The organism is Scandinavium lactucae (assembly GCF_033843265.1).
Taxonomy (GTDB): domain Bacteria; phylum Pseudomonadota; class Gammaproteobacteria; order Enterobacterales; family Enterobacteriaceae; genus Scandinavium; species Scandinavium lactucae.
In genome coordinates this window covers 1-115343 of the sequence record NZ_JAWXRD010000027.1, presented here as the reverse complement: position 1 = coordinate 115343, position 115343 = coordinate 1, and the positions used below count along the sequence as shown (strand labels likewise).

Below are 115343 nucleotides of genomic sequence, written 5' to 3'. Positions count from 1 at the left end.
CAATACGCGCTGTGTTTCCCCGCCGGAGAGTTTCTGCATCGGGGCTTCCATCAAATGGCCTGCCTGTACGCGTTTCAGCGCCGGGAGGATATCGTCTTTGCGGGTTCCCGGGCGCAGGCGCATAAAGCGGTTAACCGTTAAAGGGAGCGTCGCGTCGAGGTGTAATTTTTGCGGGACGTAGCCAATCCGCAATTTGCCCTCTCGCTTGATGAGCCCGGCATCCGGTGCTACCAGCCCAAGAACCACCCGGACGAGCGTCGACTTTCCTGCACCATTTGGCCCAAGAAGAGTAAGAATTTTGCCGGGCTTAAGCGCCAGCGAGATATCAGACAGCACGCGGCGCTGACCGAAGGCGACGGAGACATTTTCGAGCGTTACAAGATTCGTCATCACAATTTGAGGTTGCACAAGTCAGTGAATGTTATAATATCACACTTCTTTCATTCATTACGATGATAATACGCATTATGTTACATAAAAAGACGCTTCTTTTCGCTGCATTATCCACCGTTATTTGGGGCACGGCTGCGACCCAGGTCAATGCCGCCGTTGTTGCCTCACTCAAGCCTCTCGGATTTATCGCATCTGCTATTGCCGACGGTGTCACAGATACCCAGGTTTTACTGCCTGACGGCGCATCCGAACATGATTACTCGCTGCGTCCAAGCGATGCAAAACGCTTACAAAACGCCGACTTAGTGGTATGGATTGGTCCAGAAATGGAGGCATTTATGGACAAGACAGCTACCGCATTCCCTGAAGCAAAAAAGGTTACGCTTTCGACGCTGCCGGGAGTGAAACCGCTGCTCATGAAAGGCGCTGACGATGATGATGACCATCACGATCATGACCACGGTTCTGCCGAAAAAGGTGATGCAGATCACCATCACGGGGAATACAACATGCATCTGTGGCTTTCACCAGAGATAGCGCGCCTGTCGGCGGTTGCAATCCACGATAAATTAGTGGAACTTATGCCGCAAAGTCGAGCCAAACTAGACGCCAACCTGAAGGATTTCGAGGCACAATTAGCCGCGACCGATAAGCAGGTGGGTACCGAGCTGGCACCGTTGAAAGGAAAAGGGTATTTCGTTTTTCATGACGCTTATGGCTACTTCGAAAAACACTACGGAATGACCTCGCTGGGGCATTTTACCGTCAACCCTGAAATCCAACCCGGTGCGCAGCGTTTACATGAAATAAGAACACAGTTGGTTGAGCAAAAAGCGACCTGCGTTTTTGCTGAGCCACAATTCAGGCCGGCAGTGGTGGAAGCGGTAGCCCGCGGAACCTCCGTTCGAATGGGAACGCTGGATCCGCTTGGTACCAATATCCCGTTGGGCAAAGCGAGTTATCCCGCTTTTCTGACTCAACTGGCGAACCAATATTCGAGCTGCCTGAAAGGAGATTAACGAGGAAGTGAATACGTGCAACAGATAGCCCGCTCTGTCGCCCTGGCATTTAATAATTTGCCGCGGCCCCACCGCGTTATGTTGGGGTCGTTGACCGTTTTGACCTTAGCGGTCGCCGTATGGCGACCGTACGTGTACCACCCCCATTCATCCACGGCCCCGATTGTCAGAACCATTGAGCTCGAAAAGAGCGAAATCCGTTCTCTGCTGCCTGAAGCCAGTGAGCCTATCGATCAGGCCGCACAGGAAGATGAAGCCATCCCACAGGATGAGCTAGACGATAAAGTGGACAGCGATGCCGGGGTGCACGAATATGTCGTCTCAACGGGCGATACGCTCAGCAGCATTCTTAACCAGTATGGTATTGATATGGGTGATATCAGCCAGCTGGCCGCCGCGGATAAAGATCTGCGTAACCTCAAAATCGGACAACAACTCTCGTGGACGCTCAACGCTGACGGCGATTTACAGCGTCTGACATGGGAAATGTCCCGCCGCGAAACCCGTACCTACGATAAAACGGCAAACGCGTTCAAAATGAGCAGCGAAACGCAGCAGGGCGACTGGGTCAATAACGTGTTTAAAGGCACGGTTGGCGGCAGCTTCGTGACCAGCGCGCGAAATGCCGGTTTAACCAGCACCGAAGTCAGTGCGGTGATCAAAGCCATGCAGTGGCAGATGGACTTCCGCAAACTGAAGAAAGGCGATGAGTTCTCGGTGCTGATGTCTCGCGAAATGCTGGACGGTAAGCGTGAACAGAGTCAGCTGCTTGGCGTGCGTCTGCGCTCCAATGGCAAAGATTATTACGCCATCCGTGCAGAAGACGGCAAATTCTACGACAAGAACGGTACCGGTCTGGCAAAAGGCTTCCTGCGCTTCCCGACCTCGCGCCAGTTCCGCGTGTCCTCCAACTTTAACCCGCGTCGTCTGAACCCGGTGACCGGGCGTGTTGCCCCGCATAAAGGCGTCGATTTTGCCATGCCGCAGGGTACACCGGTATTAGCCGTGGGTGACGGTGAAGTGGTGGTAGCGAAACGCAGCGGGGCGGCAGGTTATTACGTAGCGCTTCGTCATGGGCGTACCTACACCACCCGCTACATGCACCTGCGTAAACTGCTGGTGAAGCCGGGGCAAAAAGTGAAACGCGGTGACCGTATCGCGCTGTCGGGTAACACCGGGCGTTCAACCGGGCCGCATCTCCACTATGAAGTCTGGATTAACCAGCAGGCAGTTAACCCGTTAACGGCGAAGCTGCCACGGACCGAAGGGCTGACCGGTTCCGATCGTCGTGATTACCTGGCCCAGGTCAAAGAGGTGGTTCCACAGCTGCAAATTGACTGATTATTGTGCTTCTAAAGCCGATGCCTGAGCGGGCATCGGCTTTTTCTTTTGTGCCAGGCCTGGCACGTCGCTAAACTATCAGCATCTTTCTCTTTTCCCGGTACGACTCTGGAACAGGCATGGAAACGAAAAAAAATAACATTGAGTATATTCCTCAGTTCGAAAAAGCCTTTTTACATCCGTGCTATTGGGGATCATGGCTGGGTGTACTGGCCTTCGCCGGGATTGCGCTGACGCCCGCTTCGTTCCGCGATCCGATTCTTGGCGCACTGGGGAAAAAGGTCGGTCGGCTGGCAAAGAGTTCCCGACGCCGGGCGCAAATCAATCTGCTGTACTGCTTCCCGGAAAAAACCGAGGCTGAGCGTGAGGCCATCATTGATGAAATGTATGCTACTGCTCCGCAGGCAATGGTTATGATGGCGGAGCTCGGGCTTGGCAATCCGAAGAAAATCCTGCAACGCGTTGACTGGCACGGCATTGAAATCATCGAGGAGCTTCAGCGTAACAACGAGAAGGTTATCTTCCTTGTACCGCACGGTTGGGGCGTGGATATTCCGGCGATGCTGATGGCCTCGAAAGGGCAGAAGATGGCGGCGATGTTCCATAACCAGGGCAACCCGGTGTTTGATTACGTCTGGAACACCGTGCGTCGCCGCTTTGGCGGGCGGATGCACGCGCGAAATGACGGAATTAAGCCATTCATCCAGTCGGTCCGGCAAGGATATTGGGGTTACTATTTGCCCGATCAGGACCACGGTGCGGAACACAGCGAATTCGTCGACTTCTTCGCTACCTACAAGGCAACCCTGCCGGCGATTGGCCGCCTGATGAAAGTTTGCCGGGCGCGAGTCGTTCCGCTGTTTCCGGTCTACGACGGCAAAACCCATCGCCTGACGGTAGAAATTCGTCCGCCGATGGACGACCTGCTAACGGCCGATGACACGACCATTGCCCGGCGCATGAACGAGGAAGTGGAAGTGTTCGTCACACCGCATACCGAGCAATACACCTGGATCCTCAAACTGCTCAAAACCCGCAAGCCGGGTGATATTGAGCCGTATAAGCGCAAAGACCTGTTTCCGAAGAAAAAATAGCAACGCGTTAAGCGCGCTGTTTCTTAACATTAAATCAGCGTCGGCCAACCCCGGCGCTGTTAATGCGATAGCGTAAAGAACAACCCGGTCAATGCGGCACTCAGCAAATTGGATAACGTGCCCGCGAGGATCACCTTCATTCCCATTTTGGCTATGAAGCTTTTCTGAGCAGGGGCAAGGCTCCCCAGTACGCCGATGAGCGCAGCAGGAGAGGACAGGTTGGCGAATCCCGCCAGCGCCATAACCACGATGACCTGTGAATACTCAGATAGCTGGGCTTTCATTGGGATAAAACTGGTGTAGGCGACAAACTCATTCAGGACTAGCTTTTGCCCCAACAGATTGCCCACGGACAACATCTCGGTAGCAGGCACGCCAAGTAGCCAGGCGACGGGGGCAAAAATATAACTAAAGATAAGTTGCAGTGTGAAACCCTGAATGCCCACCAGACCGAATGCCCAGCCCAATAATCCATTCACCATCGCTATCAGCGCAATAAGCGCCAGCAGCATCGCCCCGACGTTGACGGCAAGCCTGAGTCCTGTGCTGGCACCGTTTGTCGCAGCCTCAATGATGTTAATCGGTTGCTCTTCAGTGCCGAATGCCGTAGTCGACACATCGGCCACGTTGTGAGGTTCCGTTTCCGGGAACATGATTTTGGCCATGAGCAGTCCACCAGGCGCAGACATAAATGAGGCGGCCACAAGATAACGGATCTCTATACCCATACTGGCATACCCGACCAGCACCGATCCGGCGATGGAAGCCACCCCTCCGCACATCAACGCAAAAAGCTCAGACTGCGTCATTTTCGGCACATAGGGGCGCATCAGCACAAACACATCGGTATTGCCCGCGAAGATGTTTGCCGTGGCGGCCATCGATTCTGCGGGACTTGTACGCAATACTTTGTGGATCCCATTGCCGAGCAAACGGATAACCCATTGCATGATCCCCAGATAATAGAGCACAGAAAAAAGGGCGGACATGAAAATGATAATCGGCAGAACATGGAACGCGAAGACAAAACCGACTTTGAAACGGCCTAAATCGCCAAATATAAAATTAATGCCCTCTGATGAGTAATTTAGCATTCCCGACAGAGCAGTAGAAATACTGAGCAGAATACGTTCACCCGCGGGTACGTAGAGAATGAAGGCCGCAATAGCCGCCTGAATCGCGAATGCGCCACCCACAGTACGAATGTTAATGGCTCGCCTATTTTCAGAGAATAAAAGTGCGATGGCTAACAGAACCACGATCCCCGCACAGATAATGACGATTTTCATATCGGGTCCTTATCGGCGTTGATGAGTTGATAAAACATGTCTTTAAACAGCTCGTCACGCTCAATAAATTTGACGACCTGAATCAGATGTCGCCGATTATCGAAGCTCCACGCGAGGTTATCGTTTATCAGCGGTGAAGGTCGCAGTTCAGTGGTGAACCAGTCTGAATTGAGCACAAAGCCGAGGGTAGTGATATCCCAGATCACTTTTCGGGAGGCGAAACCTATCCATGGACAGGGTGGTGCAATACTCGCAAAGTAGTTGCCTATCTGGCTGCTGTTTGCCAGGTAATACTGAATTTCGGGTACCGATGAGGCCATGCAGTTGGCTACCCCAAAGCAGGGGATTTGGGTCAAGGCGACGCCGCTGTTAAACAGAACTCTACTGGCGCGCAGATCCTGCATCAAATTAAATTCCTGATTATCTTTCCAATCGTAACTGTTGCCGCCCAGCCAGATAACATGAATCTTATGGATAATGTCGGGAGCCTGAAGCAGAGCGCTGGCCACATTGGTGGGTGCGCCGATCGCAATGACCTGCAATGTGTCGGAAGACGCGCGAGCACGAGTAATTAAATCCCGTGTAGCGGCAGTGGACTCAGGCTCCGATTGCTCGCTGAGATAGCGAGTTGCGCCTTTGAATGCCGGTGGCGGATTTTTACACTGAGGCAGCTTTTCGAATACCCGGTGTATTTCCTCATAGCTGAGTTGCATACCTGTTGCCGGATTATCGACAAAGGTATGAGACGCATTCTCGCCAAAAAAATGATTTGTATAAGGGGCGGCATAAATAGCCTGAAGATCGAGACGGTCGGGTCTTAGCATTCCCCAGGCTATCGCCATTTGGTCGTCAATCTCATTAAATGTATCACTATCAATGACCATCGGGATCTTGCCGTGGAGGGGAATAGTCATCAGGTCCATGCGTTCGGTACGCGAAAGTTTGGGAAACAGTGGGGCGGTCATTGTGAACTCCTGTCTTCAGACATTTTCTCGAGGACTTTTGTGTGCTCTGGCATATTTGCCGCACCGGACCGTTCAACCGCAAGGGAGGCAAATGCGCTGGCATAGCGAATAGCAAGGTCAAGGCTGTCACTATTGGCCAAACGAGCTGCTAATGCGCCATTGAAGGCATCACCGGCACCGGCAGTATCAATATTTACGGCGGGAAAAGCCGGATATTCACGATGTTGCTCACCATCGAACATCCAGCATCCTTGCTTGCCGAGGGTAATAATGACGATGCGGGGACCCAGCAAACGAATTTGTTCAGCGGCCTGGCGAATATCCTGCCTGGTGTGAATCGACATGGAGGTTATCGCCTCTGCCTCCGTCAGATTGGGCGTCACGATGGTGGCGAAAGGCAATAAATCGTGGGCTTCTGGTCGCCACGGTGCAGGGTTAAAAATGGTGGTCAGACCACATTTGTAAGCGTAGGTCAGTGCCTGTTCGCTGGCCTGCGGATTATTTTCCATCTGGATAAGAAAAATATCTGATTCTGCAATTGTGGTATGGCATGACGTTATTTCGGCGCTGGAGAGTGTTTGATTGGCTCCGGGGTTAATCACGATAGCATTGTCGCCTTCGGCTTCTGAGACCATCACAACGGCGCTACCGGTCGGACATTCTGGATGGGTGAAAAGCGTCAGTGAGGCCAGCCCAATGGTTTCGAGAAATAATCGGGCCTTATGGGCATACTCATCTTCACCCAGCTTGGCGACAAAGTGGGTGGCAGCCAGGGCGTTAACCGATGCCACGGCCTGATTACATCCTTTCCCGCCCGGTAAGCAGCAAGAATATAATGCTCTGGTGGTTTCACCCGAGGTTGGAAAATGTGCCAGTCGGTAAACCAGATCAGTATTAAATGAACCCAGAATAAAAACCTTTCCTTTTTTCAAGGTGGATGAGGTCTGGATAGTGTTTGTCGAAACATCCATATTATTATGCAGCGAAAGAGAATCATTCCAATAAGGTGTAGTGCCCATTTGATTAAGCAATGATGCTCCACCGTAATGAATGTTAATATTTCCTGTGCGTTGCAATTCCAACAAATCACGGCGAATGGTTCTTTCCGAGACATTTAATTGGTTGGCGAGTGTTTTTACGGTGACTTTTTTAAGCCGTCTTATTTCTGTGAGAATAAAGTCGCTTCTCATTTTTTTGTAGTTATAAGGCATGGCAATGCTCTTTACTGGATGGCATGACCTCGAGTGGTTGGAGCGCATATTAACCACGTGGTCGTCGAGTGAACGTGTTTGTAATCACATAAAGAAGGTGAGATCGGACATCCTGTCCGTTTATGCCGTATTAACGTCTGGCGGAAATATAAAAAAAGCCAGGAGATTTATTTCTCCTGGCTTTACAAGGACATGTGTTGGCGAGCGCCAACAGGCGTTTATTCGACGGTCAGAATACGCGTGGTGTTAGTGGTGCCCACGGTGCTCATGACGTCGCCCTGGGTAACGATAACCAGATCGCCAGACACCAGATAGCCTTTGTCACGTAGCAGATTCACCGCATCGCTGGCAGCAGCCACGCCATCGGTCGCGCTGTCGAAGTGAACCGGGGTCACGCCACGGTACAGAGAGGTGAGGTTCAAGGTGCGTTCATGGCGGGACATCGCGAAAATTGGCAGGCCGGAGCTGATACGAGACGTCATCAGTGCGGTACGGCCAGATTCCGTCATGGTAATAATCGCGGACACGCCTTTCAGGTGGTTAGCGGCATACATCGCCGACATGGCGATCGCTTCTTCCACGTTGTCGAACTGCACGTCCAGACGGTGTTTAGAGACGTTAATGCTTGGGATTTTTTCTGCACCCAGACATACGCGTGCCATCGCCGCAACGGTTTCTGACGGATACTGACCGGCAGCGGTTTCCGCAGACAGCATGACCGCATCGGTACCGTCCAGCACGGCGTTAGCCACGTCCATGACTTCGGCCCGGGTTGGCATCGGGTTGGTGATCATCGATTCCATCATCTGCGTGGCAGTGATCACCGCACGGTTCAGTTGACGGGCGCGACGAATCAGCGCCTTCTGAATGCCGACCAGTTCAGGGTCACCGATTTCAACGCCGAGGTCGCCACGGGCGACCATCACCACGTCAGAGGCGAGAATGATGTCATCCATCGCGTCCTGGCTACACACGGCTTCCGCACGCTCAACTTTGGCAACGATTTTCGCATCGCAGCCTGCATCACGCGCCAGACGACGGGCATAGTTCAGGTCTTCGCCGCAGCGCGGGAAGGAGACGGCCAGATAGTCGACGCCAATCTTCGCGGCAGTCTGGATATCGGCTTTGTCTTTCTCAGTCAGCGCTTCAGCTGACAGGCCGCCGCCGAGTTTGTTAATGCCCTTGTTGTTAGACAGTGGGCCACCGACGGTGACTTCGGTGAACACTTTCATGCCCTGAACTTCCAGCACTTTCAGCTGTACACGGCCATCGTCAAGCAGCAGGATGTCGCCCGGAACGACGTCAGCAGGCAGACCTTTGTAGTCAATCCCGACTTTATCTTTGTCGCCTTCACCTTTACCCAGGTTGGCATCAAGCAGGAATTTTTCGCCGATGTTGAGGAAAACTTTGCCTTCTTTGAACGTCGACACGCGAATTTTCGGCCCCTGCAGATCGCCAAGAATAGCGACGTGACGCCCCAGTTTAGCCGCGATTTCGCGCACTTTGTCGGCACGAATTTGATGGTCTTCGGCACTGCCGTGGGAGAAGTTCATGCGGACAACGTTCGCGCCAGCCGCAATCACCTTCTCAAGGTTATTGTCGCGGTCAGTAGCCGGGCCTAATGTGGTCACGATTTTGGTTCTGCGAAGCCTTCTGGACATGTAATACTCCGTTGCTGAAACAATTTGGTGTTGCGTGAAAAGGAATTCGGGGGTTAGACCTGTGCATAGTCTAATGCTGGAACTTACCCGAATGTACAAATAAGTTACAAGCTTGTTATAAACTTTTAATGGTTATCACTGCTCACTCGCCGTTCTTTATCAAACCGCGATTCCTTCAATGCTTCCTTGACCCGCTTCAAGTTATCCCGGAATTTTGCCCCGCGGCGCAGGGTAAATCCGGTTGCGAGCACGTCGATAACCGTTAACTGGGCCAGCCGGGAAACCATCGGCATATAAATGTCAGTATCTTCCGGCACGTCAAGTGTGATGGCTAATGACGCCTCACGTGCCAGCGGCGTGCCTGCCGAGGTGAGCGCAATCACCATCGCATCGTTTTCACGCGCCAGCTGTGCCAGTTCCACCAGACTTTTTGTCCTGCCAGTGTGAGAAATGAGCACTACAACGTCACCCTCGCTGCAGTTCATACAGCTCATGCGTTGCAAAACGATGTCATCGGAATAGACCACCGGCACGTTGAAGCGGAAAAATTTGTTCATCGCATCATGCGCCACGGCGGCGGAAGAACCTAATCCAAAGAACGCTATCTTCTTGGCCTGGGTCAGCAAGTCAACGGCGCGGTTGACGGCCAACATATCGAGCGAGTGACGCACGTGGTCGAGACTGGCCATCGCTGATTCAAAAATTTTGCCGGTATAGGCCTCCACACTGTCGTTCTCATCGACGTTACGGTTGACGTAAGGTGTGCCGTTCGCAAGACTTTGCGCCAGATGCAGCTTAAAATCAGGAAAGCCCCGGGTATCCAGACTGCGACAAAAACGGTTAACCGTTGGCTCGCTGACTGCGGCCTGTAATGCCAGTGTGGCAATGCTTAAGTGAATGGCCTCGGAGGGGGACGCGAGGATAACCTCCGCCACTTTACGCTCGGATTTGCTAAGGTTTTCCAGATGGGACTGGATTTTTTCCAGCATGTTCATGGTTAACAGGCGCTCATCGGTGAAAGCGATTCCATTAATGGGTGAAATCGCCGGGCAATTTAGTGAGAATATACCCCTGTGAATTTTGTAATGCAGAGGAAAGAGGACAATTTACGTTGTTTTTTTTCATTACATGATCACAGTCGACTTTTGCTGCTGCTCATTTGCCGAAACAGCGAACAAAAAGAGTGAGTTGGCTCTCCTTTGCAGGCGGTTTTTAGCCGAGAAATGCCTTTATCTGGCCTCGGCAAGGGGAAGGGGTTTCGACATTAACGTAAACACAGTACAGTGCAGCGTAAGAAAATTACAAATAGCGCCTGGCAGACGTACCAGGCAATCCAACTGAGGAGAATGACATGGCGGTAACGCAAACGGCCCAGGCATGTGATCTGGTCATTTTCGGCGCGAAGGGTGACCTGGCGCGCCGTAAATTGCTGCCTTCCCTGTATCAACTGGAGAAAGCAGGCCAGATCCATCCGGACACGCGGATCCTTGGGGTCGGACGTGCCGATTGGGACAAAGATGCATACACCAAAGTGGTGCGCGAGGCGCTGGAAACCTTCATGAAGGAGAAGATTGATGAAAGTCTGTGGGACACCCTGAGCGGGCGACTGGACTTCTGCAATCTGGATGTCAACGACACCAAATCCTTCACCCGTCTCGGCAAAATGCTCGACCAAAAAGAGCGCGTGACCATCAACTATTTCGCCATGCCACCAAGCACGTTTGGCGCGATCTGCAAAGGCCTGGGCGAAGCGAAGCTCAACGCCAAACCGGCGCGTGTGGTCATGGAAAAACCGCTGGGAACGTCGCTCGCGACCTCCCGCGAAATCAACGACCAGGTTGGTGAATATTTCGAAGAGTGCCAGGTTTATCGTATCGATCACTATCTCGGCAAAGAGACGGTGCTCAACCTGCTGGCGCTGCGTTTCGCTAACTCTCTGTTCATCAATAACTGGGATTCCCGCACTATCGATCACGTGGAAATTACCGTGGCGGAAGAAGTGGGTATCGAAGGCCGTTGGGGCTACTTCGATCAGGCCGGGCAGATGCGCGACATGATCCAGAACCACCTGCTGCAAATTTTGTGCATGATTGCCATGTCTCCGCCGTCCGATCTGAGCGCCGACAGCATTCGTGATGCCAAAGTGAAGGTGCTGAAGTCCCTGCGTCGTATTGACCGCTCCAACGTACGTGATAAAACCGTCCGCGGTCAGTACACGTCTGGTTTTGCACAGGGCAAGAAAGTGCCGGGCTACCTGGAAGAAGAGGGTGCCAACAAGAGCAGCAACACCGAAACGTTCGTGGCGATCCGCGTGGATATCGACGACTGGCGCTGGGCTGGCGTGCCGTTCTATCTGCGTACCGGGAAGCGTTTGCCGACCAAATGTTCAGAAGTGGTGGTGTACTTCAAAACCCCGGAACTCAATCTGTTCAAAGAGTCCTGGCAGGAGCTGCCGCAGAACAAACTGACCATCCGTCTGCAGCCGGACGAAGGCGTGGATATTCAGATCCTCAACAAAGTGCCAGGTCTAGATCACAAGCACAACCTGCAAACCACCAAGCTTGATCTGAGCTACTCGGAAACCTTTAACGAAACGCATCTGGCCGACGCTTATGAGCGCCTGCTGCTGGAAACCATGCGTGGGATCCAGGCGCTGTTCGTTCGCCGTGACGAAGTTGAAGAGGCGTGGAAATGGGTCGACTCCATTACCGAAGCCTGGGCCGCCGATCAGGATGCGCCAAAACCGTACCAGGCGGGTACCTGGGGGCCGGTTGCTTCCGTGGCGATGATCACCCGTGATGGACGGTCGTGGAACGAATTTGAGTGACCGAGGAGATACCCCATTGAGGGTATTTTACCGGTAACATGATCTGACACAGCATCTTATACGATATTTGTACTTTTAAGCCCCGGGTGGTTCACCACCGGGGCTTTTTTTATTACACTGACCGAAGATGAATTTGCCCCTGAGCTACAGCACAAGCGCGTTTCAGCATTGTTAATGACTCCTGAATATCGTGTTAATGCCTAAGCCCAGACACTCAGTATTTGAGGAGCTATTATGAATCCGTCATTGTTACGCGTAACAAATCGCATTATAGAGCGTTCGAAAGACACCCGTCGCGCCTACCTCGCGCGCATCAATCAGGCTAAATCTGACACCGTTCAGCGCTCCCGTCTGGCCTGCGGTAACCTCGCGCACGGCTTCGCGGCCTGCCAGCCAGACGACAAGGCCTCGTTGAAAAGTATGCTGCGTAACAATATCGGCATCATTACCTCCTATAACGACATGCTTTCCGCCCATCAGCCTTACGAGCATTACCCGGACGTTATCCGCAAAGCGCTGCAAGGCGTCAACGCCGTAGCGCAGGTGGCGGGTGGGGTACCTGCTATGTGCGATGGCGTAACCCAGGGTCAGGATGGGATGGAGCTGTCTCTGCTCAGCCGGGAAGTGATTGCCATGTCAGCGGCGGTAGGGTTGTCTCACAACATGTTTGATGGTGCGCTGTATCTCGGCGTGTGTGACAAAATTGTCCCGGGTCTGGCGATGGCCGCGCTGTCGTTTGGTCATCTGCCGTCAATATTCATTCCGTCTGGCCCAATGGCCAGCGGTCTGCCGAACAAAGAAAAAGTCCGTATTCGCCAGCTGTACGCGGAAGGTAAAGTCGACCGGATGGCGCTGCTTGAATCCGAAGCCGCCTCCTATCACGCGCCGGGAACCTGTACTTTCTACGGAACCGCGAACACCAACCAGATGGTTATTGAGTTCATGGGCATGCAGCTCCCGGGGTCGTCGTTCGTACACCCGGATGCGCCAATGCGTGAAGCATTGACTGCCGCTGCTGCCCGTCAGGTCACCCGTTTGACCGGCAACGGCAACGAATGGATGCCGCTGGGTAAAATGTTCGATGAGAAAGTGGTGGTTAACGGCATTGTGGCGCTGCTGGCAACCGGCGGATCCACTAACCACACCATGCATCTGGTGGCGATGGCGCGTGCGGCGGGGATTATCATCAACTGGGATGATTTCTCTGACCTGTCTGACGTGGTGCCGCTGATGGCACGCCTGTACCCGAACGGCCCGGCGGATATCAACCACTTCCAGGCAGCGGGCGGTGTACCTGTCCTGGTGCGCGAACTGCTGAAAGGCGGCCTGTTGCATGAGGACGTAGAAACCGTCGCCGGTCATGGCCTGCGTCGTTACACCATGGAGCCGTGGCTCAATAACGGCGAGCTGGACTGGCGTGAAGGGGCCGAGACGTCGCTGGATGACAGCGTGATCGCCAGCATTGATAAACCGTTCTCGCATCACGGCGGCACCAAAGTGCTAAGCGGCAACCTCGGTCGGGCGGTGATGAAAACGTCCGCCGTGCCGGTAGAGAACCAAATAATTGAAGCCCCGGCGGTGGTGTTTGAAAGCCAGCATGACGTGCTGCCAGCGTTTGAAGCGGGCCTGCTGGACAAAGATTGCGTCGTCGTGGTGCGTCTTCAGGGACCAAAAGCCAACGGCATGCCAGAATTGCATAAACTTATGCCGCCATTAGGTGTATTATTGGACCGCTGTTTCAAAATTGCATTAGTGACCGATGGACGACTCTCAGGCGCATCCGGTAAAGTACCGTCAGCCATCCATGTCACACCCGAAGCGTATGACGGCGGGCTGCTGGCGAAAGTTCGCGACGGCGATATGATTCGCGTCAATGGACAAACTGGCGAGCTGACGCTGCTGGTGGATGAAGCCGAACTGGCTGCTCGTAAACCGCATCTGCCGGACCTGAGTGCATCACGGGTAGGGACCGGGCGTGAACTGTTTAGCGCACTGCGTGAGAATCTCTCCGGTGCCGAGCAGGGCGCGACCTGCATCACTTTTTAATACGACAAGATTGATCATTCTGGCGAGAGAAAAACTCTGATGAAAAACTGGAAAACAAGTGCAGAAGCTATCCTGACCAACGGCCCGGTTGTCCCGGTTATCGTGGTTAATAAACTGGAACACGCGGTGCCGATGGCAAAAGCGCTGGTTGCAGGTGGCGTCCGTGTTCTGGAAGTGACCCTTCGTACGCCGTGCGCCCTGGATGCCATCCGCGCTATCGCGAAGGAAGTGCCGGACGCTATCGTTGGGGCCGGTACCGTGACTAACGTGCAGCAGTTGAAAGAAGTGACCGAAGCGGGCGCTCAGTTCGCGATTAGTCCAGGTCTGACCGAGCCGCTGCTGAAAGCGGCAACCGAAGGCACCATTCCGCTGATCCCAGGTATCAGTACCGTGTCTGAGCTGATGCTGGGCATGGACTACGGTCTGAAAGAGTTCAAATTCTTCCCGGCAGAAGCCAACGGTGGCACCAAAGCGCTGGCAGCGATTGCAGGCCCGTTCGCGCATATCCGTTTCTGCCCGACCGGCGGCATCTCCCCGGCGAACTATCGCGACTACCTGGCACTGAAAAGCGTGCTGTGCATCGGGGGTTCCTGGCTGGTTCCAGCGGATGCGCTGGAAGCGGGCGATTACGACCGCATCACCAAAATTGCTCGCGAAGCGGTTGAAGGCGCGAAGTAATCACGTTTGCCTGGCTGAACCGAAAACAGGGCGGGTCGCGTTAATGCGCCCCGCCTTTTTTACCCCTGAACAACTTATCCCAGAACGATCACCGCACCTGCAGCGGCTTTTGCCCGTTCAACCGCCGATTCAACATTATCAGCCGTTGCTAACGCCACACCCAGCCGACGCGTGCCGTCAATTTCCGGCTTACCAAACAGACGTAACTGCACGCCCGCGCCCAGTGAGGCTTCCACGTTATCAAAGCGAACATTCTGACTGGTCAGTTGCGGCAGGATCACCGCCGAGGCAGAAGGACCGTACTGGCGAATGGCTCCAATGGGCAGACCCAGAAACGCGCGAACGTGCAGGGCAAACTCCGACAGATCCTGGGAGATTAGCGTTACCATTCCGGTGTCATGTGGGCGCGGCGATACTTCGCTGAAAATCACCTCATCGCCACAGACAAACAGCTCCACGCCAAACAGACCGTGGCCGCCGAGCGCCAGCACCACTTCACGGGCGATATTTTCCGCCCGCTCTTGGGCCAGGGCACTCATCTGCTGGGGCTGCCATGATTCGCGGTAATCGCCATCCTCCTGACGATGACCGATCGGGGCGCAGAAATGCACGCCGTCCAACGCGCTGATGGTCAGCAATGTGATTTCAAAATCAAAATTCACCACGCCTTCAACAATCACCCGTCCGGCACCCGCCCGTCCACCTTGTTGGGCGTACTCCCACGCCGCCGCGAGTTGATCTTCACGGCGAATAAAACTCTGGCCTTTCCCGGAAGAACTCATTACCGGTTTGATGATACAGGGCAGGCCGATTTCAGACACTGCCGCGCGAAAGCTCTGTTCGCTGTCAGCAAAACGGTAGCTCGACGTAGGCAGGCGAAGCTCTTCTGCCGCCAGGCGACGAATCCCTTCGCGGTTCATAGTGAGCTTGGTGGCGCGGGCGCAGGGCACCACGTTTTGGCCCGCCTGTTCCAGTGCTATCAGCATATCGGTGGCGATGGCTTCGATTTCCGGCACAATGAAGTGCGGTTTTTCCTGCTCTACCAGCGCCTTCAGCGCCTGCCCGTCCAGCATGTTAATGACATGGCTGCGATGGGCCACATGCATTGCAGGTGCGTCTGCATAGCGATCAACGGCGATGACTTCTATCCCCAACCGCTGGCATTCAATAGCCACTTCCTTACCCAGCTCGCCAGAGCCCAATAACATTACGCGGGTTGCCGCCGGACGCAGCGCGGTGCCTAGTACAGTCATAACGAATTTCCACAGTAAAAAAATGGACGTCAGTATATACGAAAACGTTTGCGTCTGTCTTGTGGCTGCCTGGCCCAAGGTGCAACGTGGTACTTTGCGCATCTTTAGCCAGGCCAGACATTTCCTGACATCGTCTCGCTTAGGCTAAGGAAATTATCACTGCGTCGTGAGGGAAAAATGGCAAACTGGCTCAATCAGCTTCAATCACTGCTCGGACAATCATCATCTTCCTCCTCTGCTCAGCCATCGGGCGAGCAGGGCCTCAGTAAACTGCTGGTGCCGGGGGCGCTCGGTGGGTTGGCCGGTTTACTGGTCTCCAGTAAATCGTCACGTAAATTGCTGACTAAATATGGCACCGGCGCGCTGCTGGTCGGCGGCGGGGCGGTGGCAGGCACTGTGTTATGGAATAAATACAAAGACACGATTCGCACGGCTCACCAGGACGAGCCACAGTATGGGCAGCAAACCAGCCCGCTGGATGTGCGCACTGAGCGTTTGATTCTGGCGCTGGTGTTTGCGGCGAAAAGTGATGGTCACATCGACGAGAAAGAGCGTGCGGCGATTGACCAGCAGATGCGAGAAGCCGGAGTGGAAGCGCAGGGGCGTGAACTGGTCGAGAAAGCGATCGCTCAGCCTTTAGATCCGCACCGGTTGGCGAAAGATGTGCGCAATGAAGAGGAAGCCCTGGAGCTTTATTTCCTCAGCTGCGCCGCTATCAATATCGATCACTTTATGGAGCGGAGCTATCTCAACGCGCTCGGCGATGCGCTGAAAATTCCTCAAGAGGTGCGCGACGGCATTGAAGCGGATTTAAAAGCGCAAAAACAGGCACTTTAACGACCAAATGGCATGTTTCGCTTGCATCGCTCTGCACATTTGCCACCCTTAGGGTAAGGTAATTTGCAGAAGAACAATGACATGCCACCTAAAGCAAAACGTATTCCCCACGCCATGAGCCTTCATGGCGACAACCGCGTCGACAACTACTATTGGCTGCGTGACGACGACCGCGCGCAGCCCGCCGTGCTTGAGTACCTGAAGCAGGAGAACGACTACGGGCATGAGGTCATGGCCTCGCAGCGTAGCCTGCAGGACAAAGTGCTCAAGGAAATTGTCGACCGTATCCCACAGCGTGAGGTGTCCGCGCCTTACGCCAAAAACGGCTATCGTTACCGACAGATTTACGAACCGGGCTGCGAGTACGCGATTTATCAGCGTCAGTCGGTGCAGAAAGAGGAGTGGAACGACTGGGAGCTGCTGCTGGATGGAAATCAGCGCGCGGCGCACAGCGAGTTCTACACGCTCGGTGGGCTGGGCATTTCGCCCGACAACACCCTGATGGCGTTGACGGAAGATTATCTGTCCCGTCGCCAGTATGGCCTGCGTATCAGAAATCTGGAGAACGATAACTGGTATCCTGAGACGCTGGAAAACGTCGAGCCGGGTTTTGTCTGGGGGAATGATTCACAGACGCTGTATTACGTGCGAAAACACCCAACCACGCTGCTGCCGTATCAGGTCTGGCGACATACCGTCGGGATGCCGGAGACAGCGGACGAGCTGGTGTATGAAGAGAAAGACGACACGTTTTACGTCAGCCTGCATAAAACCAGTTCAAAGCACTATGTGATTATCCATCTGGCGAGCGCCACCACCAGTGAAGTACTGTTGCTTGATGCCGAGTTGCCGGATGCGCAGCCGCTGTGCTTCCTGCCACGTCGGAAAGACCACGAATACAGCCTCGATCATTTCCAGCACAATTTTTACCTGCGCTCGAATCGCGACGGTAAAAACTTCGGTCTGTATCGCACCCCGGTACGCGATGAAAGGCGTTGGGAAGCGCTGATCCCGCCGCGCGACGCCGTGATGCTGGAGGGCTTTACGCTATTTACTGACTGGCTGGTGGTGGAAGAGCGTCAGCATGGGCTGACCAGCCTGCGGCAGATCAACCGTAAAACGCGTGAATCCATCGGAATAGCCTTTGACGACCCGGCGTATGTTACCTGGCTGGCGTACAATCCTGAGCCTGACACTTCGCGTCTGCGGTACGGGTATTCCTCCATGACCACACCGGATACGTTGTTCGAACTGAACATGGATACCGGGGAGCGCACCGTGCTTAAGCAGCAGGAAGTGACCGGATTTGATGCCAGTCGTTATCGCAGTGAACATTTATGGATCAAAGCCCGGGACGGCGTCGAAGTGCCGGTGTCACTGGTTTATCACCGCGAACATTTCCGCCAGGGCAACAATCCACTGCTGGTGTACGGCTACGGCTCTTACGGTGCCAGCATGGATGCGGATTTCAGCAGCAGCCGATTAAGCCTGCTCGATCGCGGCTTCGTCTTTGCCATCGCCCACGTTCGCGGCGGCGGTGAGCTGGGGCAGCAGTGGTATGAAGACGGAAAGTTCCTGCTAAAGAACAACACCTTTAATGACTATCTCGACGTCTGCGACGCACTCCTGGCGCAGGGCTATGGCAATCCGTCACTCTGCTACGGCATGGGTGGCAGCGCGGGCGGGATGCTGATGGGAGTGGCTATCAACCAGCGTCCCGATCTGTTCCACGGCGTGATAGCCCAGGTGCCGTTTGTTGATGTCCTGACCACCATGCTCGATGAGTCTATCCCGCTGACCACCGGAGAGTTTGAGGAGTGGGGCAATCCGCAGGACCCTGAGTATTACCACTACATGAAAGGCTACAGCCCGTATGACAACGTTGAGAAAAAGGCGTATCCGCATCTGCTGGTCACGACCGGACTACACGATTCCCAGGTGCAATACTGGGAGCCAGCAAAATGGGTGGCGAAACTGCGCGAGCTGAAAACTGACGATAATCTACTGTTACTGTGTACCGATATGGATTCCGGGCACGGCGGTAAGTCGGGGCGCTTTAAAAGCTATGAAGGGGTGGCGATGGAATTCACGTTCCTGATCGCGCTGGCCCAGGGCACGTTGCCGGGCCAGGCACCGCGATAGTTACTCACCCAGCCAGTGTTTTAGCGTCAGACGCAGTTCAGGGCTCATTGAGTTGAGATTATTGAACAGCCAGCGGAGGTAGCCGGGATCTTTCTCGGCAATCTCCGCCACCGGTTTCCCGCGATATTTACCGAAGGTGAAGGTGGTCATCAACCCAGGGCGACCGGTGATATCGGCCATCTGATCGGCGCTCCAGCCGGAGACATTGATAATATCAATCAGCAGCGCGGCGGTGATGTAGCAATCATATAACGCGCGGTGATGATGCAAACCCGGCGGCGTGGCCACGTTAAGTTTGCGCGATTTATACAGTGCCATATTGCTGTACTTAATGCCCGGCCACAGGCGGCGGGCCAACTTCATCGTGCATATCCACTCGCCGTTCATTTCCGGCAATACGCGGCGGTCAAAGTTGGCATTGTGTGCCACGTACCATGCGCTGCCCTGATAATGCGGCACCACATCCTCAATCCACGGTTTATCGGCCACCATCTCTTCGGTGATGCGATGAATGGCCATCGCCTGCGGGCTGATGGGCCTGTCCGGGCGCACCAGATGACTCATGGGATTGGTTATCTTGCCGTCAACGATGTCCACCGAGGCGATTTCAACCACGCCTCCTTGTAAATCACAGGTTTCCGTATCGATAACGCGTAACATGCTGCTCTCCCGGCTAAAAAGAGGCAGGTTATGCGTCACAGAGGCTTTCGTCAATGGCGCAGAAGATTTCACTGAGCGGAATGATATCGCCTTCCCAACCTCCGTCATACTGTCGTCCGGTTAGCAGCACTTCACCGCTGTCGGCGCGAACGATCAGCTGTCCGTTTTCATCCCACAGCGCACTGCCGTCTGCATAGTTGGATTTCAGCACTGCAATGCCGTAGCGATGGGCCAGGCGCTGGAGGTGCTGTCCGGATTGTTGTTGCTGGAAGTCGGTGGTGCAGGTGCCGGTCGCCAGCAGCGCGGCGTTCGAGTCAAGCTCGTGGCCTTTCGCTTCAGGGGGCAGGACGCTAATGTGATGGGTATTCGGTGTCAGGCAAGTTCCCTGGCCCTGCTGCAATGTGAGTGGCGCGGTGCCGTTGGGCACAAAAATAGCCACCCCTTTGCAGCGTTGACCGTTCATTTCAACCGGCATCCCGGCCACAATGGTCATCCCGTGGCGTGCAGCCGCATCGCTGAGTGGCTCAAGGAGTTGACCATCAGGCGGAGGAGGCAAGGGTGGTTGGGTTCCCGGGCCGGTTAAGGACATTTCCGGGAAGACGAGTAGCTGGCAGGCATGCCTTGCAGCCGCTTCGATAAAACGCAAATGGTGAGCAATATTATCCGCAACGCTCCTGTTGCGGGCCGTGTACTGTGCAGCAGCAATTGTCCATGCAGGCATAGTGGCTTCCTTAACACGTTTTCCGACTCAGCATCCCTGAGTCGGTATTCAGAATCTTCGCAAGATTTTAGCAGTAGCTGTGTAAGGAAGTGTAACAGTGAGTAATTCTTATTTCTGTTTGGGCTCGTAAGGAAGACGGGAAAGGTTCACCGAGGCCAGACGGTGCGCAATCAGTCGCTCGCGAAACCAGTCGCGCAAATGAGCAGGTTGCTCACGCTCAACCACTTCTGCCACGATAGGCATATTGTAGCGCTCTTTAAAGGCGACCCCGGCGGCGGCTAAATCGACGTTCACTTTGTCCATTTCGTCCTGGGGGATTTTTGCCAGATTGGTGGTCATCATAGGCTCCTTCTGTTTCTGGCGCTGAAAGTACTAAGAGTGTCGCGAAATAGCAAGACCAGCGGCAGTGAATCTCGACGTAAACATTATAGAGAGTTATTCTTTCATCCAAATAGATAACAAAAGGGAATGAAGAGAATGAATCGTATCGCCTCACGCGCGCTGCGCGCCGGTGTGTTCCTGACCGGCGTCTTAACCACTTCCGCAGCATTTGCACACGCTCATCTTAAGCATCAATATCCTGCGGCCGATGCACAGGTCACCGCTGCGCCCCTGGCCTTGACCCTGAATTTTTCCGAGGGCCTTGAAGTCAAATTCAGCGGCGTGACCCTGACCGGTCCGCAGCAGGCCCAGGTACCTGTGGGTGCGGTGAAACTCAATCAAAAAGATAATACCCAGCTTATCGTCCCGGTGGAGGAGTCGCTCAAGCCTGGTGACTACAGAGTAGACTGGCACGTGGTGTCGGTCGATGGCCACAAGACCAAAGGCCAGTATCATTTCAGTGTGAAATAGTCGTGCTTGCATTTGCCTATGTCGGGCTGCGGTGCCTGCATTTTATCGCCGTGATGTTGTCGTTCGGCTGCGTGTTGTACGGTGCCTGGTGGGCCACCCCGCAGCTGCGGCGGTTGATGATGCTGCGCTTTATGCCACTGCTGCGTGTGGCGCTACTGGTCAGTGCCGTGTCAGCTACCCTGATGCTGATGTTTCAGGGCGGCCTGATGGCTAACGGTTGGGGCGATGTGCTGCAACCAGACATCTGGCTGGCGGTGGCAGGAACACGATTTGGTAGCATATGGCAGTGGCAAATTCTGCTGACGTGGGTGGCACTGGCGGTTGTTAGCCTCAGGCCACATCGACTGGCCCCTTTGCTGCTGATCCTCTGTATGGCGCAGTTCGTGCTGATGGCTGGCGTGGGGCACGCGGCGATGCGGGATGGCGCTGTAGGCGCGCTACAGCGTCTGAATCATGCGATTCATTTGCTGTGCGCGGGCGCGTGGTTTGGCGGTCTGCAGCCTTTCCTGTACTGCCTGCATCTGGTCAAAGGACCATGGCGGACTTCAGCCATCAACACCATGATGCGTTTTTCACGCTATGGGCATCTTGCCGTCGCTGGCGTGGTGCTCAGTGGGATAGCCAATGCCTGGTTGATTCAGGGACAACTGGTGAGTGACTCAGGATACGGGCAGCTGTTGTTGGTGAAATGTGCGTTAGTGGCGCTGATGGTGGTAATCGCGTTAGCGAACAGGTATGTTCTGGTGCCGCGGATGGCAACCGACAGGCAGCGCATTCAGGCGTTGTTTCTGCGAACCACCCAGCTGGAGATGATTTTAGGGGCTCTGGTTTTAGCGACGGTCAGTCTGTTCGCAACCTGGGAACCGTTCTGAATTAAGTGGCGAACTCATGAAAAAACTCGTTCTATCAATGCTGTTACTGGCAACTTCCGGAACCGCTCTGGCGGCACCGCAGATTATCACCGTCAGCCGTTTTGAAATTGGCAAAGCGCAATGGGCGTTCAATCGTGAAGAAGTGATGCTCACCTGTCGTCCGGGTAATGCGCTGTACGCCATCAACCCCAGTACCCTGATGCAGTATCCGCTGAACGCGACCGCAGAGCAGGAAATGAAAGAGGGGAAAACCACCGCTCAGCCTATTTCTACTATCCAGGTGGACGACCCGGCGCATCCTGGGCAAAAGATGAGTCTGGCCCCGTTCGTTGCCCGCGCGGAGAAGCTCTGTTAACCAGTAAGCCTAAGCGATTGACCGATAATAAAAAACCGCAAGTTATTCTGATGAATGCTTGCGGTTTTTGCTTTTTGTGACGCTAGGCTCACGTTTTTTTTCTGACCACTTTTGTCGCGGACTGGAAAACCTGGCACGGTCATCTATTCTTAAAGGGCAAGGCGACTTTAGCCTGCATTAATGCCAACTTTTAGCGCACGGCTCTCTCCCAAGAGCCATTTCCCTGGACCGAATACAGGAATCGTATTCGGTCTCTTTTTATCTGTAATTCACATCAGCGAAGTACAGCGCCAATCACCTGCTTCCCAAGTCTCAGTGACTGACCTGATGTCTTTTATATCACATCAAAATCGGGCTTAACATTTTTTTTACAGGAAATTTTTTGCGGTTTAGCAGGCAAAAAAAATCCCCTTCACTTCGCAGGGTAAAGGGGAAAATGCTTGCAATGAATATTATATTTCGGACTCACTTTTGCAGCTTTACAGGGATATGCAGTGCCGCGAGGTGGATGGTCTGAAAGTTGCGCGTCCAGGGTTTATGGAGTCAGTCAGACCTGAAACGTTCCTCAACGAGCCGTCAGGAAGAACGACGCATCGCCTTACGTTTCGCAGCAGATGTTATGGGGAGAGACGATTCGGTTCAAATAACAAGTTGTTTAATTTTGAACATGTCGTCATGACCCGAGGCCGTTACATAGGCGTGACGATATCGGGATAAAGCAAGGTTTCAAGATAGCTGACCAACAACCAGATTTGATCGCTCAAAATGAACCAGATACCCAATCCAAGAATAATCAGGACCAGGATTGTCAGGGCAATTTCTACTTTGCTCATAGCAAGGATATACCGCCAGCGAGGGTTCGGGGGAATAACCCGCGGATGATAGCGAAACATCAGGGCTATGCGCAATTGTAATACGCAAAAGCCGCCGCCAGTAACAGGCAGCGGCTGAATAAGAAAGCTTAAACCGAAGGGAACAGGGCACGGAACTGGGCTGCCATCTCATCGAGTAGGGCAAAACGACGACGGTACTCTGCGCGTTTTTTGCTGGCAATCTCTTCGATGGATTTACGTTCCTGCTGTAGCGGCAGCTGCCAACGGAATTCGCTGGTTTTGACCCCGTCGAGGGAGGCCCAAAACTCATCGTAGCTGGCGTGGAAATGACGGCCCTTGCTAAAACGGTAGCGCAGAGCCCGGAATACGTGACCGTTATCGCTGACGCCGGAGAGTGACGTTATCCCACACTCGGACACCATCAGGCCAAAAAATTCCACCAGAATGCGTTTAGGGAACAGCCCGTAACAGCCCCGGGTGGCGTGTTTTATCACCTCATGAGAAACACTGCGACGGGGGCCTTGTAACCCTCCGATGACAATTTCCCAGCCATCCTGATGGCGTTTGACGCTGAACGTGGCACTGGCAAGCACCGTGTTATCCTCGGTGCAGAACCACAACGTGCTTTCCCCCTCACGTTCGGCTTTACGCGCACACGAGGCATAGAGCGTGAACTGCGCATCATCCTTACCCTTAAAGGTGATAAGCGCCGTCGGTTCGGGGGAGGTTAAGGCCCGGGCAAGCAGCGGGCTTTTCAGCGAATCAACAAACTGATAGTGCCCGACAATAGCGTGCGCACGCTGCGTGGAAGACAGGCCACGGGCGAGATACTGGCGATGGGTTTTGCTTGGTAGCGTCACCTGGGCATTCAGCAGTCGCATGAAATCGGGACGCTGCCCAAGGCTGTTGAGCATCATCCGGGTCGAGCGATAAAAAATCATTGTCCGCAGCAGGAATTTAAGGCGATAGTCCGCTTTTTTCCAGATAGGTGCCGGGGCCAGATTGCCTTTGACCAAATCGGAAATAAGGTGTGCTCGCGGTGCAGGTGAATAGGCGGAATGCAGGGTGTTGTCCGTCACGATAATAACCTCATCATTGTTATGAAGCTATTCTAGCGACCAGTGAGGTTAATCTTAATGGGGGCGGAGACTTTATTCCCCGTTCGTTTACGTCTGATTTAAGTTATTGGCTGCAACCGGAGAATATTTGCAGATCCCCTATACTTATCTCAGGGGTAGATTTTATGTATCAGCGAATTGATGGTTCAGCATGGCGACATATCTGGTTAATGGGCGATCTGCATGGTTGCTTTAACCTATTGATATCAAATCTTAAAGGTCTGGGTTTTAATCCCTATGAGGATCTGCTTCTGTCGGTGGGCGATCTCATCGACCGTGGGCCTGAAAGCCTCAAGTGCCTGAGTTTAATTGAACAGAAATGGTTTTTTGCTATTCGCGGTAATCACGAACAAATGGCGATCGAAGCCCTTGAAAATCATCAATTATCGCTCTGGGCATTAAACGGTGGCGATTGGTTTACGCATTGTTCTTTTGGCGAAAAACAGCGAGTGCGGGAATTATTAAACGCCTGCAAGCACCTCCCCTATATTATTGAAGTCGATACCGCGACAGGTACTCATATTATTGCTCACGCCGATCACCCGGCGGCACGTTATCACTGGCAGCAGGAACTGGACTGGCATCGGGTACTTTGGGATCGACAGCGGCTGAGTGACCATCTGGCAGGAAAGCATTCGACGCTTGAGGGTGCCGATCATTTTTGGTTTGGGCACACGCCGTTGAAACAGCGCTACGATTCGCAAAATCAGCATTACATCGACACCGGCGCGGTATTTGGCGGAAATTTAACGCTGGTGGAATTGCAGTAACCTTTTACAAGTCACTGTACTCCTGAGCGGGGTGCCAGAAGCCATCGATAAAATCCTCCACCGGGAAACAGCCACCCTGGCGCAGACGCTGTTCGTCCATCGCAAGCAGGCACTGGGATTCAGTGTTGTAGACGTCTATCACAATGTCCTCGCAGCCACCGTCGAGGTAACAAATAAACAGTACCAATGCGTACATCTCACCCTCACGCGCATCCATTACCTGTTAAGTGTAAGAGAGATAAGCGAAAGGTGAAAATAAATAACCCGCCTAAATTGGGCGGGTTCCATTTGGGTTAGGCAAGGCGCATAACCCAGGCGTCGGTCTTACGGTCATAATGTTGGCGGTAAAGGACAGAATGCTCCCCATCAAGAATGGCGGGAACGCTGGTATCGGCATCCCATGCATCAAGTTGCATGCATAAATCAGGATCGGATTTGCAGGGTATGCTTAACGTTCGCTCCCCTTGCTGCTCGCCATGCAGCTCGGCGTCATCAATTTCAAACGCGCCTATACGTACGCTGGTTTTGGTCATAATGCTCTCCGGTTGTCTGCTTCGTTGTGGTACGACCAGTTAGGTCCTCCCATTTTTCAGCGTAGACAACCGCGCGCATTTTGCCAGTCAGAACGTGCCTATTTTTACCCAGCCGCTACGCCTTGCCCGCGAATAATTTTCCGTCGCGAACCAGTTCCCGCGGATAGCTGTTCTTGAGGCGTGAGCCGACTTTTTTCGCCAGTCCTAGCGGATGTCCCTGAAAAGTTACGATAACATCGTCCCGATCTGGCGGAGTTTCCGGCCACACGTCCCGGCCACGATACCACTCTTCAGCTTCCGCCAGTGTCAGTTCAAATCGTGAACTTTTTTCGCCCGCCAGTGCGATGACCGCCTCATGCTGCCAACGATAACCTTTGTTAAAGGTCTCTGCCAGGCGAACGCCGAGGCGTGAAAAACGCACTTTACCGATCAGCGGTTCAATCTCTGCCGGGAACAGCCAGATCTCTTTATCGCGTTGCCACAGGTTGAGCGTGTCATCCCAGTGTAATCCGACGGCGGCAGCGGCCTGAACCACTGCGGCAGATTCACGGGTTTTCATTGGTGTGAACGGAAATTTCCCGACTTTATAACCGGGTGTCGGAAGCGCATCGATCGAGGCCGTTTTATGCAGACGAGCGACGAAAAACCCTTCGCAATCGTAAATTTGCGGGAAGACGTGCAAATAGCCCTCTGGCGTCAGCGCCCGTTCTGCCCCGTCGAATAGCGCATTGAGCGGAGCGACCTCAACGGCCTGTGGATAGCGTGCCAGCAGCCAGTCCAGCACCTCCTCGTTTTCTTCGCGGTTCAGGGTGCAAGTGGAATAGACCAGCGTACCGCCAGGGCGAAGCGCGTGAAATGCGCTGTCGATGAGTTCGCGCTGGGTTTGTGCTATCTCACTGTTGCTTTGCGCTGACCAGTTTTTCAGTGCGTCCGGATCTTTACGCACCACGCCTTCCCCGGAGCAGGGCGCATCGAGCAGAACGGCGTCGAAACCTTCCGGCAGCGCGGCACCAAATACGCGGCCGTCGAAATGGGTGAGGGCTACGTTGCTTATCCCACAGCGGCTAATATTGGCATGCAGCACTTTAACGCGGCTGGCGGAAAATTCATTAGCAAGGATCGCGCCCTGATTGCCCATTCGCGCGGCGATTTGCGTGGTTTTAGAACCTGGAGCGGCGGCAACATCCATGACCCGGTCCGGCTGATTGTCATCGGCAAACAGGGCGGTGACCGGCAGCATGGAGCTGGCTTCCTGAATGTAGAACAGGCCGCTCAAATGTTCGGCCGTGCTGCCCAGCGGCAGGGCATCCTCATCTTCGCGATCAATCCAGAAGCCTTCCTCACACCACGGAACCGGCGTGAGCTGCCAGCCATAAGGCGCTACCAGATTCAGAAAATCGGCGACGGAGATCTTGAGAGTGTTCACGCGGATACTGCGACGCAGCGGACGTTGGCAGGCGGCAATAAAGTCGTCGAAGGAGAGATGAGCGGGCATTGCTGCACGCATCACCTCGAGGAAGGAGTCAGGAAGATAAGCCACTAAACGCACCAGATTCATAAACGGGTGCGCAGTTTAGCACAGCGACTCCGGCTTCTTACAGCCGGAGTCGTGCAGGTTTAACGCGGCAGGGCAGTACCCCAATCGCGCCACTCTTTCGGTTCCGTATCCTGCAACAGGAAATGTTTGTTTTCCTGCGCTTTTGGTGCCAGCGGCGTTCCTGGTGGGGTGGCAAAGGCTATACCGCCACGAATGAACTGGTTGAAGGTTCCGGTCTTCACCACGCCGCCGATAATACCGAAGTCGAGGTTATAGCCGGATGCCAGCCAGAACACCGAGTTATTGCGTACCAGGTGTTGATAACGCTGGCTAATGCGCAGCGTGACCATCACGCGATCGGACAATGAACCGAGATGCAGGGCGGTGACGGTCCCGACTTCGATGCCACGGAACAGCACCGGTGTGCCGATACTCAACGAGCCCGCCTCAGGTGCTTCGACGATAATGCTCAACCCGTCAAGATAGCGGGAATCGGTGATCGTCGCTTCCTGCAGTTCGAAGTCACGACGTGCATTGCCCCCGCGTCCTGGTTCGACGTTGATGTACGGCTGCAAAATGGTATCCAGATGCTCAACGCCAGCGGCTGAAATTTGCGGCGTTACCACCGAGAACCGGGTACCGTTGCGGGCGAAAGTATTCACGTATTCCGGGTACAGTACCGCTTTCGCCTGCACTTCATTCCGCGATGTGATCAGTTCTAACGTCTGGATCTGCCCAATATTGATGCCCAGATAACGAATCGGCATCCCTTCCGCCAGCTTACCGGCGTCAAAGGCATGCAGCGTGATCTGGCCGCCCACCGCACGCGCAGAGGTTTCCGACGGATAGAGAATGCGTTTATCCCCTTTACGTGCGCCCGCGCTTGCGCCGCTGAGGTTATCAAAGCTTATCGCCCCGCGCAGGGCACGCGAGAGCGGCGAAGCCTGCACTGTCAGCCCGCTGCCGTTTAGCTGGACTTTCGCCCCGCCTTCGGCCCAAAACACGCTGTTCTGGGTCAGCAGGTTGCGGTATTCAGGTTTGATGTGCAGTTCGATATCAAACGCGTTGGCCCGCGGGCGAACGGTAATAACTTCCCCCACTTCAAATTTACGGTACAACACCACCGAACCCGCCTGAACATCCGGCAAGGTATCTGCCGTCAGAGTGAGGGTGGTGGTGGGCAGATCGCCGAGGCTGTTTTCCAGCGCTTTTTCAAGATTGGCGTACAGCGGATAGTCCTGCTTCATCGCGCCTTTTTCGCCGGGCAGAATACGGATCCCGCCGCTGATCCACTCACTGGCGCTGGCCCCGAGGAACTCAATGCCGTCGAGGCCAACTTTGACGTCGACCCGGCTGTTGACCACAAACTTACTGTCACCATGAACGAGGTCACGATATTGCGGATCGATGGCAACAGAGAACGAGACGCCTTTCCCGGTGAGCGTACGCTCCAGAACCTGGCCGATTTTAATCCCGTGCAGGATAACTGGCTGTCCCGCATCGACGCCGTAAGAATCCGGGGCGCTGAGCGTCAGGGTAGCAACTCCGGGTTCCTGAAGCAGCGTCTTATCCGCAGGTACCACCACAAAATGGTTACGCGGCTGGCCTTCACCTGGCACCAGTTCAAAGGTGCTGCCGGTGAGCAGTGAACTCAGATTGGTGTTTTCCAGCGACAGCTTCGGATTACGCAGTTCGATGCGGGTTTTATCGCGCAGAAGATTCACCACGCTCGGATCCACGGTCATTTCACCGCTGACCGCGCCGCCTGGATTGAGATCGAGCTTGGTCAACTGGCCGACTTCCAGACCCTGATACATTAGCGAGGTCGAGCCCGCTTTCAGGCCCGCGCCGTCCGGTAGATCGAGTTTGACTATCACCCCACGCTGGCTGTGCGCCAGATCGGCATACAGGCCAAACTCATCGTTCTGTTCGGCAGGCTTCGAGGCGTCGGGAGAGTCAAAGGCAATTGCGCCGTTCACCAGCGCCGCCAGGCTTTCGAGCTGCACTTTCGCGCCGCTCAGGCCGACATCCGCTTTGATACCGGATACGTTCCAGAAGCGGCTACCTTTTTTCACCAGATTGGTGAAGCGGCGATCAATCAGAATATCAACGGTGACACCCTGATTATTGGTATTGATCGCATAGTCATACACGCGTCCGACTGGGATTTTGCGGAAGTACACCAGCGAGCCGCTGTTGAGTGAGCCTAAATCCGGAGCATGCAGATGGATCATCAGCTCGCCATTGTTTAGGCGATATTTCGGCTGCGTATCTAACGCGGTAAAGTGGTCTCTCTTTTCACCTTTACCAGGCATCATGCCGATGTAGTTCCCACCAACCAGCGCATCCAGACCCGACACCCCTGCCAGTGACGCTTTCGGTGTCACCAGCCAGAACTGCGTTTCCTGGCGCAGGGCATCTTTCATATCGCCTTTAATGCTGGCTTTGACCTCAATATGGTTCAGATCTTTCGCCAGGCTAATTTCTTCCACGGTGCCCACTTCAACGCCCTGATAGCGCACAGGCGTTCGGCCGGGGACAATGCCATCGGCAGAAATAAAGTCGATAGTGACGGTGGTGCCGCGATCCTCAACGCTATTCCAGATAAGCCAGCCCGCAATCAGCAAAGCAATGACCGGCAGCAGCCAGAAAGGGGAGATTCGGCGTTTCGTTTTAATTCTCGCTTCAGTCGGTGAAGCGGGCGTTTCCTGACTCATGTGCATCCCAAAGTAAGCGGCTGTCCAGCCATTCAACAGCAAGAATAGTCAATATTACCGCAGCACCGAAATAAAACGCAGCGGGTCCCATAGTAAAAGCCAGTAACTGATCGCGATTGATAAGCGACATCATCAGCGAGATGACAAACAAATCGAGCATCGACCAGCGACCAATCCACGTCACAAAGCGCAACAGAAGGATTCGGGTGCGCAGCCCCTGTTCACATTTAAAGTGAATGGATATCAGCAGCGTAATCAGCACCAGTACCTTAGTGAAAGGCACCAGAATACTGGCGATAAACACCACCGCCGCAATCGGAATATTGCTGCTGGCAAGTGAGATTATCCCGGACAGGATGGTGTCTTCCTGGCGAGCGCCATTTACATAGATTATCGAAATCGGCAGCAGGTTCGCCGGGATTAAAAAAATCAGCGAGGCAATCAGCGCCGCCCAACTTTTTTGCAGGCTATACGCCCGGCGATGACGCAGCGGGATGTGACAGCGACGACAGCGTCCGCGTGCATCTGAGAACCCGGTGTGATGGCAGCCCAGACACACTTGCAGACCAGGATCGGGGCGTTGGGCAGGGCGATGAGGATAAAAACGATCCCACAGCTGTTCGACGTTGAGATGGATCAGCGTCAAAATACTCAGCAGCACCAGAGACACAAACGCGACTAGCCCTAGTCCCGGCTGGAGAAAGGCATAATCCTGGACCTTAATCGACGCCACGCCGACCCCGACGAGGTAGATATCCAGCATTACCCACTCTTTGAGGCGTTCCAGCATCAGCAGCACCGGACGAAGATTCATGCCAAGAATATTACCAAGCCATAAATACGCGATAGCGATAACCAGTACCAGCGGCGCACCGACGCTGCAAAACAGTACCATCGCGGCGGGTATGGGATCGCCCTGTTCGGTCATCTGCCATATCCCCTGCATCAGGTTGGCATCAATGCGCACCCCGAGCAGATGCAGACGAAGCAGCGGTTCGCTCCAGGCAAAGGGCATCAGCAACATCATGGTAACAGCCATCGCCGCGAGGCGGGTCAGCGACCAGTCGCGTCCATCACGAATTTTTGCATCGCAGCGCGGGCAATATGCGCTTTGCGTCCTTTTGACCACCGGCAGGCTGAACAGCACGTCACACTGGGGACAGCGATGATATTCCGGCGGTGCCAGCGGATTGCCAATCGCATGAACGGTGATTTTTTTACCCGGCGAAATTTGAGAAGCTCGTAGTGCCATTTATTAGCTTTAGAAATGAATGTATAACTCTATCTTAACCTATGAATGGATTCATCTTGAGCCCGAACGCATTTAATGCTTATTTTAATAGACTATGCGTCGGCGATGACCGGCTTCGAAGTAAGACAACAAGCGATTGAATAATGAGCAAATCAGAGTTTTACGCGGATCTTAACCGCGACTTTCAGGCATTAATGGCAGGCGAAACCAGTTTTTTAGCCACACTCTCTAATACCAGTGCGCTGCTGTTCGAGCGTCTGTCTGAGGTTAACTGGGCCGGTTTTTATCTTCTCGAAGGCGATACGCTGGTTTTAGCCCCGTTCCAGGGGAAAATTGCCTGCGTACGTATTCCGGTCGGACGTGGCGTATGTGGCACCGCGGTGTCACAAAATCGTGTCCAGCGTGTAGAAGACGTTCATGCTTTTGACGGTCACATTGCCTGTGATGCGGCAAGCAACTCAGAAATCGTACTGCCGCTTGTGGTTAACGGGCACATTATTGGGGTGCTGGATATCGACAGTCCCACGTATTCCCGCTTTACGACTGAAGATGAACAGGGGCTTCGTGAGCTGGTCAGCCACCTTGAACAGGTGCTTGCGGCGACCGATTATCACAAATTCTTTCAGCCTGTCGCAGGATAATCAACGGATAACGTAGCATTTACCGATGGCGTCATTATAATGACGCCTGTTCATGCCCGCGGTATGTTGGCTACGTCCGTTGTAATCAGGAAATTTCATGGAAAATCAACCTAAGTTGAATAGCAGTAAAGAAGTTATCGCTTTTCTGGCCGAACGATTCCCACAGTGTTTCAGCGCCGAAGGTGAAGCACGTCCGCTGAAAATTGGAATTTTTCAGGATCTGGTGACTCGCGTTGAGGGAGAAATGAACCTCAGCAAAACCCAGCTTCGTTCCGCCTTACGTCTTTATACCTCCAGCTGGCGCTACTTGTACGGCATCAAAGCGGGCGCGACCCGTGTTGATCTCGACGGGAACCCATGCGGTGAGCTGGATGAGCAGCATGTGACTCACGCGCGTCAGCAGCTTGAAGAAGCGAAAGCCCGTGTGCAGGCACAGCGCGCAGAGCAGCAGGCGAAAAAACGTGAAGCCGCTATTGCTGCGGGTGAACCTGTTGATGCGCCGCGCCGTGAGCGTAAACCGCGTCCGGCAGCTCCGCGCAAAGATGCGGGTGCTAATAAACCGCGTCCGGCAGCAAAACCGGCCGCCGCGAAAGCCCCACGTCCAGAACGTGAAGAGCGTCATACCCCGGTATCAAACATTTCTGAACTGAGCGTTGGCCAGTCTCTGAAAGTGAAAGCGGGCAATAATGCAATGGACGCCACTGTACTGGAAATCACCAAAGATGGCGTTCGTGTACAGCTGACTTCTGGTATGTCAATGATTGTACGCGCAGAACACTTAGTGTTCTGAAACGGAGGCCGGGCCTGGCATGAACAACTTTTTTAAGGTCACCGCGCTCGCTGGCATGCTGTTGATGGCAGGCCAGTCGTTCGCCGTGGACGATATTACTCGTGCTGACCAGATTCCAGTTCTTAAGGAAGAGGCTCAACACGCAACGGTAAGCGAGCGTGTGACGTCTCGCTTTACCCGTTCTCATTATCGCCAGTTCGATCTCGATAACGCGTTCTCGGCGAAAATCTTCGACCGTTATCTCAACCTGCTGGATTACAGCCATAACGTGCTGTTGGCCAGTGATATTTCCCAGTTTGAATCACGTAAATCGCAGGTCGGCGACGAACTGCGTAGTGGTAAACTGGATGTTTTTTACGACCTGTTTAATCTGGCGCAAAAACGCCGCTTTGAGCGCTATCAGTACGCGCTCAAAGTGCTTGAACGTCCGATGGAATTCACCGGAAACGACACCTACAATCTTGACCGCAGCAAAGCGCCGTGGCCAAAGGATGTCGCCGAGTTGAACGCCCTGTGGGACGGCAAAGTCAAATATGACGAGCTGAGCCTTAAGCTTGCCGGGAAAAACGATAAAGAAATTCGCGAAACGTTGACCCGTCGCTACAAGTTCGCCATTCGCCGTCTGGTTCAGACCAACAGCGAAGACGTGTTCTCTCTGGCGATGACCGCGTTTGCGCACGAAATTGACCCGCACACCAACTACCTCTCCCCGCGCAATACTGAACAATTCAACACCGAAATGAGCCTTTCTCTGGAAGGTATCGGTGCGGTACTGCAAATGGATGACGACTACACCATGATTAATTCCATGGTGGCAGGCGGCCCAGCGGCGAAGAGCAAAGCGATAAGCGTTGGCGACCGTATCGTTGGTGTCGGCCAGACCGGTAAAGGCATGGTTGATGTCATCGGCTGGCGTCTGGACGACGTGGTGGCATTGATTAAAGGGCCGAAGGGCAGCAAAGTGCGGCTTGAGATCCTGCCTGCGGGTAAAGGTACCAAAACCCGCATTGTCACCTTGACGCGCGAACGTATCCGTCTCGAAGACCGCGCCGTGAAGATGTCGGTTAAAAACGTCGGTAAAGAAAAAGTCGGCGTACTGGATATCCCTGGCTTCTACGTTGGCCTGACTGATGATGTGAAAGTTCAGTTGCAGAAACTGGAAAAACAAAACGTCAGCAGCGTGGTTATCGATCTGCGCAGCAACGGCGGGGGAGCACTGACGGAAGCCGTATCGCTCTCTGGTCTGTTTATCCCATCCGGTCCGGTGGTGCAGGTGCGCGATAACAACGGCAAGGTGCGCGAAGATAGCGATACCGATGGCGTGGTGTATTACAAAGGTCCGCTGGTGGTATTGGTAGACCGCTTCAGCGCCTCAGCATCTGAAATATTTGCTGCCGCGATGCAGGATTATGGCCGGGCGCTGATTGTCGGTGAACCAACCTTCGGGAAAGGCACCGTGCAACAGTACCGTTCGCTAAACCGCATCTACGATCAGATGCTGCGCCCGGAATGGCCAGCGCTGGGTTCTGTGCAGTACACCATTCAGAAGTTCTACCGCATTAACGGCGGCAGTACTCAACGTAAAGGTGTAACGCCGGATATCATGCTGCCAACCGGTAGTGAAGAGACGGAAACCGGCGAGAAGTTTGAAGATAACGCTCTGCCGTGGGACAGCATTAATGCCGCGACCTTCGTTAAAACGGGCGATATGATGCCGTTTGGTCCGCAGCTGCTGACACAGCATAAAGAGCGAATCGCCAAAGATCCGGAATTCCAGTACATCGCCAAAGATATTGCCCATTTCAACGCATTGAAGGACCGCCGCTACATCGCCTCACTGAATTACGCTCAGCGTGAGAAAGAGAATGAGGAAGATGATGCGACCCGTTTAGCGCGCATTAACGATCGCTACAAGCGTGAAGGCAAACCGCTGTTGAAGAAACTGGATGATTTGCCGAAGGATTATCAGGAACCCGATCCGTATCTGGATGAAACCGTCCATATCGCCAATGACCTGGCGACCATGGAAAAGGACAATCCCCCGGTGAGTCCAGCACCAAGCAAATAACCTCAACAGGCACAAGAAATTGTGCCTGTTTTTTTACATGCCTATTGCCTGCGTCAGTGGGATGCAACAGAATGTAAAGTTGTGTTTTTCTCGTGACTTAGCGACCTCGGATAGTTGAAAATCACCGTAAGACCCATACCATATGGGTAATCGCATAGTGCGTTTTGTTACAACGAGGTTAAAGAATATTATGATGCGAATCGCGCTTTTCCTGATGACCAACCTGGCAGTGATGGTTGTTTTTGGGCTGGTGCTAAGCCTGACAGGAATTCAGTCAAGCAGCATGACGGGCCTGCTGATCATGGCGATGCTTTTCGGTTTTGGTGGCTCGATAGTGTCGCTGATGATGTCGAAATGGATGGCGCTGAAATCCGTGGGCGGAGAGGTCATTGAGCAACCGCGCAACGAAACCGAGCGCTGGTTGATGAACATCGTCGCACAGCAATCCCGTCAGGCGGGCATTGCCATGCCACAGGTCGCTGTTTACCACGCGCCCGATATTAATGCTTTTGCCACCGGTGCCCGCCGTGATGCGTCGCTGGTTGCCGTCAGTACCGGGCTGTTGCAAAACATGAGCCGTGACGAAGCCGAAGCGGTTATCGCGCACGAAATCAGCCATATCGCCAATGGTGACATGGTCACCATGACCCTAATTCAGGGCGTGGTGAACACCTTTGTTATCTTTATTTCTCGCGTAATTGCTCAGATTGCAGCCGGTTTCCTCGGTGGCAACCGCGATGAAGGTGAAAGCAGCAACGGCAACCCGCTGATCTATTTTGCGGTCGCCACGGTGTTGGAACTGGTATTTGGTATTCTCGCCAGCATTATCACCATGTGGTTCTCCCGTCATCGTGAGTTCCACGCGGATGCCGGTTCAGCCAAATTGGTTGGGCGTGAGAAAATGATTGCGGCGCTACAGCGTCTGAAAACCAGCTATGAGCCGCAGGAAGCCAGCAGCATGATGGCGTTTTGTATCAACGGTAAAGCGAAATCAATGAGCGAACTGTTCATGACGCACCCGCCGTTGGACAAACGTATCGAAGCGTTGCGCAGCGGTGAATATCTGAAGTAATAGGTTCACAGTACGACCCTAAAGCAAAGCGCCTCATTGAGGCGCTTTTTTTACGTCAGCATTCAGGCTACGGCACGGGGTTGAGTGATGCGAAGACCACTGATAACCGCCGCGATAACCGCGAGAGTTCCGGCCATCAACAGGGATGTGTGGGTGCCGTGTGTACCGAACAGGTTAAACATCAGCGCCACAAGAGCAGCCCCAGTACTTTGCCCCAGCAGGCGCGCTGTGCCTAACATGCCGCTGGCTCCGCCACTGCGGTTACGCGGGGCCGATGAGACAATGGTGTGATTGTTCGGCGACTGAAACAGGCCAAAACCGGCCCCGCATAGCATCATGCGCCAGATAATATCTAGGTCCTGCGGCGAGGAGGGGAGCAGTGCTAAGGCAAACAACCCCCATGCCATAATCGCCAGCCCCAGCGCGCCGAGCAATCCGGCGTGAACCTTTTCGATGAGATATCCCGCCAGCGGAGCCATCACCATGGTCGCCAGCGGCCATGGGGTTAACAATAAACCGGTTTCGACTTCACTCCTGCCCATCATTGATTGCAGAAAGAAAGGCAGCGACACCATCGCCAGCATCTGAGCACAGAAGGAACAAATTGAGGTACAGATAGAGAGTGAAAACAGTGGGATCCGCAGCAGGTCAACCGGCAGCAGCGGTACGGGCAGTCTGAGCTGACGGCGGACAAAGAAGAAGCCGATCACTAGCATCGCCACCACTTCGCACAGTACCAGTCGTAAGGATTGCCCCTGAGCAAAGCTGCTGAGGGCGGTGATCAGCAGACCAAAAGTTAAGGCATTCATGATGGCGCTTGGCCAATCGAAGCGTGATGCCTGGCTGCGGACGCCGTTCGGCGGCAGATAACGTATTGCCAGCGCAAAGGCAACAATCCCCAGCGGGACATTGATCAGAAACAGCCATTGCCAGGAAGCGACTGACAAAATCGCCGCAGCAATAGTCGGGCCCGCAGCCGAGGATACCGCCACAATGAACGAGTTGATCCCCATTCCGCGGCCGAGGAAACGCTGCGGGTAAATCAGGCGGATCAGTGCGGTGTTGACGCTCATCAGCGCCGCGCCACCCAGTCCCTGGGCAACGCGGGCCAGCGTCAGCATCTCTAGCGAATGCGACAAGGCGCAGATCAGTGAGGTGCAGGTGAACATTACCAGCCCACATTTGTAGATCCGTCGATAGCCGAACATATCGCCAAGAAACGCCAGGGTCAGCAGCGAAATCACGATAGCAATTTGATAAGCGTTAACAATCCAGATTGAGGCGGCGGGGGAGGCGTGTAAATCAGTGGCGATAGTGGGCAGGGCAACGTTGGCAATGGCACCGTCGAGCACCGCCATCGAAATGCCAAGCACGATGGTCAGAATGGCACCATAGCGTTGCGGCAATGGCAGACCATCAGGAGCTGTTTTTTCCATGTTAAAAATACGTCTTAATTGAAATCATTATGCAGGTAATTATTTTAGCATTGATTATTCGGCAGCAGCTCGCAGATTTGTAACGAAGTCGTATAAGAGTGATTGCGGCGGGAGGCGTGCGAAATTATAATAAAAACCAGTTCTGAATTTTATAAAACAGTCGCGATGAGGTGATAAATGGCAGTTGCAGATTTGGATAAACAGCCAGATTCTGTCTCTTCGGTATTGAAGGTTTTTGGCATTCTGCAGGCGCTCGGCGAAGAGCGTGAGATAGGGATCACCGAGTTATCACAGCGCGTGATGATGTCTAAAAGCACGGTTTATCGCTTTTTACAGACGATGAAATCATTGGGCTACGTGGCGCAGGAAGGTGAGTCAGAGAAATACTCGCTGACCTTAAAACTGTTCGAACTGGGTGCCCGCTCACTGCAAAACGTCGATCTCATCCGTAGCGCAGATATTCAGATGCGTGAACTCTCTCGCCTCACGAAAGAGACCATTCACCTTGGGGCTCTGGACGAAGACAGCATTGTCTACATCCATAAAATTGACTCGATGTATAACCTGCGCATGTACTCGCGCATTGGCCGTCGTAATCCGCTGTACAGCACCGCGATTGGTAAAGTGCTGCTGGCGTGGCGTGACCGCGAGGAAGTGAAGCAGATCCTCGAACATGTGGAGTACAAACGCAGTACTGAGCGGACTATCGCCGACACCGAAGAGTTACTCCCGTTGTTGGATCGGGTGCGTGAGCAGGGTTACGGTGAGGATAACGAAGAGCAGGAAGAAGGGCTGCGCTGTATTGGCGTTCCGGTGTTTGATCGTTTCGGCGTGGTTATTGCCGGGCTGAGCATCTCCTTCCCGACGCTGCGTTTCTCCGAAGAGCGCCTGCATGAGTACGTCAGCATGTTGCATACCGCGGCGCGCAAAATCTCAGAGCAAATGGGCTACAACGACTATCCTTTCTGAGAATGACAGCTATAAAAAAACGCCGCATTAAGCGGCGTTTTTTGTTTATGGTGACCGATTATCCGTTATCGACGACCGTTTTGCTTTTGCGCAGCAGTGGGCAATCGGTCAGGCCGATGATACCGCTGTCAGAATGCACGTACTGGGCCGTGCTGGTGCCGTTTGCAGTCAAATACTTACACTGTAATCCCAATCCACCCACGTTCTCATGGCTACCTATCAGTATGCCATAGCCGGATAACAGCAGGGCAATCCAGGCGATTGCCAGTACAATAATTGTACGAATAGTAAAACGCATCATATGCCTCGTTCTTGTTGCTTCCTGTGGACCAGATTAAAGTGTTCACGCTTTGAAACAAGTCGATGATTCTTAAAATGAACCAACTCTATTACAGTTAGCCGCGGTTTAAGGTTAGCGTGCTAACCTGTCTACAAATATGAAACCCGGAGAGTGGAGTGAAAAAGTTACGCTGGACCATTCTGGTCGTTATCCTCCTGATTGCCTTTCTTTTACTGTGGACTCAGATGATTAACGTGCTGTGCGATCAGGATGTGCAGTTCTTTAGCGGTATTTGCACCATCAATAAATTCATTCCCTGGTAAGTTTTTTATAGCAGGTAATTTCCTTCCTCGGGGCGGCGAGTGGTAGAATGTTGGCTCCAATTTGAGGTGGTGAAATGGTTGATTTAATGAATTCCGGAATGTTGAATTTGGCCTCCCTGGCAGTGTCTTTGCTGGTTCTGGTCATTGGACTGGTGCTGTGGTTTTTCGTAAACCGTGCCAGTTCCCGAGCGAACGAACAGATAGAACTTCTGGAAGCCCTGCTGGATCAGCAGAAACGTCAAAACGCATTGCTGCGTCGTCTTTGCGAAGCAAATGAACCGGAGAAACAAGAGCCGGTGAAATCTGCAGAGCTTCCTCAGACGCAGGAAGGCGATGATGACTTTATCCGTCTGGTGGCGGAACGCTGATACGCTTCCCGGTGGGCAGATACACTGACTGCCGGGATGTTGAACACAGTATTACTTTGCTATAATCCTTTATTATGTTTTATCACCAAACGGTCTTAATCCCTTCTTGCTATATCTCGTTATCACACTCAACGATTTTTAATTCTTTTACCGATTCCTTTAACGTTGGCTTAAAAAAAGGCAGCGAAACGTTTTCATTGCTTCATAATGAAGCAGTGTCATCAAACTTTCATTATTATGGTGCATTATCAATAATATTTAAGTTGGATAATTAGGCTGCGCAATATCCGTTTAATAGGGCAAATCTGAAGCATATTTATGCAGAAAATTGTCTAACTTTAGAAAAATCGTGCGTTTGTTCGGTCGTTGTCTGGCAGAAGCGAAGCCGTTGAGCTAGGGTTAAAAAGTCGTATAAAACGCAGCCTGGCGGGTAAGGTGTTTCAATACCCACCCACAGAGCGTGTCGTTGTACGGGCGCATAATTGTGCAGACGATCAACACTTTGTTTCTGGAATTGTGCGACCGATCGAGACACGTTTAAAAATGGCTTGCCATTATTTACGTTGTATGTGATAACACGGTTTGGGTTAAACGAGGTACAGTTCTGTCTATGTGTGGCATTTTCAGTAAAGAAGTTCTGAGTAAACACGTTGTCGTTGAATACCGCTTCTCTGCCGAACCTTATATTAGTGCCTCATGCAGTAATGTCTCAGTTTTAGCTATGTAAGTGCCCCATGGGCGAAGAAAACACTCTAAGGAATTTTGCAAATGGCAAAGATTAAAGGTCAAGTTAAGTGGTTCAACGAGTCTAAAGGTTTTGGTTTCATTACTCCTGCAGACGGCAGCAAAGATGTATTCGTACACTTCTCTGCAATCCAGGGTAACGGCTTCAAAACTCTGGCTGAAGGCCAGAACGTTGAGTTCGAAATTCAGGACGGCCAGAAAGGCCCAGCAGCAGTTAACGTAACTGCTATCTGATTCGGATTACGAATCCACTGATCTCATTCGAAATCAGCCATAAAGCCTCGCTCTAAGCGGGGCTTTTTACGTTTATGACGAGATGTGTCCACTTTCCCTCCTCAGTCGCGCTTTGTTGCAAAACCACAACTTTATTAGCATTCTTTAGCGATCATCCCGGCTCCTTTTCACGTTAAATCATTGGGTTGTGAACTATAACCGGGAGCCGGAGTGCAAAACCATCGCCGTCACTTTACCCCAGTCCGTTTTGGCCTGGTGTGTTTGGGTATTTGTTGTTGTCTGGGGTTGCTGTTGGCCCGCGTCGGCTGGCTGCAAATCATTTCGCCAGATAATCTGGTAAAACAAGAAGATATGCGCTCTTTGCGCGAAGAACCGATCGCCGTTCCGCGCGGAATGATCACGGACAGAGAAGGGCGTCCGTTAGCCGTTAGTGTGCCGGTTAGCGCCATTTGGGTTGACCCACAGACGCTGTTATCAAAAGGCGGTGTGGGGTATAACGCCCGCTGGCAGGCATTTGCCAACGCATTGCATACCACGCTGGCGGAGTTGACTGCCCGTATTACTCAGCATCCGCATTCCCGCTTTCTGTATCTGGCCCGCCAGGTCGATCCGCAGCAGGCCGCGTGGATCGATAAACTGCATCTTCCAGGCATTAATCTTCGCGATGAGTCGCGCCGCTTTTATCCTTCCGGACACGTAGCAGCTAACCTGATTGGTTTCACCAATATTGATGATCAGGGCATTGAAGGTGTGGAGAAAAGCTTTAACTCCCAACTGCAGGGCAAGCCTGGGCTGCGGCTGGTGCGCAAAGACAGACACGGGAATGTGATTGAAAACCTGACCGAACAGGCTGCGGTGCCTGCGCATACGTTGCAGCTCAGTATCGATGAGCGCCTGCAAACGGTTACCGAGGATGCGCTGGATAATGCCGTACGCTGGAACAAAGCTGAATCTGGTGCGTCGGTGCTGATCAAAATCGATACCGGCGAAGTTTTGGCGATGGCCAGCTACCCGGATTTCAACCCTAACAACCGTGATAACGCCACGCTGGACGATTTCCGTAATCGTGCCATTAGCGATACTTTTGAACCCGGCTCCACGGTGAAACCCCTGGTGGTGATGACCGCCTTGCAGCAGGGGATCGTCCAGCCTGACAGCGTGGTGGATACCCATCCGTACACGGTCGACGGGCACCGTATTCGTGATGTCGGCTTTTACCCTGAGCTGAGTCTCACCGGTATCCTGCAGAAATCCAGCGACACCGGCGTGTCGCATCTTTCACTCGCTATGCCAATCCAGCGACTGTTGGACACCTATAAAGGTTTCGGCTTCGGTCAACCGACCGGGCTCGGCCTCACCGGTGAAAGCCAGGGCCTGATGCCGCAGCGTCGATTCTGGGGACAGCTCGATCGCGCCACTTTCTCGTTCGGCTACGGCTTAATGGTAACGCCGTTGCAGTTGGCGCATGTGTACGCCACTATCGGTGGGTTCGGGATTTCGCGCCCACTCTCTATCACCCGGATTGACCCGCCGGTGATGGGGCATCGCGTGATGTCTGATAAAATTGTTCATCAGGTCGAACATATGATGGAAAGCGTCGCGTTGCCGGGCGGGGGCGGGATCAAGGCCGCAGTAAATGATTATCGCGTAGCGGTAAAAACCGGCACCGCGAAAAAGATTGGGCCTGACGGGAAGTATATTGATAAGTACATCGCCTATACGGCAGGTGTGGCTCCAGCCAGTAATCCGAAATACGCGCTGGTAGTGGTGATTAACGATCCGGAGAATGGCAAATACTACGGCGGGGCCGTGGCCGCCCCGGTCTTCAGCCAGATAATGGGCGATGTCCTGCGGCTGGAGAATGTGATGCCGGACGGTATTGCCCCGGGTTCGGAGAACCTCATCGTCATGGATCATAACGACGCACTCTCTCCCTCTCTGTAATTCATTCACCTGAAGGGCGAATAGCGTTACACTTTCGCCCTTTCAATGATATCGGAGTCCTCATGTCCTGGAGTTGTCCTCTTTGTCACGCGCCGCTTGAGCGCCACAACAACAGCTATATTTGCCCCCAGCGCCATCAGTTTGATCTGGCGAAAGAGGGGTATATCAATCTGTTGCCGGTGCAGCACAAGCGTTCGCGCGATCCGGGTGACAGCGCAGAGATGATGCAGGCCCGACGGGCCTTTCTTGATGCAGGCCATTATCAGCCGCTGCGCGAGGCGATTGCGGACATCCTCACTCACGCCGCGCCGCATAACGTGCTCGATATTGGCTGTGGAGAAGGCTATTACACCCACGCCTTTGCGGATATTGCTGGACACACCTGGGGCCTGGACGTCTCAAAAGTCGCGGTTCGCTATGGTGCTAAACGTTATTCTCAGGTCGAGTTCTGCGTGGCCTCCAGCCAGCGTCTGCCATTCAGCGATGGCTGTATGGATGCAGTGGTACGCATTTACGCGCCATGTAATCCGCAGGAGCTGGAAAGAGTGGTCAAGCCGGGTGGGCTGGTGATCACCGCCACGCCTGGGCCGCGTCATTTGATGGAGCTGAAAGGGCTGATTTATGATGAAATTCGCCTGCATGAGGCGAACAGCGAAACGCTGCCGGGATTCGAGAAGGTGAGTCAGCAACAGTTAGCGTATCCGATGACATTAACCGGCGGGGAAGCTGTCGCGTTGTTACAAATGACGCCGTTTGCCTGGCGTGCAAAACCGGAAGTATGGGAAAAACTGGCAGGACTGGAGAAATTTGACTGCCAGACTGATTTTCTTATCCAGGTCTGGCAGAGAAACGCTTAACCGGCGAAGTGGCTCCAGAGGATCTGTACGCCAATCCCTATCAGCACAATCCCGCCGAGGATCTCGGCGCGTTTGCCCAGCAATGGGCCAATAAAGCGGCCGACCATCATTCCGATGGTGGTCATCACCAGCGTCGCACAGCCAATCGCCAGCGCGGTATAGACAATATTGACCTGTAAGAACGCCAGGCCCACACCGACGGCCATCGCATCGAGGCTGGTCGCAATCGCAGTGGTGACCAGCAGCCAAAAACCGTGGCGGCTTGGGGCTTTTTCTTCTTCATCCTCACTCCCGCGCCAACCTTCAATCAGCATTCGTCCACCGAGGAATACCAGCAGCACGAATGCAATCCAGTGGTTCCATTCGAGCACGAACTGACTGGCGAGCATGCCCAGGCCCCAGCCGATAAGCGGCGTGATCGCTTCGACGCAGCCAAAGATAAGACCGGTGCGCAGTGCTTCAGAGAATTTCGGTTTATGAAGAGAAGCCCCTTTGCTTATCGAGACGGCAAACGCGTCCATCGACATACCAAAGGCGAGTAGGATAGTGGCTGAGAGATTCATCGCTTGTCCTGACCGGGGAAATATCCATATGACATACCACTGCCCCCAGTAAACATATGCCAGCTCAGGCATATAGCAGTGATATGTCTATGGTCTCGCCTGCTCACCATGCTGATGAACCGTACGTGCCACGTTTTGCAACGAGTATGTTGACACGTACATTTCCGGGAAAGGAAATCGGCTACTCCCCAACGACGGGCGGAACCTTAACATAATTTGAGAAAATAAAACAATAACAAAAATCCATTATATCAATGACTAATTGATAACGATTTTCATTTAAAAAATATCGTAATGGAAACGTTAATAAATATGAAGGGAAAATCAGGGAGATATAGCCATGGCTATAAAGTTATTCGTACAAAATAACTTCACTCATAGCCATGGCTATATTTGTAACTCATTGAGAAGAAGACAGAAGTTTGTAGATGCGTTCAAGATCGTCGATATTTCGTACGCGCACAAGTAAACGCCGATGTTCTAATTGCATCACCAGTACGCCGTCCTCAGATAAATTCATCTGTTTAATCCGGGTATAGGCAATCCATACGTTAGCGAAGTAGAAACCTTGTTGTTTAAAAATAATTTTCGGCGTACGGATCCAGAACAGATATAACCCCATTAATGCCAGCGCACATAATAACCATGTGGTTATTAATTGGCCGTTGGCATTAACGTTTTGATAAATAAGAATCGCCACCAGACCGACGAAGATTATCCCATCAACGCGTCCACGGCGGAGCAGGGGGATAGCGAGCAGCACGGGGCCCTTCAGGTGCGGCATGATGAATTGATCGTAAATGGCGTAGGCCAGTAACGCTACGATAAACAGAACAAGCACCCAATCCGTGATAGTCATTACACCTCCAGAAATAAAAACCGGGGGCAAGCCCCCGGCGTTTCACTGTTTATAATCGAGCAATTACAGGCCCAGCAGGCCAACCGCATAACCTGCGATACCGATGACGAAGAAGCCAACGATGATCCACAGTGGGTTGACTTTCTTACGCAACAGCCACATACAGGCGAAGGTCAGCAGCAGAGGCACCAGGCCCGGCATCAGCTGGTCAAGGATAGTCTGCACGGTGGTCACGTGAACCTGTCCGTCGGAACCGGTGATTTTCGACACCACCAACGGAATATTTACGTGCGTCCACTTGTTAACCAAGGCCCCCATGACAAACAGGCCGAGAATTGACGCCCCCTCTGTCAGTTTTTGCAGGAAGCCGCCGCCCATATCCTTAACGATGTCCACGCCTTTACGGTAGCCATAAGCTACGCCGTAATAACGGGTTGCCAGACGTACCGCGTTGAACAGGATGAAGAACAGCAGAGGACCCAACAGGCTGCCGCTCATCGCGATACCAGCCCCGAGTGCCGCAAATACCGGACGGACAGTACCCCAGAAAATGGGGTCACCGACACCGGCCAGCGGACCCATCAGACCGACTTTGATACCGTTGATGGCACCATCGTCAATCTCTGCGCCGTTAGCACGCTGCTCTTCCATCGCCAGCGTAACCCCGAGTACCGGTGCCGCAACATACGGATGGGTGTTGAAAAATTCCAGGTGACGCTTAATTGCCTGACGACGCGCGTCGTTGTTTTCCGGGTACAGACGACGGATTGCCGGCACCATGGAGAAGCAGAAGCCCAGCGCCTGCATACGTTCGAAGTTCCATGAACCCTGGAACAGGTTAGAACGAAGGAATACGGCGCGGATGTCGCTCTGAGTGAGTTTTTTCTCTGGAGTCGCTTTTGTGATATCAACCATTTCGCTCACCTGTTAGTCCAGTTGGTTATCGAGATCGTTGTTAGCAGCCTGTACCTGGCCACCCGCAACACGATTATATTTCGGGCTCAGCTGGATATACAGAATTGCCATAACTGCACCAATCACACCCAGAGCAACCAGGTTGAAGTTGGTGAATGCCGCGGTAACGAAGCCGAGATAGAAGAACGGCATCAGGTAGCCAGCACGCATCATGTTGATAACCATCGCGTAACCAACCACTACGATCATGCCACCTGCGATGTTCAGACCGCCGGTAACCACTTCAGGGATAGCGTTCAGCATGCTCTGTACTTCACTGGTGCCTACAGAGATAGCCACGATAACCGCCGGGATAGCGATACGCATTGCTTGCAGGAACAGGGAAGAAACGTGGAGCCAGGACAGCGCCGTCAGGTTACCGGTGTCTGCCGCCTTATCCGCCGCGTGCTGGAAGGCAACGGTGATGGTACGAACGATGATGGTCAGAACCTGGCCTGCCGCCGCCAGCGGGATAGCCAGCGCGATACCGGCACCGATGCTCTGGTGGCCTGCGATAACCAGAACCGTAGAAATGATCGACGCCAGTGCCGCATCCGGTGCAACGGCCGCACCGATGTTCATCCAGCCCAGGGCGATCATTTCCAGGGTACCACCGATGATAATACCGGTTTTCATGTCGCCGAGGACTGCACCAATCAGGGTACAGGCCACCAGCGGACGGTGGAACTGAAATTCATCGAGTACGGATTCCATACCCGCAATACACGCGACGATGAACACCAGCACAATCTGAAGAGTGGTAATCTCCATTGTACTTCTCCTATAACATAAGCCTAAGTGTGAAAATTCAGTGAATCAGCAGGGTGCTTTTATTTACTGACCTTGCTGATCAAATCCATCATTTTCAGTTTCTGGTCGGTAGAAACTTTACGCGCTTCCAGTTCAATACCGCGCGCATTCAGTTTTTTGAACGCTTCGATATCTTTTTCATCAACTGAAATCGCGTTGTTGACCTGAGTTTTGCCCTGACGGAAGGCCATACCACCGATATTCACGGTAGTGATTTTCACTCCTTCGGCAACGATACGTTCAACGTCAGTTGGGTTGGTAAACAGCAGCATCACACGTTCACCGGCATATTGCGGGTTGTTGTAAACGCGGATCATTTTCGCCACATCCACCACGTGAGCGGTCACACCGGGAGGCGCAACCTGTGTCAGCAGCGTTTTGCGCACGGTATCTGCCGCCACTTCGTCACTGACGACGATGATCCGCGTAACGTTGGTTTCCTTGGTCCAGCGCGTCGCGACCTGGCCGTGAATCAGACGGTCATCGATACGTGCGAGGCCGATAACCATGTAGTCATTCGGACCCATTGGTTTTGCCGGAACGTTGGCTTTCGGAGCTGCAGCAGCAACCGGTGCGGGAGCGGCTTTCTCAACCGGCTTCGCTTTCAGCGCTTTCACGCCTTCACGACCGGTTTCTACAGCCAGTGCGACCAGTTCGTCAAAGCTTGGGTTGTCATCACGCGCCATCAGCGTTTCGACCAGCATCGGGATATTCACCCCAGCAATGACTTCATAATGCTCTTTATCGACGACAATGCGACTGGCAGCGTTGAAAGGGCTACCACCCCATGTATCGACGAGAAATAGCACCCCGTTACTGGTGTCGAGATTTGCCAGTTGTGCGTTGTACTTCTCGATGAGTGTTTCTGCATTCTCGCCTGGCACGAAATCGATCCAGCCGACGTTTTCCTGCTCGCCCAACAGCATCTCTGCTGTTTTCAGCAGCTGTTCTGCAGCCCAACCATGTGTGCCTATTACAATAGCAATCGTCACTTGCTACCTCCTTTTATTATCGTTACGACAAAACCACTGCCGTTTGATGAACCGTCGACTTTCACCGAATCGATTCAGATAGGGGTTAGAGTTAGAAATCTAATAACTTCCGTGAATTATTTTAGATAGTGAAAAAATAATTAATGTGATGAAGATCCGTAATTTACTCATCCATAGACAATAATTTTGGAGCGCAAAAAATCAGCTAAAAAATGCAAAGAGACGTAAATTTTTTCCCGAAACTGGCGTCTCTCTGATATGTTTACATCCCGTTTAATTACTCAGGAGTATAGGGCATAGCCCAAGTATGGATCGTCACCGACGTCAGTTAATCCTCAGGCAATCTGCTGCCACTTCTTCCCCACTTATTTATCGCCCCGAGATAGTCTCGCCCGTCTTTGACAGCGCGATGACAACGACTGCGCTTTGCAGGAGCTACGCATGGAACTGTTAATGGATCCGTCTATCTGGGTCGGCCTGCTCACGCTGGTTGTTCTGGAAATCGTACTCGGTATTGATAACCTGGTGTTCATCGCGATCCTTGCCGACAAACTGCCGCCAAAGCAGCGTGATAAAGCCCGTCTGATTGGTCTCTCATTGGCGCTGGTTATGCGTCTGGGGCTACTGTCGGTTATCTCGTGGATGGTGACCCTGACCCAACCGCTGTTCAGCGTCTGGGACTATGCGTTCTCCGGGCGCGACCTGATCATGCTACTCGGGGGTATTTTCCTGTTGTTCAAAGCCACTACAGAGCTGCATGAACGGCTGGAAAACCGCCAACATGACGAAGGGCATGGGAAGGGCTACGCCAGTTTCTGGGTCGTGGTGCTGCAAATTGTGGTGCTGGATGCGGTGTTCTCCCTCGATGCGGTGATTACCGCGGTGGGGATGGTGAACCATTTGCCGGTCATGATGGCGGCGGTGGTGATTGCAATGGCGGTCATGTTGCTGGCTTCAAAGCCGCTGACTCGCTTCGTCAACCAGCATCCGACGGTGGTAGTGCTGTGTCTGAGCTTCCTGCTGATGATTGGTCTGAGCCTCGTCGCAGAAGGGTTTGGCTTCCATATTCCCAAAGGCTACCTGTACGCCGCGATTGGCTTCTCGATTATCATCGAGCTGTTTAACCAGATTGCCCGTCGTAACTTTATTCGTCATCAATCCAACGTGCCGCTGCGAGCGCGCACCGCTGATGCCATCCTGCGTCTGATGGGCGGTCGTAAGCAGACGGTGGTTCAGCATGATACGGAAAATCCGGTGCCAGTTCCGGTGCCGGAAGGCGCGTTTGCCGACGAAGAACGATACATGATCAACGGCGTGTTGACCCTGGCGTCACGTTCCCTGCGCAGCATCATGACTCCTCGCGGTGAAATTAGCTGGGTGGATGTGAACCTCAGCGTGGATGAAATTCGCCAGCAGCTACTCTCGTCGCCGCACAGCCTGTTCCCGGTGTGCCGTGGCGAACTGGATGAGATCATCGGTATCGTGCGTGCCAAAGAGATGCTGGTGGCGCTGGAGGCGGGTGAAGACGTTGCCGCGATGGCCTCAGCAACGCCTGCGATTGTGGTGCCGGAAACGCTGGATCCCATTAACCTGCTCGGGGTGCTGCGTCGTGCCCGAGGCAGCTTCGTCATCGTGACCAACGAGTTTGGCATGGTGCAGGGCCTGGTTACGCCACTGGACGTGCTCGAAGCGATAGCCGGTGAATTCCCCGATGCGGACGAAACCCCGGAAATCATTGCTGATGGTGATGGCTGGCTGGTGAAAGGATCGACTGACCTGCACGCGTTACAGCAGGCGCTGGGGCTGGAACATCTGCTGGGCGATGATGAGGATGATATCGCCACGGTGGCGGGCCTGGCGATTGCCGTCAACGGCCATATCCCACGGGCGGGTGATGTCTTACATGTGCCGCCGCTGGAGATAACCATTGTTGAGGCGAACCCGTATCGGGTAGACCTGGTTCGGGTCGTGAAACAAGCATCGCCTCACGACGAAGACGAGTAATTCCTCACAGAATAACGGGCACCACACGCCCGTTATGTTCTTTTGGCGGGAGGGATCCTCCCGCCAGCCAGCGCGGAAATTCTGCCAACGGCATCGGTTTTGCGTACAAATATCCCTGTAATACTGGTACACCATGCCGCCGCAGATAATGCGCCTGCTGCGGCGTTTCCACGCCTTCGGCGATCAGTTCAATATTCAACCGTTGCCCGAGGGCAATAATAATGTCCGTCACCGTCGAGTTCACCGCATCGGTACCGATGGCATTGGTGAAGGATTTATCAATTTTGAGGATATCCGGATGAAGTTGTTCCAGCCAGGAGAGGGCGCTGTTCCCGGTGCCGAAATCGTCAATTGCCAGCCGCACGCCCTTGCGGTGCAGTTCGCGCACCAGCGGATAATCCACGCCCTGCAAATCATCGCGTTCGGTAATTTCCAGCACTAACTGCTGCTGCGGACGCGCAGCAAACCAGTACTGACTCACATCCCGTAGTAGCACGCCGTGTAAAAAGTGACTCGATGCGACGTTGATACTGATATGAAACTGCGGGTTGGGTGGAAAATAGCCAATCTGGCGCACCGTTTCGGAGAGTACGTAGCGAGTCAGGGGCGCAATAAAGTTTTCGCGCTCGGCGACGGGGATAAAAACGTCCGGGGAAATTCTGCCGAGCCGTGGATTGTTCCAGCGCAACAGAATTTCGACACCGCAACACTGCCCGGTGCGGGTATCAAGCTGCGGCTGGCAGTAAAGTTCGAACTCACGGCGTTCAATGCCGAGAGCAATTTCTCGGGTAAAACTCATTCGCCCGGCGGTGGCAATCCACGCCACTGCGCTCAGCAGCAGTGCCAGGATCACCGCCAGGGGGGCCTGCGCTGGCAATTCCTCAAGTGCCAGCATCGCGGCTCCAGGCGTCGTCACGCTGATGCTGAAAGGAAAAAGCATCGACCGCCGGGTCTCCACGTCTTCATCCCCAGTCAGCTGAAGCGTATCGCTAATGCCTTGCGACTCGCTGTAAAATCGATTTCCGACTGAGACAATCACCCGCTCGATCTGCGGTTTCTGTGGCTCAAGCAGCAGCGAACTGAGTAAATGGATATTGATAGTCAGCATCACGCCATCTTCGCCGTCCTGCGAAGCGGGATACCACTGAATCAGGATCGGCGAGCCTTTGATCAATGATTGATCCGTAGAGAGCAAAAGCTGGGGCTGTGGGTCGGGAAGTGAAGGCTGGCGCTGGCGCAGCACCACATCTCTCTCGCCAAACACGCTGGAACAATAAAGTATCCCGGATTTGACCAGCGCAATAGAGCGCAAGGTTTGCAGCGCGGCGGCCTGTTTACGGATGGGAAGATGCACGCGTTCACACGGCTGACCGACAAGACGGGTCAGTTCGTGTTGTTTCCCGGCGAGGGGGAGCAAAATTTTATCGAGGCTTTCAACGGTGTGGCGAGCGTACGCATCAATTTGGTGTTGATTTAAATCGCGCTGTGAAATAAATCGCAGGCCGAAGGTCAGCAGCAAGGTCACCACCGCGACTAACAGGCAGACAATGACGCGCTTACGGCGGTATCCCTTAATCAGATTTTGGGCTGTATGCATGACTGACGCTCACTAGGCGTTCGCCAACCAAATGATTAGCGTCAACAGACCAAGTGTAGTGGGCTGGGGGTAAATTGCGGGGTCAAGATAAAAAAATCGCCCATCTGTCGCAGATGGGCGAGGGCAATTAATCACATTGTACTTTAATGGCCAGACCGCCCCGTGAGGTTTCACGATATTTGGCGTTCATGTCTTTACCGGTTTCGTACATGGTTTCAATCACTTTATCCAGCGAAACGCGGGGTTCGCTGGTGCGGCGCATCGCCATACGAGCGGAGTTGATCGCTTTCACAGACGCGATGGCGTTACGCTCGATGCACGGCACCTGCACCTGACCCGCGACCGGGTCACACGTCAAGCCCAGGTTATGCTCCATACCGATTTCTGCTGCCACGCAAACCTGTTCCGGGCTTGCGCCCAGCAGTTCAGCCAGACCTGCTGCTGCCATCGAACAGGCCACGCCCACTTCCCCCTGGCAGCCGACTTCTGCACCGGAAATCGACGCATTCATCTTATACAGCGCGCCAATCGCGCCGGAGGCCAGGAAGTAACGGATATAACTTTCTTGCGTAACCGGTTCGATAAAGTGATCGTAATAGGCCAGCACCGCCGGAACGATACCGCAGGCACCGTTGGTTGGAGCGGTAACAACGCGGCCACCGGCGGCGTTTTCTTCGTTAACCGCTAATGCGAACATATTGACCCAGTCAATGACGGTCATCGGGTCGCTGTTGGTTTTGTCCTGACTGACCAGCATCCGGCGCAGCGCAGCGGCACGGCGCGGCACGCGCAGTGGGCCCGGCAGTACGCCTTCGGTATTCAGACCGCGATCGATACAGGCGCGCATGGTCTGCCACACGTCGGCAAAATAGTCTTCAATCTCTTTCTTGCTGTGCAGCGCCAGTTCGTTCTGCATCACCATACCAGAGAGTGACAGGCCGGTCTCTTTGCAGTAATCGAGCATTTCTTTTGCCGATTTAAACGGATAGGGGACGGTAACGTCGCCGCTCATATCCTGGCCGAAATGCTCCTCATCGACGATGAAACCGCCGCCGATGGAGTAATAGGTTTTGCTGTAAATGACGTTATCGCCGGCGAAGGCATGGATAGTCATGCCGTTTTCATGCAGTGACAGGTTGTCGCTACGAAAACGCATCCCGTCATCCTGCGGGAAATCAACTTCACGACGACCGTTTGCCAGCAGCAAACGACCACGGGCTTGTACGTCGCGGATAAACGCCGGGATCGCGTCAATATCCACGGTCGCAGGCAAATTGCCCGCCAGACCCATGATGATGGCGATATCGGTGTGGTGGCCCTTACCGGTTAATGACAGTGATCCATACACGTCAACCGCCACGCGGGTCACGTCATCGATCAGTCCCTTTTCGACCAGGTCATCGACGAACTGCTTACCGGCCTTCATCGGGCCGACAGTGTGGGAAGATGAGGGACCGATCCCCACCTTGAACATGTCGAATATACTAATCACGCTAACACTCCTGACAGGGTTACCGGAAAGTTCCGATAACGATGTTAAAACTGCGCATAGTGTAAGAGGGAACACCGCAGGCAGCTTAACTATTCACATGAATTAAACTAATGCTTCACCCCGAATTTACTAATAGCGTGAAGTGCAGCACAGCGCCTTATTCCACAGTATAGCTAAGGCTTAACGCCAATTTGTAAGGCCAGTTCACGAATAATGCCCGCGGTCATTCCCCAGACAAAATAATGCTGATACCAGGAGAGCCACACACGATGCGAATTACCACGGCGGTGAATGTCGAGAGGGTGATAACGTCCGAGTCGCAGGGCTTCGGCGAGCGGCATTTCGAAGACTGCCGCCACTTCTTCCTCACTGGCGTGATAGTGCAAATCGGGCGGAATAATGCCGACCACCGGCGTGACCTGAAACCCGGTGACGCTGTCGACCGGCGGCAGCACGCCGAGAATTTCTACCGAAGAGGGCGGGATAGCCACTTCTTCCTGTGCTTCCCGCAGCGCGGCAGCAATCAGCGACGCATCGCTGCTGTCCACTGCGCCGCCGGGAAACGCCACCTGACCGGCATGTTTGCGCAGCCGGGGCGAGCGTTGGGTTAACAGCAAACCGGGTTCTTCACGACGCACAATCGGGATAAGCACCGCCGCCTGTCGCTGATTGAGCGCCGCGCGCGTTGGCTGTGGGCGTAATAGCTGAAATCGGGCGATAAAATCGTCAAGCTTCATGTCCGGGTGCTGCATCGGTTAAGACTCCAGTTGCTGCAGAATACGATTCACTTTATCAAACGTTTCCTGATATTCCGCCTGCTCGTCGCTGTCGGCCACCACCCCGCCCCCGGCAGAACAGACGATTCTACCTTCTGCCGCGGTCAATGTGCGGATGGTAATGCTGGTGTCCATGTTGCCGCACAGGCTGATATAGCCAATGCTACCGCACCACGCGTTACGCCGATGGGGTTCAAGCTCATCAATGATTTCCATCGCCCTGACTTTCGGCGCACCGGTAATGGAACCGCCGGGGAAGGCGGCGCGCAGTAAATCGGTCGCGTGCAGGCTGGCGGGAAGTTTAGCCGTAATGGTGCTCACCAGATGATGCACCGCCGGGAACGGCTCAACCACGAACAACTCTGGCACGCGAACGCTGCCGGGCACCGCTACGCGGCCAATATCGTTGCGCATCAAATCGACAATCATCAGATTTTCAGCCCGATCCTTTGGTGATGCGCGCAGTTTTTCAGCCTGCTGTCGGTCCTGCTCAGCGTCGGGCAGGCGCGGAAGGGTGCCCTTGATAGGACGGGTCTGGATCTGCTGGTTATCGAGCTGTATAAAGCGCTCCGGTGACAGGCTCAACACTGCGCTTGCGTTAAGCCGAATAAAGGCGCTGAACGGCGCACGATTGGCCTGATTCAGCTGACAAAATGCCTGCCACTCATCGCCGGAATAGTGAGCCTGAAAACGCTGGGCCAGATTGACCTGATAACAGTCGCCGCTGTGCAAATAGGCCTGCACCTGGCGGAATTTCTCGCCGTACTCTTCGCGCGTCATGTTGGAATGCCACGGCGACGTCAGGGCAAAGGGCTGGCGTGATTTTGCCTGCTGCGCGACCAACCAGGCTAAGCGCTGGTGGGGGCAGTCGTGGCTGAGCAAGGACACCTTTTGCAACCGGTGGTCGACTATCAACGCCCAGCGATAAATCCCCACCGCCATATCCGGGACGTGCATATCGGCCTGAGCGTGTTCCGGTAGCGTTTCAAAGCGTCGGCCAAGATCGTAGCCAAACAGACCCAATGCTCCACCCTGAAAAGGGATGTCGGGATGGGTGGCCACGTTAAGACCGCATTTATCCAACTCACGTTTGAGTAATGACAACGGGTCGTCGGTGGAGTCGAAATCGCCCTCTGCACAGCAGATTCGCGTGGTAATACCCTTGGTTTCCACAGTAACGACCGGGTCGGCAACCAGGATATCAAAGCGATTATGCGGGTGTTCGGCAAAGCCAGAGTGCAGCAGCATCGCCCAGGGGGCGGTGGAAAGGGGGGCAAAATAGTGTTCAGCGGCGTCGGCGCGCCAGGGCAGCGAAATCACAGCAGGGGACAACATCGACCTCAATCTGTCTGTTGCCGCCCGCTGGCTAATGTGCAGGCGGCGTGAAATAATAAGCGCCAACAATGTAGCAGGAGTTCACCATGATTTCAGGTTTACCTTCACTTAGCCACGACCAACAGCAAAAAGCGGTAGAACGCATTCAGGAACTGATGACCCAGGGCTTGAGTAGTGGCGAGGCGATTCAGTTGGTCGCCAAAGAGATCCGCGCCAGCCACACTGGTGAAATGATCGTAGCGCGTTTTGAAGATGAGGATGAAGAAGAGTAAACCCGCAGGTTTTACACCGCAGCGACAATCTTAATTTCAACCTTATACTGCGGCTTCATCAAACCGGCCTGCACGGTGCAACGCACCGGCGCATGTCCGGCAACTACCCACGCATCCCAGGCTTTATTCATCGCAGCAAAATCTGCTTTATCGGCGAGAAAAATCGTGGCATCGAGGATGCGGGATTTATCGCTGCCCTGTTTTTCCAGAATCGCATCAATCTGCGCCAGGGTGTTCGCCGTCTGCTCAAACGCATCGGCATCCAGATTTTCCGGTACGCCGGTGTAGTAGAGGGTCTGGTTGTGGATCACGACATCAGACCAGCGAGCTTCGGCATCAATACGGACAATAGTCATCTTAGTTTCCTTATTTAACTCCATTTTAGTCGGCAAGAGTGCCACATTGTCGACGGCCCGTCATCAGTTTGGCTGGTACAACGTCCCCCGCACTGACATAATTACTGTCCAGATTTACAGGGGGTAGTGTGACGGACGATTTTGCAACAGACGGGCAATTAGCCCAGGCGATACCCGGGTTCAAACCCCGCGAACCGCAGCGTCACATGGCGCACGCGGTGGCGAAAGCCATCGAGGAAACGCGGCCACTGGTGGTGGAAGCGGGAACCGGTACGGGCAAAACGTACGCCTACCTCGCTCCTGCGCTGCGGGCGAAGAAAAAGGTCATCATCTCTACGGGGTCAAAAGCGTTACAAGATCAGCTTTATAGCCGTGATCTGCCAACTGTCGCCACCGCGCTGAAATTCACCGGTAGGCTGGCACTGCTCAAGGGCCGCTCCAACTACCTTTGCCTTGAGCGTCTCGAACAGCAGGCGCTTGCCGGAGGCGACCTGCCGGTCCAGACACTCAGCGACGTTATCATTTTGCGCAGCTGGGCCAATCAGACCACCGACGGCGATATCAGCACCTGTGTAAGCGTGGCAGAAGATTCCCAAGCCTGGCCGCTGGTCACCAGCACCAATGACAACTGTCTCGGCAGCGATTGCCCGCTGTACAAAGATTGCTTCGTGGTCAAGGCGCGTAAAAAAGCGATGGATGCCGATGTGGTGGTGGTCAACCATCACCTGTTTCTCGCCGACATGGTGGTGAAAGAGGGCGGTTTCGGGGAGTTAATCCCGGAAGCAGAAGTGATGATTTTTGATGAAGCCCATCAACTCCCCGATATCGCCAGCCAGTATTTCGGCCAGTCGCTCTCCAGCCGTCAATTACTCGATATGGCGAAAGACATCACCATCGCCTATCGCACCGAATTGAAGGACACCCAGCAGTTACAGAAATGCGCTGACCGACTGGCGCAAGCGACGCAGGATTTCCGCTTGCAGCTTGGCGAGCCGGGCTATCGTGGCAACCTGCGCGAACTGCTGGCCGACAGCGGCATTCAGCGGGCGCTGTTGTTGCTCGATGATGCACTGGAGTTGTGTTACGACGTGGCGAAACTCTCACTTGGCCGTTCGGCCTTGCTGGACGCGGCATTTGAACGCGCAACCTTATACCGCGCGCGTCTCAAGCGTCTGAAAGAGATTAATCAGCCGGGGTTCAGCTACTGGTATGAATGCACCTCGCGTAACTTTACCCTCGCGCTAACTCCGCTCACAGTGGCCGATAAATTCAAAGAAGTGATGGCGCAGAAAAAGGGCAGCTGGATTTTTACCTCCGCGACGCTGTCGGTGAATGACGATTTGCACCACTTTACCGAGCGGTTGGGCATCAGTGAGGCGGAATCGCTGCTGTTGCCGAGCCCGTTTGATTACGCTACACAGGCGCTATTGTGTGTGCCGCGTAATCTGCCGCTGCCCAACCAGCCGGGCGGGGCGCGTCAGCTGGCGACGATGCTGCGCCCGATGATTGAAGCCAATAATGGCCGCTGTTTTATGCTCTGCACCTCGCACGCGATGATGCGTGACCTGGCGGAACAGTTCCGTGCAATGCTCGACCTGCCGGTGCTGTTACAGGGCGAAACCAGCAAAGGTCAGCTGTTGCAGCAGTTCGTCAGCGCCGGGAATGCGTTGTTGGTGGCGACCAGCAGTTTCTGGGAAGGGGTGGACGTGCGCGGGGATGCGCTATCCCTGGTTATCATCGACAAACTGCCATTCACTTCGCCGGAAGATCCGCTCCTGAAAGCGCGCATGGAAGATTGCCGACTGCGCGGGGGCGATCCCTTTGATGACGTCCAGCTCCCGGATGCGGTTATCACCCTCAAGCAAGGCGTGGGTCGATTGATCCGCGACGTTGACGATCGCGGCGTGCTGGTGATTTGCGATAACCGACTGGTGATGCGTCCGTACGGCGCGGTGTTCTTATCAAGCCTGCCGCCGACCCCGCGCACCCGTGATATCAGCCGGGCCGTGCGTTTCCTTGCCCGTCTCGAAGTGGGTAATTCAGGGTGAACTGTGTTAATATGCGCGCCATTTTGTTGACCCGCTATTGCGAGAGCGCGACATCCTATGCGAATTCTGGCTATTGATACCGCCACAGAAGCCTGTTCTGCGGCTATGTGGAATGACGGTGCCACCACGGCTCACTTCGAGCTTTGTCCCCGCGAACACACCCAACGTATTCTGCCCCTGGTGCAGGATATCCTTACCGAAACGGGCATCACGCTGACGGAACTCGACGCGCTGGCCTTTGGCCGTGGGCCGGGCAGCTTTACCGGCGTGCGTATCGGGATTGGTATTGCGCAGGGCCTGGCGCTGGGCGCAGATCTGCCGATGATTGGCGTGTCGACCCTGGCGACCATGGCGCAGGGCGCATGGCGTAAAACCGGCGCGACGCGCGTGCTGGCAGCCATTGATGCGCGGATGGGAGAAGTCTATTGGGCTGAATACCAGCGTGATGAGCAGGGCATTTGGCACGGTGAAGAAACGGAAGCGGTGCTGAAGCCTGAGGCCGTTACTGCCCGGTTGCAGCAGCTCGATGGCGAATGGGCAACCGTTGGCACCGGCTGGGCTGCCTGGCCAGACATGGCCCATGACACACCCGTCACGTTGGTCGACGGTGAGATGCTGCTGCCTGCGGCGGAAGATATGCTGCCCCTGGCCTGCCAGCTGTTGGCTGACCACAAAACCGTTGCCGTCGAACACGCCGAACCCGTTTATTTACGTAACAACGTGGCATGGAAGAAACTTCCGGGCCGGGAATGAATCTTAGTTAATATAACTGAGAATAAAGGAGTTACATCATGGTGAGTCGCAAACAGGTAGTGCGTGGCTTATTGGCTGGAATGGTCATTGCCGTCCTGAGTGGATGCGTCACCGTCCCGGATGCCATCAAAGGCACCAGCCCAACGCCGCAGCAGGATCTAGTTCGGGTCATGTCTGCTCCACAACTGTATGTCGGTCAGGAAGCCCGCTTTGGCGGGAAAGTGGTGAACGTCCTCAACGTTCAGGGTAAAACCCGGCTGGAAATTGCCACCGTGCCGCTGGATGACGGTGCCCGCCCGACGCTCGGCGAACCGTCCCGCGGTCGGGTGTACGCTGACGTGAATGGCTTCCTCGATCCGGTTGATTTTCGTAATCAGCTGGTCACCGTGGTCGGGCCGATTACCGGTACTGCGAAAGGCAAAATTGGCGACACGGCTTACACCTATCTGGTGATGCAGGCCAATGGTTATAAGCGCTGGCGGGTAGTGCAGCAGGTGATGATGCCGCCGGAACCGATTGACCCGTATTGGGGTTGGGCAGGGCCACGCCCTTGGCGTTATGGCTACGGCTATGGCGGCTGGTATAACCCTGGCCCGGCACAGGTGCAGACTATCGTTACCGAATAATGTCATCTTTTACATCATTTAAGAGACAGCGGCTGGTCCGCTGTTTCTTTTTTTCGGGATGGAGTCCCGAGAGTCATAAAAATAAATAGTGACGCGCTTCGCAACCTTAAATTCGTATAATTAATAAACTGGTACGATAAGTTAATATGTTGTTAATAACTTGTTTATTGGCAGGGGTTGTGATGACGACGAATTCTCATTTCAGAGGTGATGCATTGAAAAAGGTTTGGCTTAACCGCTATCCCGCCGATGTTCCGGCGGAGATTGATCCTGACCGTTATCAATCCCTGGTAGATCTGTTCGAACAGGCGACAACCCGCTACGCTGACCAGCCTGCGTTTATTAATATGGGCGAAGTGATGACCTTCCGTAAGCTTGAAGAGCGCAGCCGCGCCTTTGCCGCTTACCTTCAGGAAGGCCTGGTCTTGAAAAAAGGCGACCGGGTGGCGCTGATGATGCCCAATCTGCTGCAATATCCGGTGGCGCTGTTTGGTATTTTGCGCGCCGGGATGATTGTGGTAAACGTCAATCCACTGTATACCCCGCGCGAACTGGAACACCAGTTAAACGACAGCGGTGCCAGCGCAATTGTGATTGTCTCCAACTTTGCGCACACCCTTGAAAAAGTTGTCGAGAAAACGCAGGTCCGGCATGTGATCCTCACCCGCATGGGCGATCAGCTTTCCACTGCCAAAGGCACGCTGGTTAATTTCGTCGTTAAATACATTAAGCGTCTGGTGCCGAAATATCATCTGCCGGACGCTATCTCATTCCGTAGCGCGTTGCAGCAGGGCTACCGGATGCAGTACATCAAACCGGAAGTTGTCTCCGAAGACCTGGCTTTCCTGCAATACACCGGGGGCACCACGGGCGTAGCCAAAGGCGCGATGCTGACGCACCGCAACATGCTGGCCAACCTGGCACAGGTGCATGCCACCTATGGGCCACTGTTCCAGCCGGGCAGAGAGCTGGTGGTGACCGCACTGCCGCTGTATCACATTTTCGCCCTGACCATGAACTGCCTGCTGTTTATTGAGCTGGGCGGGCAGAACCTGTTGATTACCAACCCGCGCGACATTCCGGGGCTGGTCAAAGAACTGGCCAAATATCCGTTCACCGCCATGACCGGGGTGAACACCTTGTTCAATGCCTTGCTGAACAATAAAGATTTCCAGCAGCTCGATTTCTCCACCATGCGTCTGTCGGCGGGCGGCGGAATGCCGGTTCAGCAGGCGGTGGCCGAGCGTTGGGTCAAACTCACCGGGCGCTATCTCCTCGAAGGCTATGGTCTGACCGAATGCGCGCCGCTGGTCAGCGTCAATCCGCACGATATCGACTATCACAGCGGCAGCATTGGCCTGCCGGTGCCATCAACTGAAGTGAAGCTGGTCGATGATGAGAATAACGAAGTTGCACCGGGTGAGCCGGGCGAGCTGTGCGTCAAAGGCCCACAGGTGATGCTGGGTTACTGGCAGCGCCCGGATGCCACCGACGAAATTATCAAAAACGGCTGGCTGCATACCGGGGATATCGCGGTGATGGACGAAGAGGGCTTCATGCGCATCGTCGATCGCAAAAAGGACATGATTCTGGTCTCCGGGTTTAACGTTTATCCGAACGAAATTGAAGACGTGGTGATGCAGCATTCCGGGGTTCACGAAGTGGCTGCGGTCGGCGTACCGTCGGGCAGCAGCGGCGAAGCGGTAAAAATCTTCGTGGTCAAGAAAGACGCGTCGTTGACCGAGGAAGCACTGATAACCTTCTGTCGTCGTCATCTGACCGGTTACAAGGTGCCGAAGCTGGTTGAGTTCCGTACCGAGTTGCCGAAATCCAATGTCGGAAAGATTTTGCGACGAGAACTACGTGACGAAGCGCGCGCTAAAGTAGACAATAAAGCCTGAACTACGCGTGAGTCGCCTTCAGACGCCGGTTAAGCCGGCGTTTTTTATGGGCGCAAACCATAGAGAATACAGATTGAATTATCAGATGATCACCGAGGACGCTGCGCTGAAAGCCGCCTGTGACCAGGCCCGCAACGTACCTGCCATTGCGCTGGACACCGAATTTGTCCGCACCCGTACCTATTACCCGCAGTTGGGTCTGATTCAGATGTTTGATGGCGAAACGGTGGTGCTGATTGACCCGCTGACCATCACCGACTGGCGGCCTTTCAAAGCGCTGATGCTCGACAAAAATGTCACCAAATATTTGCATGCCGGTAGCGAAGATCTCGAAGTCTTTTTGAATGCCTTTGGCGAATTGCCGGAGCCGCTGATTGACACCCAAATTCTCGCCGCGTTCTGCGGCCGCCCGATGTCCTGGGGCTTTGCGGCGATGGTAGAGGAATACACCGGTATTGCGCTGGATAAAAGTGAATCCCGCACCGACTGGCTGGCTCGTCCGCTGACTGAGCGTCAGTGTGATTACGCGGCGGCTGACGTCTGGTATCTGCTGCCGATCGCCAAAAAGCTGCTGGCGGAAACCGACACCAGCGGTTGGCTGCCTGCGGCGCTCGATGAGTGTCGTCTGATGCAGCAGCGCCGCCAGGAAGTGGTTGATCCGGCGGAAGCCTGGCGTGACATCACCAACGCCTGGCAGCTGCGTACGCGCCAGCTGGCGTGTCTGAAACTGCTGGCCGACTGGCGTCTGCGTAAAGCACGCGAACGCAATATGGCGGTGAATTTCGTGGTGCGGGAAGAGCATCTCTGGAGCGTGGCGCGCTACATGCCTGGCAGCATGGGTGAACTCGATAGCCTGGGCTTGTCCGGGAGTGAAATTCGTTTCCACGGCAAAACGCTGGTGAGTCTGGTTGAGAAAGCCAAAGAATTACCGGAAGAGGCGCTGCCTGAGCCGCTGCTGAACCTGATAGACATGCCGGGCTATCGCACGCTGTTCAAAGAGATTAAAGCGCTGGTGCAGGATGTCAGCAAAGAGAAGGGCGTCAGCGTGGAGCTGATGGCCTCTCGTCGCCAAATTAATCAACTGCTGAACTGGTACTGGCAGCTTAAACCGCAGAGCGGTTTGCCGGAGCTGATTGCGGGCTGGCGCGGTGAGATGATGGGTGAAAGCCTGAAGGCGCTGCTGGCGAAATATCCACGCAGCTAATACGGCAGCACAATAAAAAACCCCGGAATTCCGGGGTTTTTTGTCTTAGCGCATCGTGATTACGACTTCGATTCTTCCGCTTCGGGGAGCGTCACGTTGAGCTCAAGGATGGAGATATCCCCATCTTTTTGCTCCAGCTGAACGGTCACCATTTCGGGATCGATCTGAATGTATTTGCAGATAACTTCAAGAATATCCTTCCTGAGCTGCGGCAAATAATGCGGTTCAGCGTCACTACGACGACGCTCCGCGACGATAATCTGTAAACGTTCTTTCGCGATGTTGGCGGTGTTCTTTTTTCGTGAGAGAAAAAAGTCGAGTAATGCCATAACTTATCCTCCGAACAGGCGTTTGAGGAAACCTTTCTTCTCTTCTTCAATGAAGCGGAAAGGACGTTCTTCTCCCAGTAGACGATCTACCGTGTCGGCGTAGGCTTTGCCCGCGTCCGCTTCGGCATCCAGAATAACCGGCTCACCCTGGTTAGAGGCGCGCAGCACTGACTGATCTTCAGGGATCACGCCAACCAGTTTGATGCGCAGAATTTCCAGCACATCTTCCATGCTAAGCATATCGCCTCTGCTGACGCGGCCCGGGTTGTAGCGGGTCAGCAAAAGATGTTCTTTAATCGGATCTTCACCTTTCTCTGCGCGACGGGATTTCGACGCCAGGATGCCGAGGATACGGTCGGAGTCGCGAACAGAAGAAACTTCCGGGTTGGTGGTGATCACCGCTTCGTCAGCGAAGTACAGTGCCATCAGCGCACCGGTTTCGATCCCGGCCGGGGAGTCACAGACGATGAAGTCGAATTCCATCTTCTTCAGCTCTTCCAGGACTTTCTCAACGCCTTCGTAGGTCAGGGCGTCTTTATCGCGGGTTTGCGATGCGGGGAGAATATAGAGGTTTTCGGTACGTTTATCTTTAATCAGCGCCTGGTTCAGCGTGGCATCGCCCTGAATCACGTTGACGAAATCATAAACCACACGGCGTTCGCAGCCCATGATCAAGTCGAGGTTACGCAGGCCGATATCGAAATCGATTACGACAGTTTTCTTTCCCTTCTGGGCCAAACCTGTAGCGATGGCCGCGCTGGAGGTGGTCTTGCCAACGCCCCCTTTACCCGAAGTCACAACAATAATGCGTGCCATAAAAATTCCTTGTTAAAAAGGGATTAGTTTAACGGTTCAATTGTCAAAGCCGCTTCGTCCAGACGCAGACGGACCGCTTTGCCATAATAATCGGCGGTGATGTTTTCACTCAGCCAGTATTCCCCTGCGATAGACACCAGTTCTGCCGCAAGGTGGGTACAAAATATTTGTGCTTCCCTGTCACCGCTTGCGCCCGCCAGCGCACGTCCACGCATCATGCCATAGATATGAATGTTACCGTCGGCGATAAGTTCAGCGCCGGCACTGACATGACTTGTGACAATCAGATCACAGTTTGGTGCATAAATGCGCTGACCGGAACGAACCGGTGTATCAATCAATCGCGTTTTTGTGACCGGGGTAACAATTGGGGCGGGAGCAGGGGCTTCAACAGGGGTAACTCGCTGAACTTTTTCTTTCCCTTCAGTGAGTAAGGGAATGCCCGCGCGCTCAATCTCGGCTTTTAATTCGGGATTTTTGCAGCCGCTGACGCCCATAATGCGTAAACCGGTCGCACTAATGACTTGTTGAAGCGGTTTCCACTGCGTGATGTCAGCCAGACTGCTGATATTCACAACAACAGGGGCGTGTCGCAGAAAAGCGGGAGCCTGGGCGATTTTGTCTTCTAACGCCTGACGAATAACCTCGGGTTTTGCCTCGTGCAAATGAACCACTGATAACGTGAAGCTACTGCCTTTAAGTTCGATTGGCGTATTTGACATCCTGGCCTTACTCAATTTCAATTTATCGGCCGCACAGCTGCGGTGATATTCCGAAGACTACAGGGCATGTTATAGTCACTAATATAGAGTGGCAAGTCGCCACAGGCTAATTCAGAGTAAAAGTCATGTTTTGTGTGATCTACAAAAGTACCAGGCGCGATCAAACTTACCTTTATGTCGAAAAAAAAGACGATTTCTCCCGCGTTCCGGAAGAATTAATGAAGAGCTTTGGTCAGCCGCAGCTTGCAATGATTCTGCCCCTGGATGGGCGTAAGCAATTGGCCAATGCCTCACTGGATAAGGTCAAACAAGCCTTAACTGAACAAGGCTATTATCTGCAAATGCCGCCTCCACCGGAAAATTTACTCAAGCAACATCTCCAGGAGAGCGGTAAAAAATAACGCAACGACAGGAGCTGGCATGTATCAACATCATAACTGGCAGGGTGCGCTACTGGATTACCCGGTCAGTAAAGTGGTTTGTGTAGGCAGTAATTACGCGAAACATATTCAGGAAATGGGCAGCGCGACGCCGGAAGAACCGGTGCTGTTTATTAAACCTGAAACGGCGCTGTGCGACATTCGCCAGCCGCTGGTGTTACCGGAAGGGCTCGGCGCAGTACATCATGAAGTTGAACTGGCGGTGCTGATTGGCGGTACGTTGCGCCATGCCAGCGAAGAACACGTGCTCAAGGCGATTGCCGGTTATGGTGTAGCGCTGGATCTCACCCTGCGTGAGCTCCAGGGCAAATTGAAGAAAGCCGGGCAGCCGTGGGAAAAAGCAAAAGGGTTTGATAATTCCTGCCCGATTTCTGGTTTCATTCCGGTGAGCGATTTCCAGGGTGACCCGCAAAACACGCCGCTCAGCCTGAAGGTCAATGGCGACGTGCGACAGCTAGGGAATACCGCCGACATGATCCACAAGATTGTGCCGCTGATTGCCTACATGAGCCGATTCTTCACCCTGAAAAGCGGGGACGTTATCCTGACCGGTACGCCGGAGGGCGTAGGCCCGCTGAGCAGCGGCGACGAACTGGACGTTAACTTCAACGGTCATTCTCTCACGACCCGCGTGCTGTAAGCATCGATTGCCGCCCCTGTCGGGCGGCAAAACTTGCATCCCTCTGCCAGACTGGTTATAAGGTGCACCCTGGTTTTCAATGGCGGATATTCCCTATGAGCGACACACCCTTCTGGCAAAGCAAAACTCTCGAACAGATGACCGACGTTGAGTGGGAGTCTTTGTGCGACGGCTGCGGTCAATGCTGCCTGCACAAGCTGATGGATGAAGACAGCGATGAAATCTACTTCACCAACGTTGCCTGTCGCCAGCTGAATATCAAAACCTGCCAGTGCCGCAACTACGAGCGCCGCTTTGAGTATGAGGCCGATTGCATCAAGCTGACCCGCGACAATCTGCCTACCTTTGAATGGCTGCCGCATACCTGCGCTTATCGTCTGCTGGCAGAGGGTAAGCCGTTGCCGACATGGCATCCGCTGTTGACCGGTTCTAAAGCGGCGATGCACGGCGAGCGCATTTCGGTGCGTCATATTGCGGTGCCGGAATCGGACGTACGTGACTGGGAAGACCATATTCTGAATCACCCAAATCGCGGTTAACTGTCCGCAAATGAAAACGCCACCCGCAGAAATGCCGGTGGCGTTGTTGTTCCTGCCCCTGACCGCTGCCGCGATGTTTTCATCATGATCGTTATGGCTATTGAAGCCGCGCTTTGCCCCGGTCTGGAATCCATTTCGGTTTCCGGCTGGCCTTTTTGGGTGACGATGATGAAGCCTTACGAATCAGCATAACGGGGGAGTGTTAGATAAAAAAACGCTCCCGAAGGAGCGTTTAGTGGTGTGCCGTTTGCTTTTATCGTCCAAACAGGTCACGTTTTTTCGGTTTGAACGCCTGGGCAATCAACACCAGTAAACCGACAATCAGGAAGGCGGCGAAAATGCCTACCAGCCACTGCGGCATTTCCAGTGTCAGGAATTGCCACTGACGTTCGGCACAGTCACCTGACGCCACAAACACCTGCGGCAGCCACTTATCCAATGGCAGCCAGTTTGGGAAGCGGGCGGCAAAATCGCAGGTCTGGAACGGGGATGGATGCAGCTGGATCATGGTGTGTTCCCACGCCAGCTGAACGCCGCGCCAGGCGCTGTAAAGCCAAATCAGGATGGCCGCATAACGCAATGGCGTTTTTGGTGCAATGGCACCGACAATACCCGCGCCCATAATCCCGAACAGCGCACAGCGCTCGTAAATACACATAACGCACGGCTTGAGCAGCATCACGTGCTGGAACCACAGCGCGACCATTTCGAGTGCAAAGGCCACTAACGCCATCAACAACCACGCTCCGCGACCGCGTGAGCACTGGTTTAAAAATCGCAACATAATCATTTCCCTGGAACATGCTAGACACCGCAGTTTAAACGAATTCATTTCCCGCGCCACCAGGCGTCGCAAAAATATTACGTAACGGTTGATTAATTCGCCCGGAAAAGAGTCCGGGCGTCAATCAGAGCAGGTTTAATGTGCCGGGATACCCGTGCTGACCAGCCAGCCGTTGGCCGTCATCCATTCGGTATAGGGGATCAGCGTAAACTCGACGCACAGCAGGCCGACAATGGTCAGCACAATGGTATAAGGCAGCGCCATCCACACCATTCGGCCATACGAGAGGCGTATCAGCGGGGCGAGGGCAGAGGTGAGCAGGAACAGGAACGCAGCCTGACCGTTAGGTGTCGCCACCGAGGGCAGGTTAGTACCGGTATTGATTGCCACCGCCAGCATCTCGAACTGCTGCAAGGAAATTGCCCCATGTTCCAGCGCCGCTTTGGCCTCATTGATATACACCGTACCGACAAATACATTGTCAGAAATGGATGAGAGTAGGCCGTTGAACAAATAGAACAGCGATAGCTGCGCGTGCGGCGAGGCCTGTAACACGAAGTCGATAATCGGCCCGAACAGCGCCTGATCGATGATAACCGCCACCACCGCGAAAAACACCGTCAGCAGGGCAGTAAACGGTAGCGCTTCGGTAAAGGCTTTGCCAATCGCATGTTCATCTGTCACGCCGGTCAGGGAGGTCGCAAGGATGATAACCGTCAGGCCAATCAGTCCCACTTCCGCCAGGTGCAGCGCCAGCGCCAGCACTAGCCAGACGCCGATAATGCCCTGCACCACCAGCTTCAGCGTTTCCTGGCGGGTACGCTGTTCGCGGCTCTTGTTATCGAAGTCTTTCAGCACATCGCGCACGCCCGGGGGCAGTTCGCCGCCATAGCCAAACAGCTTAAATTTCTCGACCAGCAGACAGGTCAGCATCCCGCACACAAACACCGGCAGGGTAACCGGCAGCATACGCATGAAAAATTCGCCAAAATGCCAGCCTGCGGCTTTGGCGATGATCAGGTTTTGCGGCTCGCCCACCATGGTCATCACCCCGCCGAGCGCGGTTCCGACCCCGGCGTGCATCATCAGGCTGCGCAGGAAGGCGCGGAACTGTTCCAGTACGTCTTTGTTATGCACCTCAATATGGCTGTCGTCGAGCATATCGTTATCGCCTGGCCGCGACGAGGCCACACGATGATAGATCCCGTAGAAACCGACCGCGACGCTGATGATAACGGCAACCACCGTGAGCGCATCCAGGAAGGCGGATAAAAACGCAGCGGCGAGACAGAAGGCCGCGGACAGCAGCATCTTACTCTGGATGGTCAGCAGCAGGCGGGTGAAGATGAACAGCAGCAGCTGCTTCATGAAATAGATACCTGCGACCATAAACATCAGCAACAGCAGCACTTCGAGGTTGTTAGCAATTTCTTCGCGCACATGCTCGGCGCTGGTCATCCCAATCATCACCCCTTCAATAGCCAACAGGCCGCCGGGGAGCAGGGGATAGCATTTCAGCGCCATTGCCAGGGTGAAGATAAATTCCGCCACCAGCATCCAGCCAGCGATAAACGGATTGACGTAAAAGACGACTGGGTTAATGACTAAAAAGACAATCAGCGTCAGTTTGTACCAGTCGGGTGACTGGCCCAGAAAGTTGCGCCACAACGCGCGAGAGGTTGATATTTCCACGACAGATTTCCGATCCCGTCAAAAGTAAGCAGTTTCCTGAGAAGAGTAAGGAAGTATCGGTCCTGAGGCCGCGACAAGCAAGCAAAGCCGCCGCGACTAAATGCGTAAACTTAAACGGCGATCCCTTTTTAATTGCGGCGATGCGCTATCTGCCCCTGACTGGCTCTGGTATGATGAGTTCAATATTTGCAACGCTGTGTAATGGAAATCTCACTATGGTCATTAAGGCGCAGAGCCCGGCGGGTTTCGCGGAAGAGTACATCATTGAAAGTATCTGGAATAACCGCTTTCCCCCTGGCACTATCCTGCCCGCAGAGCGTGAGCTTTCTGAACTGATCGGCGTCACTCGTACCACCTTACGCGAAGTGTTACAACGTCTGGCGCGTGACGGCTGGCTGACGATTCAGCACGGTAAACCGACCAAAGTGAATAACTTCTGGGAAACCTCAGGCCTCAACATTCTTGAAACCCTGGCGCGTCTCGATCACGACCGTGTCCCCCAGCTGATCGACAATCTGCTCTCCGTGCGTACCAACATCGCGACCATCTTCATTCGTACCGCGTTCCGTCAGCATCCTGAAGATGCGTTGGCCGTGTTGGCCACCGCGCGCGAAGTGGAAGATCACGCCGACGCCTTCGCCGAGCTTGATTACAGCATTTTCCGCGGCTTGGCTTTTGCCTCCGGCAATCCGATTTATGGCCTGATCCTCAACGGCATGAAAGGGCTGTATACCCGCATCGGTCGTCACTACTTTGCTAACCCGGAAGCACGCAGCCTGGCGCTGGGCTTCTACCATCAGCTGGCGAAAATTTGCGAGCAGGGCGAGCACGAGCAGGTGTACGAAACCGTTCGTCGTTACGGTCACGATTCCGGCCTCATCTGGCATAAAATGCAGAAAACGCTGCCGGGTGATTTGGCCATTCACGGTCGTTAATCATTCGCCACACCAGACAGTAATAAGCCGCTCAGTGAGCGGCTTTATTTATTGGATTTACAGCAGATTTTGTCGCGGCGGGCAGCGCTCCAACAGCTCGACGCTGCCGTCGGCATTCTGTTGCTCAAGATGTACGTCAAAGCCCCACAGACGATGCACGTGTTTGAGCACTTCCCGACGGCCCATATCCAGCGGGGCGCGGTTGTGCGGCACATAGCGTAACGTCAGGGAGCGATCGCCGCGCAGATCCACGTTCCAGACCTGAATATTCGGTTCAAGGTTGCTGAGATTGTACTGCGACGACAGCCGGTTGCGGATCTCCCGATACCCTTCCTCGTTGTGGATAGCCGAAATCTCGAGGAAGTTATTGTGATCGTCATCGAGCACCGTGAACAGGCGGAAATCACGCATCACCTTTGGCGACAGGAACTGGCTGATAAAGCTCTCATCCTTAAAGTCGCGCATCGCGAAGTGCAGGGTCTCGAGCCAGTCGGAGCCCGCGATATCCGGGAACCAGTATTTGTCTTCTTCGGTCGGTGACTGACAGATGCGTTTAATGTCCTGGAACATCGCAAAGCCCAGCGCATACGGGTTAATACCGCTGTACCACGGGCTGTTATACGGCGGCTGGAACACCACGTTGGTATGGCTGTGCAGAAACTCCAGCATAAAGCGCTCGGTCACTTTACCTTCATCGTACAGATGATTGAGGATGGTGTAGTGCCAGAAGGTCGCCCAGCCCTCGTTCATCACCTGGGTCTGCTTCTGCGGATAAAAATACTGGCTGACCTTGCGCACAATACGCAGGATCTCACGCTGCCAGGACTCCAGCAGCGGGGCATTTTTTTCCATAAAATAGAGCAGATTCTCCTGCGGCTCTGACGGATAACGGCGCACTTCGGCGACGGTTTTCTCTTCCTCTTTCTTCGGCAGGGTGCGCCACAGGGTATTCACCTGGCTTTGCAGATACTCTTCCCGGCTTTTCTGCCGGGCCTTCTCTTCCTGCAACGAAATCTTCTGTGGGCGTTTGTAACGATCCACCCCGTAGTTCATCAGGGCATGACAGGAGTCGAGCAGCTTCTCCACTTCATCCACGCCATAGCGCTCTTCGCATTCGGTGATGTATTTCCGGGCGAAAATCAGGTAATCGACAATCGAGCTGGCGTCGGTCCAGCTGCGGAACAGATAGTTATTCTTGAAGAAAGAGTTATGCCCGTAGCAGGCGTGCGCCATGACCAGCGCCTGCATGGTCATGGTGTTCTCTTCCATCAGATAGGCGATACAGGGGTTGGAGTTGATAACGATTTCATACGCCAGCCCCTGCTGCCCGTGCTTATAGAGTCGCTCGGTTTCGATAAATTTTTTGCCAAACGACCAGTGGGTATAGTTAATCGGCATCCCGACGCTGGAGTAGGCGTCCATCATCTGTTCGGAGGTAATAACTTCGATTTGATGGGGATAGGTGTCGAGCCGGTACAGCTTCGCCACCCGGTCGATTTCCGCCAGATAGGTATCCAGCAGCTCGAAGGTCCAGTCGGGTCCATCGCTCAGACGTGTGGTGTCCTTATTCATGGAGTCAATCGTAGCCATTAGCGCGCCCTCATTGTTGGCGGCCCTCTCTGTCTGGAGAGCCTCAGATCAAGAATAGAACACCCCCACGTTAACGTGCGAACAGCAAATATTTTTCTTCGCGATTTCCCTGCGTCAACGGCGACGTTTTGGATTTTACACAGAATATTGTGCTGGCGAAAATAGCGCCGCAGCAGGAGATTTCAAAACCGCGCATACCTTTGTCATACGGGCATCTGTGAGGTAAGTCACCATAAAAAAAGCCTATGTTGAATAATATTTTCAGCTAGGTTATCAATATGTAATCAGAAGATTGTTCTTTTACCGATCTGGAGTCGCTATGCGAGTGGTTATCCTCGGAAGTGGGGTTGTGGGCGTGACCAGCGCCTGGTATTTACGTCAGGCAGGACACGATGTCACGGTCATCGACCGGGAGCCCGGCCCGGCGCTGGAAACCAGTGCCGCCAATGCCGGACAGATTTCTCCCGGCTATGCCGCGCCGTGGGCCGCACCGGGTGTGCCGCTCAAGGCCATTAAATGGATGTTCCAGCGCCATGCGCCGCTGGCGATAAGCCTCGATGGCACCCAGTTCCAGTTGAAATGGATGTGGCAGATGCTGCGCAACTGCGACACCCGCCACTACATGGAAAACAAAGGCCGCATGGTACGTCTGGCGGAGTACAGCCGCGACTGCCTGAAAGCGCTTCGTGACAGCACCGGCATCGAATACGAAGGCCGCCAGGGCGGTACATTGCAGCTGTTCCGCACTGAACAGCAGTTTGAAAATGCCACCCGTGACATCGCGGTGTTGCAGGATGCAGGCGTGCCGTATCAACTGCTGGAAGCCAGCCGTCTGGCAGAGGTTGAGCCAGCGCTTGTCGAAGTAGCGCACAAACTTACCGGCGGCTTGCGCTTACCGAATGACGAAACCGGCGACTGTCAGCTGTTCACCCAGCGTCTGGCGAAAATGGCCGAAGAGGCAGGGGTGGTGTTCCGCTACAACACCCCAGTCGACAAGCTGCTCAGTGAAGGTGAAAAGATTTACGGCGTGAAGTGCGGCGAGGAAGTGATTAAAGCCGATGCCTACGTGATGGCGTTTGGTTCTTATTCCACCTCAATGCTGAAAGGGATGGTCGATATTCCGGTGTATCCGTTGAAAGGCTATTCGCTGACGATCCCGGTTAAAGAGGATAACGGTGCTCCGGTTTCGACTATCCTTGATGAAACTTATAAAATTGCGATCACCCGTTTCGACGACCGTATCCGCGTCGGTGGCATGGCGGAGATCGTTGGCTTCAATACCGAGCTGCTGCGCGCCCGTCGCGAAACGCTGGAGATGGTAGTGCGGGATCTGTTCCCGCGCGGCGGTCATGTTGAGCAGGCGACGTTCTGGACCGGTCTGCGTCCGATGACACCGGACGGCACACCGATTGTCGGGCGCACGCCGTACAAAAATCTGTGGCTGAATACCGGACACGGCACGCTGGGCTGGACCATGGCCTGCGGCTCCGGACAGCTGCTGAGCGATTTGCTTTCGGGCCGCACGCCAGCCATTCCGTATGAGGATTTAGGTGTGGCCCGCTATCAGTCAGGCTATACGCCTTCGCGCCCGCAAAATTTGCATGGCGTACACAACTAAGGAGCTGTTATGTCCCGTCCCGTTGTAGCCAGCCTCGATTTGCAGGCGCTGCGGCAGAATCTTACGGTAGTGCGCTCTGCGGCCCCGGATTCTCGCGTCTGGTCGGTGGTGAAAGCCAACGCCTACGGTCACGGTATTGACCGTATCTGGAGCGCGCTGAACGACACCGACGGTTTCGCGCTATTAAACCTGGAAGAGGCCATCCTGCTGCGCGAACGCGGCTGGAAAGGACCCATTCTGATGCTGGAAGGTTTTTTCCACGCCGACGATTTACCGTTGTATGACCAGTATCGTCTCACCACCAGCGTCCACAGCAACTGGCAGCTAAAAGCGCTGCAAAATGCGAAACTGAATGCGCCGCTGGACGTCTACGTCAAAGTGAACAGCGGCATGAACCGCCTCGGTTTTACCCCGGACAAAATCCACACCGTCTGGCAACAGCTTCGCGCCATGAAAAACGTCAGCGACATGACCCTGATGTCGCACTTTGCCGATGCGGAAAACCCTGACGGAATAGCCGAGCCCATGGCGAAAATCGAGCAGGCGGCGGAAGGGCTCGACTGCCCGCGCTCGCTGTCTAACTCAGCTGCCACGCTGTGGCACCCTGAAGCGCACTTCGACTGGGTGCGGCCAGGCATTGTGCTTTATGGCGCATCGCCTTCCGGCAAATGGCAGGATATCGCCAACAGCGGCCTGAAACCGGTGATGACGCTCAGCAGTGAAATAATCGCCGTGCAGAATCTCAAGCCTGGCGATACCGTGGGCTACGGGCGGTTGTACAAAGCCCAGCAGGAACAACGGATGGGTATTGTGGCCTGTGGCTATGCGGACGGTTACCCGCGCAACGCGCCAGACGGCACGCCAGTGCTGGTGGACGGTATCCGGACCGGCGCGATAGGGCGCGTGTCGATGGATATGCTGGCGGTGGATTTAACGCCTTGCCCGCAGGCCGGGATCGGCACCCCGGTCGAACTGTGGGGCAAAGAGATTAAAATTGATGATGTCGCCAGCCGTTGCGGCACGGTCGGTTATGAATTGATGTGCGCTCTGGCACTTCGCGTGCCTGTTGTGACAGTGTAACCTGCCGGGTGGCGCAAGCTTGTCAGGCCTAAAAAACCCCTGGGCGGTAGGCCCGGGAAGCGTAACGCCACCGGGCAACAGACCCCGCTAAACCGACGTTATTCCACGTCCTCTTCAGCGACCCGGACACCCACTTTCTGCACCGAGTTGTCTTCTTTCTCAGCCACAGTCCAGATCATCCCGGCGAATTCCACCTGGTCACCGACCACCGGAGCGGCACCTAAAAGATGCTGCACGATTTCGCCCAACGACTGCTGGTTATCACGAAACTCTTCCCCGCCGTCGAGACCGTAAATCAGCGCCACATCGGCAAATTTCGCATTGGCGTCCAGAATAAAGTCACCAAAGAAGCGCTGATCCAGCGCCACCGGCGGTGACTGGCTGAACAACTTGCCAAGGGCAGGCAAATCCCGCTCGCGACCAATCACACACAGCACATCGCCCTCGTGCAGGCGGGTACTGCCGGTCGGATGCAGCAGCACGTTATCGCGGAACAGTGCCGCAATGCGGGTATCGCGCGGCAGATGTAAATCACGCAGCGCCGCGCCGACGCACCATTTATCGGCGCTCAGCTGATACACAAATTGCTCCCACGGATTCTCAGGGTGAATATCCAGCCCAACTCGGGACACCGGCCAGCCGACCGGCGGCACCACCACTTTGGCCTTTTTCGCCGCCCAGGAGAGCGAAGTGCCCTGCAACAGCAGTGATACCAGCACCACGAAGAAGGCGACGTTGAAGAACAGCCGGGCATTTTCCAGACCTGCCATCATTGGGAACACCGCGAGGATAATTGGCACCGCGCCGCGCAACCCGACCCAGCTGATAAACACCCGCTCACGCAGGTTAAAGCCACGGAACGGCAGCAGCCCGATAAATACCGACAGCGGACGAGCAAAGAAAATCATCCCGGCTGACAGCAGCAGCGCCGGAATGGCGATCGGCAGCAAATCTGACGGGGTCACCAGCAGACCAAGCACGAGGAACATGCCGATTTGTGCCAGCCAGGCCAGGCCATCAAAGTTCTGCAAAATGGCATAACGGTTGCGAATAGGGCGGTTGCCGAGCAAAAAGCCGCACAGATACACCGCCAGAATGCCACTGCCGTCGAGCGAAGTGGTGACGGCGAAAATCATAATCCCGCCGCTCAGTGCCAGCAGCGGATAGAGCCCGGCCGGGAGCGAAATACGGTTGATCATTTGCAGCAGCAAATAGCCGCCGCCGAGGCCAATCAGGATCCCAAGGCCAAATTGCTGAACGATATGCACTGCGAACATCCAGTTCAGTCCGGTCTCGTGCTGCTGGATCATCTCAATCAGGGTGATGGTAAGAAACACCGCCATCGGATCGTTACTGCCGGATTCAATCTCCAGCGTCGAGCCTACACGTTCGTTCAGGCCTTTGCCGCCAAGCAGCGAGAACACCGCTGCCGCATCGGTGGAACCGACAATTGCGCCAATCAGCAGGCCTTCAATTAAATCGAGGTGGAACAGCCAGGCCGCCATCATTCCGGTTAATCCGGAGGTGACCAGCACCCCGACGGTCGCCAGCGATAGCGCAGGCCCCAGGGCGACGCGAAACGAACTCGCCTGGGTACGCATCCCGCCATCCAGCAGAATAACCGCCAGCGCGAGGTTACTGATCATGAAGGTGAAGGGGTAATTATCAAACGGAATGCCGCCAATGCCGTCGACGCCTGCCAGCATACCGATGGCGAGGAAGATGACCAGAATCGGAATACCGAGTCGGGAAGAAAAAGAACTTAATAAAATGCTGCAGGTGACCAGCACCGAACCCAGAATAAACAGACTAATTATTGCCCCGGCATCCAACGTTCACGTACTCCCTTAATCGCGTGAATAGAGTCTAAAACGTTACCATAGAAGTCCGTGAAACGATGGATTTATCAGAGCTATGAATGCATTTTTTATTCAATGAGGGTGGGATGACCGGAAATCGACAAGGTTGTGGCTTTTTCACCGTGAACCAGACGGGCCTGCGCGCCAAGCGGCAGCGTAACCGTGCGTTGTTCGTGACCAAAGTCGAGCCCACTGATGACCGGAATTCGTAATCGCGACTGGAGATAAGCCATCATTTCCGGTAAATCGTAACCCGCGTCGTAATCATTCGGCTCCGCGCCGCTGAAGCTGCCGAGCACAATCGCCTGCTGACGCCCGAGAATCCCGGCATGGAACAGTTGCAGCAGCATACGCTCCACCCGGAACGGGTGTTCGTTGATGTCTTCCAGCACCAGAATGCCGTTGTCGATTTCCGGCAGCCACGGCGTGCCGACAAGGGAGGTTAGCATGGCCAGATTGCCGCCCCACAGCGTGCCTTTCACGTCACAGGCAGGGCCGTTGCCTTGCCATTCGACGGTGAACGCCGGGTTACGCAGCGCGCGCCAGAAATGTTCGAGGGTAAATTCGTTCAGGTTATCGGCACCGAAATTTCCCGCCAGCATCGGGCCGCTGAAGGTGATCACCCCTTTGCACAGCAGCGCCATCTGAATGGCGGTGAAATCGCTATGGCCGCAAATGAGTAGCGGATCATGACGCTGGCGGGTAGCTAACGCCTGCCAGTCAATCATGTCGAGCAAACGACTGGCCCCGTAACCACCGCGGACCGGCATCACAACCGTATTACTGCCCGCGAGCTGTGCCAACGCGTTGATGTCGCCTGCACGCTCGGCTTCATTACCGGCAAAACGCTGCTGGCGACGCGTGAGAATCGACTGATTGTTAATCGGGTGTCCGGCCGCTGTCAGGCGCTCAATCCCGCGGATGGCGGCCTGTTGGTTAATGCAATAGCCCGATGGCGCAATCAGATGAAACAGATTCATGGCAATTCCTTGCTGAGAATGAAACGGTTATCATGCCGCCTGAACATCGCGTTGTCATTAGCGCCGCACACTTCAGTGAAAAGGAAAGAAGCGTGAAATTGAGATGGTTTGTTGTTTTAGTTGTCTTGCTTGCCGGATGCAGTTCAAAACCGAAATACGATTACCGTAATCCACCTTATAACCCGACGGTGCCGGTGCAGCGTGCGATGCAATGGATGCCCATCAGCCAGAAGGCCGGGGCAGCCTGGGGGCTTGATCCTAAATTCATCACCGCCATTATCGCGGTGGAATCGGGGGGGAATCCTAACGTGGTCAGTAAATCGGGGGCGGTGGGCCTGATGCAGCTTAAACCGTCCACCGCCGGGCGGGAAGTGTACCGCTATATGGGCTGGAAGGGCGATCCGTCAGTCAGCGAGCTGAAAAACCCGGAACGTAACATCTCGATGGGCACCGCCTACTTCAGCATCCTTGAGCACGGCGTGCTGGCGGGGATTAAAGATCCGGAAGTGATGCAGTATGCGCTGGTCACCTCTTACGTCAACGGCGCGGGTGCGCTGCTGCGTACCTTCTCCTCCGATCGCAAAAAAGCGATAGAGGAGATAAACGATATGGATAAAGAGGAATTCTTCGACCACATCGTCAAAAACCACCCATCGCCACAGGCTCCGCGCTATATCTGGAAGGTGCAGAAAGCGATGGACGCTATCGACTAACTAACGCACTTTGTTTGCGCGCTCACGCGCCTCACGCTCCAGCGAGAAAATAATCCGCTGGAGCGTGCGCTCCATTGCCGGGCTGACGTTGAGAAAACGAAAGCTCAGGCGCGGGGTGCTAATTGTCTCATTCTTGCTGTCCACCACCTTGTGTTCGCTGAGCGAAAGCAGCTGCGCGTCGAAGTGGAATTTTCCCCATTCCCCCATATCGAGTTCCAACTGTGAGAACATCACCCCGGCTTTCAGAATAGCCGGTGGCGCAGACTCCATCAGCCCCCCCATTCCGCCAAGCGACAGGTCACACAGACGAAAACGAATTTCACTTTTATCAGCCAGTTTTGCCCGGCAGTAATAGATCGGGTGCAGCGGGGCGGAGATGCGGAAAAACTCACGGCGCTGAATAAACCACAGCGACGAAGGGATAGGCAGGGTGAAGGCGGGCAAATCGAGGAACTGACCATGATTCACCTTCGGTACGGTAAATTCTATTTTGGCTCCCTGGGTTTCGGCAGAAAGAGTGATATTTTCAGCACGCTGAACCGCGCGGTTCTCATACTCCTGGCTACCATAGTCGATGATCAACGCCTGAGGAGAGATGTCGAGAATGCGGCTAATAAATTGCGATGTTCCCCAGCAAACACGCAACGGGATACGATCGCGGTGCAGATCGCGAAGAACGTTTAACACTGCCAGCGGATTTTGTTTCAGGAATTGCTCATTGTAATGACTCACGCCCGGTAGCTCCTTATTTGACAGAGATTCGATCAACTATCGGCAGCGCCCTACAGAACTTAATACAAACGGGTGAAAAATTTATTTCTAATAAATATTTTCCCCCGTTGACCAACTTTTCAGGAATGTTTACCTATACTTAAGAGACGCGGGGCTTACAATAATCCTGTTTTTATTGTGGTTAATTTGTTTATTTGGAGGAGGGTTAAAATGGGTATTCTGACCTGGATTATATTCGGACTGATTGCGGGTGTTATTGCCAAACTGCTGATGCCAGGACGTGATGGCGGCGGCTTTATCCTCACCTGTATCCTGGGGATTGTCGGTGCTGTAGTGGGGGGGTGGCTGGCAACCATGTTTGGTATTGGGGACGTGTCCGGCTTTAACCTGCACAGCTTCCTGGTCGCCGTTGTAGGTGCCGTTGTGGTGCTGCTGGTGTTCCGATTGCTGCGTCGCAACGCATAATACAGTTGCCCGGCGGCACAGACTTGCCGGACCTACGGATTACACGGTAGGCCCGGCAAGCGTAGCGCCACCGGGCAATTTTCTTATTTATCCTCAGAAATCATATCCGACGGTGGCAATCACCGAACGCTCCGCACCCCAATAGCAGTTATTGGTGCCGTAACAGCCGGAAATATACTCTCTGTCAGTCAGGTTATTCGCATTCACCTGTAAATACGCGCCTTTTAGCGCCGATGTCCACGCCCCGAGATCGGCGCGAATCATCGCATCAAACAGAGTGGTGGACGGCAGACGTTCGGTATTCGCGTCGTCAGCCCACTGTTTGCCGATATAACGCACACCCGCGCCCGCGCTGATACCGTAATCAAATTTATAGTGCGCCCACAGGGAAGCCATCTGGTCCGGCGTCAGCTGCGGCGTATTGTCGTCGGTGCCATCTTTGGTATCGGCAAAGCGTAAACGGTTCCAGGTATAGCCCGCGATGGTGCTCAGGCGCGGCGTGAGCTGGTTACGCGCTTCGAGTTCCACACCCTGCGAATGCACTTTCCCGGCGGGCAGGAAGGTCGCGGTGGCGATATTCGGGTCACGGGTAGCGACATCTTTCTGCGTCAGATCATACATCGCAATACTGTACATGTCGGCAGTGCCCGGCGGCTGGAATTTCAGACCCGCTTCGAACTGCTCGGCGGTGGTCGGTTTCAGCAGCGTACCGTCCGGACCGGACAGCATCGCCGGGGTGATCGCCTGGCTGTAGCTCATGTACGGAGACAGGCCATTCTCAAAGGCATACAGCAGCGAGGCGCGGCTGCTGATATGGTCATCGGAACGGCGCGACGAGGTGCCAAAGGTATCGCTCACCTGCTGGGAAACAATACGGTCGTAACGGGTGGAGAGATCCGCATGCCAGCGGTTCCACACCATCTCATCTTGCAAATAGATACCGGTCTGATAATAGCGACGATTGTTATAATCGCTGTAGGTCACGGTATGCCCGGTCTGTGCGGTATACCCGGTAAACGGATTGAGCGGATTGGCGCTGCCCGCACCGGTCCACAGGTCATTGCGGAAGCGATGATATTCCCCGCCCAGCACCACGGTGTGTGATACCTCGCCGGTGTTGAAATCGGCCTTAATACGGTTATCGGTTGACCAGCCGTCGAGCGAGCCTTCAGAACCGCTGTAGCCGCGTGCCAGCATATCGCTGTCGCCTATCCAGCCCACTTGATACACCTGGTCCAGATTCACATTCGAATGGGTATAACTTCCGCTGGAAGAGACCGACCAGACATCGTCGAACTGGTGATTAAATTCGTAGCTGTAGATCTGCTCGCGGCGCTGATAGCCGTCGCCCGGATCGCCTTCATTGGTGTGATTACTCAGCTTACGACCGTTGTGCTCATAGCGGGTGCCGTCCAGCGGCAGCGAGCCGTGGTAGCCGCCGGATGGATCTTTTTGCAGATAGGCCCGCAGCAACAGGCTGGTGTCAGAATCGGGCTGCCATAGCAGCGACGGAGAGATCGCGTAACGTTCTTCGCGGGTATTATCCACCTGCGTATCGGTATTGCGGGTAATGCCAATCACCCGGTACGCCCACTGGTCGTTAATGGCATCGGTATAATCGAACGCCGCGCCTTTAGTGCTCTGGGTGCCGCCAAATACCTGTACGTGACCTTCGGAGCTAAATTGGGGACGCTTTGAGGTCAGATTCACCAGCCCGCCCGGCACGCTTTGGCCGTATAGCGCGGAAGAGGGACCTTTGATAACGTCGATGCGGTCGAGGAACCACGGGTCAATCTGAATGACGTTATGACTGCCGCCATCACTCATCAGGCGCATCCCGTCGAGGAAAATGTTATCCACGTCGCCGCCGTGATAGCCGCGCAGGGAAATAGCGTCGAAGCGGGTGGCCGAGCCGCCAAAGGTGCTGTACACCCCCGGGGTGTAGCTCAGCGCCTGGCTGACGTTAGTCACACCCTGATCTTCCATCTGCTCACGGGTCACTACCGATACCGATTGGGCGGTGGTGATCAGGGGTTGATCGGTTTTGGTCGAACCGGTGGATGTTTTAGCGGTGTAGCCTTTGGTCGGAGCGGTAGCGGATTCAACCGGCTGGGCCGTGACGACCACCGTTTCTTCTGCGAAGGTTGAGCAGGGGAACGCCAGCGCCAGGGCGCAAAAGACCGACGAGCGTTTGAGAAGCAAAGTGTTATTCATTGCATAATCCTGAAAAACGCGGCCTGGCACTCCTGTGCGCCACCGTGTCAAAAGGTGCGAAAATGTCATTTTTCGTTAAAAAAGAATGCGAATTATTATTGTTTGCGTTAGCGAGGTCAAGAGAGGGACTAAGCAGCCCTGCTACCATTTCTGGTAGCAGGCTGATAAGGGGGATTAGGCTTTTTCAGCCGGAGTGAGAGCAGCCGTTGCAGGCGCAGGCGTTTTGTCGGCTTCTGGGGCTTTCTTGTCTGATGGGGCGGGGCTGGCTGCCGGGGCTGGGCGGTTTTTAGGCACGTCATCGCACGGCTGCGCTTTCGGGCAGATCAAATCCAGCATTTTCAGGGTCACGCCATTACTCCAGCCGAAGCCATCCTGTAACGGATATTCCCCGCCACCACCGCCGGTGCCGGTCGAGGTGATGTCATATTTCTCGACCAGTTTTTGCTGGCTGTCGTAGGTGTGCTGCACGTTGGTCAGGAAACGCCAGCTGACCTCCATCGCGATCTTATCCTTGCCGTAGTTTTGCAGCCCTTCGGCGGCGACCCATTGCAGCGGGGCCCAGCCATTCGGCGCATCCCATTGCTGTCCGCTGTTCACGGTGGTGGTGGTGATGCCGCCTGGTTTCAGCAGGCGGGACTCAGTAACCGACGCCATTTTCGCCGCGCGATCGCTGGAGGCCGCATTGACATACAGCGGGAACAACGCGGCGGCAGTCAGCTGATTACGCACCTTTTGGGTTTTCAAATCGTAATCGGCGTACCAACCCTCTTTCTCATTCCACAGGTGATTTTCGATGGCCTTCTGGCGGTCGTTGGCCATCGCGTCATAACGCGCCGCTTTGGCATCATCCCCGGCAGCTTTGCTGGCGCTGGCGATGATTTTTTCCATTTTGAACATCAGGGCATTAAGGTCGACCGGCACAATGCTGGTCGTGCGGAGGGTGCTGAGTTTTTGCGGGTCATCCATCCAGCGCGAACTGAAGTCCCAGCCGGACGCGGCGGCAGAGCGCAGGTCGCGGTAAATTTCGGTCGCCGGGCGGTTCGGATTGCTCTTGGCGGTATTCACATCGTCGAGCCACGATTCCGGACGCGGGGTGTCTTTGTCATCCCAGTAGCGGTTGAGCACCGCGCCGTCGCTAAGTTTCACCACCCGTTTGTCGGCCTTACCGTTTTGCAGCGAATCCTGACCGTCCATCCAGTAGGCGTGCTCTTTTTCCATCTGTGGCAGATAGGTTTTCAGCGCATCGCGGTCGTGAGTAGCCAGCAGTTCAACCATCAGCGAGAAGAACGGCGGCTGCGAGCGGCTCAGATAGTAGCTGCGGTTACCGTTTGGAATATGGCCCCAGGTGTCAATTTCATAGGCAAAGTTGGCAACCATATCCTCGATTTTGTCCCAGTGACCGCTTTCCGCCAGGCCGAGCATGGTGAAATAACTGTCCCAGTAATAGACCTCACGGAAGCGTCCGCCGGGCACGACATACGGCTTGGGCAGCGGCAGCAGGGAATCCCATTTTGCAGCGCTGTCGGTGGTGCGGGTCAGAACCGGCCACAGGCCATCAATATGGGCCCGCAGGCTCTGGCCTTTCGGCGGCACGTATTTGTCTTTTTCCTGCGGCAGGGTGAAGTTCACCTCCACAAAATGGCGCAGGTCAAAACTGCTCTGATTTCGCTGCATCCGGTAATCAGCGAGGATCATCAACGGATCCCCGTTAGGCACCGCATCGGCAAAGGTTTTCTGGTCCGGGAACAGCTTCGCGCTCTGCACGTCATTGAACAGCGGGCCAAACAAAATATCCGGCGATTGCGGCGTGGCGGTCTGGACATCGTCAGCCTGGGCTGAGGCCACGCTTAACGAAAGTAGGGCACCGCCGAGGGCCAGTTGCAGAGCAAAGTACAGTGCGTCAGGACGGCGCAAAACGGGTTTATTCATTGTTGATTCTCCTTTTTAGCTGCGCAGTTTCCGCTGTTAACAACCATAGCCGAATATCGTTCCCCGCGCGTGTTACAGATAACGTTTCGCGCATTTCCAGAAAAATTACCGTTGCGTTTCAAATAAAAAACGCAAACCCGATAACCGGGCTTGCGTGCAACGATCATATCAGGCGGATATTACTCGAAGGTTCCCCGCACGCAGGCTTTCCCGTCGCGGACCATCTGTTTTCCTTTGGCCCATACTGCGCGGAGTTGCATCTGGTCGTCGAGCATCAGCAGGTCTGCATCACCACCGGGTGCCAGACGCCCTTTCTGAGGCAGGTCAAGGAAGGTCGCCACGTTGCGGGTCAGCGGGCTGAGCGCCTGCTCCAGCGGCAATTTATGCTGCACCACCAGCTTTCGCAGTGTTTCCAGTAATGACTCAAAACCAGCGACGCCTATCCCGGTCAGATTCCCCCGGTCGTCAAATTTCGGCTGACTGCCGTTCCCGTCTGAACTGAGCGTTATCTGGGCCAGCGGGACGTCCGCCTGCAGCGCACGCATAATCGCCGTTGCGGGATCGATCGGTGCCTCAATGCTACTGGTAATGTCGATAAACCCGCCATCACGGGCAAACTGCAACGCCGCGATAAACAACGGCTCAGCACGATTGACATGGGTCGGGAGCAGTTTGCCAATCGGTACATCAGCATGGCGCAGGATTTCCCGCAATGGCTCCAGTTCGCGCGGGCTGTTACCCATATGGAACACGCTTATACCGGCTTTTGCCCCCAGCAAGCCACCCACCCGCGCCTGGGCCGCCATCTGCGCCAGTTGCTCAATGGCCGGGGCCGATGAGCGATGATCGGAAATGGCGCACTTCACGCCAATCACCTTATCAATAAGCGCCACGTCCCGGTCAACCGATCCGGTAATCGTCGGAGAGGGGAGAGAATAGGCCCCGGTCAGCATCCAGGCGCTAATGCCTTCCGCCTCCAGCGCCCGGGTTTTCGCCAGCAGTGACTCCGGGTGACGGGTAATACCATCCGTTCCCAATAATCCAACCACAGATGTCACCCCGGCTTCCACCAGGCGCGACAAACGCACCTCCGGGGTGCGGGTATGTGGGCCAGCTTCGCCCCCGCCGCCAATCAGGTGCACGTGCTGGTCAATAAAGCCCGGGCACAGGATGGCACCGTTGAGGTCAATGACCTCACAGCCCGGAATAACTGTGGCTTCGATGTGGGGCGCTATCGCCACGATTTTACCGCCTGCGACCAGCAGATCCTGGCGGCCTAAATTTTCTGGCGCATAGAGCTGCGCCTGTTTGAACAGGGTCAAACCGTACTCAGAAAAATCCATTTTTAACCTCAGACAATCAGTTGCATAACCCAAATCGAGAGCAGGGCATTGATGACGCAGACCGCGATAATGTGCGGATAATATTTGGGCAGCACACCCGCCGTTCCCAGGCAGCGACCGACGTTCTGCACCGGGTTGCCCATCAGATAGATAGCGGGCAACAGGACGGTGGCATCATGACCATTTAAACTGCCCGCCATGATCAGGCTGGCGCAAACCCCGACCCCGCCGCCCATGCTCATTACCGCAGCCAGTAGCACCGTTGCCGCTTCGCCAGGTAAGCCCCACAGCGCCATAATCGGTTCGCAGACCTTACCGACTATCTCCAACAGTCCGGTGACCTTCAACGCCTGGATAATCACGAAAGCCATCACCACATTTGGCAGCAGGCTGGTGGTGGCGATGGTGAACCCTCTTCTGGCGCCATCAATAAACAAGTCCATCACGTTTTTATGCGCTTGCGTTGTCATTCCCTGCTCCTCTTACTGTGCGATTCTCGATATGGGCGATCCACAGCCGTAACATATTGGCGCCGACAAATTTAAACACCAGCACCACCGCCAGCGGGAGGATCACCGGCACGGTAATAAACGCAAATAGCGCGGCGCCGGAAGAGAAATAATTGGTGAGCAAGGCGCTGCCGCTGGTCTGGAACGTCGCGAAGACGGCGCGTTCCTGTTCGTTAATCACCCCCTCGGCGGCCAGTTCTTTGGTCATCCCGGCGGCGGCATCGGTGTTTTGTAAGTTGGCAATCAGCGCCAGGGAGCACATGCCGGGGATCCCAAGCAACGGACGCAGTATCGGCGTCATCAATTGCTGGGCGGCGCGCAGCCCGCCTAATCCCTCGGTGATGGAGATAATCCCTAAAGAGAGGATCACCGACGGGGCTAATTCGAGGGCAAACAGAAAACCGTCTTTTGCCCCGGTGCCGCCAGTGCCGCGAAAGGAAACCACGCTATCGCCTGCGTTATTCACCTGACCAAATGACCCGTTGAGCACCGTGAAATCAAAAACGCGCCACCACTCGGTACTTTTGCCAAACAAACCTGAAAAGAAAATAATCGTAATAAAAAAAGCTAAATAGCCAACCCATGTCACTTTTTGCTGTGTAGGGGGTGTATGACCCATCTTTGACCTCCAGTTGTCATTGCGTAGAGAAAAATATTCCTGCCGGGAAACTTAAAACGAAATTCAACGTAAAGACAAGATAAAGAGTGTGGATATTAACGTTGCGCCACGTCAGGGCAGTAAAAAACGACACGCCTCGACAGGCTGAACCTCTTTCAGATCACATAAAGTAAAAAACATAAGAAATTAGTCAAAAATCATAATGGAAAGCTTTTCCCGGACTGTGCAAAAAATAACGCCACATAAGAAACCGGTTGCACATTTTAATACTGAAGGGGATTTTATCGTGGCAGGAGTAAAGTTATCCGTCAGAGAAAAAGTTGGCTACAGCCTCGGCGATGCCGCCAGTCATATTGTTTTTGATTCCTCGGTGGCCATTCTGGCCTGGTACTACACCGATATATATGGATTACCGCCAGCGGTGATGGGCACCATGTTTTTACTGGTTCGCATACTCGATGCGATTACCGACCCGATTATGGGGGCCATTGCTGATGCAACCGCCACCCGTTGGGGGCGTTTCCGTCCGTGGCTGTTAGCCATCTGCGTACCTTTTGCAGTGAGCTGCGTGCTGGTTTATTCCATACCGAGTTTCTCAGACAGTGGAAAAGTAGTCTATGCCGTCGCGGCCTATATATTTATGACACTAATGTATACCGCAATTAATATTCCCTATTGCTCATTAGGCGCTGCACTGACCACCGATCCGCAGGAAAGTCTTTCTCTGCAATCCTGGCGTTTTGCCATTACCCCAATTGGCGGGGCATTAGGCACTGCATTTATTTTGCCGCTGGCAGATTTTCTTTATCCCGCCGACCGAGCGACCGGGGTTCAAGTGGCGATGGCGATATTTGGCGTGATTGGCTGCCTGATGTTCATCGTCTGTTTCTTTACCACCAAAGAGCGTGTTCAGCCAATTAAAGAAGAAAATCTGAATATTGCCCGCGATATGAAAATTCTGTTCCGTAACGATCAGTGGCGGATATTATCGGTTTATAACTTCACGATGCTGGTGGCGGTGGTGATCCGCGGCGGGGCGGTGGTCTATTTCGTTAATAGTGTCCTGAGCGAAGGGGCCGATATCATCAGCTGGTTTATGCTCGGCGGCATGTTTGCCTCGATGTTTGGGTCGGTGCTGGCTAAACCATTTGGCACCCGTTTCTGCAAAGTGAAGCTCTCATTCTGGATAAACCTGCTCAATGCCGCCCTGGGCGTGGTGTGCTTTATGCTGCCAATGAATTACTGGGTGATCCCGCTGTTCGCGCATATTCTGATCCAGCTGGTACAGGGCGGCAACGCGGCTATTCAGTGGTCAATGATCACCGATGCCAATAACTACGGTGAATGGAAAACCCAACGCCGTATTACCGGTATGAACGTGGCGGCCAATATCTTTGTTATCAAACTCGGGGTGGCGGTCGGCGGGGCTATCCTGGGCTGGGTGCTGGCATATTATGGCTATGCTTCCAGCAGCAAGGTGCAATCGTCCGAAGCGCTGTACGGTATCGTGCTACTGTTCTCAGTTATTCCGTCGGTGTTCTATCTGCTGACCGCCATTGCCATCAAGTTCTACAGCCTGACGGAAGCCCGAATGAACGAGGTGGTGGCCGACCTCAATCGCGGCGTGTTTGCCGAAACGGCGGAGACAACGGAAACCTCTTCCGTTACCCCATAAGCCACGATGTTCATCTGTTTATCGTTTTTCTGTCATTAAAGCGTCACGCGCAGCGTTGTTAATAACCACGGCAAAACAAGCAACGTGGAACTCTTATGAACAACGCTCGCGCACTCTTTTCCCTGAACGATTATCCGGTCCAGCCGCAGATTATTCACGCCCATCAGCGCAAAGTGCTGAGCGTGAACCACCTCTGTAAGTCGTACAACGCCCACCAGACGGTGCTGAACGACATTAACTTTGACCTTCATGCAGGCGAAATGGTGGGGATCGTCGGGCGTTCGGGAGCGGGAAAATCCACGCTGCTGCACGTGCTGAACGGCACCCATCCGGCCACTTCCGGCGAGCTGCTGAGCTACCCGGAAGTGGGCACGCCGCGCGATGTCTCTGGCCTCAGCGGTCGCGCCCTGAATCAATGGCGCAGCGAATGCGGGATGATTTTCCAGGATTTCTGCCTGGTGCCGCGTCTCGATGTGCTGACCAACGTCTTACTCGGCCGTCTGAGCCAGACCTCCACGCTCAAATCCCTGTTTAAAGTTTTCTCCGACGAGGACCGCGCTCGCGCCATTGCGCTGCTCGAATGGATGAACATGCTGCCACACGCGCTTCAGCGAGCGGAAAACCTCTCCGGTGGACAGATGCAGCGGGTGGCAATTTGCCGGGCGCTGATTCAGAACCCTTCGATACTGCTGGCCGACGAACCGGTAGCTTCGCTCGACCCGAAGAACACCCAACGCATCATGAACGTGCTGCGGGAAGTGAGCGAGCAGGGCATTAGCGTGATGGTCAACCTGCACTCGATCGAACTGGTGAAATCTTACTGCACCCGCGCGATCGGGATCGCACAGGGACAAATCGTGTTTGACGGCCATCCGGACTTACTCAGCCCGGATGTTCTGCAACAGCTCTATGGCGATGAAATCAGCCAGCTTCATTAATCCTCAACACAGACAACACGGGCAATGATAATGAATAAGCACATGACGAGCGCATTACGTTTTTCCGCGATGATGGCAGGGCTGCTGGTGGCAGGGCAAGCCGCGGCGGATCAACCGAAAGAGCTGAATCTGGGTATTCTGGGCGGACAAAATGCCACCCAGCAGATTGGCGATAACCAGTGCGTGAAGGATTTTCTCGACAAGGAACTGAGCGTCGACACCAAGCTGCGTAATTCCTCAGACTACTCTGGCGTCATCCAGGGCCTGCTTGGCGGTAAAGTGGATGTGGTACTGAGCATGTCGCCGTCATCCTATGCATCGGTGTACATCAACAACCCGAAAGCGGTGGATATCGTTGGTATCGCGGTGGACGACAAAGATCAGTCGCGCGGCTACCACTCGGTGGTAATCGTCAAAGCCGACAGCCCGTACAAAACCCTTGATGACCTGAAGGGCAAGTCCTTCGGTATGGCTGACCCGGATTCCACTTCCGGCTTCCTGATCCCAAACCAGGCATTCAAGAAGAAATTCGGCGGCACCACCGATAACAAATACAACAACTTCTTCTCCAGCGTCACCTTCTCAGGCGGCCACGAGCAGGACATTCTCGGCGTGCTGAACGGTCAGTTCGCGGGCGCGGTGACCTGGGCTTCTATGGTCGGTGACTACAACGATGGTTACTCCGCCGGGGCGTTTAACCGCCTGATCCGTATGGACCATCCGGACCTGATGAAAAACATCCGTATCATCTGGCAATCGCCGTTGATTCCTAACGGCCCAATCCTGGTGAGCAACAGTCTGCCGCCGGAATTCAAAGCCAAAGTGGTCGATGCGGTGAAGAAACTGGATAAAGAAGACCACGCGTGCTTTATCAAAGCGATGGGCGGCACCCAGCATATTGGTCCGGCTAGCGTGGCGGATTTCCAGCAGATTATCGACATGAAACGCGAGCTGGTTAACGCCCGTTAATCAGGCCCTTTCATCTCCCCCGCGAAGTGTGCGGGGGAGCGTGCATCCCGCGAGTGAACATGCAGAATACAGAATTTGAACACTACTACCAGCAGGTGAAAATGCGCCAGACGCGCGACACCGTGACCTGGTCCGCCTTACTGCTGGTCCTCTATTTTGCCGCCGGACAGGCCGCAGAATTTAATCTCATCACTATCTGGCATTCGCTGCCGAACTTCTTCGATTACATGCTGGAAACCGTGCCGACGCTGCATGCCAGCCAGCTGTTCGGGGATGTTCACACCAAAGGGTCGCTGGCCTACTGGGGCTATCGTCTGCCCGTTCAACTGCCGCTAATTTGGGAAACCTTACAGCTGGCGCTGGCGGCGACCCTGGTTGCCGTAGCGATAGCGACTGTCCTCGCGTTTCTTGCCGCCCGCAACGCCTGGGCCCCCGCCGGGCTGCGCTTCGGTATTCGCGCCCTGGTGGCGTTCCTGCGCACCATGCCGGAACTGGCCTGGGCGGTGATTTTCGTGATGGCGTTTGGCATCGGGGCGATACCAGGATTTCTGGCCCTGACCCTGCACACTATCGGCAGCCTGACCAAACTGTTCTATGAGGCGATTGAAAGCGCGCAGAACAAGCCGGTTCGCGGCCTGACCGCCTGTGGCGCCACGCCGTTGCAGCGAATGCGCTTCGCCCTCTGGCCGCAGGTCAAACCGATTTTTCTCTCCTATGCCTTCATGCGTTTTGAAATCAACTTCCGCTCATCGACCATTCTGGGTCTGGTGGGGGCGGGCGGGATTGGCCAGGAGCTGATGACCAACATCAAACTCGACCGCTACGACCAGGTGAGCATGACGCTGTTGCTGATTGTCGTCGTGGTCTCGATTCTGGACACGCTTTCTGGCCGACTGCGCCAGCGGGTTCTGGAGGGAAAAAAATGAAACACTGGCAGGCGGTCACCGACACCGAGCATTATCGTGAACAACATGCTGAGTTATTCCGCGCCCAGGGCCGCTATCTGCGTCATCTGGCGCTGCTGGGGCTGGCGGTAGGGCTGTATTACGTCTGGTTCTTCATTCAGTTTGGTATCAGCTATGAACAGCTCACCACCGGGATGCAGCAGCTTGGGCGCTACTTCTTCCGTATGTTCGTCTGGGATGATTTTCTCAACTGGCCATTCGGCTACTACTTCAGTCAGATTGGCATCACCCTGGCGATCGTTTTCTCCGGCACTCTCACCGCCACGGTAATAGCCTTGTTGCTGTCGTTTCTCGCGGCGCGCAACGTGATGCGCGGCCCGGTCACGCGGTTCGTGGCGATGTTTATGCGTCGGCTGTTCGACCTGCTGCGCGGGATTGACATGGCTATCTGGGGGCTGATTTTCGTGCGGGCAGTGGGCTTAGGTCCGCTCGCCGGGGTGCTGGCGATCATCATGCAGGACACCGGCTTGCTCGGGCGGTTATATGCCGAAGGGCATGAGGCGGTGGAGCGTTCGCCGGGCCGTGGCCTGACAGCGGTGGGTGCCAACGGATTGCAAAAACACCGCTTCGGCATCTTCACTCAATCGTTCCCGACCTTTCTTGCGCTGAGCCTGTATCAGCTTGAATCCAACACCCGCTCCGCTGCGGTGCTCGGCTTTGTCGGCGCGGGCGGTATCGGGCTGATTTACGCTGAAAATATGCGTCTGTGGAATTGGGACGTGGTGATGTTTATCACCTTGCTGCTGGTGGCAGTGGTGATGACCATGGATGCACTGTCGTCGTGGCTGCGTCGCCGCTACATCACGGGGGCGACGGTGCCGTTGTACAAGGCGGACTAGCGTTGCCAGGATGAATACCCCGGAAAAAACTCGCATCGGGAGCAGGGCGTCAATGGTATGATGACGCCCTTCTTGACGGCAGCGACGCATGTCGTTGCCCATTTTCGATGTAATTACCGGAATAATGACCGTGATCTCTTTTTCTGAACTGAACGCGCTTCCTGCTGAACAACTCGATAATCTCAATGAGCTGGGCTATCTGAACATGACCCCGGTGCAGGCGGCGGCGTTACCGGCCATTCTTGCGGGGAAAGACGTCCGTGCGCAGGCGAAAACCGGCAGCGGCAAAACCGCGGCCTTCGGCCTGGGCCTGCTGCAACATATTGATGCCAGCCAGTTTATAACCCAGTCGCTGGTGCTGTGTCCGACGCGCGAACTGGCTGACCAGGTCGCGAAAGAGCTGCGTCGTTTGGCGCGCTACATGCCTAACATTAAAGTGCTGACTCTGTGCGGCGGCCTGCCGTTTAGCGTTCAACGCGATTCTCTGATCCACGCCCCGCATATCATTGTGGCGACCCCGGGACGACTGCTCGATCACCTGAAAAAAGAGACGGTGAATCTCGAAGCCTTGCAAACGCTGGTGCTGGATGAAGCCGACCGGATGCTGGACATGGGCTTTGCCGACGCAATTGACGAGGTGATCAGCCATGCGCCCGCCAACCGTCAGACGCTGCTGTTCTCCGCAACCTGGCCGAGCGCCATTGCCGCCATCAGCACCCGTATTCAGCGTGACCCGCAGACCGTAGAAATCGACACCGTCGACGAGCTGCCTGCGGTCGAACAGCAGTTTTATGAAGTGTCCCGCAACGGCAAAATCGGCCTGTTGCAAAAGCTGCTGAGCAAGCACCAGCCCGCCTCCTGCGTGGTGTTCTGTAACACCAAAAAAGATTGTCAGGCGGTCTGCGATGCGCTAAGCGAAAGTAACCAGAGCGTACTGGCACTGCACGGCGACATGGAACAGCGTGACCGCGATCAGACTCTGGTGCGTTTTGCCAACGGTAGCAGCCGCGTGCTGGTGGCGACCGACGTCGCCGCGCGAGGGCTCGACATTAAAGCGCTGGAGATGGTCATCAACTTCGAACTGGCGTGGGACCCGGAAGTTCACGTTCACCGTATTGGGCGTACTGCACGTGCCGGGCAGAGTGGGCTGGCTATCAGCTTCTGCTCCCCGGAAGAGGGCCAGCGTGCTGCGGTGCTCGAAGATATGCTGAACTTCAAGGTCATTTGGCAGCAGGCACCCACCGGCATCAACATCGCGCCGCTGGAAGCGACCATGGCAACCCTGTGCATTGACGGCGGCAAAAAAGCCAAAATGCGTCCGGGTGATATTCTCGGTGCGTTAACCGGAGACATGGGCCTGGCTGGAGATGATATTGGTAAAATCGATATCCACCCAATCCACGCTTTTGTGGCCGTCAAACAAAGCGTTGCCCGCCATGCCTGGAAACAGCTCCAGCAGGGCAAAATTAAAGGGAAGTCGGTGAAGGTGCGGTTGCTGAAGTAATTCGCTGTTCTGCTGAACATTTGCACCTGAGTTACCCGGTTGGCGATGACATCATTCCAGACCCGGCGAACTTCTTATGGCAGCGCGCTGCGTTTGCAAAAAAGAGTTGAACCGTATATCGGTTCAACTCCATCAGGATTGTTGGCTTGCTCAGAGCCAGGTATTTAATGGCGTTATGCTTCGATCGGAGCACGCCAGTCATCGGCACCGGAAGTGCCCGCCGTTGTATGCTCCCAGTTAATCTTACGGTAAGCCAAAGAAACGCGAACTAACTGCGTAAACTCCGCCTTGGTGGCGTCCTGACAATGGGGCATTTTACAATCAATATCGATAATCGTCGCATCTTCCAGTTTGGTGGTGAAGAAATGCTCCTGCTTACCTTCGATAGAGGTGCGGTACCACTTTAGTTCTACCGATGGCAGCATTTCACCCGATGCTAATGCGTTATACAGCAACGGCACCGCTTTGTTGTACGCCACGGTAAAACGGAAAGGTTTGTGGGCGCGCTGGCCTGCGGGCTGACCGGACTGTGGGTCGGTCGGCACGGTGACAATATGCTCGAATTCCTGAACCAGCATCTCATCTTCGTGACCTTGTACATAAATATTACCCACCGATTCTGCCGTAAATGCGCTGGCGGTAATGTTTCCCTGAGTTTTTCCGGTGATGGAAATATACGCTGGAGTTGGCATGCTAGATATCCTTTCTTCTGGGGTTAACTTGATTTGGAGCAATCTTTGCGAATGCTATATTGCTCTCTCTGCGCTGTAATCAGACCCGATATCTGAGAACGGCAGGGCACTATAAAGCGTTTTATTTTGGTGTCCAATATGCATGAAAACATCACGTTTCTTATTTTTGTGGTTGCAGATATAAAAATTATAATGATTGCAAAACCAGATTTTTATTCTGTCATTTGAATTAAATTCATCTGCTGAATTTGACCTAATATATGAATAAATTGTTAATTTGTTTCTTAACCCTCTGTTTATGAAGGTATGATTTGAAAATTGATGATTTATTTTTGCGATCGCTGTTGAATGGATACATGTCTATAAAAGGACTTGCACCGTATGTGGGAAATAGATGCACTGGACTTTTATTCGGAAGTTTGTGAGGATGGGTAACTCACATTACTAATGAGATAAATATCTCTTCATTTTATTTTGTCCGGCATCGGACAGTTTATTGGTGCTGTTTATTCATTATAATTATTAGTTGAAAGTCATTGGTTGAAGGAAGTTTCACTTTATTTGAAACGGTTCTCTTGTAGCTGAAACAAGAATGCACATCGCAATCCCTTATTGGTACAAAAAAGGACGAGTTATGAGTAAGAGTAAACAAAGTAGTGTTGCTCCTAAAGAAAGGATAAACATCAAATATGTGCCGAATACGGGCGACCAGGTCTCAGAAATTGAATTGCCTTTAAATTTATTAGTCGTAGGCGATCTGAAAGGTCTACGTGAAGATACCGCTATTGAAGAGCGCCAAGTTGTGTCGATTAATAAAAACAACTTCAACGCTGTGATGAACGAAGCCAATATCAGCCTGGCATTCAGTGTCCCTAACCACCTTGACGGTGACTGTAAAGAAGAGCTGCCCGTTACTTTAGCCGTAAATTCACTGGATGATTTTTCCCCGGATAATGTCGCGAAAAAAGTGCCAGAACTGCAAAAAATCCTCGAACTTCGCGAAGCGTTGGTGGCTCTGAAAGGGCCGCTGGGCAATATTCCCGCGTTCCGTTCGCGTCTACAGGATTTGCTAGGTAACGAAGCGATGCGTGAGCAGTTGCTCAAAGAGCTGGACATGCTTAATCAAAAATAATTGCGCGTGATAAAGGGAATTCAACGTATGTCTTTACAAGAAGAAGATGCAGTTTTAGCGCAGGAACCGGTCAGCTCAACGTTTCTCCTCGACGAAATCATGTCTCAAACCCGACTGATCCCGGGCAACGACGGGTATGACGTGGCGAAACAAGGCGTTGCGGCCTTTATTGCCAGTATTCTGGATACCGGCGTCAACGAAGAGCCAATCAACAAAATCCTCGTTGACCGGATGATCGTTGAGTTGGACAAAAAGCTCAGCGCGCAGATGGACGAAATCCTCCACGCCCCAGCGTTCCGAGAAATCGAGTCGTCCTGGCGTTCGCTGAAGCTATTGGTTGACCGAACCGACTTCCGTGAAAATATCAAAATCAATATCATGCACGCGACGAAAGCTGAGCTGCTGGAAGATTTTGAATTCTCGCCAGAGATCATCCAGTCCGGCTTCTACAAGCACGTCTACTCCTCCGGTTATGGCCAGTTCGGTGGCGAGCCAACGGCAGCCATCATTGGTAACTATGCCTTTAGCAATACCGCGCCTGATATGAAGCTGTTGCAATATGTCAGCGCGGTCGGGGCCATGGCGCATTCACCGTTCCTTTCCAGCGTTGCACCCGATTTCTTCGGCATTGATAGCTTTACCGAGCTGCCCGCCATCAAGGATATGCGTTCAGTCTTTGAAGGCCCGGTCCATACTAAATGGCGAGCTTTACGTGAGTCAGAAGACTCCCGCTACCTGGGGTTAACCACGCCGCGCTTTCTGCTGCGTTTACCGTATTCCACGGTCGAAAATCCGATCAAAAACTTCAATTACTATGAAGATGTCAGTAAAAACCATGAACACTTCTTATGGGGTAACACCGCTTTTTTGCTGGCTTCGTGCCTGACCGACAGCTTTGCTAAATACCGCTGGTGCCCGAATATCATCGGTCCACAAAGTGGTGGTGCAGTACACGATTTGCCTGTCCATCTCTACGAAGCCATGGGGCAGATTCAGGCCAAAATCCCCACAGAAGTACTGATTACCGACCGCCGTGAGTTTGAACTGGCCGAAGAAGGATTTATCACGTTGACGATGCGCAAAGGCAGCGACAACGCGGCATTCTTTTCGGCGAACTCGGTGCAGAAACCGAAGGTTTTCCCCAATACCCGCGAAGGGAAAATGGCAGAAACCAACTACAAGCTGGGCACTCAGTTACCCTACATGTTTATCATCAACCGCCTGGCGCACTACATCAAAGTGTTGCAGCGTGAGCAGATTGGCTCGTGGAAAGAACGTCAGGATCTGGAACGTGAGCTGAACAACTGGCTTAAGCAATACATTGCAGACCAGGAGAACCCGCCGACAGATGTTCGCAGTCGTCGTCCTTTACGTTCCGCACAAATTCAGGTGCTGGATGTCGAAGGGGATCCGGGCTGGTATCAGGTGGCAATGCAGGTGCGTCCGCATTTCAAGTATATGGGTGCGAGTTTCGAGCTGTCGCTGGTGGGCCGTCTGGATAAGGAATAGCAAGGAATGGCTGCGTTACTTAACTGGGTGCGGGGAAGTTCTGCCAGCTTGTTCGAGCGCATACAAGGGGAGGGAAACTCCTCCTCTCGTAGCCGTCTTTCCGGCCTGATTTGCTCGGTCCAGCAGCACTTAATCGAAGTCCTGAATTCGCGGCCTGGAGGTTGCCAAAGCGCCGTCGGTCTTGGCGTTGTTGATTTCAACGACGCGACGGCAACCACCTCCGATTTCAGAACCAGCATCGAGCGGGCGATTAAAGAGTGTATTGAGGGGTATGAGCCGCGCATTTCCTCCGCGACGGTTCAGTCCGTTATCAGTGATGCAGACCCGCTGCTGCTCAGCTTTCATATCAAAGCCTGTGTCGATTTCGACGATATGGGTGATGTGGTTGAATTCAATATCCAGTTGAACAACAACCGTCGTTACTGCTTTAGTCAGGATGCCTAATGTCGTTCGAAAAATATTTCAGGGATGAGCTGGATTATCTCCGGCAATTAGGCCGTGATGCCGCGATTGAGCGGCCACATCTCGCCGCTTTTTTATCTGAACAGGGTTCTGACCCAGACGTTGAACGTCTGCTGGAAGGCTTTGCTTTTTTAACGGGTAACCTGCGTGAAAAAATTGACGATCAGTTCCCGGAATTAACTCACGGCCTGTTAAACATGCTGTGGCCTAACTATTTACGGCCTGTTCCCAGTATGACGATCATCGAATATACGCTGGATGACAGCGCGGTCACCCAGGCCACGCTGATTGAACGTGGTACTCAGGTGCTGAGCGTGCCGATCGCTCAACAAGTTCAACAAGAAGAGAGCTTGAGTGGGCCACAGTGTACTTTCAGGCTGTGCCGGGATCTCTGGTTGTTCCCAATGGCTATTCGCGATATTTACGCCAACAACAGCAATGAGCAAGGCATATTGTGCATCGATTTCGCCTCGAAAACTGAACTGAATATGCAGGATCTCCAACTCAATAAGCTGCGCTTTTATTTGGGTGAAGATTATTACACCAGCACCCAGCTTTATTTCTGGATCAGCCATTATTTCGAACGGGCAGAATTAATGGTAAATGGCACCGTTATCCCAATGCCCGACTTTGACTTTGCCCCAGTCGGATTTGCCCGCAAAGACGCGTTATTGCCGTACACCAAAAATGCCTATATGGGTTATCGCATTTTGCAGGAATATTTTTGCTTCCCGGAGGGCTTCCTGTTCTTTGATGTCACGGGCATTGTAGACTTCCCCCCCGAACTTAATGCCAGCGAATTCACGCTGAAATTCTACTTCTCCCAGGCGTTACCGCCTGAGATAAAAGTTCGCTCAACCACGCTACGCCTGAACTGTACGCCAGCAGTGAACCTCTTCGAGCGCGACAGTGAAGCCATTGAACTGGACGGCACCCAGGCGGAATACCCACTGCGCGCCAGTTATTCCCATGCAGATCACTTCGATATTTTCTCCGTTGATAGCGTGGACAGCTGGCTAGAGGCAAACGGTGACATACCGGGGCTTATGAGAGGGCGAGTACGGTCATTCACTTCTTTTGAAAGCTTCCACCATCAGGTTGAACACGCCCAGGCGCGCGATGCGCTCTACTATCGGTTGCGGGTCAAGAACGCTCAATTCCATAAAGGCTTTGATCATTTTATTTCCTTCGTGCGCAGCGACGAATCCAGAGTCGTGATGAACAAAGAAATCATTTCCATCGGGCTGACGTGCACCAATCGGGAATGGCCTTTGTTGCTGCGAGTGGGGGATATCAACCAACCGACAAAAGAAAGCCCATCGTTTGCGACGTTTCGCAATATTACGCGACCTTCCGTGCCGCTCTACCCGGTGATAGATGGCAGCCTGCACTGGTCACTGCTTTCCAATATGTCTTTGAATTATATGTCACTGCTGGACAAAGATGCCCTTAAGCAGATTTTACACACCTATGACTTCCCGAGTATGCATAGCCGCCAGTCCGCCAGGGCTTCACAACGGAGGCTGGATGCCATTGAGCGTATCGAAACGCAACCTGTTGACCGCCTGTTCCGTGGGTTGCCCGTAAGAGGATTACAAACCACGTTGTGGCTGGAACAAAGCGCCTTCAGCTCGGAGGGGGAGCTTTATCTCTTCAGTACCGTACTGGCGCATTTCTTCTCGTTGTATGCCAGCGTCAATGCATTTCACCTCTTAAAAGTTACCAATCTTGATAATCAGGAATGTTACGAATGGCCAGTACAAACGGGGCAACACGCACTGATGTAAGGCTTGAGCAGGGCACAGCGCTCGCAGTGGAGCTGGATGTTACACGTTACAACTTCTTCCAATTGGTCGAGCTTCTCCACCAATTGGCGGTAGCGTGGGAAAAATCCCCCCACAATCCAGACCCAGCGAAGGAGGCAATCCGCTTTAAATCCTCTGCGAGTCTGGCGTTCCCCAGCCGGGACATCATTGCGCTGCACGCCTCGCCGCGTAACCAATTCGAACTGGAAGTCTCGTTCCTGGGGTTGCATGGCAGCCAATCACCGCTGCCGGGATATTACCTGGATTCGCTGGCTTGGGAGGAGGCGCAAAATGAAAACCGGTTAACGGATTTCATGAACGTGTTCAACCACCGGTTACTGACGCTGTTGCATCAGATCTGGCGCAAATACCGCTACTACATTTGCTTCAACAAAGGCTGCGACGACTTCTCCCAGCGGATGTTTGCTCTGGTAGGGCTGGGCAGCACGGCAATCCGCAACAAATTACAAATTAACCACGAGAAAATGCTCGCCTACGCGGGCCTGCTGGCAAGCCCGGGGCGTGCCCCTGAGGTGATTTGCAGCCTCGTTTCCCACTGCTTCAACCTCGAGGATGTCACCCTTAACAGTTGGCAGTTGCGCAAGGTCAACATTGCTGCGGATCAGCAGAACCGCCTGGGCAGCAGGGTGCGGGTACGCGGTAACAACTATCAGCAGAAGTCGGTGCTGGGTGTCAATTTCTCTATTGGTGCCAGGGTGGCAGATCGCAGCGGCAAGTTCCTGCTGTGCATTAACCGACTGACCCGCGATCAGTTTTTATCTTTCTTACCCGAAGGGTCTAACTATGCGCCGCTGGTGATGTTCGTGGCGTTCATTATGCGGGACCAGTTCGCGTGGGATTTACGTCTGGGGCTGGCGGAACAGCAGGTAAGCGGCATGGTGTTGGGCACAGAACAGAACAACCTGCTGGGCTGGACCAGTTTTCTGGGGCAACCCGAAACGAAGCCGCACGTAACCATCAGCGTGATGGAATAACAATAAGGATTCACTAACTCATGGATAATCAGCAGCCAACGCTGTCATTACGGGTCATCAACAGCGACAAACTGGAGAGTGGCAAGCAGGCAAGCCACTTATTCCATCTGGGCGGCGGCACGGTGGGAAGCGATGCCAGTCATCCCTGGTCGATTCAGGATCAGAGCGGCAGTGTCCATGCCTCGGCGTTCGCCATCGAATGGCGCGACGGCGCTTTCTGCCTGCGGGTATTAAACGACGCCATCACCATCAACCAAAGCGTACTGACGGAGAAATCTGGGTTTGTGCTGCTGCAACAAGGGGATGAAATTGCCCTTCACACCCTAACGTTCAGATGCCATATCGCCTACTCAAATGCCGGAATGGTCGATCCATTCACCGTATCGCCAGAATCTCTGGTTTCTAACTATAGCAACCCTCTGGAAGCAATGATGGAGGGTGGGGCATCGCATACCTCCCCCCATTCGCAGGAGGCCCGTCTGGCCTCTACCGTAGTAAACAGTTTCAGTCGCGACCCTCTGCGGGTGCTTGAAACCGAAAGTTTGACCACCCAGAACCCCCATACGGTGAGTTCGGATATCGACCCGATCCTGGGGCAGGATAGTGACCGCAGCCCGCTTGCTGCCTCGCCGCTCTCGGATAGCAGCCCAATGATGGAGCAGGAGTATTTAGATCTCCCTCATATCAAGTCCTACATAGCGGCCCAGGATAACGAGCCGGAGAACAAGATAACCCAGCTTCATGTGGCGATTACCCCATTGATGCGCGGGTTTGATGCACAGTTGCCTATCCGCAACAGTCAGGAAGCGAATGACTTCCTGGAAGAAGCCGGTAAAACGCTCAAGGCGACAATTGAAGGGCTGCTTGCCCTTCAGCGCAGCCAGCACGGGCTGAGGGACAAACATCTGCGGCCGCTGGAAGATAACCCGCTGCGCCTGAATATGGACTACGACACCACGCTAAGCCTGCTGTTTGCGGATGGCAAAAGCCCGGTGCATCTTGCTGCGCCTGCTGCGGTGGCAGAGAGTCTGCATAATCTGCGTTTGCACCATCAGGCTAATCAACAGGCCATCGCTCAGGCGCTCAACACCATGCTGGATGCCTTCTCGCCCCAGCGGTTGTTGACGCGCTTCACCCAGTATCTGCGCAGCAACGAACGCCAGGACCGAGACTCTGCCTGGGCGTGGGAAATGTATAAAAACTACTACCAGGAGCTCTCATCCAGCCGCCAGCAGGGTTTTGAAAAGCTGTTTGGCGAAGTCTATGGCCAGGCGTATGACCAGGCGCTGCGTCAGGGAATGAAAGACAGCGAATGATAAAGCACACCATCAACTTACGCCTGCTCCTGGTGCTGTGCACGGCATGTTTGCTGGCAGGGTGCAGCGCCTGGAAAGTGACCAAAAAAATTGGCGAAGTCGTCATCAATCCCGATGTCACTGTGGGGGAAGCAGACGAACAACCTTCCACCGTCAGAATGATATTACTGGCCGAACCGAACACCAATCCGAATACGAAGGGGGAGGCCACGCCTGTTGAATTCGCCGTTATCTACCTGAGCGAAGACTCGAAGCTGCTCGCGGCGGATCGCGACCAACTGACCCCCGCCACACTGGAGAAGAGTCTCGGCAAAAACTACCTCGATCACCAGGAATATACCCTGCTGGCGGACCAGTACAAAGCGCTGGCCCCCATCCCGCTTGAAGAAAAAACCCGCTACATCGGCGTGGTGGCCTGGTTTGCCGATGCCGAACACAGCGAGTGGAAGAAGACGATAAAGGTCAAAAGTATTGGCCAGCATTACCAAATTTTGATCCACCTCAGGGCTAACGAGATCGAACTAAGGGAAGAGGAAGAATAAGTATGCCAACGAAAAATAGAGTGATCTGGCGCGAAGGATTGTTTATCAAGCCCCAGCACTTTCAGCAACAGCAGCGTCACAATGACTACCAGCTGCATCAGCGTTTCAGCACTATGCACAGCTATGGCTACGGGTTTCATTCGCTGGTCATCAACCAGGATCTGTTAAAACTTGGGCGCATTGGGGTGAGTGCCGCCAGCGGCAGCATGCCCGACGGTTCAATTTTTGAGATGCCTTATCAGGACAACTGCCCGAAACCGCTGGATGTACTTAACTGCAACGATACCCTTGGTCGGGATATCTATCTGGCGTTGCCAATGCTCAACGATGCCATCAACGAAGTTGTCGGCCAGCAGGGGCAGACTCAGAGCACTATTCGCTACCGTGAATATCTTGATGACGTGCGGGATCTCCATACTGATGGGGGGGATGTCAGCCAGTTAGCGCTGGCGCAGCTTACTCCACGGCTGATGCAGGGGTCAGAAGATCTCAGTGCGTACACGGCGCTCCCGCTTTGTCGCATCAAAGAAAAACGCCCGGACGGTGCGTTAGTGCTGGACGACGACTTTATTCCTACCTGTACAACGCTGCCTGTCTCTGTTTCGCTCAAAAGCTTCATGGATGAAGTGGAGGGGACATTGGTCGAACGTGCCCGCCTGTTGGCTAAACGCATCGGTTCTCCAGGCCAGCAGGGCATTGCCGATGTCGCTGAATTTATGATGTTGCAGGTCTTTAATCGGGTACAACCGCTGTTTACCCATCTGGCACATCAGGCGGTTCTGCATCCACAGTATTTTTATTGTCAACTGGTGCAGACCTGTGGCGAGCTGCGTACCTTTACCGATGAGGCGCGCATCGCGGGCGTCTTTCCGGTGTACAACCACGATAATCTCACCGATACCTTTCAGCCGCTGTTCCAGTCGCTGCGGCAGGTGCTGAGCACTGTCCTGACGCCGCGAGCGGTGTCCATCCAACTGCATATGCAGGCGCACGGTATTCGTGTGGCGACGATCAATGACCGGGATCTTTTGCGCAGCGCCGATTTCGTACTTGCTGTACGAGCGCAGATCCCACAAGAGCAGCTCCGTCGCCAGTTTGTGCAACAAACCAAAATCACCTCGCTGGAGAAAATCCGCGAGCTGGTTAGCGTGCAACTTCCGGGTGTGCCATTGGTGGCGCTCTCCGCTGCGCCACGCCAATTGCCGTATCACTCTGGCTATACCTATTTCATGCTCGACAGGCAGAGTGCGGCCTGGAAAGAGATCCAGCAAAGTAATGCCATCGCTTTCCACGTCTCAGGCGACTTCCCTGAACTGGACATGCAGTTTTGGGCCATCAGGGGAAGCTAATGAAAACGGATGCGGTCACACACGACGTGCTGATTGCGGCCCCTGAAACGGTCGCCTCTTACCGGCACTATCAACTCCCGCTGCGTGGCGAAAGCCTGAATGCGATGGTGGATGCCGCTACGCCATTGCTTGGCATGGTGCTACGTCTCAAAGAGATGGAAAACCATCCGTTGCCGGACAAGCTCTACCAGCAGGTGGTCGCGGATATTCGCGCCATTGAACAGTTTCTGCAAACCAAAGGTTACGAGCCAGGGGCGATCGTCTCGTTTCGCTATGTACTGTGCACTTTTATTGATGAAACCGCGCTGGGCCACGGCTGGAACTCGCAAAACGATTGGCTGCAGCAGTCGCTGCTGGTGCATTTCCACAACGAAACATGGGGCGGAGAGAAAGTCTACGTTCTGCTGGAGCGCTTAATGGGCGAACCGAAGCGCTACCAGGAACTGCTGGAATTTATCTACCTCTGTTTTTGCCTGGGCTATCGCGGGCGCTACAAAGTGACCCTGCGAAATAGCGATGAATTTGAGCGTCTGTTTAGCCGTCTGCATCACCAGCTCCACCAGTTGCGCGGGGAAGCTCCAGCCACCGTGCTGCATCAAAAATCGGGGTGTTCAGGCGCTCATTACCAATTGGTCAGGCGGCTTTCCATCAAACATGTTCTCTGGGGTGGGCTGGGATTACTGGTGGTGATCTACGCGTTTTACGCACTCAATCTGCATGCCCAAAGCCAGGATATCTTGCAGCAACTCAACAACTTATTGAGCAAGGAAGGACCGAAATGATCCAGATTGATTTACCTACTCTGGTAAACCGCCTGCATCCGATTGCCCGCCATGCGCTGGAGGCCGCCGCGGCCCATTGCGTTAGCCAGCAGGAAGTCGAAATTACCGTCTCCCAGGTGCTACGCCAGATGATCGCCACCCCGCTGAGCGACGTGCGGCAAATATTGAACCGTGCCGGCGTTGATCTTGACGAGTTGCAGACCCTTCTCGATCAGCGCGTTGCCAACTACCAGACGATGGCACAGGCATATCCGAGCTTTTCACCTCTGCTGGTGGAATGGTTGCAAGACAGTTGGCTACTGGCATCTATTGAGATGGAACACCGTCAGCTTCGCAGCGGTGTAATGCTCCTGACGCTACTGCTCAGCCCGTTACGCTATTTGACACCTAACGCAAATCGCGCGCTTTCTTCAGTAAACCGTGAACTGCTGCGGCAGAACTTTGCGCAGTGGACTAGCGACTCCGCAGAAATCACTCAGGCTGAGGTTGGGAACGATACCGCTCCAATGGCGTCAGGCGATGAAAGCCACCTGGGGCGTTACGCCAGCAATATGACTGAACAGGCCCGCAACGGTCAACTCGACCCGGTGCTGTGCCGCGACGCGGAAATCGACCTGATGATCGATATTCTCTGCCGCCGCCGTAAAAACAATCCCATTGTTGTCGGAGAGGCGGGAGTAGGTAAAAGTGCGTTAATAGAAGGGCTTGCCTTGCGTATTGTGGCCGAGGCGGTGCCGCAGAAATTGCTTAACAGCGAACTGATGACACTGGATCTGGGTGCGCTCCAGGCCGGGGCGGCGGTGAAAGGCGAATTCGAAAAACGCTTCAAAGGCATCATGTCCGAAATAGCCCAGTCCGCTACGCCGATCATTTTGTTTATCGACGAAGCTCACACCCTGATCGGCGCGGGCAACCAGCAGGGCGGGCTGGACATTTCCAATTTGTTAAAGCCCGCATTGGCCCGTGGCGAACTGAAAACCATCGCCGCCACAACCTGGGGTGAATATAAAAAATACGTAGAAAAAGACGCCGCGCTTTCTCGTCGATTCCAACTGGTCAAGGTCTCTGAACCGAGTGCGGAAGAGGCGACAATCATCATGCGGGGTCTGCGCACTCTTTATGAACAGGCGCACGGCGTGCTAATTGACGACGAAGCGCTGCAAGCCTCCGCCGTGTTAAGCGACCGGTATCTGTCTGGCCGCCAGCTACCGGACAAAGCCATAGATGTGCTGGATACCGCGTCGGCGCGGGTGGCGATAAATTTGACTTCCGCACCTCGCCAGGTTTCAGCGTTGCAAACGCAACGGCACCAACAAGCGATGGAAATCGCGATCCTCGAGCGGGAACAGCGACTGAACCTCGGCAGCCCGAGCGAGCGTTTAAATGAGCTATGCCAGCAGCGGGAAGTTATCGAAACACAGCTTGCAGAGCTGAACGCCAGTTGGAAAATCCAGCAGCGCCTGGTGCAGGAAATTATTGATGTCAGGTCACAATTACTGACTCAGGAAGAGAGCGCCAGCGACGAACAGACAGTCCGACTGGCGGCGCTGGATGCCGAGCTTAACGTGTTGCAACAGCACCAGACGCTCGTCTCGCCGCACGTGGATAAACACCAGATTGCGGCGGTGATTGCCGAATGGACGGGTGTGCCGCTGAATCGTCTTTCACAAAGCGAACTGACGGTGGTGACTGAATTACCGGACTTTCTGGGGCAGCAGATTAAAGGCCAGAGTACGGCTATCCATTGTTTGCATCAACACCTGCTCACTGCGCGGGCGGATCTGCGTCGCCCTGGCCGCCCAATGGGGGCTTTTTTGCTGGTTGGGCCGAGCGGGGTGGGCAAAACAGAAACGGTGTTGCAAATCGCCGACCTGCTGTACGGCGGCCGCCAGTACCTCACTATCATCAATATGTCAGAATTCCAGGAGAGGCATACCGTTTCACGTCTCATTGGCTCCCCGCCAGGCTACGTCGGCTATGGGGAGGGTGGTGTGCTGACCGAGGCAATTCGCCAGAAACCTTATTCCGTGGTGTTGCTGGACGAAGTGGAAAAGGCGCATCCGGACGTGCTGAACCTGTTCTACCAGGCTTTCGACAAAGGCGAGTTGGCAGACGGTGAAGGCCGCATTATTGACTGCAAAAATGTGGTGTTCTTTCTTACCTCCAATCTGGGTTACCAGACCATCGTGGATAACAGCGCACAGCCAGAGCAAATCAACGCGCTGCTGTATCCGGAACTGGCCGCTTTCTTCAAGCCAGCTTTGCTGGCCCGTATGGAAGTGGTGCCGTATCTGCCGTTGGACAGGTCCACGTTGCAAACCATTATTCACGGCAAATTGAACCGCCTGGAAAGCCTGCTGCGCCAGCGTTTTAACGCCGAAGTCATCATTGACCCGCAGGTCATAGACGAAATCCTGCTGCGCGCCACGCGTACGGAAAACGGTGCCCGAATGCTGGAATCAATTATCGACGGTGCCTTGCTGCCTCCGCTCTCTTTACTGTTGCTGCAAAAAATGGCCGCGGGTTCGGCAATTCGCTTCATCAGGCTGTTGGTTGAAGGAAGCGAGTTTACCGCGCAGGTTGAGGAGGCGGCATGAGGCAGCGGCTTAAAAGCGTGCTGGCATTACTGGATGACAACTCCATTGAGAAGCTGATTTACCGTTTTTTGGCGATAAAACACCACCGCCTGCGCTTCAGCACGCTGATGGTGGCCATGTTCAATGCCAATGAAAGACGGCTGGATTGTTATCTTCATCCCGATGAAAACAGCTACGAAACGATGAACCTCAATATCAACATCGATGACTTCAGTCACCCACTGGTGCAGGTGCTGCGCAACGGTTTGCCGCTGGTCTGGGACTCGTTGCAGCAGGGCGTGCGCATTGAAGATACTGTTTTTCGCGAACTGGTACAGGAGATGCCTGTGGGATGCGGGATGTACGCCTTGCCGCTGTTCGATTTCCACGGGCGCGCCTGCGGGGTTATTGCGATCATCGCCGTACGGATTGCACGCTTTGCGGACCCCGACGGTATTTTTGGCGTGTACTGCTCCGTCTTCCAGCATCGTCTGATTAAATTGCAGGAGGCCGAACAGCTGCGCACGCAACTTAACCAGATTAGCGCCTTATTTGCCTCTCAGCAGCAACGAGAAAAGCAGATGGATGAACTGCTGGCCACGCTCCGTGAAGCGGATGAATCCAGCACCTTGCCGGGGCTATCCCACGACTACAGCAGAATTCATGACCTTCCCAAAGCGGTAGAGGCTTTCGAAATCGCCGTTCTGACCCAGCGCATTCGCGTTTACGGCAAAAACAAAAATCGAATTGCGGAAAGCCTGGGCATTGCGCCCCGCACGCTGGCCTACAAGCTGACGAAATACAGGTGTGAAGAATGAGCACATGGCTATTGGTAACCGCGCTGATTGCCCATGTCGGCCAGTGGCTCCCTCCAGAAGGACAAGGCATATCGTTGGGGCCTGAACGGGAGATGTCCGTCACGCAGAAACTGACGAAGGTGATGGACTGCCGCGAGGAAACCTCGCCGCTAATTCGGTTGGAGTGTTACGACCAGGCGCTATCCACCACTACTGAAATAGCCATCAACCAGACCCGTAGCGGTCCGGTCTGGCAAAAAGCAATGGATCAGGAGAAACGGCGTAACAGCCACTCAACCACGTTTCTACTGACCCAGATCCCGGGCAGCAACCCAATCGTAGTGATCACCACCCCGGCGATTGGCATTCCACCGCCACGACCGGTGCTAATGCTGAGCTGCATCGACAACATTACGCGTCTGCAAATTGCCCTCACCACCCAGCCCAAAGACGGCTCGGTAAACATCGCCGCCGACAACGATCGCTTCTCGGTCCAGTGGTTTTTGCGTGAAAACGGCTACCTGCTGGAGTCCAGCCGGGGGCTGGCGGGCATTGAGGAAATCAAGCGTCTGATGCCCGCAAAAACGCTGACCATCGACAGCCTGGAGCGGGGATTTCCCCGTCTGACATTTAATATTTCGCAGTTGACGGAGGTTGTAAAACCTCTGCGCAACGCCTGCCACTGGTAACGTTTATGGATAACTCGCCACAGCACTCCTGGCATGCATTAATTCTTACGCCGCTTACCCCGGAGCAGGTTGCTCAGGCGCTGGCAGATGACGACCCGGAATGGGAATACCTGGATGGACAGATGGTGAAACTGGGATCGCTGGCGCACAGCACCCTGGATCTGGACGACATCCAGCGGCGGCTTGTCGCACTGTTGGCACAAAAAAGTAAAGACTTTCGTCTGATGGTTCACCTACTACGTACCCTACAACATGGCGGAGAACCCGATCAATTGCTGCTGGCGGTCTCGCTGCTGACCGCCTGGATCGAGCATTTCTGGGTTAGTGCAGCCCCCGCTAACGCCATGCATAAGCGCCGATTTGCCCAGCAAATTCTTAAGCGGTTCGACAGCGCCAGTACCAGCTTCAGCCACAAAACGGATGCCATCCAGCGCGATAACGGCCAGGAGCTATTGGCGCATCTGTCACAGGTCTGGCACGCCCACGAACCGGCGCTGGCAAAAGAGGTGGACGATCTGCGCAACCGTTATGCGCGGCTACCGGAGAAAGTTGAGGAGGCCGCACCCCGTCGGGAAGACAGCCCGCTACCGGGCGAGGTAACGAACGCATCTGCACCACTTATCCCCAGCCTGAAGGTAGATAATTCCAGCGAAAAAGCCTGGCGTCACAGCATGTTAAAAATGGCCGACATCCTCTGTGAGATCCAACCGGATGTGGCGATAGGTTACCGTCTGCGCCGCAATGCCGTGTGGGGATCCATCACGGCATTGCCAATAGCACAACGTGATGGCCGCACACCGCTGGCGGCTGTATCCAGCGATCGCATTGCGGACTATCTTGCCCGCCTGCCTTATGCCGATTTGCCTCTGTGGCAGCAGGTAGAACAGAGCCTCACGCTTGCGCCTTACTGGCTCGACGGCCACGCGCTGTCCGTGCGCATAGCAAAACAGCTTGGGTATGACGCGGTGGCGGAGGCCATCCAGCAAGAACTCACTCTCTTTCTGAGTCGATTGCCAGGCCTGAGCACACTGCACTTCACCGACATGACGCCATTCCTCGCCCCGCAGACCGCGGCCTGGCTACAACAGCATAAAGGCGAGGCGCAGGGCAGCAGCACGCTTGAGGAGGATGAAATCTGGCGGTGCTACCAACAACAGGGGCTGGAGGCGGCGCTACAACTGCTTGAACGCCAGCCGCAAAACGAACCCAGAACATGCTTTTACAACCAGCTCGTAGGGGCGCAACTGCTGGAAAAGACAGGCTTAACGGCGCTTGCCCGTCAACAGTATCACAGCCTGATGCAGGTGGGAGAGCAGTTACAGCTTAGGGAATGGGAACCCGCCTTGATGACGTTGCTGACAGAAAAACAACGGCAGTTAACACCGTGACAACCAGGGAACAGGAGTAGTACCACATGAAATTGCCGTCTTTTATCCGCATCGTGAAACCCGCACTTCCGCGCTTTAAAGCATCGATCCCGTTGGTGATGTTTCTGCTGGCCTGCGGCACCCTTGCCTGGGTCTGGATTTACGGATCTCAGTGGAAAGTCGCGGAGTACCTTCCGTTAGAGACGTTGCTTAGCCGCTGGCTGGTCACCGCCTTACTCGTGCTATTGGGCGTCTGCTGGTTGACCGTGAAATTTATGGCCCGCGTACAGTATCTGGAAAAACTCCAGCTACAACTGACGAAGCATCGGGACGATCCAATCAGTGCGGACGTGGCGCAGCAAAACCACTATCTCAATCATTGGAAGCACCAACTCCAGCGCCAGCTCGGCACCCCATCGTTTCTGTATCGCCTGCCCTGGTACATGGTGATTGGCGCTAGAAAAAGCGGTAAAACAGCGTTTATCCGTGAAGGCTACAAGCTTAATGACATCACGGCGCAGGATCACCACCGGATGGAGAGTGCGGAAGAACTTCGGCTGCGTTGCTGGCTGGGTGAGCAGGCGGTGATCATTGACCCTATCGGTGAATTAATCGAACAGCCGATATGCGACGCTCCGGACAAAGCACTGCTCAACCGCCATCTGTGGATAAGTCTGCTGGATTGGCTGCTTTCGGAGCGAACTCGCCAGCCGCTCAATGGCATCATTCTGACCGTCGACCTGCACCAGCTCCTGACCGCCAATAAAATCCAACGTGAAACGTATATCTCCGACATGCACCAACGCCTGTTGGATGTGCAGCTCAGCCTGCACATCCAGGTGCCGCTGTACGTGGTATTGACCAAAATGGATCTGCTCTACGGTTTTGGCGCGATGTATCAAACGCTGACCAAAGCCCAGCGTGATGAGGTGCTGGGCATCACATTTAGCATGGATGCTACCGCCTGGCGTGAGGAGTTACAGCGCTTTTGGCAACAGTGGATCGCACAGTTGAATAGCGCCATGCCAGACATGATGCTGCAAAGCGTTGACGTCTCGCAGCGCAGTCAGCTCTTCAGCTTCACTCGTCAGATGCAGGGGCTGCACGATGCGGTTCTGCAACTACTGGAAGGGATCTTGTACAGCGGTGACCACAGCCATCCGTTGCTGCGCGGTGTGTATCTGACGTCTTCGCAGCAGCGTGGGCAAATGGACGATGTGTTCACCCAGTCTGCTGCTGTGCAGTATCACCTTGCACCGCAAGCCTTCCCGACCTGGCCGGTGGCGGATACCACGCCTTATTTCTCAAAAACGTTGTTCAGCGAAGTCCTGCTTGCAGAACCCAATCTCGCCACGGAAAACAGCCTGTGGTTACAGCGTTCACAAAAGCGCATGTTGATTTGCTCCGGCGTTGGTGCGCTGGTGGCGCTGACCCTGTGGGGATACTGGCAATATTATTACCAGCGCAATTTTCACGCCGGGCAGGAGGTCTTAACTCAGGCGAAAAACTTCCTTTCTGTGGATATGCCAGCAGGCGAAGACCGCTACGGAAATCTACACCTCCCTTTGCTCAATCCGGTGCGTGACGCGACGCTTGCGTATGGTGACTACCGGGAGCGCAACCTGCTCGCGGATATGGGGCTGTACCAGGGTAATGACGTTGGTCCGTATGTGGAAAATACCTATCTGCAATTGCTGCGACAGCGATTTGTGCCTGCCCTGATGAGTGGTCTGCTTGAGCAACTGAATGCTGCCCCTGCGGGTAGCGAACAGAAGCTCGAAATCCTGCGCATCATGCGCATGCTGGAAGATGGCAGCGGGCGCAACATTCCTTGGGTGGAACAGTACATGAGCACGCTCTGGAGCCAGAAGTTCAACGGCCAGCGGGCGTTGCAACAGCAACTGATGAGCCATCTGGACTACGCCCTGAAACATACGGACTGGCATCAGTCGCGCGAGCAGGGGGACCAGTACGCCATCAAGAGCTTTGTGCCGTATGCCGGCCCCATCCATGCCGCTCAGCGTGAGCTGAGCAAACTGTCGATTTATCAACGCGTTTACCAGAACCTGCGCATTAAAGCCCAGGAGTCACTGCCGCCCGCGCTTAACCTACGTGATCAGATTGGCGCAGGGTTTGACGATGTGTTTGTGCCTAATGATGAAGCGTTGCTGACGGTGCCGTCATTCCTGACGCGTAAAGGGCTGCAAAACTACTTCGTGAAGCAGAACGACCAGTTCATTGAACTGACCGTGATGGACAGTTGGGTGCTGAACCTGACCAAAAACGTTGAATACAGCGAAACCGACCGTAAAGAGATCCAGCGTCAGGTCACCGAACAATACATCGGTGACTACACTGCCACATGGCGGGCCGCCATGAATAACCTGTCGGTCGGGGAATTTGAAGATCTGCAACAGGCCATTAATGCGATTGAGCAGGTGATCAGCGGCGAACAGCCGTTCCGCCGGGCGTTGCAGACGCTCAGTGACAATACCCTTTTGCCTGCCATTCCTGACACGCTGACCGGGAAAGATCGCGATAAATTCCTCTCGCAACCCGACTACACCTTACTACTGCGTATAAATCGTGAGTTCGCTCCGGAAACCAGCGTACTGGTAGAAAACGGCGACAAAGGCAGCGTGCTGCAAAACGTTTACCAGAAGCTAACCGAACTACACCGCTACCTGCTGGCTATCCAGAACTCGCCGGTTCCAGGAAAAGCAGCGCTGAAGGCTGTCCAACTGCGACTCGATCAGAACAATAGCGACCCCATTTTTGAAGTTCAGCAACTGGCGAAGAACCTGCCAGAGCCGCTAAATCGCTGGGCGGGAGACCTGGCAGACCAGGCGTGGCGCGTGGTGATGAAAGAGGCCATTAGCTATCTGGAAGTGGAGTGGAATGGCACCATCGTCAAGCAGTACCAATCCTATCTGGCCGGGCGTTATCCGTTCGATCCGCAGGCAAAAGAAGATGTGCCGCTCAGCGAATTTGAACGCTTCTTCGGTCCAAAAGGCACACTCGAAACCTTCTACCAGAGCAATCTGAAACCGTTTGTGGAAAACAATCTGACGGCAGACAGCGACGGGCAGCTCTTGATCCGGGAAGACGTGCTGGAACAGCTCGAACTGGCGAAGAAAATCCGTGAAACCTTCTTCTCAACCCAAAACGGCCCCGGCGTGCAGTTTGCCATAGAGCCCGTGACCCTGAGCGGCAACAAGCGGCGCAGCATTCTGAATCTGGACGGGCAACTGCTGGATTACGCCCACGGGCCAAGTAATCGGGCACAGCTGGTGTGGCCAAACTCCATGCGCACCGGCGTGGAAAGCAAAGTCACCCTGGTACCGAACGAGAATGACAAATCCCCGAGAAGCCTGAGCTTTACCGGCCCGTGGGCGCAGCTGAGGTTAATCAACTCCGGTGAGCTGACCAGCGTTAACAGCAGCAGCTTTGATGTGCGCTTTAAGGTGGACGGCGGTGATATGACCTACCGCGTTTATGTGGATGAGTCCGACAACCCGTTTGCGGGCGGTCTGTTCAGCCACTTCAATTTGCCGGATACGCTCTATTAAGGACGATGAAGCATGAGTGAATTTACCGGGAACATCATCATTCAGACCGGCCCGGATCCCCGGGACTGGCCTGAGTTCACGGCGATCCGCGAAGAGATCAACAAAATTAACCATCCAGCCCGACCGGGGGTGAGCTGGCACCTGATCGAGTCGCTGTCGCTGTCGTTGTTTCGCAGCAACGGCGTGGATTTGCAGACCGCTGCCTATTACACCCTGGCGCGCACTCACCAACAGGGGCTGGCCGGCTTCACCGAAGGCTGCGAGCTGTTGGCTGCGATGGTTGTGAATCAGTGGCAGCAGCTGTGGCCGCAGCAAGGGCAGGCACGTATAGAGATCCTCGAATGGTTCAATGCCAGAGTGGGGAGCCAGTTGCGCCAACACAACTTCGAAAGCCGGGACCTGCCGATGGTTTACCGGGCGGAACGAGCATTACAGCTGCTGTGTGACAAGCTGCAGCAGGTCGAACTGAGCCGGGTGCCGCGTATCGAAAACCTATTGTACCTGATGCAAAACACCGCGAAGCGGCTAGACGCTCCGGCGATTAAGCCTCCGCTACCCGCAACCCAGCCAAAGCAGACGCTGGTGTATTTATCCATACCGCAACCTGAGCCGGAACAGCCTGCTGTAACGGAGTACCACGCGGAGACTTCGGTGCGACAAGGTGTGGAAGTGCGTGTCGCAACACCCGTGGCAAAACGCCCGGCGGTCATCCTCGGTTTTGCCGCAGGCGTGTTGGTCGGCGCACTTGTGGCGGTCGCTATTTACATAACGCAGGTCAGACCGCTGCAACAGCAACTGACCTCGCTGGCGATGATGCCAGTGACGGCAGCCCCTCTGTGGCTGAGCAAACCGGAACTCGCCACTTACGCAGAGCAGCTAAATGTGCTGGAGAACCTTTCACCTCTGACCGTACTGCACTCGGCGGACCGTGTGGTGGCAAAGGCCAGCAGCCTGTGGCCGACCGATCCGCTGCAAATCGCCCAGACACAGCGCTGGCAACAACTACAGACAGCCAGAGCGGACTACGCCGAAGAGGACAGCTATTTTCAACTCCGTCTGCAACTCAAGGCGCTATCGGAAAAGTTGGTCGAACAGGAAAAGGCCCACGGCAGCCTGACTATCTCGTATCTCAAAACCGCCGTTTACCAGATGCAGAATGAACTTAACCGTGCCACGCCACTGGAAGAGCTGTTGCGTCAGTTGTCGGTGGCGGTGGATGCGAACCAGCCGCCGTCTCCATTGTTAATCAAACAAACCGATGAGCGCTGGAATGCGCTGCTCAGTCGTTATCACCAGCTCATGGTGCAGGGGCACGCTGCCCGCTGACACCCGCTATTCAGGTAAGGAGTACCTATGTTTGCAGATAACAAGACAACATCCCCGGTGCCAGGGGGCAAAAAGCCCAGCGGTTTACAGTTTACCCTGACGGCTTCCGGTCTGCCGCCGCAGACCTTTGCGGTGGTGGATTTCACCCTCAGTGAATCCCTGTCCGAGCCGTTTGTGCTGAACGTCGGGCTGGCGAGTGCGAACCCGGCGGTAGATTTTGCCGCCGTGCTGGATAAAGACGCCACGCTGATAGTCTGGCGGGAGGGCGTGATGCAGCGCAGTGTCACCGGGATGGTGGCGAGTTTTGAGCAGGGGGACACCGGCTTTCATCAGACGCGCTACAGCATGGTCATTCGTCCGGGGCTGTGGCGTACCAGCCTGCGGCGCAACTCACGCATTTTCCAGCTGGAGACGGTGGAGAGCATCATCTCCACGCTGCTGAAAGAAAACGGCATCAACGACTTTGCGTTTGGCTTCCGCAATCCACATCCGGCCCGGGAATTCTGTGTGCAGTATCAGGAGTCTGACTTCGATTTCATCCAGCGTCTGACGGCAGAAGAGGGCATTTTCTACTACTTCGAATTCAGCAAAGGTCAGAACACCGTGGTCTACGCGGACGATGTGGGTTCACTTCCGGTGGGAGCCACGCTGCCCTATAACCCGAACGTGGCGGCGCAGGCGCAGGAGCTGTGCGTCACCACCTTCACCCGCAGCGCGCAGGTACGGCCCGCCACGGTGCAGTTGAAGGACTACACCTTTAAAAATCCCCGTTGGGCTGCCCAGTTCAATCGCAAAGCAAGCGACCTGAGCAACCAGCGTGCGAGCTATGAACACTTTGATTTCCCGGGACGTTTTAAGGACGAGCAGCACGGCAAGGATTTCACTCGTTACCGGCTGGAGGCCCTGCGCAACGACGCCAGCCTGGGCAGGGGCCAGAGCAACGATGCCAGCCTACAACCGGGCCAGCTGTTCAGCCTGAGCCGCCATCCGCGTCCCGACCTGAACCATGCCTGGCAGATACGCAGTATCGAACATACGGGCAAACAGCCGCAGGCGCTGGAGCAGGAAGCGGGCGAGCAGGGCACGCACCTGAGTAACAGTTTCATCTTCATTCCACACACCCAGACCTGGCGGCCGGGCCCACTGGCTAAACCGGCGATGGACGGGCCGCAAATCGCGATGGTGGTGGGCCCGGCCGGGGAAGAAATCTACTGCGACGCGTTCGGCCGTATCCGGCTGCAGTTTTTGTGGGACAGGTACGGGAAGAGTAACGACACCAGCTCGTGCTGGATACGAGTGACGCAGCCATGGGCAGGTCAGGGCTGGGGCGTGCTGGCCATCCCGCGTATCGGACAGGAAGTGGTGGTGGATTTTCTGCACGGTGACCCGGACCAGCCGATTGTGACGGGGAGAACCTATCACGCGAGCAACATCCCGCCTGGGAGCCTGCCGGGGACAAAAACGCAGATGGCATTCCGTTCGAAAACGCACAAGGGCGAGGGATTTAACGAGCTGCGTTTTGAGGATGCCAAAGGCAGCGAGGAACTTTTTCTACACGCGCAGAAGGATATGAACACCAAAGTCCTTCACGACCGTTGCACCAACGTTGATAACAATCACACCGAACGGGTGGGCGGTAATCAGTCAGTGACGGTGGCAAAAAATCAGAATACCACCATCGAAAAAAATCATACGCACACGGTAGAAAAGCACAAAATTGAATCCGTTTTGCTGACGAGCACTGAAACTGTGGGCGGCATTCGTTCTCTGGCTGTGGCAGGCATGTATGACATCACCGTTGGGGCTGAAATGCTGACAGCTGTGGCTTTCGACCAGACAGAATTCGTTGGCATGAGCAAAAGTGTGGACGTCGTGAACTCACTGAAGGTGAGTGCCGGGGATGTTATCGAACTGACCTGTGGCCAGAGCTCAATCAAGATGAACAAAGATGGCAAAGTGACCATCACTGGCACAGAGTTTGTTTTTTCGGCCAGCGGGCAGGTCAACATCATCGGCAAAGATGTCGACCTGAACTGAGGAGTCGGAAAATGGAATTTCGCAATCTGACGCCTTTTGCAGCTATGCAGTACGCCATGCTGGATGCCAGTGACGAGGAAAATCACGTTGTAGTCATGAAAGTTGGCTACCAGCTTCAACCCGCAGCGCAGGGAGGTTATCAGCTTAGGGTGCGGGATGAGGATGCAGTCCCGCTTTGCCTTGAGGATGAGTTTAGTGAAAAAGTGAACGCCTCATCTGTGTTGCAGGAAAGCGATCTCGCGCCTTTTAAACCGGCCTGCGATGTCATTATTAATGCCACCGCGTGGTCTGCACAGCGTCAGCCTTGTATCGACCTACCGGTAGGCATAGAAATAAAAAACGCAGAAGGCGTATCTTTGCTGACCCGAAAACTGATGGTCACGGGTGAGCGCTATTTTGAGCAACATGTGTTAACCGATAAATGGTCGCTAAGCCCACCTGAACCCTTTGTTTCTTATCCTCTGCGCTGGGAAGGGGCGTTTGGGGGTGAGAGTCGTCTGGATAAACACGAAAAAATAACGGGTGAAATAGACGGGGCTGCGCTCCTCACGGCGGAACAACAGGCCCAGCATCCACAGGCCCCGAATGCGCCACTGGCGCATGAGGCCTGCGCGCGAAATCCATTAGGACGGGGCTTTATCGCGCCATGGTATGCCCGGGCAAAACAGCCAAAACGGTATCCGGCCCCCCGAATTTTTGATCCGCAACACCCACTTATGGCAGACGAGTTTTCTGCACAAATCGCGGGTAATGCCAATCCCAACTCACCTTGTTTTCACCCCATTGGGTTGGGAACGTTTGGGCGGGCGTGGCAACCCCGTTTGGCACTGGCTGGCACCTATGACGAAGAGTGGCTGGCAGCACGCCAACCGTATCTGCCCGCTGATTTCGATTTCAGTTACTGGAATTGTGCGCCTTCTGAACAGCAAATTCCCTACCCTGCACTGCCGCTGTCGGTAAACCTGGAGGGGGTCTCGCCCGATGGGGCATTGCACTTTTCGATCCCGGAGCATGTCGCGTTCATTTTGCTGCGAATGAACAATGGCCTTTGGTTCCCGCAACGCATGCAAATAGACACATTGCATATTGATTCAGACAGGCTGGAAGTGACGGTTTGCTGGCGTTATCTCATCTCTGCCAGTACCCCGATTCGGGTGATGGAAGCGCGCTTTGAAACCGATCCTGAGAAGATTCCCGCTTGCATTTATCCGATGCTATTCCCCCCAACATCCCCGACAGAAAAGGCTATCTGACATGGCTGAAAATTACATGGCTCGTAAAAATAGCGAATGGATTGTTGTCAGTCTGACCCCCGATGTCTGTAAAACGCCAGTCGGGCCCGCCACCCCACCCATTCCTTATCCGGTCATTGCCCGTCTGGGGAGTGCTGCTCAGGAAGTCCCCTCCGTAAAAGCCAATGGCTGTCCGGTTGTGGTGATGAATCAGAGCTTTATTCCTGCCACGATCGGGGACCAGCCCGGCGTGGCGAAAGGCGTAAAGAGCGGCACGGTCGGAGGGAAGTGTTATCCGCTGGAGCACAGTACCAGCGTTAAGGCAGGGAAGCGGGCGGTCCTGCGCCATGGTGATACATTCTGGATGAACGGGAAATAATGGTCATGGATAACGATGTAATCAACGTCAGCACCGGGGCCCCGACGCCAGCTCAGGAAGAGGCTTATTACCACTCCATTGCCTCCAGCACGGTGCAGGGCACGA

Annotated in this window: 106 protein-coding genes and 1 riboswitch (1 of these 107 running past the window's edge); of the genes, 62 read left to right on the top strand and 44 right to left on the bottom strand. The window is 54.3% G+C overall.

The annotated features are described in order from the left end of the window. A protein-coding gene (gene znuC, locus SIK69_RS08560) for a zinc ABC transporter ATP-binding protein ZnuC (RefSeq protein WP_319627846.1) crosses the window boundary here: on the bottom strand, positions 1-390 show its 5' portion. Its footprint begins 366 nt before the window's first position; only the first 390 of its 756 coding nucleotides appear in the window; it begins with the start codon at positions 388-390; its stop codon lies beyond the left edge, outside the window. Between the two features lie 77 nt (positions 391-467). Between znuC and znuA the strand changes: the two genes are divergently transcribed. From znuA to lpxM, 3 genes are all read left to right on the top strand, one after another. After that, a complete protein-coding gene (gene znuA, locus SIK69_RS08555) occupies positions 468-1412 on the top strand; it encodes a zinc ABC transporter substrate-binding protein ZnuA (RefSeq protein ID WP_319785888.1) in 945 nt (314 codons plus the stop codon). Between the two features lie 15 nt (positions 1413-1427). Then, positions 1428-2753, top strand: coding sequence for a murein DD-endopeptidase MepM (gene mepM, locus SIK69_RS08550; RefSeq protein WP_319627848.1), 1326 nt, complete (start codon positions 1428-1430; stop codon positions 2751-2753). Between the two features lie 119 nt (positions 2754-2872). Continuing rightward, complete coding sequence (gene lpxM, locus SIK69_RS08545; protein WP_319785887.1) at positions 2873-3847, top strand: lauroyl-Kdo(2)-lipid IV(A) myristoyltransferase; 975 nt, start codon at positions 2873-2875, stop codon at positions 3845-3847. A gap of 59 nt (positions 3848-3906) precedes the next feature. Here lpxM and SIK69_RS08540 read toward each other — a convergent pair whose 3' ends face one another. The 5 genes from SIK69_RS08540 to SIK69_RS08520 form a co-directional block, all read right to left on the bottom strand. Next, entirely contained in the window at positions 3907-5136 is a 1230-nt protein-coding gene (locus SIK69_RS08540; protein ID WP_319785886.1) for a NupC/NupG family nucleoside CNT transporter, read from the bottom strand. Beyond that, the gene (locus tag SIK69_RS08535; protein ID WP_319785885.1) at positions 5133-6101 is read right to left on the bottom strand and encodes a nucleoside hydrolase; all 969 of its coding nucleotides are present in this window, start codon (positions 6099-6101) and stop codon (positions 5133-5135) included. The genes SIK69_RS08540 and SIK69_RS08535 overlap by 4 nt, the downstream gene beginning before the upstream one ends. Further along, positions 6098-7312 (bottom strand): PfkB family carbohydrate kinase, encoded by a 1215-nt coding sequence (locus SIK69_RS08530; RefSeq protein ID WP_319785884.1) that lies wholly within the window; start codon positions 7310-7312, stop codon positions 6098-6100. The genes SIK69_RS08535 and SIK69_RS08530 overlap by 4 nt, the downstream gene beginning before the upstream one ends. A gap of 218 nt (positions 7313-7530) precedes the next feature. Continuing rightward, positions 7531-8973 carry a pyruvate kinase gene (gene pyk, locus SIK69_RS08525; protein WP_319627853.1) on the bottom strand — a complete coding sequence of 481 codons (1443 nt, stop codon included), beginning with the start codon at positions 8971-8973 and terminating at the stop codon, positions 7531-7533. 125 nt (positions 8974-9098) lie between these two features. Beyond that, the gene (locus tag SIK69_RS08520) at positions 9099-9968 is read right to left on the bottom strand and encodes a MurR/RpiR family transcriptional regulator (RefSeq protein WP_319785883.1); all 870 of its coding nucleotides are present in this window, start codon (positions 9966-9968) and stop codon (positions 9099-9101) included. A 356-nt stretch (positions 9969-10324) separates the two neighbouring features. Here SIK69_RS08520 and zwf point away from each other — a divergent pair, with 356 nt between their 5' ends. The 3 genes from zwf (at position 10325) to SIK69_RS08505 (ending at position 14524) form a co-directional block, all read left to right on the top strand. Further along, positions 10325-11800 carry a glucose-6-phosphate dehydrogenase gene (gene zwf, locus SIK69_RS08515; protein ID WP_319627855.1) on the top strand — a complete coding sequence of 492 codons (1476 nt, stop codon included), beginning with the start codon at positions 10325-10327 and terminating at the stop codon, positions 11798-11800. A 234-nt stretch (positions 11801-12034) separates the two neighbouring features. Beyond that, the gene (gene edd, locus SIK69_RS08510; protein WP_319785881.1) at positions 12035-13846 is read left to right on the top strand and encodes a phosphogluconate dehydratase; all 1812 of its coding nucleotides are present in this window, start codon (positions 12035-12037) and stop codon (positions 13844-13846) included. 39 nt (positions 13847-13885) lie between these two features. After that, positions 13886-14524, top strand: a complete 639-nt coding sequence (locus SIK69_RS08505; RefSeq protein ID WP_319627857.1) for a bifunctional 4-hydroxy-2-oxoglutarate aldolase/2-dehydro-3-deoxy-phosphogluconate aldolase — start codon at positions 13886-13888, stop codon at positions 14522-14524. Between the two features lie 74 nt (positions 14525-14598). On the opposite strand, the gene purT is transcribed toward SIK69_RS08505, so the two are convergent. Next, positions 14599-15777, bottom strand: coding sequence for a formate-dependent phosphoribosylglycinamide formyltransferase (purT, locus tag SIK69_RS08500; protein ID WP_319785880.1), 1179 nt, complete (start codon positions 15775-15777; stop codon positions 14599-14601). Between the two features lie 177 nt (positions 15778-15954). Here purT and SIK69_RS08495 point away from each other — a divergent pair, with 177 nt between their 5' ends. Together SIK69_RS08495 and ptrB are read left to right on the top strand one after the other, a co-directional pair. Continuing rightward, entirely contained in the window at positions 15955-16614 is a 660-nt protein-coding gene (locus SIK69_RS08495) for a tellurite resistance TerB family protein (protein ID WP_319785879.1), read from the top strand. Positions 16615-16695: 81 nt separating this feature from the next. Beyond that, the gene (gene ptrB / locus SIK69_RS08490; protein ID WP_319785878.1) at positions 16696-18756 is read left to right on the top strand and encodes an oligopeptidase B; all 2061 of its coding nucleotides are present in this window, start codon (positions 16696-16698) and stop codon (positions 18754-18756) included. Here the strand turns inward: ptrB and exoX are convergent, their stop codons facing one another. The 3 genes from exoX to SIK69_RS08475 form a co-directional block, all read right to left on the bottom strand. Next, on the bottom strand, positions 18757-19416 hold the full coding sequence (exoX, locus tag SIK69_RS08485; protein WP_319785877.1) for an exodeoxyribonuclease X: 660 nt from the start codon (positions 19414-19416) through the stop codon (positions 18757-18759). 28 nt (positions 19417-19444) lie between these two features. Continuing rightward, positions 19445-20137, bottom strand: a complete 693-nt coding sequence (locus SIK69_RS08480) for a nitrilase-related carbon-nitrogen hydrolase (protein ID WP_319627862.1) — start codon at positions 20135-20137, stop codon at positions 19445-19447. Between the two features lie 108 nt (positions 20138-20245). Then, positions 20246-20476 carry a DNA polymerase III subunit theta gene (locus SIK69_RS08475; protein WP_319627940.1) on the bottom strand — a complete coding sequence of 77 codons (231 nt, stop codon included), beginning with the start codon at positions 20474-20476 and terminating at the stop codon, positions 20246-20248. Positions 20477-20614: 138 nt separating this feature from the next. On the opposite strand from SIK69_RS08475, the gene yobA reads away from it, so the two are divergent. Genes yobA through SIK69_RS08460 form a run of 3 tightly spaced genes read left to right on the top strand, consistent with a single transcriptional unit; the run spans position 20615 to position 22216 of the window. Beyond that, entirely contained in the window at positions 20615-20989 is a 375-nt protein-coding gene (yobA, locus tag SIK69_RS08470) for a CopC domain-containing protein YobA (protein ID WP_319785876.1), read from the top strand. A 2-nt stretch (positions 20990-20991) separates the two neighbouring features. Then, positions 20992-21861, top strand: a complete 870-nt coding sequence (copD, locus tag SIK69_RS08465; RefSeq protein ID WP_319785875.1) for a copper homeostasis membrane protein CopD — start codon at positions 20992-20994, stop codon at positions 21859-21861. Positions 21862-21877: 16 nt separating this feature from the next. Then, positions 21878-22216 carry a YebY family protein gene (locus tag SIK69_RS08460; protein WP_319627865.1) on the top strand — a complete coding sequence of 113 codons (339 nt, stop codon included), beginning with the start codon at positions 21878-21880 and terminating at the stop codon, positions 22214-22216. Between the two features lie 689 nt (positions 22217-22905). Here SIK69_RS08460 and SIK69_RS08455 read toward each other — a convergent pair. Beyond that, positions 22906-23049, bottom strand: coding sequence for an Ecr family regulatory small membrane protein (locus SIK69_RS08455; protein WP_319627866.1), 144 nt, complete (start codon positions 23047-23049; stop codon positions 22906-22908). Between the two features lie 128 nt (positions 23050-23177). Continuing rightward, positions 23178-24128, bottom strand: coding sequence for a VirK/YbjX family protein (locus SIK69_RS08450; protein ID WP_319785874.1), 951 nt, complete (start codon positions 24126-24128; stop codon positions 23178-23180). A 164-nt stretch (positions 24129-24292) separates the two neighbouring features. Between SIK69_RS08450 and pphA the strand changes: the two genes are divergently transcribed. Further along, positions 24293-24937 (top strand): protein-serine/threonine phosphatase, encoded by a 645-nt coding sequence (gene pphA / locus SIK69_RS08445; protein WP_319785873.1) that lies wholly within the window; start codon positions 24293-24295, stop codon positions 24935-24937. A 4-nt stretch (positions 24938-24941) separates the two neighbouring features. Here pphA and SIK69_RS08440 read toward each other — a convergent pair whose 3' ends face one another. The 5 genes from SIK69_RS08440 to yebS all read right to left on the bottom strand — a co-directional run bounded on the left by SIK69_RS08440 (position 24942) and on the right by yebS (position 30976). Continuing rightward, positions 24942-25133, bottom strand: coding sequence for a YdfD/YebW family protein (locus tag SIK69_RS08440; protein ID WP_319785872.1), 192 nt, complete (start codon positions 25131-25133; stop codon positions 24942-24944). Between the two features lie 97 nt (positions 25134-25230). Beyond that, a complete protein-coding gene (locus tag SIK69_RS08435) occupies positions 25231-25470 on the bottom strand; it encodes a YebV family protein (protein ID WP_319627870.1) in 240 nt (79 codons plus the stop codon). Between the two features lie 115 nt (positions 25471-25585). Continuing rightward, complete coding sequence (gene rsmF, locus SIK69_RS08430; RefSeq protein WP_319785871.1) at positions 25586-27010, bottom strand: 16S rRNA (cytosine(1407)-C(5))-methyltransferase RsmF; 1425 nt, start codon at positions 27008-27010, stop codon at positions 25586-25588. 77 nt (positions 27011-27087) lie between these two features. Beyond that, positions 27088-29724 carry an MlaD family protein gene (locus SIK69_RS08425; protein WP_319627872.1) on the bottom strand — a complete coding sequence of 879 codons (2637 nt, stop codon included), beginning with the start codon at positions 29722-29724 and terminating at the stop codon, positions 27088-27090. After that, positions 29693-30976 carry a membrane integrity lipid transport subunit YebS gene (gene yebS / locus SIK69_RS08420; RefSeq protein ID WP_319627873.1) on the bottom strand — a complete coding sequence of 428 codons (1284 nt, stop codon included), beginning with the start codon at positions 30974-30976 and terminating at the stop codon, positions 29693-29695. The genes SIK69_RS08425 and yebS overlap by 32 nt, the downstream gene beginning before the upstream one ends. Before the next feature lie 143 nt (positions 30977-31119). Here yebS and msrC point away from each other — a divergent pair, with 143 nt between their 5' ends. The 4 genes from msrC (at position 31120) to htpX (ending at position 35547) form a co-directional block, all read left to right on the top strand. Beyond that, positions 31120-31617, top strand: coding sequence for a free L-methionine (R)-S-oxide reductase MsrC (msrC, locus tag SIK69_RS08415; protein ID WP_319785870.1), 498 nt, complete (start codon positions 31120-31122; stop codon positions 31615-31617). Positions 31618-31714: 97 nt separating this feature from the next. After that, positions 31715-32407 (top strand): RNA chaperone ProQ, encoded by a 693-nt coding sequence (gene proQ / locus SIK69_RS08410; protein WP_319785869.1) that lies wholly within the window; start codon positions 31715-31717, stop codon positions 32405-32407. A gap of 19 nt (positions 32408-32426) precedes the next feature. Beyond that, positions 32427-34475: a carboxy terminal-processing peptidase gene (prc, locus tag SIK69_RS08405; protein ID WP_319627876.1), complete on the top strand. Its 2049-nt coding sequence runs from the start codon at positions 32427-32429 to the stop codon at positions 34473-34475. A gap of 190 nt (positions 34476-34665) precedes the next feature. Continuing rightward, positions 34666-35547, top strand: a complete 882-nt coding sequence (htpX, locus tag SIK69_RS08400) for a protease HtpX (RefSeq protein WP_319785868.1) — start codon at positions 34666-34668, stop codon at positions 35545-35547. 62 nt (positions 35548-35609) lie between these two features. On the opposite strand, the gene SIK69_RS08395 is transcribed toward htpX, so the two are convergent. Beyond that, positions 35610-36983, bottom strand: a complete 1374-nt coding sequence (locus SIK69_RS08395; protein ID WP_319785867.1) for an MFS transporter — start codon at positions 36981-36983, stop codon at positions 35610-35612. 177 nt (positions 36984-37160) lie between these two features. Between SIK69_RS08395 and kdgR the strand changes: the two genes are divergently transcribed. Next, the gene (gene kdgR, locus SIK69_RS08390; protein ID WP_319627879.1) at positions 37161-37952 is read left to right on the top strand and encodes a DNA-binding transcriptional regulator KdgR; all 792 of its coding nucleotides are present in this window, start codon (positions 37161-37163) and stop codon (positions 37950-37952) included. A 58-nt stretch (positions 37953-38010) separates the two neighbouring features. Here kdgR and SIK69_RS08385 read toward each other — a convergent pair whose 3' ends face one another. Beyond that, complete coding sequence (locus tag SIK69_RS08385; protein WP_319627941.1) at positions 38011-38250, bottom strand: YobH family protein; 240 nt, start codon at positions 38248-38250, stop codon at positions 38011-38013. Positions 38251-38408: 158 nt separating this feature from the next. On the opposite strand from SIK69_RS08385, the gene mgrB reads away from it, so the two are divergent. From mgrB to rlmA, 6 genes are all read left to right on the top strand, one after another. After that, a complete protein-coding gene (mgrB, locus tag SIK69_RS08380; protein WP_319627880.1) occupies positions 38409-38555 on the top strand; it encodes a PhoP/PhoQ regulatory lipoprotein MgrB in 147 nt (48 codons plus the stop codon). 74 nt (positions 38556-38629) lie between these two features. Continuing rightward, the gene (locus SIK69_RS08375) at positions 38630-38923 is read left to right on the top strand and encodes a YebO family protein (RefSeq protein WP_319627881.1); all 294 of its coding nucleotides are present in this window, start codon (positions 38630-38632) and stop codon (positions 38921-38923) included. A 610-nt stretch (positions 38924-39533) separates the two neighbouring features. After that, on the top strand, positions 39534-39650 hold the full coding sequence (locus SIK69_RS08370) for a DUF2627 domain-containing protein (RefSeq protein WP_097163794.1): 117 nt from the start codon (positions 39534-39536) through the stop codon (positions 39648-39650). A gap of 41 nt (positions 39651-39691) precedes the next feature. Further along, a complete protein-coding gene (gene cspE, locus SIK69_RS08365) occupies positions 39692-39901 on the top strand; it encodes a transcription antiterminator/RNA stability regulator CspE (protein ID WP_001062678.1) in 210 nt (69 codons plus the stop codon). A gap of 210 nt (positions 39902-40111) precedes the next feature. Then, positions 40112-41845 carry a peptidoglycan DD-transpeptidase FtsI2/PBP3(PARA) gene (gene ftsI2 / locus SIK69_RS08360; RefSeq protein ID WP_319785866.1) on the top strand — a complete coding sequence of 578 codons (1734 nt, stop codon included), beginning with the start codon at positions 40112-40114 and terminating at the stop codon, positions 41843-41845. Between the two features lie 62 nt (positions 41846-41907). Continuing rightward, complete coding sequence (gene rlmA, locus SIK69_RS08355) at positions 41908-42702, top strand: 23S rRNA (guanine(745)-N(1))-methyltransferase (protein ID WP_319627883.1); 795 nt, start codon at positions 41908-41910, stop codon at positions 42700-42702. On the opposite strand, the gene mntP is transcribed toward rlmA, so the two are convergent. The 5 genes from mntP to manX form a co-directional block, all read right to left on the bottom strand. Further along, on the bottom strand, positions 42699-43265 hold the full coding sequence (gene mntP / locus SIK69_RS08350) for a manganese efflux pump MntP (RefSeq protein WP_319627884.1): 567 nt from the start codon (positions 43263-43265) through the stop codon (positions 42699-42701). The genes rlmA and mntP overlap by 4 nt on opposite strands. Positions 43266-43326: 61 nt before the next feature. Then, positions 43327-43467: riboswitch (yybP-ykoY riboswitch) on the bottom strand. 198 nt (positions 43468-43665) lie between these two features. Beyond that, a complete protein-coding gene (locus SIK69_RS08345; protein WP_319627885.1) occupies positions 43666-44124 on the bottom strand; it encodes a DUF986 family protein in 459 nt (152 codons plus the stop codon). 63 nt (positions 44125-44187) lie between these two features. Next, positions 44188-45039, bottom strand: a complete 852-nt coding sequence (locus SIK69_RS08340; protein ID WP_319627886.1) for a PTS mannose transporter subunit IID — start codon at positions 45037-45039, stop codon at positions 44188-44190. Positions 45040-45051: 12 nt separating this feature from the next. Continuing rightward, entirely contained in the window at positions 45052-45849 is a 798-nt protein-coding gene (locus tag SIK69_RS08335) for a PTS mannose/fructose/sorbose transporter subunit IIC (protein WP_110512219.1), read from the bottom strand. Between the two features lie 59 nt (positions 45850-45908). Then, positions 45909-46880 (bottom strand): PTS mannose transporter subunit IIAB, encoded by a 972-nt coding sequence (manX, locus tag SIK69_RS08330; protein ID WP_319627887.1) that lies wholly within the window; start codon positions 46878-46880, stop codon positions 45909-45911. Between the two features lie 441 nt (positions 46881-47321). On the opposite strand from manX, the gene yoaE reads away from it, so the two are divergent. Continuing rightward, positions 47322-48884: a CNNM family cation transport protein YoaE gene (gene yoaE / locus SIK69_RS08325; RefSeq protein ID WP_319627888.1), complete on the top strand. Its 1563-nt coding sequence runs from the start codon at positions 47322-47324 to the stop codon at positions 48882-48884. A gap of 4 nt (positions 48885-48888) precedes the next feature. Here the strand turns inward: yoaE and pdeD are convergent, their stop codons facing one another. The 4 genes from pdeD to pabB form a co-directional block, all read right to left on the bottom strand. Continuing rightward, the gene (pdeD, locus tag SIK69_RS08320) at positions 48889-50481 is read right to left on the bottom strand and encodes a cyclic di-3',5'-guanosine monophosphate phosphodiesterase PdeD (protein ID WP_319785865.1); all 1593 of its coding nucleotides are present in this window, start codon (positions 50479-50481) and stop codon (positions 48889-48891) included. 127 nt (positions 50482-50608) lie between these two features. After that, positions 50609-51973 (bottom strand): L-serine ammonia-lyase, encoded by a 1365-nt coding sequence (gene sdaA, locus SIK69_RS08315; protein ID WP_319627890.1) that lies wholly within the window; start codon positions 51971-51973, stop codon positions 50609-50611. A gap of 173 nt (positions 51974-52146) precedes the next feature. Continuing rightward, complete coding sequence (locus SIK69_RS08310) at positions 52147-52725, bottom strand: CoA pyrophosphatase (RefSeq protein WP_319627891.1); 579 nt, start codon at positions 52723-52725, stop codon at positions 52147-52149. Positions 52726-52728: 3 nt separating this feature from the next. Next, entirely contained in the window at positions 52729-54084 is a 1356-nt protein-coding gene (gene pabB, locus SIK69_RS08305; RefSeq protein ID WP_319785864.1) for an aminodeoxychorismate synthase component 1, read from the bottom strand. Between the two features lie 86 nt (positions 54085-54170). Here pabB and SIK69_RS08300 point away from each other — a divergent pair, with 86 nt between their 5' ends. Then, positions 54171-54356 carry a YoaH family protein gene (locus SIK69_RS08300; RefSeq protein ID WP_159755532.1) on the top strand — a complete coding sequence of 62 codons (186 nt, stop codon included), beginning with the start codon at positions 54171-54173 and terminating at the stop codon, positions 54354-54356. Between the two features lie 11 nt (positions 54357-54367). Here the strand turns inward: SIK69_RS08300 and SIK69_RS08295 are convergent, their stop codons facing one another. Next, a complete protein-coding gene (locus SIK69_RS08295) occupies positions 54368-54712 on the bottom strand; it encodes a RidA family protein (RefSeq protein WP_319627893.1) in 345 nt (114 codons plus the stop codon). A gap of 128 nt (positions 54713-54840) precedes the next feature. Between SIK69_RS08295 and yoaA the strand changes: the two genes are divergently transcribed. The 5 genes from yoaA to rnd all read left to right on the top strand — a co-directional run bounded on the left by yoaA (position 54841) and on the right by rnd (position 61244). Continuing rightward, entirely contained in the window at positions 54841-56760 is a 1920-nt protein-coding gene (yoaA, locus tag SIK69_RS08290) for a DNA repair helicase YoaA (RefSeq protein WP_319627894.1), read from the top strand. Positions 56761-56817: 57 nt separating this feature from the next. Further along, positions 56818-57513 carry a tRNA (adenosine(37)-N6)-threonylcarbamoyltransferase complex dimerization subunit type 1 TsaB gene (tsaB, locus tag SIK69_RS08285; RefSeq protein ID WP_319627895.1) on the top strand — a complete coding sequence of 232 codons (696 nt, stop codon included), beginning with the start codon at positions 56818-56820 and terminating at the stop codon, positions 57511-57513. A gap of 38 nt (positions 57514-57551) precedes the next feature. Beyond that, the gene (locus SIK69_RS08280) at positions 57552-58139 is read left to right on the top strand and encodes a Slp family lipoprotein (RefSeq protein WP_319627896.1); all 588 of its coding nucleotides are present in this window, start codon (positions 57552-57554) and stop codon (positions 58137-58139) included. Positions 58140-58354: 215 nt separating this feature from the next. Beyond that, positions 58355-60040, top strand: coding sequence for a long-chain-fatty-acid--CoA ligase FadD (fadD, locus tag SIK69_RS08275; RefSeq protein WP_319785970.1), 1686 nt, complete (start codon positions 58355-58357; stop codon positions 60038-60040). Between the two features lie 85 nt (positions 60041-60125). Beyond that, a complete protein-coding gene (rnd, locus tag SIK69_RS08270) occupies positions 60126-61244 on the top strand; it encodes a ribonuclease D (protein WP_319785863.1) in 1119 nt (372 codons plus the stop codon). A gap of 59 nt (positions 61245-61303) precedes the next feature. Here rnd and minE read toward each other — a convergent pair whose 3' ends face one another. Genes minE through minC form a run of 3 tightly spaced genes read right to left on the bottom strand, consistent with a single transcriptional unit; the run spans position 61304 to position 63111 of the window. Next, a complete protein-coding gene (gene minE / locus SIK69_RS08265) occupies positions 61304-61573 on the bottom strand; it encodes a cell division topological specificity factor MinE (protein WP_097163775.1) in 270 nt (89 codons plus the stop codon). 3 nt (positions 61574-61576) lie between these two features. Next, positions 61577-62389: a septum site-determining protein MinD gene (gene minD / locus SIK69_RS08260; protein WP_319627898.1), complete on the bottom strand. Its 813-nt coding sequence runs from the start codon at positions 62387-62389 to the stop codon at positions 61577-61579. A 23-nt stretch (positions 62390-62412) separates the two neighbouring features. Further along, the gene (minC, locus tag SIK69_RS08255; protein WP_319627899.1) at positions 62413-63111 is read right to left on the bottom strand and encodes a septum site-determining protein MinC; all 699 of its coding nucleotides are present in this window, start codon (positions 63109-63111) and stop codon (positions 62413-62415) included. A 125-nt stretch (positions 63112-63236) separates the two neighbouring features. On the opposite strand from minC, the gene SIK69_RS08250 reads away from it, so the two are divergent. The 3 genes from SIK69_RS08250 (at position 63237) to ycgN (ending at position 64730) form a co-directional block, all read left to right on the top strand. Continuing rightward, entirely contained in the window at positions 63237-63512 is a 276-nt protein-coding gene (locus SIK69_RS08250; RefSeq protein WP_319785862.1) for a YcgL domain-containing protein, read from the top strand. Between the two features lie 19 nt (positions 63513-63531). Beyond that, positions 63532-64191, top strand: a complete 660-nt coding sequence (locus SIK69_RS08245; RefSeq protein ID WP_319785861.1) for a fumarylacetoacetate hydrolase family protein — start codon at positions 63532-63534, stop codon at positions 64189-64191. A gap of 95 nt (positions 64192-64286) precedes the next feature. Continuing rightward, positions 64287-64730 (top strand): cysteine cluster protein YcgN, encoded by a 444-nt coding sequence (ycgN, locus tag SIK69_RS08240; protein WP_319627902.1) that lies wholly within the window; start codon positions 64287-64289, stop codon positions 64728-64730. 253 nt (positions 64731-64983) lie between these two features. Here the strand turns inward: ycgN and dsbB are convergent, their stop codons facing one another. Both dsbB and nhaB read right to left on the bottom strand, forming a co-directional pair. Then, positions 64984-65514, bottom strand: a complete 531-nt coding sequence (gene dsbB, locus SIK69_RS08235) for a disulfide bond formation protein DsbB (RefSeq protein WP_319785860.1) — start codon at positions 65512-65514, stop codon at positions 64984-64986. A gap of 135 nt (positions 65515-65649) precedes the next feature. Beyond that, entirely contained in the window at positions 65650-67206 is a 1557-nt protein-coding gene (gene nhaB, locus SIK69_RS08230) for a Na(+)/H(+) antiporter NhaB (RefSeq protein WP_319627904.1), read from the bottom strand. Between the two features lie 215 nt (positions 67207-67421). On the opposite strand from nhaB, the gene fadR reads away from it, so the two are divergent. Then, positions 67422-68141: a fatty acid metabolism transcriptional regulator FadR gene (fadR, locus tag SIK69_RS08225; RefSeq protein WP_319627905.1), complete on the top strand. Its 720-nt coding sequence runs from the start codon at positions 67422-67424 to the stop codon at positions 68139-68141. A gap of 57 nt (positions 68142-68198) precedes the next feature. Here the strand turns inward: fadR and SIK69_RS08220 are convergent, their stop codons facing one another. Continuing rightward, positions 68199-69731, bottom strand: a complete 1533-nt coding sequence (locus tag SIK69_RS08220; protein ID WP_319627906.1) for a SpoVR family protein — start codon at positions 69729-69731, stop codon at positions 68199-68201. Positions 69732-70050: 319 nt separating this feature from the next. On the opposite strand from SIK69_RS08220, the gene SIK69_RS08215 reads away from it, so the two are divergent. Further along, the gene (locus tag SIK69_RS08215; protein WP_319785859.1) at positions 70051-71349 is read left to right on the top strand and encodes a D-amino acid dehydrogenase; all 1299 of its coding nucleotides are present in this window, start codon (positions 70051-70053) and stop codon (positions 71347-71349) included. A gap of 9 nt (positions 71350-71358) precedes the next feature. Further along, entirely contained in the window at positions 71359-72429 is a 1071-nt protein-coding gene (gene dadX / locus SIK69_RS08210; RefSeq protein WP_319785858.1) for a catabolic alanine racemase DadX, read from the top strand. Positions 72430-72527: 98 nt separating this feature from the next. Here the strand turns inward: dadX and SIK69_RS08205 are convergent, their stop codons facing one another. Together SIK69_RS08205 and ldcA are read right to left on the bottom strand one after the other, a co-directional pair. Then, a complete protein-coding gene (locus SIK69_RS08205) occupies positions 72528-74261 on the bottom strand; it encodes a potassium/proton antiporter (protein ID WP_319627909.1) in 1734 nt (577 codons plus the stop codon). Between the two features lie 95 nt (positions 74262-74356). Further along, positions 74357-75268 carry a muramoyltetrapeptide carboxypeptidase gene (gene ldcA / locus SIK69_RS08200; protein WP_319785857.1) on the bottom strand — a complete coding sequence of 304 codons (912 nt, stop codon included), beginning with the start codon at positions 75266-75268 and terminating at the stop codon, positions 74357-74359. Positions 75269-75360: 92 nt separating this feature from the next. On the opposite strand from ldcA, the gene emtA reads away from it, so the two are divergent. Beyond that, complete coding sequence (gene emtA / locus SIK69_RS08195; RefSeq protein ID WP_319785856.1) at positions 75361-75981, top strand: membrane-bound lytic murein transglycosylase EmtA; 621 nt, start codon at positions 75361-75363, stop codon at positions 75979-75981. On the opposite strand, the gene ycgR is transcribed toward emtA, so the two are convergent. Continuing rightward, a complete protein-coding gene (gene ycgR / locus SIK69_RS08190; RefSeq protein WP_319785855.1) occupies positions 75982-76713 on the bottom strand; it encodes a flagellar brake protein YcgR in 732 nt (243 codons plus the stop codon). A 210-nt stretch (positions 76714-76923) separates the two neighbouring features. On the opposite strand from ycgR, the gene SIK69_RS08185 reads away from it, so the two are divergent. Then, positions 76924-77178: a GlsB/YeaQ/YmgE family stress response membrane protein gene (locus SIK69_RS08185; RefSeq protein ID WP_319627913.1), complete on the top strand. Its 255-nt coding sequence runs from the start codon at positions 76924-76926 to the stop codon at positions 77176-77178. A gap of 93 nt (positions 77179-77271) precedes the next feature. Here the strand turns inward: SIK69_RS08185 and SIK69_RS08180 are convergent, their stop codons facing one another. The 5 genes from SIK69_RS08180 to SIK69_RS08160 form a co-directional block, all read right to left on the bottom strand. Next, positions 77272-79392, bottom strand: a complete 2121-nt coding sequence (locus SIK69_RS08180; protein WP_319627914.1) for a TonB-dependent siderophore receptor — start codon at positions 79390-79392, stop codon at positions 77272-77274. 174 nt (positions 79393-79566) lie between these two features. Then, positions 79567-81321 carry an alpha,alpha-trehalase TreA gene (treA, locus tag SIK69_RS08175; protein WP_319785853.1) on the bottom strand — a complete coding sequence of 585 codons (1755 nt, stop codon included), beginning with the start codon at positions 81319-81321 and terminating at the stop codon, positions 79567-79569. A 179-nt stretch (positions 81322-81500) separates the two neighbouring features. Then, positions 81501-82664, bottom strand: a complete 1164-nt coding sequence (gene iadA, locus SIK69_RS08170) for a beta-aspartyl-peptidase (protein WP_319785852.1) — start codon at positions 82662-82664, stop codon at positions 81501-81503. Positions 82665-82672: 8 nt separating this feature from the next. Further along, a complete protein-coding gene (locus tag SIK69_RS08165; RefSeq protein WP_319627919.1) occupies positions 82673-83134 on the bottom strand; it encodes a YjiG family protein in 462 nt (153 codons plus the stop codon). Further along, positions 83115-83792: a nucleoside recognition domain-containing protein gene (locus SIK69_RS08160; protein ID WP_319785851.1), complete on the bottom strand. Its 678-nt coding sequence runs from the start codon at positions 83790-83792 to the stop codon at positions 83115-83117. Before SIK69_RS08160 ends, SIK69_RS08165 begins: the two co-directional genes overlap by 20 nt. Before the next feature lie 283 nt (positions 83793-84075). On the opposite strand from SIK69_RS08160, the gene SIK69_RS08155 reads away from it, so the two are divergent. From SIK69_RS08155 to dbpA, 6 genes are all read left to right on the top strand, one after another. Next, positions 84076-85467 (top strand): glycoside-pentoside-hexuronide (GPH):cation symporter, encoded by a 1392-nt coding sequence (locus SIK69_RS08155; protein WP_319785969.1) that lies wholly within the window; start codon positions 84076-84078, stop codon positions 85465-85467. 95 nt (positions 85468-85562) lie between these two features. Then, a complete protein-coding gene (gene phnC / locus SIK69_RS08150; protein WP_319785850.1) occupies positions 85563-86405 on the top strand; it encodes a phosphonate ABC transporter ATP-binding protein in 843 nt (280 codons plus the stop codon). A gap of 30 nt (positions 86406-86435) precedes the next feature. Continuing rightward, the gene (phnD, locus tag SIK69_RS08145; RefSeq protein WP_319785849.1) at positions 86436-87374 is read left to right on the top strand and encodes a phosphonate ABC transporter substrate-binding protein; all 939 of its coding nucleotides are present in this window, start codon (positions 86436-86438) and stop codon (positions 87372-87374) included. Positions 87375-87433: 59 nt separating this feature from the next. Further along, entirely contained in the window at positions 87434-88300 is an 867-nt protein-coding gene (gene phnE / locus SIK69_RS08140; RefSeq protein WP_374941368.1) for a phosphonate ABC transporter, permease protein PhnE, read from the top strand. Further along, complete coding sequence (phnE, locus tag SIK69_RS08135) at positions 88297-89178, top strand: phosphonate ABC transporter, permease protein PhnE (RefSeq protein ID WP_319785847.1); 882 nt, start codon at positions 88297-88299, stop codon at positions 89176-89178. The genes phnE (SIK69_RS08140) and phnE (SIK69_RS08135) overlap by 4 nt, the downstream gene beginning before the upstream one ends. Before the next feature lie 130 nt (positions 89179-89308). After that, a complete protein-coding gene (gene dbpA, locus SIK69_RS08130; RefSeq protein ID WP_319627944.1) occupies positions 89309-90682 on the top strand; it encodes an ATP-dependent RNA helicase DbpA in 1374 nt (457 codons plus the stop codon). A 173-nt stretch (positions 90683-90855) separates the two neighbouring features. Here dbpA and SIK69_RS08125 read toward each other — a convergent pair whose 3' ends face one another. Then, positions 90856-91374, bottom strand: a complete 519-nt coding sequence (locus SIK69_RS08125; protein ID WP_319785846.1) for an Hcp family type VI secretion system effector — start codon at positions 91372-91374, stop codon at positions 90856-90858. A gap of 634 nt (positions 91375-92008) precedes the next feature. Between SIK69_RS08125 and tssB the strand changes: the two genes are divergently transcribed. Genes tssB through SIK69_RS08035 form a run of 18 tightly spaced genes read left to right on the top strand, consistent with a single transcriptional unit; the run spans position 92009 to position 115238 of the window. Next, complete coding sequence (tssB, locus tag SIK69_RS08120) at positions 92009-92506, top strand: type VI secretion system contractile sheath small subunit (protein WP_319785845.1); 498 nt, start codon at positions 92009-92011, stop codon at positions 92504-92506. A 27-nt stretch (positions 92507-92533) separates the two neighbouring features. Further along, entirely contained in the window at positions 92534-94015 is a 1482-nt protein-coding gene (gene tssC, locus SIK69_RS08115; RefSeq protein WP_319785844.1) for a type VI secretion system contractile sheath large subunit, read from the top strand. A 6-nt stretch (positions 94016-94021) separates the two neighbouring features. Continuing rightward, positions 94022-94459, top strand: a complete 438-nt coding sequence (gene tssE / locus SIK69_RS08110) for a type VI secretion system baseplate subunit TssE (RefSeq protein WP_319785843.1) — start codon at positions 94022-94024, stop codon at positions 94457-94459. After that, the gene (gene tssF / locus SIK69_RS08105; protein WP_319785842.1) at positions 94459-96264 is read left to right on the top strand and encodes a type VI secretion system baseplate subunit TssF; all 1806 of its coding nucleotides are present in this window, start codon (positions 94459-94461) and stop codon (positions 96262-96264) included. The genes tssE and tssF overlap by 1 nt, the downstream gene beginning before the upstream one ends. Continuing rightward, complete coding sequence (gene tssG, locus SIK69_RS08100; RefSeq protein ID WP_319785841.1) at positions 96228-97277, top strand: type VI secretion system baseplate subunit TssG; 1050 nt, start codon at positions 96228-96230, stop codon at positions 97275-97277. The genes tssF and tssG overlap by 37 nt, the downstream gene beginning before the upstream one ends. A 20-nt stretch (positions 97278-97297) precedes the next feature. Beyond that, complete coding sequence (gene tagH / locus SIK69_RS08095) at positions 97298-98593, top strand: type VI secretion system-associated FHA domain protein TagH (protein WP_319785840.1); 1296 nt, start codon at positions 97298-97300, stop codon at positions 98591-98593. Continuing rightward, entirely contained in the window at positions 98590-99135 is a 546-nt protein-coding gene (tssJ, locus tag SIK69_RS08090; protein ID WP_319785839.1) for a type VI secretion system lipoprotein TssJ, read from the top strand. The genes tagH and tssJ overlap by 4 nt, the downstream gene beginning before the upstream one ends. A gap of 2 nt (positions 99136-99137) precedes the next feature. Further along, on the top strand, positions 99138-100484 hold the full coding sequence (tssK, locus tag SIK69_RS08085) for a type VI secretion system baseplate subunit TssK (RefSeq protein WP_319785838.1): 1347 nt from the start codon (positions 99138-99140) through the stop codon (positions 100482-100484). Beyond that, complete coding sequence (icmH, locus tag SIK69_RS08080; RefSeq protein WP_319785837.1) at positions 100484-101266, top strand: type IVB secretion system protein IcmH/DotU; 783 nt, start codon at positions 100484-100486, stop codon at positions 101264-101266. Before tssK ends, icmH begins: the two co-directional genes overlap by 1 nt. After that, complete coding sequence (tssH, locus tag SIK69_RS08075) at positions 101263-103863, top strand: type VI secretion system ATPase TssH (RefSeq protein WP_319785836.1); 2601 nt, start codon at positions 101263-101265, stop codon at positions 103861-103863. The genes icmH and tssH overlap by 4 nt, the downstream gene beginning before the upstream one ends. Then, entirely contained in the window at positions 103860-104660 is an 801-nt protein-coding gene (locus SIK69_RS08070; RefSeq protein ID WP_319785835.1) for a helix-turn-helix domain-containing protein, read from the top strand. Before tssH ends, SIK69_RS08070 begins: the two co-directional genes overlap by 4 nt. Continuing rightward, positions 104657-105328: a type VI secretion system-associated protein VasI gene (gene vasI / locus SIK69_RS08065; protein WP_319785834.1), complete on the top strand. Its 672-nt coding sequence runs from the start codon at positions 104657-104659 to the stop codon at positions 105326-105328. The genes SIK69_RS08070 and vasI overlap by 4 nt, the downstream gene beginning before the upstream one ends. Before the next feature lie 5 nt (positions 105329-105333). Next, a complete protein-coding gene (gene tssA / locus SIK69_RS08060) occupies positions 105334-106716 on the top strand; it encodes a type VI secretion system protein TssA (RefSeq protein WP_319785833.1) in 1383 nt (460 codons plus the stop codon). Positions 106717-106742: 26 nt separating this feature from the next. After that, complete coding sequence (gene tssM / locus SIK69_RS08055) at positions 106743-110264, top strand: type VI secretion system membrane subunit TssM (protein WP_319785832.1); 3522 nt, start codon at positions 106743-106745, stop codon at positions 110262-110264. A 12-nt stretch (positions 110265-110276) separates the two neighbouring features. Further along, positions 110277-111590, top strand: coding sequence for a VasL domain-containing protein (locus SIK69_RS08050; protein WP_319785831.1), 1314 nt, complete (start codon positions 110277-110279; stop codon positions 111588-111590). Positions 111591-111617: 27 nt separating this feature from the next. Then, positions 111618-113627 carry a type VI secretion system Vgr family protein gene (locus tag SIK69_RS08045; RefSeq protein ID WP_319785830.1) on the top strand — a complete coding sequence of 670 codons (2010 nt, stop codon included), beginning with the start codon at positions 111618-111620 and terminating at the stop codon, positions 113625-113627. An 11-nt stretch (positions 113628-113638) separates the two neighbouring features. Then, positions 113639-114880, top strand: coding sequence for a DUF2169 family type VI secretion system accessory protein (locus SIK69_RS08040; protein WP_319785829.1), 1242 nt, complete (start codon positions 113639-113641; stop codon positions 114878-114880). A 1-nt stretch (position 114881) separates the two neighbouring features. Then, the gene (locus SIK69_RS08035) at positions 114882-115238 is read left to right on the top strand and encodes a DUF4150 domain-containing protein (RefSeq protein WP_319785828.1); all 357 of its coding nucleotides are present in this window, start codon (positions 114882-114884) and stop codon (positions 115236-115238) included. Positions 115239-115343 lie beyond the last annotated feature (105 nt).

What these genes read in the sequence shown, in the direction of transcription:
- znuA (WP_319785888.1), top strand. Translation starts at nt 468, where the DNA reads ATGTTACATAAAAAGACGCTTCTTTTCGCTGCATTATCCACCGTTATT.
- lpxM (WP_319785887.1), top strand. Translation starts at nt 2,873, where the DNA reads ATGGAAACGAAAAAAAATAACATTGAGTATATTCCTCAGTTCGAAAAA.
- SIK69_RS08540 (WP_319785886.1), bottom strand. Translation starts at nt 5,136, where the DNA reads ATGAAAATCGTCATTATCTGTGCGGGGATCGTGGTTCTGTTAGCCATC.
- SIK69_RS08535 (WP_319785885.1), bottom strand. Translation starts at nt 6,101, where the DNA reads ATGACCGCCCCACTGTTTCCCAAACTTTCGCGTACCGAACGCATGGAC.
- SIK69_RS08530 (WP_319785884.1), bottom strand. Translation starts at nt 7,312, where the DNA reads ATGCCTTATAACTACAAAAAAATGAGAAGCGACTTTATTCTCACAGAA.
- pyk (WP_319627853.1), bottom strand. Translation starts at nt 8,973, where the DNA reads ATGTCCAGAAGGCTTCGCAGAACCAAAATCGTGACCACATTAGGCCCG.
- SIK69_RS08520 (WP_319785883.1), bottom strand. Translation starts at nt 9,968, where the DNA reads ATGAACATGCTGGAAAAAATCCAGTCCCATCTGGAAAACCTTAGCAAA.
- zwf (WP_319627855.1), top strand. Translation starts at nt 10,325, where the DNA reads ATGGCGGTAACGCAAACGGCCCAGGCATGTGATCTGGTCATTTTCGGC.
- edd (WP_319785881.1), top strand. Translation starts at nt 12,035, where the DNA reads ATGAATCCGTCATTGTTACGCGTAACAAATCGCATTATAGAGCGTTCG.
- SIK69_RS08505 (WP_319627857.1), top strand. Translation starts at nt 13,886, where the DNA reads ATGAAAAACTGGAAAACAAGTGCAGAAGCTATCCTGACCAACGGCCCG.
- purT (WP_319785880.1), bottom strand. Translation starts at nt 15,777, where the DNA reads ATGACTGTACTAGGCACCGCGCTGCGTCCGGCGGCAACCCGCGTAATG.
- SIK69_RS08495 (WP_319785879.1), top strand. Translation starts at nt 15,955, where the DNA reads ATGGCAAACTGGCTCAATCAGCTTCAATCACTGCTCGGACAATCATCA.
- ptrB (WP_319785878.1), top strand. Translation starts at nt 16,696, where the DNA reads ATGCCACCTAAAGCAAAACGTATTCCCCACGCCATGAGCCTTCATGGC.
- exoX (WP_319785877.1), bottom strand. Translation starts at nt 19,416, where the DNA reads ATGTTACGCGTTATCGATACGGAAACCTGTGATTTACAAGGAGGCGTG.
- SIK69_RS08480 (WP_319627862.1), bottom strand. Translation starts at nt 20,137, where the DNA reads ATGCCTGCATGGACAATTGCTGCTGCACAGTACACGGCCCGCAACAGG.
- SIK69_RS08475 (WP_319627940.1), bottom strand. Translation starts at nt 20,476, where the DNA reads ATGACCACCAATCTGGCAAAAATCCCCCAGGACGAAATGGACAAAGTG.
- yobA (WP_319785876.1), top strand. Translation starts at nt 20,615, where the DNA reads ATGAATCGTATCGCCTCACGCGCGCTGCGCGCCGGTGTGTTCCTGACC.
- SIK69_RS08460 (WP_319627865.1), top strand. Translation starts at nt 21,878, where the DNA reads ATGAAAAAACTCGTTCTATCAATGCTGTTACTGGCAACTTCCGGAACC.
- SIK69_RS08455 (WP_319627866.1), bottom strand. Translation starts at nt 23,049, where the DNA reads ATGAGCAAAGTAGAAATTGCCCTGACAATCCTGGTCCTGATTATTCTT.
- pphA (WP_319785873.1), top strand. Translation starts at nt 24,293, where the DNA reads ATGTATCAGCGAATTGATGGTTCAGCATGGCGACATATCTGGTTAATG.
- SIK69_RS08440 (WP_319785872.1), bottom strand. Translation starts at nt 25,133, where the DNA reads ATGTACGCATTGGTACTGTTTATTTGTTACCTCGACGGTGGCTGCGAG.
- SIK69_RS08435 (WP_319627870.1), bottom strand. Translation starts at nt 25,470, where the DNA reads ATGACCAAAACCAGCGTACGTATAGGCGCGTTTGAAATTGATGACGCC.
- SIK69_RS08425 (WP_319627872.1), bottom strand. Translation starts at nt 29,724, where the DNA reads ATGAGTCAGGAAACGCCCGCTTCACCGACTGAAGCGAGAATTAAAACG.
- yebS (WP_319627873.1), bottom strand. Translation starts at nt 30,976, where the DNA reads ATGGCACTACGAGCTTCTCAAATTTCGCCGGGTAAAAAAATCACCGTT.
- msrC (WP_319785870.1), top strand. Translation starts at nt 31,120, where the DNA reads ATGAGCAAATCAGAGTTTTACGCGGATCTTAACCGCGACTTTCAGGCA.
- proQ (WP_319785869.1), top strand. Translation starts at nt 31,715, where the DNA reads ATGGAAAATCAACCTAAGTTGAATAGCAGTAAAGAAGTTATCGCTTTT.
- prc (WP_319627876.1), top strand. Translation starts at nt 32,427, where the DNA reads ATGAACAACTTTTTTAAGGTCACCGCGCTCGCTGGCATGCTGTTGATG.
- htpX (WP_319785868.1), top strand. Translation starts at nt 34,666, where the DNA reads ATGATGCGAATCGCGCTTTTCCTGATGACCAACCTGGCAGTGATGGTT.
- SIK69_RS08395 (WP_319785867.1), bottom strand. Translation starts at nt 36,983, where the DNA reads ATGGAAAAAACAGCTCCTGATGGTCTGCCATTGCCGCAACGCTATGGT.
- kdgR (WP_319627879.1), top strand. Translation starts at nt 37,161, where the DNA reads ATGGCAGTTGCAGATTTGGATAAACAGCCAGATTCTGTCTCTTCGGTA.
- SIK69_RS08385 (WP_319627941.1), bottom strand. Translation starts at nt 38,250, where the DNA reads ATGCGTTTTACTATTCGTACAATTATTGTACTGGCAATCGCCTGGATT.
- SIK69_RS08375 (WP_319627881.1), top strand. Translation starts at nt 38,630, where the DNA reads ATGGTTGATTTAATGAATTCCGGAATGTTGAATTTGGCCTCCCTGGCA.
- SIK69_RS08370 (WP_097163794.1), top strand. Translation starts at nt 39,534, where the DNA reads ATGTGTGGCATTTTCAGTAAAGAAGTTCTGAGTAAACACGTTGTCGTT.
- cspE (WP_001062678.1), top strand. Translation starts at nt 39,692, where the DNA reads ATGGCAAAGATTAAAGGTCAAGTTAAGTGGTTCAACGAGTCTAAAGGT.
- rlmA (WP_319627883.1), top strand. Translation starts at nt 41,908, where the DNA reads ATGTCCTGGAGTTGTCCTCTTTGTCACGCGCCGCTTGAGCGCCACAAC.
- mntP (WP_319627884.1), bottom strand. Translation starts at nt 43,265, where the DNA reads ATGAATCTCTCAGCCACTATCCTACTCGCCTTTGGTATGTCGATGGAC.
- SIK69_RS08345 (WP_319627885.1), bottom strand. Translation starts at nt 44,124, where the DNA reads ATGACTATCACGGATTGGGTGCTTGTTCTGTTTATCGTAGCGTTACTG.
- SIK69_RS08340 (WP_319627886.1), bottom strand. Translation starts at nt 45,039, where the DNA reads ATGGTTGATATCACAAAAGCGACTCCAGAGAAAAAACTCACTCAGAGC.
- SIK69_RS08335 (WP_110512219.1), bottom strand. Translation starts at nt 45,849, where the DNA reads ATGGAGATTACCACTCTTCAGATTGTGCTGGTGTTCATCGTCGCGTGT.
- yoaE (WP_319627888.1), top strand. Translation starts at nt 47,322, where the DNA reads ATGGAACTGTTAATGGATCCGTCTATCTGGGTCGGCCTGCTCACGCTG.
- pdeD (WP_319785865.1), bottom strand. Translation starts at nt 50,481, where the DNA reads ATGCATACAGCCCAAAATCTGATTAAGGGATACCGCCGTAAGCGCGTC.
- SIK69_RS08310 (WP_319627891.1), bottom strand. Translation starts at nt 52,725, where the DNA reads ATGCAGCACCCGGACATGAAGCTTGACGATTTTATCGCCCGATTTCAG.
- pabB (WP_319785864.1), bottom strand. Translation starts at nt 54,084, where the DNA reads ATGTTGTCCCCTGCTGTGATTTCGCTGCCCTGGCGCGCCGACGCCGCT.
- SIK69_RS08300 (WP_159755532.1), top strand. Translation starts at nt 54,171, where the DNA reads ATGATTTCAGGTTTACCTTCACTTAGCCACGACCAACAGCAAAAAGCG.
- SIK69_RS08295 (WP_319627893.1), bottom strand. Translation starts at nt 54,712, where the DNA reads ATGACTATTGTCCGTATTGATGCCGAAGCTCGCTGGTCTGATGTCGTG.
- tsaB (WP_319627895.1), top strand. Translation starts at nt 56,818, where the DNA reads ATGCGAATTCTGGCTATTGATACCGCCACAGAAGCCTGTTCTGCGGCT.
- SIK69_RS08280 (WP_319627896.1), top strand. Translation starts at nt 57,552, where the DNA reads ATGGTGAGTCGCAAACAGGTAGTGCGTGGCTTATTGGCTGGAATGGTC.
- rnd (WP_319785863.1), top strand. Translation starts at nt 60,126, where the DNA reads ATGATCACCGAGGACGCTGCGCTGAAAGCCGCCTGTGACCAGGCCCGC.
- minE (WP_097163775.1), bottom strand. Translation starts at nt 61,573, where the DNA reads ATGGCATTACTCGACTTTTTTCTCTCACGAAAAAAGAACACCGCCAAC.
- minD (WP_319627898.1), bottom strand. Translation starts at nt 62,389, where the DNA reads ATGGCACGCATTATTGTTGTGACTTCGGGTAAAGGGGGCGTTGGCAAG.
- minC (WP_319627899.1), bottom strand. Translation starts at nt 63,111, where the DNA reads ATGTCAAATACGCCAATCGAACTTAAAGGCAGTAGCTTCACGTTATCA.
- SIK69_RS08250 (WP_319785862.1), top strand. Translation starts at nt 63,237, where the DNA reads ATGTTTTGTGTGATCTACAAAAGTACCAGGCGCGATCAAACTTACCTT.
- SIK69_RS08245 (WP_319785861.1), top strand. Translation starts at nt 63,532, where the DNA reads ATGTATCAACATCATAACTGGCAGGGTGCGCTACTGGATTACCCGGTC.
- ycgN (WP_319627902.1), top strand. Translation starts at nt 64,287, where the DNA reads ATGAGCGACACACCCTTCTGGCAAAGCAAAACTCTCGAACAGATGACC.
- dsbB (WP_319785860.1), bottom strand. Translation starts at nt 65,514, where the DNA reads ATGTTGCGATTTTTAAACCAGTGCTCACGCGGTCGCGGAGCGTGGTTG.
- fadR (WP_319627905.1), top strand. Translation starts at nt 67,422, where the DNA reads ATGGTCATTAAGGCGCAGAGCCCGGCGGGTTTCGCGGAAGAGTACATC.
- SIK69_RS08220 (WP_319627906.1), bottom strand. Translation starts at nt 69,731, where the DNA reads ATGGCTACGATTGACTCCATGAATAAGGACACCACACGTCTGAGCGAT.
- SIK69_RS08215 (WP_319785859.1), top strand. Translation starts at nt 70,051, where the DNA reads ATGCGAGTGGTTATCCTCGGAAGTGGGGTTGTGGGCGTGACCAGCGCC.
- dadX (WP_319785858.1), top strand. Translation starts at nt 71,359, where the DNA reads ATGTCCCGTCCCGTTGTAGCCAGCCTCGATTTGCAGGCGCTGCGGCAG.
- ldcA (WP_319785857.1), bottom strand. Translation starts at nt 75,268, where the DNA reads ATGAATCTGTTTCATCTGATTGCGCCATCGGGCTATTGCATTAACCAA.
- SIK69_RS08185 (WP_319627913.1), top strand. Translation starts at nt 76,924, where the DNA reads ATGGGTATTCTGACCTGGATTATATTCGGACTGATTGCGGGTGTTATT.
- SIK69_RS08180 (WP_319627914.1), bottom strand. Translation starts at nt 79,392, where the DNA reads ATGAATAACACTTTGCTTCTCAAACGCTCGTCGGTCTTTTGCGCCCTG.
- treA (WP_319785853.1), bottom strand. Translation starts at nt 81,321, where the DNA reads ATGAATAAACCCGTTTTGCGCCGTCCTGACGCACTGTACTTTGCTCTG.
- iadA (WP_319785852.1), bottom strand. Translation starts at nt 82,664, where the DNA reads ATGGATTTTTCTGAGTACGGTTTGACCCTGTTCAAACAGGCGCAGCTC.
- SIK69_RS08165 (WP_319627919.1), bottom strand. Translation starts at nt 83,134, where the DNA reads ATGACAACGCAAGCGCATAAAAACGTGATGGACTTGTTTATTGATGGC.
- SIK69_RS08160 (WP_319785851.1), bottom strand. Translation starts at nt 83,792, where the DNA reads ATGGGTCATACACCCCCTACACAGCAAAAAGTGACATGGGTTGGCTAT.
- phnC (WP_319785850.1), top strand. Translation starts at nt 85,563, where the DNA reads ATGAACAACGCTCGCGCACTCTTTTCCCTGAACGATTATCCGGTCCAG.
- phnD (WP_319785849.1), top strand. Translation starts at nt 86,436, where the DNA reads ATGAATAAGCACATGACGAGCGCATTACGTTTTTCCGCGATGATGGCA.
- phnE (WP_374941368.1), top strand. Translation starts at nt 87,434, where the DNA reads ATGCAGAATACAGAATTTGAACACTACTACCAGCAGGTGAAAATGCGC.
- phnE (WP_319785847.1), top strand. Translation starts at nt 88,297, where the DNA reads ATGAAACACTGGCAGGCGGTCACCGACACCGAGCATTATCGTGAACAA.
- SIK69_RS08125 (WP_319785846.1), bottom strand. Translation starts at nt 91,374, where the DNA reads ATGCCAACTCCAGCGTATATTTCCATCACCGGAAAAACTCAGGGAAAC.
- tssB (WP_319785845.1), top strand. Translation starts at nt 92,009, where the DNA reads ATGAGTAAGAGTAAACAAAGTAGTGTTGCTCCTAAAGAAAGGATAAAC.
- tssC (WP_319785844.1), top strand. Translation starts at nt 92,534, where the DNA reads ATGTCTTTACAAGAAGAAGATGCAGTTTTAGCGCAGGAACCGGTCAGC.
- tssE (WP_319785843.1), top strand. Translation starts at nt 94,022, where the DNA reads ATGGCTGCGTTACTTAACTGGGTGCGGGGAAGTTCTGCCAGCTTGTTC.
- tssF (WP_319785842.1), top strand. Translation starts at nt 94,459, where the DNA reads ATGTCGTTCGAAAAATATTTCAGGGATGAGCTGGATTATCTCCGGCAA.
- tssG (WP_319785841.1), top strand. Translation starts at nt 96,228, where the DNA reads ATGGCCAGTACAAACGGGGCAACACGCACTGATGTAAGGCTTGAGCAG.
- tagH (WP_319785840.1), top strand. Translation starts at nt 97,298, where the DNA reads ATGGATAATCAGCAGCCAACGCTGTCATTACGGGTCATCAACAGCGAC.
- tssJ (WP_319785839.1), top strand. Translation starts at nt 98,590, where the DNA reads ATGATAAAGCACACCATCAACTTACGCCTGCTCCTGGTGCTGTGCACG.
- tssK (WP_319785838.1), top strand. Translation starts at nt 99,138, where the DNA reads ATGCCAACGAAAAATAGAGTGATCTGGCGCGAAGGATTGTTTATCAAG.
- icmH (WP_319785837.1), top strand. Translation starts at nt 100,484, where the DNA reads ATGAAAACGGATGCGGTCACACACGACGTGCTGATTGCGGCCCCTGAA.
- tssH (WP_319785836.1), top strand. Translation starts at nt 101,263, where the DNA reads ATGATCCAGATTGATTTACCTACTCTGGTAAACCGCCTGCATCCGATT.
- SIK69_RS08070 (WP_319785835.1), top strand. Translation starts at nt 103,860, where the DNA reads ATGAGGCAGCGGCTTAAAAGCGTGCTGGCATTACTGGATGACAACTCC.
- vasI (WP_319785834.1), top strand. Translation starts at nt 104,657, where the DNA reads ATGAGCACATGGCTATTGGTAACCGCGCTGATTGCCCATGTCGGCCAG.
- tssA (WP_319785833.1), top strand. Translation starts at nt 105,334, where the DNA reads ATGGATAACTCGCCACAGCACTCCTGGCATGCATTAATTCTTACGCCG.
- tssM (WP_319785832.1), top strand. Translation starts at nt 106,743, where the DNA reads ATGAAATTGCCGTCTTTTATCCGCATCGTGAAACCCGCACTTCCGCGC.
- SIK69_RS08050 (WP_319785831.1), top strand. Translation starts at nt 110,277, where the DNA reads ATGAGTGAATTTACCGGGAACATCATCATTCAGACCGGCCCGGATCCC.
- SIK69_RS08045 (WP_319785830.1), top strand. Translation starts at nt 111,618, where the DNA reads ATGTTTGCAGATAACAAGACAACATCCCCGGTGCCAGGGGGCAAAAAG.
- SIK69_RS08040 (WP_319785829.1), top strand. Translation starts at nt 113,639, where the DNA reads ATGGAATTTCGCAATCTGACGCCTTTTGCAGCTATGCAGTACGCCATG.
- SIK69_RS08035 (WP_319785828.1), top strand. Translation starts at nt 114,882, where the DNA reads ATGGCTGAAAATTACATGGCTCGTAAAAATAGCGAATGGATTGTTGTC.